The sequence below is a fragment of the Deinococcus psychrotolerans genome (assembly GCF_003860465.1).
Lineage (GTDB): Bacteria > Deinococcota > Deinococci > Deinococcales > Deinococcaceae > Deinococcus > Deinococcus psychrotolerans.
In genome coordinates this window covers 346,029-427,730 of sequence record NZ_CP034185.1, presented here as the reverse complement: position 1 = coordinate 427,730, position 81,702 = coordinate 346,029, and the positions used below count along the sequence as shown (strand labels likewise).

Here is an 81,702-nt window from a genome sequence, read left to right as displayed (position 1 = left end):
GTTCCTCCTGTGGGTCAGCTTGTCAAATGCCCCCTGAACGGGCCATGAACGTCAGGCGCTGACTTTCAAAGTAAGCGATCAAATCATCTTGTCCAGTGCCGAGAAGCAGTTCAATGGCTTCTTCAATCAGCGGCAGACTTTCCTTCAATTCGCCGAGATTGCCCAGCACCATAGCAAGCGTTTGAATTTCTCCGGTCAGGCGGGCGTGGGTTATGGCGGTTTGATAAGCCTGCTCAGCGGCGTCAAGTCTGCCCAGTTGCTGCTCCACTGTTCCCACATTGTTCCAGGCCAGCGCCGCCGTAGCCGCTTGCTGCCTGGTTTGTGCGAGTTGCGCTGCTTGCCGGTAAAAATCTAGGGCCTGCTCTGGCGAGTTTTGCCGTTCTAAGAGCCAACCGATATTGTTGAGGATGAGGGCGTTTGGATGCTTTGCCGAGAGCATTCTGATTTCTGTCATCGTCGCAGTGAGGTCGTCAGCGAGTTCGGTCATGGCGACGGCCTGCTGACAAAGCAATTTGAGATAGCTTAAGTCGTCTCCCAGCAGCCGGAACAAGCCACATGCCCGCGAGAACGCCGCTTTGGCCTGCGGATACTCTTGAGCCGATAGCGCCAATGCCCCCAGCACCATATGGCCCCGTGCGCGGGCCGTCAGGTCGCCAGATAACGCCGTTTGCGCGGCGTGACGGGCTTCTTCTGTGCGTCCAGTCCGCCACAGCGCCAAACTTCTCACCGCCTGAACTTCCGGCGTCAGCGGCAAGGCGTCCAGCCGCTTGAGGGCTTCTGGCCCGCGTCCCAGTGCGTCGAGGGCGCGGGCGTGCAGCAGCCACGTTTCGGGCGTGCGGGCGTGGGCAGCCAGAAGCCGCTCGGCCTCGCTTTCTTGTTCGGTATCTAGCAGGGCCGCCGCGCTGGCCGAAAGCGCCGCTTGAAAGCCCGGCAACTCGCTGGAACCTGTCAGCGTCTGCGCCCGCAAATACAGCGGCAGGGCGTCGGCGGGCGGTAACTGGGGTGCGAGCAGCATCAGCACCTCGGCTTCCAGACTGGGTTGAGACTTCAGCCAGTTCAGCACCGTTGGGCGGGCCGCTACCCCAGTCCCGTACGGCGCACCACCTTGCCACAGCCCGGCCAAACCGAGGGTTTCTTGAATGTGGGCCAGCATCTCGGGATCAAGTTGCAGGGCGCGGCGGGTGACCTGCGGGTCAGGCTGGTCTTGCAGTGCGAGGCAGGCCAGCACCTGCCGCACCTGCGGCGATAGCGGCGACAGCAGGGTGGCAAGTGCGTCGGTTAGGGTCTGCCCATGTTGGGGAGCGGCCAGCAGCGCCGGAATACCGCCAGTGTGCCGAGCGTCCTCGGCGCTGAGACTCTCCAGCGGTAAGGGGCGCAGCAGCAACTCGCTCAGGCCGCTGCCGCTGCCGAGTGCCGAGCGCTCACGGCTGCTCAGAATCAGTGGCCCAGCGGCCCGCGACTGGGCCAGGCGCAGCAGCACCCGCCGCGAATCGGCATCGGCGGCTTCCCAGTCGTCCAGCACCAGCCCCGCCGAGAAGAGGCTGTCCGGGCCCGCGCTCAGCAGGCGCAGCCACCCCTCATCGGTGGTGGGCGCAGCCCTCACCTGCTTGCCCAGCAGCGGCAGCAGGGTTTGGTAGGGCCGCCCAGACTGTCCCACCAACAAGGCCGCGCCTGATCTCGCCGCCGCCTTTTGAAGCAGCGCCGATTTGCCCAGACCGCGAAAACCGCGCACCCACAGCGCTTCTCCGGCAGTCAGCTCCATCAGGCGGGCCAGCTCGCTCGCTCGGCCCAGCAGGGCGGCCCCGTTCCCGCCCTGTGGTTCACGCAGGTGCAGGCCGAGTTCCTGCGCTTCGTGGGCGGCGGCCGCCGCCGCCGGATGCCCCCCCGCACTCAGCAGGCCATGAACTTCGCGCAACTGGGACGCGGTCAGGGGAGCCGCGCCGGTGAGCGAGTAGGCCGCCGCCGCCGTCTGAGCGGCTTCTCCCGCATCATTGGGAGCCTGAGCCCTTGCCCGCCCCAGCAGCGCTTGTCGGTATTCGCCCGCCAGTTGCTCGCGGGTGGTCATCACCCACTCTTCAAGCTCCTCGGCCAAGTCCGCGAAACTGAGGTCAGCCAAAAACGGCCCTTGATACAGCGCTTGGGCGGCGCTGAAGTCTTGGGCCGTCAAAGCCGCCAAAAAGAGCGCAACATCACTCTCCAGCTCGGTTCGGATTTGGGTTTCTGAGGCTTCAATCAAGTCCGGCGCAGCTTTGCGCAGTTGCGCGACCGCCACCGACAAGCTGTTGAGCGGATTGGCAGCGGCGGGCCAGAAAAGCTGTGCGACGCTGCGGCGCGGCTGAACACCCTTCAAACTGAGATACACCAGCAGCAGCAGCGGCTTTTCGCGGCCAAACTTCAAGCCCACCAAGTCCAGATGGCCCAGCGTTTGAAGGTGGTGGCTTGGCATACCTGCAAGTATAGGCTGCTGCACGCCATGTCAAACGGGTCGGAGGGCCTCGTTATCCTGCTCTGAGCTCTTCTGCGTCAACCCTCCAGCTTCGCTCAGTTGGATAGGGCCGAGTCGAGTGAGGGGTGGGCACTTTACCCCAATTTGAACGGGAGGTACTTCGGCACCCAGAACTTGCCGCGCACCCGCTCCAACAGCGCTTCGTCGCTAAGGTCACGCACGCCGAATTCGGCGGCCACGCCGTCTTTAAGGGCCTGTTTAATTACGGCGGCGGCGACTTCTATGCTGGCGGCTGAGAGTTCGGAAACCGGCGGGTAAATCCGTTCCGGGTAGTGGCGCTCGGTGTAAGCAGCCAGTGCGTAGGCGGCTTCCAGCACCATTTCGTCGGTGATTTCGCGCACGCGGGCCAGAATGCAGCCGAAGCCCAGCCCCGGGAAAATGAAAGCGTTGTTGCCCTGCCCAACCGGATACGTCTGTCCATTCAGCTCCACCGGATCAAACGGGCTGCCGGTGGCGACAATCGCCGCGCCGTCCGTCCAGTTGAGCACGTCACTCGGCAGCGCTTCGCAGTTGGCGGTGGGGTTGGAAAGCGGGAAGACCAGCGGGCGTGGGGTGTTGGCGAGTGTTGCTTTAACCACTTCTTCGCTGAAGGTTCCGGCGATGCCCGACAGCCCGATCAGCACGGTTGCGCCCGCACCCTTCACGGTGGCGAGCAGATCGGGCGCTTTGCCCTCGTACTCGAAGCCCAGCGTGGCCGGGTCGTGGGCGTAAGCGCGTTTGTACTCGTCGAGCTTGCGGTCAGACAGCAGCAGGCCGCCGGAATCCAGCACGAACAAGCGGGCGCGGGCCTCGGCGTCGCTCAAGCCGTCGCGGATCAGGCCGCGCCGCAGAGCGTCGGTCACGCCGATGCCGCCCGCTCCCGCACCGCTCAGCACGATTTTTTGGTCGCGCAACCGCTCGCCCTTGATTCGGCAGGCGTTCAGCACGCCGCTGAGCACCACTGCGCCGGTGCCCTGAATATCGTCGTTGAAGCTCGGCACCACTTTGCGGTAGCGCTCCAGTACGGTGAACGCCGCGTCACGCGAGAAATCCTCCCACTGGATGATGGCTTTGGGATACCTTTCCAAAGTGGCTTCCACGAAGCGGTCGACAAAGCGCAGGTACTCCTCGCCGGTCAGCCGCTTGTGTTTGACGCCGAGGTAGGAGGGATCGTCGATCAAATCTTGGCGGCCGGTGCCCACGTCCAGCTCGACGGGTAAGGTCTTGTCGGGGCCGACGCCGCCCGCGACGGTGTAAAGGCTGAGCTTGCCGATTGAAATGGCCATGCCGCCAAAACCCTGATCGCCGATGCCCAAAATGGCACTCGAATCGGTGGCGACAATGATCCGCACGTCGTTGAGCGGCACATTGGCCAGCGCCTGCTCGGCCCGCTCGATGTTGAGGGTGCTGAGGGTCAGGCCACGCGGGACCCGGTAAATCTGGCTGAACTTCTGCACGGCGAGGCCCACAGTCGGCGTGTAGACAATCGGCAGCATTTCTTCCACGTGCCTGGAGAGCAGTGCGTAAAACAGCACTTCGTTGCGGTCTTGCACTCCGCGCAAAAAGACGTGCTTTTCCAGCGGGTCTTGCAACTTGGTGTAATCGGCGTAGAGGCGCGTCACCAGGTCGTCGAGCGAGTCTACCTGCGGCGCGAGGAGGCCGTCCAAGCCCAGCGTCTGGCGCTCCTCACTGGTAAAGGCGGTGCCCTTGTTGAGCAGCGGAATGCGGGTCAGATCAAAGCCGAGCACCAGCGGATGCAGGTAGCGGTGGCCCGCTTCGTCGCGTCGCACGTCGTAGTGGGTGGTCAGGGGAGTGTTGAGATTGTGGGTCATGTGGCTCCTTTGGTGGGTTGCGGGAAGCGGAGGAAGGTGAATGAACAAGGGCCAGCAGGTTTCTCAGAGCCCGTTTCCCACCATCGCCAGCGGATGCCGGTTCATGTCTTTGTAGAGCAGGTACTTGCTCCAGTCGCGCCCCAGCGCTCCGTACCACTGTGGGCAGTGCGCGGCCATCCAGATCACGTCTCCCGTCTTGACCGGATAGTAAGCGTCTTGCAGCTTGTAGAGGCCCTCGCCTTCCAGCATCAGCAGGCCGTGTTCCATGTAATGCACTTCGGTATACGGCAGTGTCGCGCCCGGCGCAAAGCTCATGGTGGAGATCATGAAATCGTGCTTGGCCTCGTCGGGCAGCAGCTTGCGGGCGATCAAATGGTCGTTGCCTTCAAATTCAAAACCGGCATTCTCGCGCTCGTTACCCCAGAAGATTTCGGGCGCGTCCACGCCTGCGGCGGCTTCATACGGTTTTTCAAACACGGCGAGGCGGGCAGCGGTTTTGGCGGTCAGGGTGTGCTCCAGGCCCGCCGGAAGATAGACGTAATCGTATTCCTTGAGGCTGCGGGTTTCACCGTTCGTCTTTACCTCCACCTCACCTTCCAGCACAAAGGCAAAGCGCTGATAACCGAGGCTGGACTGCGTGGCCGCCGCGCCTGCGGGCATCTCGGCGCTGAACTGCACGAAGCGTGAGCCTTGCCCGATGACGGGCGCGATATGCAGCACGATGGCGCTGCCGGGCCACTCGCTCAGGCCGGTGCGAACGTGCGTTTCGGGCGTAATGACGGCGTGCGAGGGTTGCAGGGCGCTGCGGGTTTGACCGAGGTGTTTCATGTGGCTCCTTTAGAGAGGTGGGGAAGGGCAAGTTCGCTCCGCTCACCACCCCCTCTGTCCCTGCGGGACATCTCCCCCCTGAAGAGGGAGAGGAAAGATTAGGGGCCTCTTAGCTCCTCCCCCTTAAGGTGGGAGGCTGGGAGGGGGTGGTGAGCGCTAGCGATTGCCCTTAATTCTTAGGCGTTGGCCGCAGCAACTGCCCGCGCACCGAGTCGTCAAACTGGCCTTGCTCGTAGACTTTGCGGCCCCGCGAGTAGGTGGCCTGCACGACGCCCTTAAACTTCGCGCCGAGGTAGGGGTTTTGTTTCCAGCGGTCATACAGCTCCGTCAGCTCAAACTCACGGCTGAGGTCGACGAGGGCAAAATCAGCGTCCAGGCCGACTTCCAACGCGCCTTTCTGGGCGATGTCAAAACGGCGGGCCGGATGGAGAGCGCTCAGCGATGCCACCGCTTCCAGGGGCAAGCCGCGCCCAAAGTGGCCACCCGTCAGCAGCACATTCAACGTGCTCTGAGCGCCGCTGATGCCGCCCCACAGCGCGAAAAAGTTCTCGCTGGTCTTGCGGTCAGGCGGGGCAGGCGAGTGGTCGGAGCCGACGATGTCGATGTGTCCGGCCAATAGTTCTTCCCACAAGTTGCGCTGCACTTCTTGACTTCTGAGCGGCGGCGCACATTTGAGCAGCGCTCCCATTTTCTCCACGTCCTCGTCAGTGAAGTGCAGGTAATGCGGGCAGGTTTCGATGCTGACGTCCACTCCCCGCTGCTTGGCCTCGTAAGCCATCGCCACCGCCGCGCCGCTCGACAGGTGAACGAGGTGCAGTTTGGCCCCCAGCTCGCCCGCGTACAGGAGCGCCCGCTGCACCGCTTCCAGCTCGGCCACCACTGGGCGGGTGCCGAGGTAATCGCGGGCCGTATGACCGCCGCCCAAACGCGCCTGCTCGGTGAAGTGGCGGGTCAGGTTGTCGCTTTCGGCGTGGGTGGCCAGCACCAAATTCAGCCGCGCCGCCGTCTTCAGACCCTCATACAGCGCCGTGTCGTCCACTGCCGGAAACTCGTCCAGGCCACTGTGTGACATGAAGGCCTTGAAGCCGATCACGCCGCAGTCGGCCAGCTCGTCCATTCGGTCTAGGTTTTGCGGCGTGAGGCCGCCCCACAAACCGAAGTCGATCAGCGAGTTTTGCTCGCCGTGTTCGCGCTTGGCTTCAAAAGTGGCTTTGTCCAGCACGGGGGGGGAGGAGTTGAGCGGCATGTCAAAAAAGCTGGTCGCGCCGCCTGCGGCCAAGGCCCGCGTCCCCGTTTCAAAGCCTTCCCAGTGGGTGCGGCCCGGCTCGTTGAGATGCACGTGGGCGTCCAGCACGCCGGGGAAGATGTGGAGGCCGGAAGCATTCAGCGTTTGGGCTGAGTCGCTGGAAATCTCCTCGGCAATTTCTACGATCTGACCCCCGGACACCGCCAGATCTGCCTTGAGCGGGCCATTCTGCGTAACCAGCGTGCCGCCGCGAACGATCAGATCAAAATTCATACGTTTTGCTCCGCCAGCAGGTGCAGGAAGCGGACGCTGACGCGCAGGGCGTCGGTCACGTCTTCGGGCAAAACCATCTCGTCAGGGTGGTGTGAGAGAGCGTTGGGTGAGCGCACGAACAGCATCGCCGACGGCATGTGCGCGGCCATGATCATGGCGTCGTGGCCCGCGCCGCTGACCAGCTCGGGGTGCGGCAGCTCCTCGGCTTCGGCGGCGCGGTGCAGCAAGGCCTTGAAATCGCCTGACATCGGTGTGGCTTTTTCCTCCATCTTGGGCGTGACAGTGACGGTGACGCCGCGCTCTGCCGAAGCGGCCTCAGCCGTCTCCAGCAACGCTTTGAGGGCTCCCAGGCGTACCTCGTCGCGGGCGTGGCGGATGTCCAGCGTGCAGTTGGCCTCGCCGGGAATCACATTCATGGCTCCGGGCAGCGCCTGCATTACGCCGACGGTGGCGACCAATCCGGGAGTGGCGCGGGCCAGATCCTCGGCAGCCACGGCAAAGCGGGCGGCGGCGGCCAGCGCGTCGCGGCGCAGATTCATGGGGGTGGTTCCGGCGTGTGAGGCTTGCCCCACGAAGTTGAGCATCAAGCGGTTCTGGCCCGCGATGCCGTCCACCACACCCAGTGACGCACCCTGATCTTGCAAGACTGGCCCCTGCTCGGCGTGAATTTCAAAGTAGCCCAGCGCCTTGCCCTTATACTGGGCCTCGGCCATTTCTTCCACGTTGAGGCCGTACTCGGTGATGGCGTCGCGCACGCTCTGGCCCGCTGCGTCGCACAGCTCCAGCATGTCGTCTACGGTGCCGACCAGCGCCCGGCTGCCGATGAAGGGAACGCCGTAGCGCACCCCCTCTTCCTCCGAAAAGCCCACCACTTCCACGGCGTAGGGGAGAGCCTCACCCTTGACCGCTTCCAGCATGGCGTACCCCATCACCACGCCCAAAATCCCGTCGTAAGCGCCCGCGTTCGGCACGGTGTCTAGGTGAGAGCCGAGATACAGCGTCCGTGCGTCCGGTGTTGCCCCAGCCAGCCGTGAACGCAGATTCCCGGCGGCGTCCTCGTAGGTGGTCATGCCCAGTTCGTCGGCCCAGTGGGTCAGGTACTCATGCACTTGATGGGTGGTGGGACACAGAAAGGGGCGGTTGGTTTCGCCTTCGACTTCGGTGTAGCAGGCCAGCGCGGCGCAGGCGTCCATGATTTTGGTGGTCAGCGTTTGCCATCTGGTATCGGTCAGCGGAGCGTCGGCGGTCATACAGGCATCTCCTGAGTGGGAAGTGGCTCCCGAGCAGCGAGCTGCTGAGCAAAGCGCGGAAAATAAGCCGGGCACGTTTCAGCCAGCACCAGAGCGTCGAGCAACTGGGCTTCGGGCGTGTCGTCGGCCTTTAAGGCGCGGCGCTCGGCTCGGTAGCGGTCAGGGGTCAAGAATGCATCACTGCTCAATTGTGCAGTGCAGCTCACCCATTGCCACACCTGAGCGCGGGCGAGTTCGGCGGTGGCGGTGTCTTCGATGCGTCCGTTTCTGACCACCACGCCTTGTCCGGCGTACCACGCTTCAAATACGTCCAGCGCCAGGCCGATGGTGTCTTGCAGCACGCCCAGCGGCAACGGCTGAGGCGCGGGCAGGTCGAGCAGGCGCTTCAAGGTGCGCTCCACAGGCTCGGCGGACAGGGGCGTGGGCGCTTCACCGTCAAACCCGGCCCGCACGTCGCCCAAGAGCATCGGCAGTCCGGCCCACGCCGCCGTGAAACCCTGCTGAGCTTCGCGGCGCTTGTCGGCCCGCACCGCGTCCAGAGCGGGTTGCGGATTGGCCGAATCGGGGGCCACCGCCGCGCTGCCGCCAATCGCCTGTGCGCCGCGCCGCTGGGCCACCCGTACCAGCGCTTCGGCGTAGGCCCGCATGGCGTCCACGTCCATCGTCAGCTCGCTGCGGGGCGGCACGGCTCCCCGACTGCCGCCCACCGATTTGATCAGGCTGAAGACGTAATCCCAGCGCCCGGCATTCAACCCGAACGCCCGACCTCTCAGGGCATACAGCAGCGCGTCGGCGTGTTGAACGGCCAGAAAGGTTTCAATCTGGATGCAAACTTTGATGGTATTCGGCGCTAAGCCCAGCTCGCGTTCAGCCAGATTCAGTGCGTCGTCCCAGAGCTGCGCCTCGCTGACGGTTTCCAACTTGGGAATGTAGATGTGAATGGGCTTTTCAGGCCGCGCCGCCAGAATGACCGCCAGATCGGTGAAGGCGGCGATAGCGGGGCCACCAAAATCGAGGTGCTGTTCCACGGCATAAAAGGCGCGGGGCCGGGCCAGCAGGGGTTTGCTGGAGGCGGCGGCGCGGGGCAGTGCGTCGTAAGCAGCCTGTACATTCGCAAAGGTGGGCGTGAAGGTGTCGTCGAAGTCGATCACCAGTGCGTCGGCATCGGAACTCAGCGCGTTGTTGAGCGCGGCCAGGTCGGAGGCTTCCACGATCAGCTCGGCGCGGCGGCCTATCAGGTCAGCCGGAACGGGCACGGCCTGATACTCCGGCGTCGGCTGAGGAGGAGTGGACGCGCCCGGTAAGGCTTCCCAGCGCCCCCGAAAAGCAGTGTGAAGGGTCTGGGCCAGTCGCCGCGCCGCAGCCGCCAAGATGAGCGTTTGACCGGCCTGAGTGTCGGCGCTTTTAGAGGCGTTTTTTACGGTGGGCTGAGTCAAAATCTCTCCTTCATTGCTTAAAGGGTAACGCCAAAAGCAGCGCACTCGCTTAATTGCTTAGCCGTCTAGATATCTCCATCAAAGCATCTGGGGGCGGGACTGTCAAACTCAACCGGAACGGCGGTCAATTTCCGTAGAATGAAAAATGTCTTTCACCTGTTGACAAAATATACTTAGTCGTCTAAGCTTTTGTCAACAGGAGGCAAACAATCATGGCGAAGATGAGAGCGATTGAAGCGGCGGTGGAAGTGCTCAAGAAAGAAGGGGTGAATCTGGCGTTCGGGGTGCCGGGGGCGGCCATCAACCCGCTGTACGCGGCGATGAAGAAGCTGGGCGGCATCGACCATATTCTGGCCCGCCACGTGGAAGGTGCCTCGCACATGGCCGACGGCTACACCCGCGCCAAGTCGGGCAACATCGGCGTGTGTATCGGCACCTCCGGCCCCGCCGGAACCGACATGATCACTGGCCTCTACGCCGCCATCGCCGACTCGGTGCCGATTTTGTGCATCACCGGTCAAGCTCCCCGTGCCCGCCTCTACAAAGAGGACTTTCAAGCAGTGGACATCGAGAGCATCGCCAAGCCGGTGACCAAGTGGGCCGTGACCGTGCGCGAACCGGCGCTGGTGCCTCGCGTGTTTCAGCAGGCCTTTAACCTGATGCGCTCCGGCAGACCCGGCCCCGTTCACATTGATCTGCCGTTTGACGTACAGATGGCCGAGATCGAGTTCGACATTGACACCTATGAGCCTTTGCCTGCCTACAAGCCCACCGCCAGCCGCGCTCAAATTGAAAAGGCGCTGGAGATGCTGTTCGCCTCCAAGCGTCCCCTCCTAGTTGCGGGCGGCGGAGTCATCAACGCCGACGCCTCCGAAGACCTGGTGGCCTTTGCCGAGCTGACCGGCATCCCGGTGATTCCTACCCTGATGGGCTGGGGAAGTATTCCCGACGATCACCCCCTGATGGCGGGCATGGCCGGACTCCAGACCTCGCAGATGTACGGCAACGCCACGGTGCTGGCTTCCGATTTCGTGTACGGCATCGGCAACCGCTGGGCCAACCGCCACACCGGCAGCATCGAGAAGTACACCGAGGGCCGCAAGTTCGTTCACATCGACATCGAACCGACCCAGATTGGCCGCGTGTTCGGCCCGGATTACGGCGTCGTGTCTGATGCGGGCGCGGCCCTCAAGCTGATGGTCGAAATTGCCCGCGAGATGCGGCAGGACGGCAAGCTCCCTGACTACGGCGAGTGGGCCGAGCAGTGCCGCGAGCGCAAACGTACCATGCTCCGCAAAACGCACTACGACAATGTGCCGATCAAGCCGCAGCGCGTCTACGAGGAAATGCTCAAGTCGTTTGGCCGCGACACGGTGTATGTCAGCACCATTGGACTCTCGCAAATCGCCGCCGCGCAGTTCTTGCACGTGTATCAGCCGCGCCAGTGGATCAACGCCGGACAGGCTGGCCCGCTCGGCTGGACGATGCCCGCTGCGCTGGGTGTGGTCGCCGCCGACCGCAGCAAGAACGTGGTGGCCCTCAGCGGCGATTACGATTTCCAGTTCATGATCGAAGAATTGGCCGTCGGCGCACAGTTCAAGTTGCCTTACATTCACGTGCTGGTCAACAACAGTTACCTCGGCCTGATTCGCCAGTCGCAGCGCGGCTTTGACATGGACTATCAGGTGCAACTGGCCTTTGACAACATTAACGCCCCCGAGCTGAACGGTTACGGCGTGGATCACGTGGCGGTGGCGCAGGGCTTAGGCTGCCGCGCTATCCGCGTGACCGAGCCTGACAAAATCAAAGACGCTCTGGAAGAAGCCAAAGGGCTGGCCCGCGAGTTCCAGGTGCCAGTCTTGGTGGAAGTCATTTTGGAGCGCGTCACCAACATCAGCATGGGCACCGAGCTGGACAATGTGGTGGAGTTTGAAGAGCTGGCCGATCAGCGGGAAGACGCACCAACGGCGATTGCGATGCTGGACTGAGATTTTATTCGCTGGCGCTCACTCACCCTCTTGAGCGGCAAGGCTGGGAGGGGTGAAGTGAGCGAGGCGATTGCCCCTAATCTCTCTTCCCACAGCCCTTCTTCAAAGGAGCCACCATGCCCAAGTACGCCGCCAACATCACCATGCTTTTTCAAGAACACGACTTCCTAGACCGCTTCGATGCGGCGGGCAAGGCTGGATTCCAGTTCATTGAATACATGTTTCCGTACCCCTACGACGCCGTTGAGCTCCGCGCCAAGCTGGATCAGAACAACCAGACTCAGGCGCTGTTCAATCTCCCCGCTGGCGACTGGGCGGGCGGCGACCGGGGCATTGCCGTGCAGCCGAGCCGCCAGGACGAGTTCCGTGAAGGCGTTGGCAAGGCTATTGATTACGCCGCAGTGCTTTACAAAGGCGTTCAGGGGCCAAAACTGGTCAATGTATTGGTTGGCAAAGCGGAGAGTGACGAAGCCACCACCCGCAAAACCATTATTGGCAACTTGCAATATGCTGCCGACAAATTGGCAGACGCGGGCCTGACCCTCATCGTGGAGCCGCTCAACCCTTACGACGTGCCCGGTTTTTACCTGTACGGCACTCAGAACACCCTCGACCTGATTGAGGAAGTCGGGCGCGAGAATGTCAAATTGCAGTACGACTTTTACCACATGCAGCGTGTGGAAGGCCACCTGACCCAAACTGTGCGCGAGAACTTGGACAAGATTGCCCATATTCAGTTGGCCGACGTGCCTGGACGCCACCAACCCGGCACCGGCGAAATCAATTACCCGTTTTTGCTTGCTGAACTCGACCGCCTTGGTTATGGCGGCTACGTGGGCCTTGAATACATCCCCGAAGGCCGTACCGAAGACACTTTAGGCTGGCTCAAAGACTTGCAGAAGTAACTCAAACCTAGATCATCAGAAAGGAGTTTTTATGACGCAAGACAGCAAACCCAGCATTGGCTTCATCGGCTTGGGCATCATGGGCAAACCGATGGCTCTCAACTTGATCAAAGCGGGCTACAGCCTGACCGTCAACAACCGCACTCCCGAAGTGATGGACGAGCTGGTCAAACAAGGGGCCAAGGCTGCCCACAGCGCCAAGGAAGTCGCTCAGAACAGCGACATCATCATTACTATGCTCCCCGATTCGCCGCAGGTGGAAGAAGTCGCGCTGGGTGAAGGCGGCGTTACCGAAGGCATCAAAGCGGGTGCTCTGTTTATAGACATGAGCAGCATTTCGCCCACCACCTCGCGCAAGGTGGAGGAAGCCCTGAAAGCAAAAGGAGCCGACTCGCTGGACGCTCCGGTGTCGGGCGGGCAGGTCGGTGCGGAAGCCGCCACCCTCAGCATCATGGTGGGCGGCAGCGAAGAGGCCTTCACCCGTGCCAGGCCTGTGTTTGAAGCGCTCGGCAAGAACATCGTCTACATCGGCGGCGCGGGCGCGGGGCAGGTCACCAAGATTGCCAACCAGATCGTGGTGGGCCTGACCATCCAGGCCGTCTCTGAAGCCATGACCCTCGCCAAAAAAGCGGGCGTGGATGCGGGCAAAGTCCGTGAAGCCCTGCTCGGCGGATTCGCCCAGAGCCGCATTCTGGACTTGCACGGGCAGCGCATCTTAGATGGCAACTTCAAGCCGGGATTCCGCATCAATTTGCACCGCAAAGATCTGCGCCTGGCACTGGAAACGGGCCGTGAAGCGGGCGTGCCGCTTTTTGCCACCGGGCTGGCCGCCAACATCATGGACGCCATGATCGCGCAGGGCGACGGCGACCTGGATCACTCCAGCATGGCCAAGTTCTACGCCGAGATGAGCGGGATCGAGTGAGGCGCTGAGCTGCAAGCGAATAACAGAGGCGGGGGCTAAGGCTTCCGCTTTTCGGTGTCAATCAAAGAGTATTGAGCGAAGAAAAATCAGGTACTTAGCTCCCTCCCTCTTCAGGGGGGAGGGCTGGGGAGGGGGTGGTGAGCGAAGCGATTGCCCTTCCCCAAAGGAGTTCACTTCCATGCCCGATAGTCCCCGTGCCCTTCTGACCGCCACCTACCACGCTGCCCTTGAAGCCACTGGCGCGGGCAGGCTGGTGCGTGCCCATTTGCCTGCCCAACCCCCCGCCTTCATTATCGCTTTTGGTAAGGCCAGTTTGCCGATGCTGGACGCAGCTTTGAGCGTTCACCCTGACGCGCCTTTTTTGGTGGTGCCGCCTGACGGTTTAGAAGTCAGCCCAGCGGTGCAGGCGGCGGCGGATAGGGGACAGGGCCAGATCATCTTTGCCCGTCATCCGGTGCCCGACGAACGCAGCGTGAAAGGCGCGGAGCGGGCGCTCGAACAGATTGGCAAGCTCAACGAAGGCGACGAACTGCTGGTGCTGGTGTCCGGCGGTGGCAGCGCTCTTTTTTCTGCGCCTTGGGGCCTGACACTGGAAGAAAAACAGCAGCTCACCCGCGATTTGCTGGCCAGTGGAGCCGACATTCACGAACTCAACTCGGTTCGCAAACATGTTTCGCGTATTAAAGGCGGGCGGCTGGCGCAAGCGGCCCAAACTCGCGGCGCACATCTCACGGCGCTGCTGCTCTCCGACGTGATCGGTGACGATCCCAGCGCCATCGCCTCCGGCCCCACCGTGCCCGACCCCAGCAGTTTCGCTGACGCGCTGGCTGTGCTGAATCGCTACGGCGTGCAGCACGAGGCGGCGCGGGCGCATTTGCAGCGTGGCGTAAGTGGTGAGCTGGACGACACCCCCAAAACTCTAGATAACGTTCATACGCAAGTGATCGGCTCCAACCGCTTGCTGCTGGACGCGGCGGCCCAGTATTTGGAAAGTCAGGGCGTGCGGGCCGTCATTCTGGGTGACACCTTCGGCGGTGAAGCCAAAGAACTGGCCGCCGCTCACGCTGCCATTGTTCGTAGTGTGCAGGAGTTCGGCACGCCCGTCAGCGCTCCGGTGGCCCTGATTTCAGGCGGGGAAGCCACCGTGACCCTGCGCGGCAAAGGCATGGGCGGGCGCAACCACGAGTTTGCTCTGGCGCTGCTGCTGGAACTGGGTCAATCTTCAGATCGACAAGGCGTCTGGGCGCTCTCGGCAGGCTCAGACGGCGTGGACGGCTCCTCGCCAGCGGCGGGCGCATTCCTGACCCCCGACAGTTCAGCGCGGGTGCAACAACTGGGCCTCAACGGACACGAATCTCTGACCAACAACGATTCAGGCACCTTCTTCGCTGCGCTGGGCGACACGTTGCAGACCGGGCCGAGCGGGCATAACCTCAACGACTTGCGGATTATTTTGGTGGAGTAGGGCGGGGAAATTCAAAGTTGTGTCTGTCTGGGTAACACCCCAAAAATTTGCGGTAAGCTTAGACGGTAAATTACTGAGTGAAAATTGAACTTCAGCCAGTAAAAAATTCCCCGACCAGACCCTATTCTCACTTCCTTTGGAGGCACCCACCATGACCCAGCCCAATTCAGCTCAGCCTGCCCTGCCTAGCGGCCTCAAGCTCGCGGCGGCGCTCACCGAAGCGCACGCCAAAGTCTTGACACCCGCAGCGTTGGAATTCGTCGTGGAATTGCACCGCCGTTTCAACCCGCGCCGCCTCGAGTTGCTTTTGGCCCGCGAGGAGCGTCAGGCGCGGCTGGACGCGGGCGAGAAGCCGGACTTTTTGGCTGAAACCAAGAGTGTGCGGGAAGGCGACTGGAAAGTGGTGCCCCCCAAAGCCGACCTCACCGACCGCCGAGTAGAAATCACCGGCCCAGTTGACCGCAAAATGGTCATCAACGCGCTCAACTCCGGCGCGAAAGTCTTTATGGCCGATTTCGAGGACGCCTCCAGCCCCAGTTGGGACAATATGGTGATGGGCCAGCAGAACCTGGCCGACGCCGTGCGCCGCACCATCACCTTCGAGCAGGGCGCAAAAAGCTACCAGCTCAATGACCAGACCGCCACCCTGCTGGTTCGCCCACGCGGCTGGCATCTGCCGGAAAAACACGTCTCGGTGGACGGCGAAACCATGAGTGGCGGCCTGTTCGACTTCGGCCTGTACTTCTTCCACAACGCTAAAGAACTGCTCTCACACGGCAGCGGCCCTTACTTTTACCTACCCAAACTGGAATCGCACCTCGAAGCCCGCCTTTGGAACGACATCTTCAACTTTGCCGAAGATACCTTGGACGTGCCGCGCAGCAGTATCCGCGCCACCGTGCTGATCGAGACGATTCTGGCAACCTTTGAGATGGACGAAATCCTGTATGAGCTGCGCGACCACTCGGCGGGCCTTAACTGTGGGCGCTGGGATTACATTTTCAGCATCATCAAAAAGTTCCGCGAAGACCCCAATATGATTCTGCCCAACCGCGCCCAGGTGACGATGGAAGCCCACATGATGAGCAGTTACAGTCGCCTAGCGGTCAAGACTTGCCACAAGCGCGGGGCGCACGCCATTGGCGGCATGAGCGCCTTCATTCCGGTCAAGAATGACGAGGCCGCCAACACGCGGGCCTTCGAGCAAGTCCGCCGCGACAAAGAGCGCGAGGCCAGAAACGGCCACGACGGCACCTGGGTCGCGCATCCCGGCATGGTGGGGCTTGCCACCGAAGTCTTTGACGAATTGATGCCGACGCCCAACCAGATCGACTCTGGCAAGCAGATGGACTTTGAAGTGAGCGCCGCCGATTTGCTGCAAGTCCCAGTGGGCCAGATCAATGAGGACGGCCTGCGGATGAACATCAACGTGGCCTTGCAATATCTGCGGGCGTGGCTGAATGGTTCCGGCGCGGTGCCGATTCACAACCTGATGGAAGACGCCGCCACCGCTGAAATCTCGCGGGCACAAATCTGGCAGTGGCTCCGGCACGGCGCGAAGTTGGAAGGCGGCGAAACCGTCACCGACGAACTCGTCGAGCGCTTACTCAATGAAGAGTTGGACGCTCTGGGCCGCGAAGACCACGCCAAAGCTGCCGCGCTGTTTCACGAAGTGGCCACCCAGCGCCCCTTAGTAGATTTCCTGACCCTCAGCGGCTACCGCGAGCTGTCGTGATGGCCGTATGATCCATGATGAGTAAAGCCGACGAACCCCGCAAACGCCCAGGCCGAACGCGCAGCGCCGAGCCGGAAGCGGTGCGGACGCTGGAGCGCGGCTTGATCGTCCTGCGGGTGCTGGGAGAGCAAAGCGCCGCGACGCTCAGCGAAGTGGCCCGCTTTGCTGGGTTGTCGGCCAGCACCACCTACCGCCTGCTGCAAACCCTGCGTCAGCAAGGCTTTGCCCACGAGGAAGCCGGAATCTGGCAAGTCGGTATTCAGACCTTCGTGACGGGCCGCGCTTACGCCGAACTGGACGGTTTGGTGGCGGCGGCCAAGCGCCAGATGGAAAGCCTGGTCGCTGAAACCGGCGAAACCGTGAATCTGGCGGTGCTGCAAGCCCCCGACGTGATGTACGTGCATCAGGTGGAAGGGCGCGGCCTGATGCGGATGTTTACCCAGATTGGAGCGCGTTCGCCGCTGTACTGCACCGGAGCGGGCAAGGCGCTGCTGGCATGGCGCGACGAAAGCGATCTGGCGGATTTGGTCGGCGCGGGGCCATATCCGGCCTTCACCGAGCGCACCCTGACCAGCTTGGCGGCGTACCAAGCCGAACTCGCCGAAGTCCGTCAACTCGGCTACGCGCTCGACAACGAGGAGCGCGAGGACGGTGTACGCTGCGTGGCGGTGCCGATTTACGGTGCGGGCGGCACGGTTACGGCGGCCATGAGCTTATCGGCTCCGGCCTCGCGGCTTGGTGATGAGCGGGTGGGCGAACTGGCCGCCACCTTGCAGGCCGCAGCGCGGGAGATTGCCGTGCGGCTGGGGGGACAGCGAGCTTAGCCGCCCTGTTCGGCGTGCCAGTCGTAGGTGTAGGGCAGCAATTCACGGATGCTCAGCCGCCGCACCTGCTGACCGTCCGACACCAGTACAGCAATGCTGGGGTGATAGTCAAAAAGAATCTGTCTGCACCGTCCGCACGGAGCCAGCACGCCGCGCCCACGGTTGCCGGCGGCCACGATCAATTCCAGCGCTCCCGCCTGCTGAGCCGCCGCCACGGCCAAAGCGACTGGCTCGGCGCAGGGGCCGCCCGTGAAGTGATAGAGGTTGAGGCCTTCAAACAGCCGTCCGTTCATGTCGCGGGCCACGGCGACCACGGTGTGGTTTTCGTTTTCGGGTAAGGAGGCGATGAGGGCTTTGGCGTAGTCAATCAGGGTTTGGTCGGGGGCGCTTAGTGCTGCTGAATCCATGCAATTGCCTTATCCGTCAACCTATCCAGCGCTTCCACACTCAATTTGATGTGCTCTTCCTTGGTGTCTTCTATCTTGTTGTGGCTGATGCCGTACAAGCTCTGCACGAACAGCATCGCGGTCGGCACCCCAGCGCGGGCGACTTCCGCCGCGTCGTGGAGCGGGCCGCTGGGGAGGCGGTGACTGGTGGGCGTTACTTCCAGAATGGCGGCGTCGCAAGCTTCGATCAGCTCGGCATCAAAGGGAATCGGCTCGATATTCCACAGATGTCCGAACTCCACCGTGCAGCTGCCTTCCTCGGCAAACTTTTGAGCAGCGTCCTGAGCGCCTTGCCACATGGCGGCCAGATTGTCGGCGTCCAAGTTACGCTGATCTAAAGTGATCTCGCACTTTTCCACCACGCTGGTGACGATACCCGGCCAGGTTTTGACGCTGCCGATGGTGCACACCCCGCCGTGCCGCTCGGCAATAGTGTAAATCTCGGCGCTCAGCTTGCCCGCCGCCAGCAAGGCGTCTTTGCGGACATTCATCGGCGTGCTGCCGGAATGCGCCGCCTGTCCGTGAAAAGTAATGGTGTGGCGCTCCACTCCGAAGGTGCCCAGCACTGCACCCAGTGGCAAGTCCATGCCTTCCAAGACTGGCCCCTGCTCGATGTGGAGTTCCAAATAAGCGGCGGCGTTCTTGAGCTGCTCGCTGGCCTTGGGCGCGTCGGCCAGCAGCACGCCGACATTCATCAGGGCGTCGCCTAAACTCACGCCGTCCTTGTCATGCAGCTGCGCCGCTTCATGTACGTTGAGTTGCCCGCTGGCCGCGCTAGACCCGTAGAGGCTGCGGCCAAAGCGTGCGCCTTCCTCGTCGGCCCAGTCCACCAGCCGCACGGTGACAGGGGGTTTACCCCCATCAGCGCCGTACTGAGCACTCAGGCGGCGCAGTACTTCCAGGCCCGCCAGCACGTTGAGCGAGCCGTCCAGCCAACCGCCGTTGGGTACGCTGTCGAGGTGGCCGCCGATCAGCAGCTCTTTCTCAGACTCGCCCTTGAGGGTCGCCCACAAGTTTCCCGCCGGGTCGGTGATGACTTCCACCGGCAGTTCCAGCAACTTTTTCTTGAGAAAAGCGCGGGCCTCCATCCATTTGTTGGTAAAAGCCACCCGCTGAGCGCCGTTGTTATCGCCCGTGAGCGTTCGCAGGGCCTTGAGTTCGTCCACGGTGCGCTGAGGGTCAAGAGCTGAAGAATTGGACATAGAGCCTCCGATTTGGATGTGTAGCTGCTCTGAATTGATTGGAGCGTTATTTGGTTCTTACATCTCTCAAAGACGGGTGGCCGTTTTGGACGGCTTCTGTACGGGCTTAAGAGCGGGCTTCGGTTGGGTAGGAGCGGCCACTGGGCGGGCGGCGCTCAGCACGGTATTGCCGGTGCCCGACACCCGCAACAGTGGTTTCGCGCCGCTGAGGGCGGCTTTCCAAGTCACACGGTTGCTGCTGCCCTGAATGCTGATTTGGCCGACCCGCTCCACGCTGAGGACATTGCGGCTGCCGGTGATATTGACCGCCGCGCAGTTGCCCAAAATGGTGAGGCGTTGCCCACTGCCACGGAGGTTCAAATTGCCCCCGTTGCATCTGAGCGTGCGATTTGTTTGGGTGGGCTGCACCCGCCGAGTCTGCACGGGCGTAGATGAAATACTCAGGCCAGATTCACCGAGCCGGACGCTCACTGAGGGCTGTCCGGGCGCGGCTGGCGCGGACTCGAAGCGAATGCCGCTCGAATTGATATTCAGACTCTGGGCGCTGGCCTGTGCTCCCAGCAACCCGAAAAGGCAAGCCAATTTGAGAAACCTGTTCATGCCCTCAGTTTAAGCTTTACAAATGAGTGGGCTGGATCAGGTCACTTTACTTTTTGCTGACAGTATTGGCTTTGCCGGTCAGCAGCATTCTCGGTTTGGTTCCTTTGAGTGCTTTGTGCCAAGTCACCGTATTGCCATCACCGCTTAGCACGATCTCGCCCACCACTGCCATGCTGACTTTATTTTTGCTGCCCGCAATAATGATCTGCGTGCAATTTCCAGTCAAAGTAATGGTGTTTCCGTCGCCTGCTACCGATACGCTGTCATTCTTACAGGCAAGTGTTTGTTTGGTTTGATCGCCCGCCACGATCTTTCCCATACCGGAAATATTCAGTGTGCTCATATCCACGGTTTGAGCTGAGACAGAAAAACTGAGTGAGGCTAAGACGGCAGCTCGAATGAATTTATTCATGTTGGTTCCCTTAACTCGGAAAGCGGGCGTAAGAACAAAAGTCTACACGCCCGCCCATTTGCTGACTGTTTACTTCTTGCCGGTTGCCATTTGCCAAACGCTGTAATCGACTGCGCCCGCCGATGGATCGGCTTTGAGGATACCGAGATCTTTAAGCAAAGCGACGTTTGATTTATAAAGAGCCGGGTCAAGGTATCCGGCGCGGCCCTGCATGGTCGGGCCCGCGTTGTAGAGCTTGGCGACTTCGTTCATCTGCCAGGTCTGGTGCTCTTTGGCGTCCGAGCGGGTGCCGGAACCTTTACAAGTATTGCCGCAAAGGGGCAAGACGATATTGACGGCCTCAGCTTTGTGCTTGACCGCGTAATCCCAGCCCTTGATAGAAGCGCGAACCAAACGGGCAGCGATTTCCTTGCCGCTCATCCCGCTGCCTTTGAAGTTCTTGTCATCCAACACTTTCTGCGATGTGAACATCAAGTCTTCCAGCAGATTGACACCGTAATCCGGCGCTTTGAAGATTTTGAGTTTGTCCATGCTGTAGCCCAGCCCGACGATCTGATCGATTTCGTTGTAGGTCATGGCCGACACCAGATCGACTTTGTCGGGGAAAACGATGCTGGGATCGAACGGATAGGTAACGGCCTGCACGCTGGGATTGGCCACCGTGCTGTCTAGGCTGCTGGTCAGGCCGTACTTTTTCATCAGTGCCACGGCGGGATATTCGTTGCCGCTGGGCCACAAGCCCACTCGTTTGCCTTTGAAGTCGGCGGGTTTGTTGATGCCGCTGGACTTGAGCGCCACCAGGGTGAAGCCGGATTTCTGGAAAATCTGGGCGATGTGAACCACTTGAATGCCTTGCTGGCGAGCGGTCAGCAGATCGGTGATCCAGGTGGTGCCGAAGTCGGCGGCTCCGGTGGCCACCGTTTGAATCGGTGATTGATCGCCAATTGGAAGGAGCTGAACATCCAAGCCCTCATCCTTGAAATAGCCTTTGGCCTGCGCCACGAAAAAACCCGCGAATTGGGCCTGCGGAAACCACTTGAGCTGGAGCCTGACGGTCACGGGTTTGGTTTGTGCCTGTGCGGCAGTGGGCAAAGCGAGCGTGAGCAGGGCGGACAAGAGCGCGAGTTTCTTCATTTGGAACCTCCGTAGATGGAAGTGGGATGGAGAAAGACTTGGAACTCGGAATCAGGTTCGTCCCGGCAACATGAGCCGCTCAGCCGCCGAGATCAGCAAATAAAATGAGACGCCGATGACCGACGCCACTACAATAGCGGCCCAAACGATGTCAAGTCCAAACCTACCGACTTCGATCTGAATCCGGAAGCCCAGACCGTGCCCCTCAGTGCCGAAAAACTCGGCCACGATGGCGTTGATCAGGGCCAAAGTGGAGCTGACGCGCAGGGCGGTGAACACGAACGGCAGCGCTGAAGGCCAGCGCACTTCGTGGAACACCTGAGTGGGTGAGGCGGCGTAGGAGTGCATCAGATCGAGGTGCATCGGCTGGGCACTTTGCAGGCCGCGCACTGCGTTGATGACCACCGGAAACAGCACCGTGACGGCCACGATGATGGTTTTGGACGACCAGCCCAGACCCACCGCTTTGATGACCACTGGGGCCAGCGCCACGATGGGCACGCTGGAGAGCAGCGCCGCGTAAGGCAGCACGCCGCGCTCCAAAAAGCGGAAACGCACCGCTGCCAATGCCAGCGCGAGGCCCGCCAATGTGCCGATGATAAAGCCCAGCAGCGCTTCCAGCACGAAGGTGTAATAAGCGTCTTGCAGCAGCACCACTCGGGCCGCCCACAGCGCCTGCATGACTTTGCTGGGAGTGGGAATCAGGCCCGTCGGCACCCCGTAAGCGCGGAGCAGAGCCTCGGCGGCCAGCACCAGCAGAATCAGGGTGGCGGCGGCCGGAACAATTCGGGCGGCCAGCGTTTCGCCCTGAGCGCTTTGCCGGATGCCGAAGACGCCCACCAGCAGCAGCGCCAGCACCCCCAGCAGCCACACCAGAGCCGAGTCGGGCGGCGCGGCGCGGCCAGCCAAAACAAAACTCAGCGCCAGCAAGCCCAGCGCCGAGAGCAGCAGCAGCGGCCAGCCAGAAACTGAGCGGGAAGCGGGCGCTCTCAAACTCACACTGGTCGCCGCCATCCTGTCACCAGCCTCTCCAGCAAGCCGATCAGTGCCACCAGCGCGATGCCCAGCGCCGCGCCGTAAATCATGATGACCCACAGCGCCACCGTGTCGGAGGCCCGCGAATTCTCGGCCAGCATCTTGCCCAGCCCGCTGAACGAGATGGTGCTGATCTCGGCCACGATGCTGCCGACCAGCGCCGCCGTCGCCGCGACTTTCAGCGAGGTAAACAGGTATGGCAAGCTGGCCGGAATTTGCAGCAGTCTAAAAGTCTGCGCGGGTGAGGCGCGGTACGTTCGCATCAAATCGAGTTGCAAAGGATCGGGGCTGCGTAACCCCTGAGCCATGCCGATGGCGATGGGAAAGAAGGCGATGTAGGCGGCGATAATGGCTTTGGGAAAAAAACCCTGAACCCCAAATTGCCCCAGCAGCACGGCCAGCATCGGCGCGAGCGCGACAATCGGCACGGTTTGCGAGGCGACCAGCCAAGGCAGGGTGGCCCGCTCAAAGCTGCGGCTGCGAACCAGCAAGGTGGCCAGCACCAGCCCAAGCAGCGAGGCCAGTGCCAGACCCAGCAAGGTTTCGCCGCCCGTGACCAGGGCGTTGCGGGGCGCACTCGTATCGGCCAGCGGCGGCACGCTGAGGCTCCGGAAGCCAGTGGCGAACTGCTGCGGCGCGGGAATCACCGGGTTGCGAAGTTGAGTGGCGCACTGGAGGGCCGTCCCGCATCCCAGATCGGCCCCGCTGGCCAGCGACCTGGCCGCCTGCCCCGCGTTGGCCCACAGCATCAGCGGCCAGTAGATGAGGACAGCAACGAGGGCGACGGCGAGCATAGGCAGGAGATTAGATGTACCTTTAGCTGAAATGGTCATATTCACTTCCCTGGATTACTCAATTTGAAGTTGGCGACCATTTCATCAAGCAATTCACCGATAGAAGCTTGTACCAAAAATTGATCCTGCTGTTGATCTGAATCAAGTAGTAATGTGCGTACACCCAGCCAAACCGGTAAATAGCGATCAGGGTATAAACTGCTGCTAAATTGAATACCATCAAGGTAAATTGTCGCTGCGAATATACTGGATTTAACTTGAGTGTAATCTATTGACAAAAAGAAATTTACATTTCCTGCTGAGAATTTCTGAAACTGGCATGATAAGACATCTCCAGGGGACTTTGTTAGCGAGTATGTCGCAATCCTATTGCTGATATACTGATTTACTCTAATTATATCGATATTCTTGTCATCAGTTAGAAGACTAGGATATTGACAAATGTTCATACCTTTTAGAGCGTTGACGTGATTCTGGAATCCGGCATTAGCACCACTATAGCTCATAAATACTGTGGTTAAAATCAAATACAGAGGCAAATTTGTAAGTCGGTTACCCCAATTCAAGCGTGCCCCTTTCGCAGCAGTTCCCTAATCTGGGTCGCGTACTCAAAAAAGCGCGGGTCTTCGCGGCTGTCGTCGCTTCTGGGCTGCGGCAGATCAATGTCGACCACGCCTTCAATCTTGCCGGGCCGGGCGGTCATGACCACCACGCGGGTGCTGAGAAACACCGCCTCGCTGATCGAGTGGGTGACGAACACCACCGTTTTGCCCGTTTCGCGCCACAGCCGCAGCAGCTCCAGATTCAGATTCTCGCGGGTGATCTCGTCCAGCGCCCCAAACGGCTCGTCCATCAGCAAAATCGCCGGATCGAAAGCCAGGGCGCGGGCAATGCTGACGCGCTGCTGCATTCCGCCGGAGAGTTGCCACGGGTATGAGCGCTCAAACTTTTCCAGCCCGACCAGTTTCAGCATCTCGCGGGCGCGGGTGTCGCGGCCTTCACGCGGCAGATTCATGACTTCCAGCGGCAATTTGACGTTGCTGAGCACGTTGCGCCACTCCATTAAGGCCGGAGCCTGAAACACATAACCGTAAGCGCGGTTCTCGCGTGCGGCGCGAGGTGTGCCGCCGCTGACGGTCAGCTCGCCGCCCGTTGGGGTGATCAAATCGGCCATCAAGCGCAGTAAGGTCGTTTTGCCGCACCCTGAAGGCCCGATCAGGCTGATGAACTCGCCCGGCATGATCTGCAAATTGGCGTCTTGCAGCGCGACGGTTTGACCGCCCGGCACCGGGAAAATCATGCTGAGGTCACGGACAGAGACGATGGGAGTGGATGTAGCGGTTTGGGTCACTTTTTCACCTCAAGGCAGGAAGACGAAATACACAGTGAAGGCTCAGCGCCGAAGCAATTCCCCGCGCCCGACCGTGCCTACAAATTCTCCGTTCTCCACCGCCACCTCGCCGCGCACCGTCACGATTTCGGGCCTGCCGTCAAGTTCAAAGCCCTCGAAGCCGCTGTAATCGTTGTTCATGTGCGAAGTGGCGGCGCTGATGGTGCCCCGGTAGTGCGGATCGTAGATCACCAAGTCGGCGTCGCTGCCCACCGAGACGGTTCCCTTGCGTGGATAGAGACCGAACAGTTGCGCGGCCCGCGTACTCACGGCGTCCACGAAGCGCTCCAAGCTCAGGCGGCTGCGGCTGACCCCGTAGGTGTAGAGCAGGTTGGCGCGGTCTTCGATGGCCGGAATCCCGTTGGGAATCTTGGTAAAATCGGCGTCGCCCATGTGCTTTTGGGCCACGTCGAAGGGGCAGTGGTCGGTGGCCACCGTGTCGATCTGGCCGCGTTCCAGCGCTTCCCATAGGGCGCGGTGGTTGCTCTGGTCGCGCAGCGGCGGCGACATCACGTACTTGGCTCCCTCCACGCCACCCCGCTCGGCGTAGGTTTTATCGAGCAGCAGGTGGGGGATCACCACTTCCACCGCCAGATCGACGCCGCGTTCCTTGGCCTCCAGCGCGGCTTCCAGCGAGCGGGCGTTGGACAGGTGAACCACGTAGCCGCGTGCGCCGGTCATCTCGATGAAGGTGGCGAAGTGGGCGGTTCCCTCGGCTTCCACCCCTTCCGGGCGGCTCGGCTCGTGCCACTCGGGGCCGGTCTTCCCTTCCGCCAGTAACTTCTGCTGAAGCTGAGACACCAGATCGGCATTCTCGCAGTGGGCGGTGACGATCACGCCGAGTTCGGCGGCCAGCTTGCACACCTGATAAAGCGCGTTGTCGTCAATCCCGAACGCGCCCTTGTAGGCCAGAAACACCTTGAAGGACTTCATCCCCTGCGCCACCAGCTTCCGCAAAGTGGCTTCGGTGGTCTTGTCCCAGCGGGTCACGCCGATGTGAAAGCTGTAATCGCAAGCGCTCTTGCCCTCGGCCAAGTCCGTCCAAGTTTTCCAACCTGCCGAGAGCCGTTCGCTTCCAGCGGGAGCCAGCATTTCTATGTAAGTGGTCGTTCCGCCCATCAGCGCGGCGATAGAGCCGGTGGTGTGGGTGTCTTTGGCGAACGTGCCCATGAAGGGCAAATGGATATGCACGTGCGGATCAATAAAGCCAGGGAAAATGTATTTGCTGCTGGCGTCTATCACCCGTGCATCCGCCGGGGCGCTGAGCTGCTCGCCAATCTGGGTAATGGTTTCGCCTTCCACCAGAATGTCGGCCCGGTAGCGCTGGCCGTCGGAAACGATTTCACCATTTTGGATGAGTAGGGTCATGCAACCTCCATTCAGCTTTGATCACTCTTTAGCCATTCGGCAGATAGTAGAATTTGAAGCTGGCCTTCCTAAGTTAGGTAAATTTAGCAACATCATCGGCAAAGTTGGAATCGAGTAAGGCTCTAATATCTGCAAGTTCTGGATTCAACTCATGCTTACCGACATCCCACGCGCCTACCCCGAAACATTCCGCCAGAAAATAACTTGACGAAGAAGTGCCAGCTAGGAAGACATTACTGACAACGGTTGTTCCCTCTTCGACGTTCTCATAAAGGTCAGGGCCGCATTCCAGGCAACTTGCAATTGCGTGACTGAATGGCCCGATAGCAATGATCTGCGCGTTTAATCCCATCTCAGTGAATCTCAATCCCCGCTTCCTTCCGGTACGTTTCCATCGAGTTCCAGTCCTGCGTGACCAGCGGTTGCTCGGCGCTGAGCTGATCCCAGGTCACACTTTCTCGGCCACTTGGCACGCTGACCATTTCGATGCAGCCGTCCACCGGGCAGACATTGGCGCACAGCGCACAGCCCACACAATCGGGTTCGCGCACCACGGGCGTGGAGCGGCTGTCAGCCACCTGCTTGCCGCTGACGCGTGGATCAAAGCCCGGATCGACTCTCAATCCGTCCGGTGAATAGAGATCAATGCACTGGTGCGCCGTATCGTTGCAGGCCACATAACACAAATTGCACTGAATACACTTGTCCGGGTCGATTCGCGCCACTGCCTGATAGCTCAAATCAAGCTGCCCGAAGGTGCTGAACTGCTCCAGCGATTTACCGGAAAAGTCGTAGATCGTTTCAAATCCCTTGTCTTCCATCCAGTTGCTCAGGCCGTCGATCATATCTTCCACGATGCGGTAGCCGTAGTGCATGGCGGCAGTACAGACCTGCACGGCACTCGCGCCCAGCAGCATGAATTCGGCGGCGTCCTTCCAGGTCACGATGCCGCCCATGCCGCAGATCGGCACACCTGAACGCAGCACGCCCGCGTCGGTCATCAGTTCGGTCAGCAGGTTCAGGGCAATCGGCTTTACGGCTGGCCCCGCGTAACCGCCGTGGGTGCCGCGCCCGCCGATGTTCGGCGTGACCATTAGGGTGTCGAGGTTGACGCTCATGACGGAATTGATGGTGTTGATGAGCGATAAGGCGTTGGCCCCGCCCTTGAGCGCTGCGTGAGCCGGTTCGACGATGTGGGTGATGTTGGGCGTCAGTTTGACGATGACTGGCAGACGCGTGATGGACGTGACCCACTGGGTATTGAGTTCGCACATCTCCGGCACCTGGCCCACTGCCGCGCCCATGCCGCGCTCGCTCATTCCCTGAGGGCAGCCGTAATTGAGTTCGATCCCGTCTGCGCCGGTGTCCTCGATTTTCATCACGATGTCGCGCCACGCTTCGGGCAAGGCGTCCACCATCGCGCTGACAATCACGGCGCGGTCAGGCCACAGCCGTTTGACCTCGGCAATTTCGCGCAAGTTGACGTCCAGCGGGCGGTCTGAAATCAGTTCCACGTTGTTGATGGCGAGTAACCGCTGACTGCCGATGCTCAAACCACCGTAGCGGTTGGAGATGTTCAGCACGGGCGGGCCGATGGTCTTCCAGACCGCTCCGCCCCAGCCGTATTCAAAAGCTTTGCTGACCTGATAGCCGGAGTTGGTCGGCGGCGCGGAGGCCAGCCAGAACGGATTGGGAGCGCGAATACCGGCAAAATTGATGGACAGATCTGGCATGGGGCCTCCGGTCAACTTGAGCGGGAACGGGTGCGAACAGCGCGTGGGCCTTGATGTTAGCTTAAGCTAGCCTACCTCAACTTTCAGGGCCGCACCCGCTGAACCTGCTCGATGATGGCGTCCATCGTCCGGTTCAACTCGGGGTTGATGACTTGCCGTGCCGGGTCGGCGTCGTACCAAGCCATGACTTCCTCAATGCCGCGTGCAAAGGGAATGTTGGCCCGGTAGTCCGGCACCAGCCGTTTGAGCTTCGTGTTGTCGAAAATGACGCTGTGAGACTTGTCGCCCAGGAGCCCCGCGCCCCATTCGGGGTCAAAGGTGGCGATCACCTCGGAGGGCACATGCACGATCTCGGCAGTGGTTCCGGCGGCCCGCGCCACTTCCCCGAAAATCTGGTTCCAGGTCAGCCACTCGTCACCAGTAATCTGCACCGCGTCGCCGATGACCTGCGCTCTACCCAGCAAGCCGACAAAGCCCACGGCGAAGTCGCGGTGGTGGGTCAGTGTCCACAGCGAGGTTCCGTCGCCGTGAACGATCACCGGCTGGCCGCGCCGCATCCGGTCGACCACGGTGTAGCCGCCGTCCATCGGCAGTAGGGTCTGGTCGTAGGTGTGCGAGGGCCGCACGATGGTTATGGGGAAGCCGTCCTCATGGTAAGCCTGAGTCACCCGTTCCTCGCAGGCAATTTTGTCGCGGGAATACTTCCAGAACGGGTTGTGCAGCGGGGTGGATTCGGTGATGGGCAGGTGGCCGATGGGTTTTTGATACGCCGAGGCCGAGCTGATAAAAACGTATTGCCGGGTGCGGCCCCTGAACAATTCCAAGTCGGTTTCGATGTGCTGCGGCGTGAAGGCCACCCAGTTGACCACCACGTCGAAAGTGAGGTCGCCCAGCGCGGCCTGCACGCTGGCGGGGTCGCGAACGTCGCCGTGCAGGATTTTTGCGCCTGCCGGACTGGGGCGGCTGGACTGGCCCCGGTTGAGCAGATAAAGCTCATAGCCGCGCTCTAGGGCGAGTTGCGAGCAAGCGGAGCTGATAATGCCGGTGCCGCCGATAAACAGAATTCGCATCAATTTCCCCCTGATGCCACTCATTCTAGAGGTCAATTTTGCCGAACGACATCGCTGAGCCGCCGCGTTCGTTCACGCTTGCGCAAACACCATTTTACATGTAACATGCTTTCACTCTCAACTCATCTTGCTCAGATTTCCGTTCTTGCCTTTCGCCTTCTCTGCGAGGTTCTTGTCTTGAATCTGCTCCGTCCCGTTCCTTCAATTCGCGTGGTGGACGCCGTGCATCAGCGCATCCGGCAAGCCATTCTGACTGGCGAACTGCCACCGGGAACGCGGCTGAGCGTGCCAGATCTGGCGCGTCGGCTCGACGTTTCGCGCAGCCCGATCCGTGAGGCAGTGCTGCATCTGGTGGCCGAGGGCCTGGCCGTCGAGCATTCTCGGCGCGGCGCGGAAGTAGCCCGCGTCAATCTGAGCGACCTTCTCGAAATTTATGCGGTTCGTGCGGCGCTGGAGGGTCTGGCCGCTCAGTTGTGCGCCGAGTCGATGAGCGCCGCTGACCTCACCGCTCTGCGCGGGGTGCTGGACGCTCAGGGCGCACCCGCCGTCAGCGGTGACGTGGCAGGCTACCGCGAACTTGATCTGCGTTTCCACCAGATCATCGTGCAGAGCTGCGGCAATTCGCGGCTGGCCAAGAGCGCTGAGCAGCTTACCGCCGAGCTGAGTTTGGCGACTCGCCTGATGGCCGACAGCGCCGAGCATCTGCGGGCCAGCCACACCGAACACCGCCGCATCGTGGCTGCCCTGATCGAGCGCCGCCCTGACGAAGCCGAGCGAGCCATGCGTGAGCATCTGGCGCGTGTTTCGGGAGCAGTGCAGGCCAAAGTCGCCGCCCAGAGTCAGGTGCTGAGCGGCCCAGAACCGCCTCAAACAGCGCCGCAAACCATCTTTTCCAATTCGACCGCCAACTCCATTCTCGACCACTCACCGCTCGGAGGAACATCATGAACAGGAAGAACACACTTTGCACGCTGGCCCTCGGCCTTTCTCTACTGGGAGCCGCTCAGGCCCAGACCACCATTAAGATCGGGGCCATCACCTCGCTGACGGGCCGCTTTGCCGAGTTCGGCAAGCAGCAGATGGCGGGCTTTAAGGTCGCCGTGGACGAGATCAACCGCAAGGGCGGCATCAACGGCCAGAAAGTCGAGTTGCAGGTCGAGGACAACGCCAGCGACGTCAACAAGGGCCTTTCCGCCGCCGAGAAACTGGTCAACGCGGGCGTGCCGCTGGTGATCTGCGAGTATTCCAGCAGCCTGGTCAAAGCGCAGGCGCAGTATCTGGCCCGTCAGAAAGTCCCGGCCCTGGTGGTCACCAGCAGCGGCGACGACATCACCAACCCCGGCAACGACTACATCTTCCGGCTCAACCAACCGGCCACCGAGTACGCCCGGGTGCTGTTCAATATCTTCCGCGACAACAAATTCAAAACGGTGGCGATGATTACCGGCACCGGAGCCTTCGAGAAATCGGTGGCCGACGCGGCGCGGGGCTTTGCCAAGGAATACGGCATGACGCTGGTGGAAGACCAGAGCTACGACAAGGGCCTGACCGATTTCCGGCCCGTCCTCAACCGCATCAAGGCCAAGAATCCCGACGCGCTGTTCATGGTCAGCTACGCCGAGGATTCGGTGGCGCTGATGCGTCAGGCCCGCGAGGTGGGTGTCAAACCCAAATTGTTCGCGGGCGGAGCGGCGGGCTTTGCGCTGCCCGACTTCATCAAGGATGGTGGCAGCGCCGCCGACAACGTACTGGTCGCCACCGCCTGGATCAAGGAACTGCGCTACCCCGGCACCCAGAAGCTGCACGTCGATCTGGTCAAGGCGCTGGGCGGAGCGGAGCCGAGCTACCACGCCGCCCAGGCCTACGCGGGCGTGCTGGTGGCCGCCGACGCCATCAAGCGGGCGGGCAGCACTGACCGCGAGAAAGTCAAAGCGGCGCTGAATACCACCAACATGCAGACCGCTTTCGGCCCGATTGTCTTCAAGGACTTCGAGGGCTTCAAGAACCAGAACCCGATTGCCATGGTCGCCGAGCAGGTGCAGGGCGGCAAATTCGTGCCGGTCTACCCCAAGTCGGCCTCGCCCCTGAAAATCAAATTCGAGCGCTGAGCCGCGTGGGGGGCGTCCGAACGGTGCGCCCCTCTTTCCTTCTTCACCTTCATTTCCTAAATTACGGGAGGTTTCATGAAACGGACTTTGCTCAGCCTCACGGCCCTGCTGCTCACGGGCGCGGCCTACGCCGAAACCATCAACGTCGGCGCGATCACCTCGCTGACCGGGCGGTTTGCCACCTTCGGCAAGATGCAGAAAGCCGGATTTCAGGTGGCCATCGACGAGATCAACGCGGCGGGTGGCGTCAGCGGCAACAAGCTGGCCCTGCTGCTCGAAGACGACGCCAGCGACACCAACAAAGCGCTGGCCGCCGCCGAGAAGTTGCTTAACCAGAAAGTGCCGCTGATCATCGGCTCGTATTCCAGCGGCATCACCAAGCCGCTCTCACAGTACATGGCCCGCCAGAAAGTGCCGCTCTTGGTGGCCACCGCTGTGGACGAAACCATCACCAAGCCCGGCAACGCCTACACCTTCCGGGTCAACAACCAGTCGAGCGTCTACAGCCGCAGCCTGCTCGATCTGTTCAAACGGATGAACGACAGCAAGGCGGGCACCATCAAAACGGTCGCGGTGCTGACCAGCAACGACGCCTTCGGCAAGAGTGTTTACACCGACATCACCACCCTGTTTACCAAGGCGGGCTATCAGGTCGTTTCCAAGGACACCTATGATCAGGGCCTGACCGACTTCCGGCCCATTCTGAACCGTTACAAGGCCCTCAGCCCCGACGCCGTGCTGATCGCCAGCTACGAACAGGACGCGGTGGCAGTGGCCAAGCAGGTCAAGGAAGTGGGCCTCGCGCCCAAGGTGATCGCGGGCATTGCCACCGGCTTCGCGCTCCCCAACTTTCTGGACGGAGCGGGCAGCGCCGCCGACAACATGCTGGTGGCGATGGTCTGGAACCCCGACGTGACTTATCCAGGAGCGCAGAATCTGTATGTTCGGCTCAAGAAAGCGCTGGGCGGTGAGGAACCCAGCCAGCACGCCGCGCAGAGTTATGCCGCGATGCTGGCCGCTGCCGCCGCCATCAAGCAGGGCGGTACCGACCCCGAGAAAGTCCGCGAGGCGCTGACCAAAATCAATATCAATACCGCTTTCGGCCCGGTGAAGTTCCGCGATTACGGCGGCTACCAGAATCAGAACGCCGTGGTCGGCCTGGTCACGCAGGTGCAGGGCGGCAAGTTCGTGACCGTTGCCCCCGCGACGGCGGCCAAGGGCAAGCTGATGATGTCGAAGAAGTAGAAAAGGACTGACCCGAAAGCACGCGGCTGTCTGGTCAATACGTTGTAGTACTACCCCGAATGGTGCAGTTTTCCAAGAGTGGGGGAGTCCCGGCGGCCTTCTCAACACCCCTTTTAGGCCCACAGCCCTGAACTCCATTTTAGGTGGCGTGCCGGGCCAAACCCTTTGCTGCGCCGTTCCACCAAGGAGAATCCAGTGGACCCAAATACCCAAGCCCTCGTCCAAACCCTCGCCCAGGGGCTCCTGACCGGCGGTATCTACGCCCTGATCGGCACCGGCCTGAGCCTGATCTTCGGCGTGATGCGGGTCATCAACTTCGCGCACGGCGACTTTCTGGCCGTCGGCATGTTCATCGCCCTGTTCCTGTTTCAGCGCCTGCATCTCGACCCCTACCTCAGTTTGCTGATCGCCGCGCCCATCGGGTTCGGACTGGGCTATCTGGTGCAGCGCTTCTTGTTGGCCCGGCTGGGTGACCGGCTGGAGAGCAGTTCGATGCTGGCCACGCTGGGCATCGGCCTGATTCTCAGCAACGGCCTGCTGCTGGGGTTCGGAGCGCAGCCGCAGAGCATCAACGTCGCTTACGCCACCAAAACCTTTGCGCTGGGCGGCATCCAGATCAGCTTGCCCCTGCTGATTGCCGGACTCGGCACCGTGCTGGCCATCGTGCTGCTCAATCTGTTTTTGTACCGCACCGAGCTGGGCCGCGCCGTTCGCGCCACCGCCCAGAACCCGCTGGGAGCCGAGCTTCAGGGCGTCAATACCAATTGGGTACAGGCCGTCGTCTTTGGACTGGGCGTGGCTTTCGCGGTAGTGGCGGGCGTGCTGCTCTTGCCGCTGCTTTACGCCTTCCCCACCGTGGGCGAGAATTACACTCTCAAGGCCTTCGTAGTCACGGTGCTGGGCGGCCTGGGCAACTTGCCGGGGGCCATCGCGGGCGGCCTGATTCTGGGCATCATCGAGTCTCTGGGGGCCTATTACCTCAGCAACAATTACCGCGACGCTTACGGCCTGGTCGTCTTCCTGGTGGTGCTGCTGCTGCGTCCCGAGGGGCTGTTTGGCCGCACGGTGAAACGGGTATGAGCGCTGCCGTGATCTCCCGCCCCCGCGCCCTCACCTACGGCAACGTCTGGCTGAGCGTCATCCTGCTGGCGGTAATGGCGCTGTACCCCTTCGTCTTCGGCAAAGCCATGAACTTCGGCGTCAGCACTCTGCTGCTGGCGGGCTTTGCTATGAGCTGGAACATTCTGGGCGGCTGGGCCGGGCAACTCAGCCTCGGCCACGCGGCGCTGCTGGGCATCGGCGCTTACACGGTGACGCTGTTTGCCATTCCCGAACGCGCTCCAGCTTGGCTGGGACTGGCTGGCCCGGTCGCGCCCTGGTGGGGAACCCTGATCGGGATGGGGCTGGCGGCGCTGCTGGCGCTGGTGTGGGGCTGGCTGACCTTCGGGCTGCGCGGCAGTTACTTCGTGCTCTCCAGCATCGCGGTGGCGCTGATTATCCGCTTGGTGGTCATCAATGAGGACTTCGGCGGCGGTGCGGAAGGGCTGTTCATGCCGGATTTGCCCAAGTTGTTCGGCCTCGATCTGTTTGACCGCAAGGTGGAATATGGTCTGGCCTTTTTCTTCGTGGCGCTCACCCTGCTGGTCACGCATATGCTGCGCCGCTCGCGGCTGGGCTACGCTCTCCAGGCCGTGCGCGAGGACGAGGACGGAGCGCGGGCGCTGGGCATCGACCCCCGGCGCATGAAGCTGGCGGCCTTCGTCATCTCGGCGATGCTGACGGCGCTGGGCGGCTCAATTTACGCCATCTACCTGCAAGCCTTCGAGCCGCATACCCTCCTCGAACTTCCGCTGAGTGTCCAGATCGCGCTGATGGCGATTATCGGCGGGCGCAGCAGCATTCAGGGACCAATTATAGGAGCGCTGCTGCTGGCGATTTTCGGCGAGGTCTTCCGCAACATCTTCGCCAATGCCAACCTGCTGATTTACGGCGTGCTGATTCTGGCGGTGACTCTGTTCGCGCCCGACGGCTTGGTGGGCCTGTTCAAGCGGCGCGGCAGCAAACTGGGGGCCAACAGATGAGTGCTCCTGCCACTCAGTCTCAGGCAGCCAGCAGCGCCACCCCGCTGTTCGAGGCGCAGGGCGTCACCGTCACTTTCGGCGGCCTGACGGCGGTCAAGGACATCAGCCTCAAGGTGCGGCCCGGCGAGATCGTGGGCCTGATCGGGCCGAACGGAGCGGGCAAAACCACCCTCTTCAACGCGCTGACCGGCTTCGTGACACCCAGCAGCGGGCGGGTGCTGCTCTCAGGGCGCGACATCACCAAACTGCCCCCGCAGGCTCGCGCCCGCCTCGGAATGGCCCGCACCTTTCAGGTCGAGCGGCCCTTCGAAGACCTCAGTGTGCTGGAAAACGTGCTGGTGGCGGCCTTTTTGCGCCACAGCGGTAGAAAAGCCGAGGACAGCGCTTACGCCGTGCTGGAACGGGTCGGCCTGGCGGATAGGGCTGCCCAGCCCGCCAGCGAACTCAATCTGGCCCGCCGCCGCCGCCTGGAACTCGCCAAGGTGCTGGCTCTCGAACCCAAGATGCTGTTTCTGGACGAGTCGATTGCCGGACTCAACCCGCCCGCGCAGGCCGAGATGGTGGGACTGATCCGCGAACTGGCCGCGTCGGGCTTAGGCATCGTGATGGTCGAGCACATCATGCACGTCATCATGGGCCTGTCCAACCACGTCATCTGCATGGCCTTTGGCGAGCTGCTGGCCGAGGGCGACCCCGAAACGGTGGCCCACCATCCGGACGTGATTCGGGCCTACCTGGGAGAAGACGATGACTGAGCTAACGGGTGGGCCGCGCACGGCAGTGAAAGCAAATCCCGATCTGAGCCAGGCTGAGCATGTTCTCAAAGTCAACAACCTGGAGGTGGCTTACGGCGAGGTGCAGGTGGTGTTCGGCGTCTCGCTGCACGTCGCCAAGGGTGAACTGGTCGGGCTGGTTGGCGGCAACGGCAGCGGCAAGAGCACCATTCTGCGGGTGCTGTCGGGGATGCTCAAGGCGCGGAGTGGGGAAGCGCTTTACCGCCAGCACAACCTCAACGGGGTAGCGCCTTACCAGATCACTGGGCTGGGCGTGGCGCATGTGCCGATGGGTCGCCAACTGTTCGGGCAGATGACGGTGGAAGAAAACCTGCTGATGGGCGCTTACTTGCCGCGCACCCGTGAGCGCAGGCCGCAGAACTTGCAGCGCGTCTACGACTTTTTCCCCCGCCTGCGCGAGAAACGCACCTTTCCCGCTGCCGCCCTCTCCGGTGGTGAGCAACAGATGGTGGCGATTGGCCGGGCGCTGATGAGCGAGCCGGAAGTGCTCCTCATGGACGAGCCGAGCCTGGGCCTCGCGCCGCTGGTGGTCAAAGAAGTCATGCGGGTGATCGCCTCTTTGCGCCAGCTCGGGCTGACCGTGCTGCTAGTCGAGCAGAACGTGCGCCAGGTGCTGAAGGTGACGGACCGCTCTTACGTCCTAGAACTCGGCGCGGTGGTGCGCGAGGGGCCCAGCGCCGACCTGCTCGATGACCCCGAAATTCGGCGGGTGTATCTGGGAGTCTGACCCCGCTTCTAGATTCCGCTTCAAAAGAACGTCCCCTTTCTTAAATGGAAGGGGACGCTTTGTATCAGTGGAAGACTTCAGCCCGCTAGCCACCCACATGCACAATCGGCCTGCGGTCGCGGTCTTTCTCGGCGCGGCGCAGGATCTCGTGGGTCAGGGGCGGCACGTCGCCTTCGCCTTCAATCAGGAATTTGAGGGCCAGATGCAGTGGGCTGTCCTCGCTCCAGCGCATATAGACCTGCGGCGGCGCTCCCTTACCGCGCAGGTGCAGCATCAGCGCCGCGATGGTGTTGGGCACGCTTGAGCCTCTGGCCTTGAGAATGCCGTATGGCCCGACCATCACCGCGCTGACTTCCACCACGTCGCTGAAATCCGAGGCGTCGTCTACCTCCACTTCCAGAAATACAAACGGCGCGTCGTCGGGCAGGTGGGCCATCTGGCGGGTGCGGAGTTCTTTTTTCTGATACTCGGCCTGAGTAAAGGGGCCGGGGCGGTGGGCCACCAGCCTGAGCGGGCGAATCGGAAAGGACTTGATGAGTTTCATTGCCGATTCGTCGAACACCACGCTGCTGACCCGCAACTCGAACGAGCGCTGCACCCGCGAATAGAGGCTGATGGCCAGCACCGCCGCGATAAACAGCAGCGCAATAAACAGGCCTTCCGGGTTGCCGATCACCGTAACGCTGATGGTGTAGATAAAAATCAGGCTGATGAACCCGAAGGCATAGCCCAGGGGCCGCTGCTGATGCCGGAAGGCCGAGAGCGTGACCGCTACCGCCGCCGAGGTCATCAGCGCCAGCACGCCGGTGGCGTAAGCGCCCGCCTGCGCGTCCACGTTGGCGCGGAAGGCCAGCGTCACCAGAATGGAAATCCCCACGAACACCAGCACCAGGGGGCGGTTGGCCCGAGTCCAGTCGGGAGCCATGCCGTATCGCGGCAAGTAGCGCGGCACGATGTTGAGCAGCCCGGCCATCGCCGACGCGCCCGCGAACCACAAGATCAAGATGGTCGAGAGGTCATAAAAGGTGCCGAAGGTTTCGCCGAGGTGGCGGTGGGCCAGGTACGCCAGCGCCCGCCCGTTGGCTGGCCCGCCCGCTTGAAAGTCGGCGGCGGGAATCAATAGCGTCGTGACCAGACTGCTGGTGAGCAAAAAGACGCTCATGATCAGCGCGGCGGTGGTCAGCAGTTTTTTGCCGTTGCGGATGCGGCCCGCCGGTTTGGTCTCGGTGTCACCCTCGTCGCCTTTGATCAGCGGCATCACCACCACGCCGGTCTCAAAACCCGACAACCCCAGCGCCAGCCTGGGAAACACCAGCAGCGCCCCGCCGATCAGCGAGAGCGGTGAAGCGTAGCCTTGCCGCAAGGTGGCGATCCAGTCGGGAAAAACCTGAGGGCGGTGCGCCACCAGCCACAGGCCGTCCGCGACCACCACGCCGCTGAGCGCCAAGTACACGATCACCAGCACCACGGCGATGCCGATGGCCTCATTGAAGCCTTTGAGGAAAACGGCCCCCAACAGTGCCAGCAAGCAAAGCGTCACCGGAACCTGTGCGCCGCCCAGAACGGACTTGAGCAGCGGGTTTTCGGTGAGGTGGGCGGCGGCGTCAGCAGCGGACAGCGTGATGGTAATGACAAAGCCGGTGGCCACAAAACCGATCAGGGCCAGCACCAGAAATTTGCCGGGCCAGAAGCTGAGCAGCCGCTCAAGCATACTGATCGAGCCGTCGCCGTGCGGGCTTTCCTCGGCAACCCGGCGGTACATCGGGAGTGCCCCGAACAGCGTGACAAGCACCAAAACTAAGGTGGCAAACGGCGACAACGCACCGGCAGCCAGGGCAGCGATGCCGGGTTGATAGCCCAGCGTGGAAAAGTAATCCACTCCGGTCAGGCACATGACCTTCCACCACGGGTGGGTGTGGTGGTTGGCCTGCACCCCGCGCTCGTCTTCGTAAAAACCTTCGCGGTCAGGGTTGGGGCTGGAGCCTTCGAGGAGCCAGCGCTTGAACGCTGAGGGAACGGGGGGCAGTGTAGCGGCAGTAGCATTCGGCGTGACTGGGGGCGGCGTCATTTCGCCCGCTAGTATGCGCCGCAGATTTGAGGTTGAGGGTGAAGAACGGTGGACTCCGTTTGAAACCCCATCAACAGCTTCAGCCGTTCGTAAGCTGGCGCTCAGTCGTGTTCGCGCAGGGGAGGATCGCCCGACAAACCAGAGGCCAGCGGGGCTTCTAGACAGTCGGTGGTATGCAAGTGGTATTATTCGTATCCATGAACACTCCGCCAGATGCCCGCCCGCCGAGAGTGCTTGGTTTGATGAGTGGCACCAGCGTGGACGGCATTGACGCGGTACTGCTGGAGCTCAGCGGCTATCCGAGACTGGGAACGAACATCCACTCTCCTGCGCTCAGTGGCCCCGCGCCGCGTTTCAAGATTCTGGAACACCGCGCCGTGCCGTTTGCGGACGATCTGCGGGCCGCGCTGTTGGCGGCTGGGCGCGACGAAACCACCACCAGTCAGATCACCCAGCTCAATTTTTGGCTGGGTGAAGCGCTGGCCGATGCGGCGGCAGACCTGGCCATGAGCGCCGATCTGATCGCCAGTCATGGCCAGACGGTGCATCACATTCCGCACCTCGACGCCTCAAGGGGCTGGCACACCCCTTCCACGCTGCAAATCGGGGAGGCCGCTGTGATCGTGGAGCGCACCGGCAAGCCGGTCATCTCGGATTTTCGGCCCCCTGATCTGGCGGCAGGCGGGCAGGCCGCGCCGCTGGTGCCGTTCGCTGACCGGATCATGTATGCCGAAGCGGGCGTGCGGCGAGCAGTTCACAATCTCGGCGGTATCAGCAACCTGACGTACCTTCCGGGACTGGATGAAGCGGGCGTGCTGGCTTTTGACACCGGCCCTGCCAACGCGCTGATTGACGAGGCTGCCGAACTGTTCGGTAAACGTTATGACGAGGGCGGGCAGATGGGCGCGGGTGGTCACGTCGCGCAGAGTCTGGTCAGCGCCTGGCTGGACGACCCGTACCTGAACGCCCCGCCGCCCAAATCCACCGGACGCGAACGCTGGAACTTGCAGCAACTCCCCGGCGTATTTGAACTTGATGCCAAGGACATCGCCGCCACTGTCACGGCATTCAGCGCCCAGAGTATCGCTCAGGCGTACCGGCGTTTCGTGCTGCCGCTGGGCTTGGACGAAATCGTGGTGGCGGGCGGCGGGGCCTTTAATCCTACCCTGATGGCGCAGCTCAGGGCCGCCCTCGCGCCGATTCCGGTTTTGACTTTTGAGGAACGCGGCTGGAATTCTGCTGCCCGCGAAGCCGCCGCTTTTGCCGTGCTGGGCTACTACGCTTATCAGGGCTGGCGCAACACCCTGCCGCACACGACGGGGGCGCGGCACGCCGTGATCGCCGGAAAGCTGTCGCGGCCCTTTATGGGGTGAGGAGAGGGCAAAGCGAACTTGCCTTGCGCTCTCCTCACCCCTCCATCCAGTCTGACTCACTCCTGACGCCTTCTTAAGCTGCTCTCATTCAGGATTCAGGGCAAGTCAGCGGCCAGCTCCTAGGCTGGCAGAATATGAAACGTGCATCACTTTGCTTAGCGGCGGCGCTTGCCTCGGTCTGCTTCAGCAGCGCCTCGGCGGGTCAGCTTTCGCCGGAGTTGCTCGCCAAGCTCAGCGCCCACGAAAACAAACCTGTCAGCGTGATCGTGCGCTTCCGCTTTGACAAGAATGATCAGGGCAGGGCACTGTTCAAAACTTTGCGTCAACAACTGAAACAAAGCCGCGCTCAACTGGGTAAAGCGTCGGGCTTCGTCGATTCGTCGATGCAAAACGGCGGCACTGAATTGTGGCTGTATCAATCCATAGCCCTCAAGCTGACGCCCTTGCAGGCGCTGACCCTCTCCAGCTTGCCGATTGTGGATGAGGTCTTCGAGAACTTCAAAGTCAAGATCCCCAAAGTTCAGGCGCTGGATACCGGCAGTCTGGGCGAGGCGGGCGACACAAACCCTGACTTCGACCCGCTACACATGATCGGTGCCGACGCAACGCGGGCGGCGGGCCTGCGCGGGCAAGGCATTCGTATCGGGCACCTCGATACTGGCGTGGACATCTTTCACCCCGAGTTGCAGGGCAAGGTGGTGGCGTTTGCCGAGTTCAACGCGGTGGGCAAGCGGGTAGACAGCAAGCCGCACGACAGCGCCCAGCACGGCACCCACACGGCGGGCCTACTGGTCGGCAATACGCTGGGCGCGGCCCCCGACGCCAAACTCATCAGCGCTCTGGTGCTGCCCGGCGGCGAGGGGACCTTTGCTGAGGTGATCGCCGGAATGCAGTGGGTGCTCGACCCCGACAACAACGCCGACACCGACGACGGCGCGAACGTGGTCAGCCTCAGCCTCGGCGTGCCGAGCAGTCAGGATCAGCAAGCCTTCGTGCTGCCGGTGCAGAACATGCTCAGGGCGGGCGTGGTGCCGGTCTTTGCGATCGGCAACTACGGCCCCGACCCCCAGACCACCGCCAGCCCCGGCAACATCCCCGACGTGATTGGGGTGGGGGCGGTAGACCAAAGCGGCAGCGTCGCTCCCTTCAGCAGCCGTGGCCCGGCGATCTGGACAGGGGCTTACAGCGGCAGCTTTATCAAGCCGGATGTGGTGGCCCCCGGCGTGGGCATTCGCAGCAGCTTTCCCGGCAAAGGCTACGGCGTGCTCTCCGGCACTTCGCAGGCTGCGCCGCTGGTGGCGGGCGCGGTGGCGGTGATGCTGGGGGCCAAACCGGGCAGCAACGTGGACGACATCAAGCAGGCCCTTTATTCCAGCTCGTCCAACAATGGTCAGAAGAACAACGACAGCGGCTACGGCCTGATCAACTTGCCCGCCGCGCTCGTCAAGCTGGGTGTTAGCGTTGCCGCGCCGCCCAAAGCCCAAGCGCCAGTGGCGGGGCCGAACGGGTACACCTTCTGCGTGCCGGAAGGCCAGCGCTGCAGCTTCAGCGGCCAGAAGCAGGTGGCTTTCGGCGCGGCGGGACGCTACCTGTCGGGCCTGACCAGCGACGGCTTTAACTGCACGGTGGCCGAATGGGGCTCAGATCCGGTGCCGGGCACGGCCAAAGCCTGCTTTGTGCAGGAAGCTAAACCCTAAAGTCGCATTACACTCAAAGGGTGAGCCACCTCGCCGCTGACCCGCCGCCCAACGGTTTTCGCACCTTCAGCATTTTGTGGGCCAGTCAATCGGTGTCGGTGCTCGGCTCGGCGCTCTCGGCCTTCGCCTTTAACATTTACCTGGCCCAAACGGTTTTTCCGCTGGAATCGCAAAAGCCCCAACTGGCACTGGCTCTCTCAGTGACGGCCCTCGCCTTTACCTTCACCGCCATGCTCGGCGCTCCCCTGGCCGGCGTGTGGGCAGACCGCCGTGACCGCCGCGCCACCATGCTCGGCTGCGACCTCATCAGTGCGGCTCTGGCGCTCAGCATTGGCTTGCTGCTGCTGCTCTGGCAGCCTTCCTTCTGGTCGCTGTTGCCGCTGGTGGCCCTGACCGGACTGGTTGGCAGCTTTCACATCAGCGCCTTTGACACCAGTTACGCCACGCTGGTCAGCTCAGCCCAGTTGCCGCGTGCCAACGGTATGATGCAGACCATTCAGTCGCTTTCGGGCCTGGCCTCGCCCGCCATCGCCGCCCTGATCGTGGCGCTGCCCGCATTGGCCCGCAAGAGCGGTCAAGACACCTGGCTCTCCGGCTTAGAAAGTGGCGTGCCGCTGGCCTTTTTGCTGGACGCTGTCAGTTTTTCTGTGGCCGCACTGGTGCTGACCCGCCTGCGTATCCCCTCGCCCGCCGCTCACGCACCGACTGAAACTGCCGAGAAGCGCAGCATCCTGAGTGATATCGGCTTCGGCTGGCGCTATATCCTCGACCGCCGCCCACTGCTGTGGCTGCTGCTCACCTTTGCGCTGGTCAATTTCGTGTCTGGGCCGCTGGGCATCTTTGAAACGCTGCTGACCAAGTACCAACTCGCTCCCGACTGGCAAGCGCGGGGCTACAGTTTTGCTCCGGCGCTGGCTCTGCTGACCACCCTCGGCAGCGTGGGCGGCGTGCTGGGCGGCGTGGTCATCAGCGCTTGGGGCGGCCTCAAACGGCAGCGGGTGCTGGGTGTGCTGGTGCCGATGATTTTGCTGGGCGCGGCGCAACTGCTGTTCGGGGCCTCGCGTTCTCTGTACCTCAGCGGCGCGGCGCTGCTGCTGTTCGGGCTGACCGTACCCTTCCTCAACGCCCACTCGCAGAGCATCTGGCAGGGCCAAGTGCCGCCTGCTTTGCAAGGTCGCGTCTTCAGCGTGCGGCGTTTGATCGCGCAGTTCACTGGGCCGCTGTCTATTGCGCTGGCCAGCTTCGCGGCGGCGGCGTTTCCGGTGGGCTGGGTGGTGATGGCCCTCGCCGCCGTGCTGATCGTTTTTTGCGTGGGGCAACTCTTTAACCCGGCTTTGAGGCGCGTGGAAGACCAAGCTGGGCTGGATCAGGAAGCCGCTCGGCGCAGCATTCGGCGGGCCGTTCTCAAACAGCGCCCGCGAACTTGATTGCCTCAACGCGGTTTAATAAGGTCAATATGGAAAAAATCAGCCTGACCACCGCTGCCAACACCGGCCACTTCGCTGCCCTTCCTGCTCAGGTCGGCACGCTCTTTTTTGCGGCGGGCACCGTATTGCCGCCCACCAGCCACGCCCAAGACGAGATTTCGTTTATTCACAGCGGCGTGCTGCGGGCCGTCAGCGGCGGGCAAGCGGCGACCTTGCGCGGCGGCGACGTGAGCTTTATTCCGGCGGGCGAAGTCCATCAGGCCGAAGTGCTGGAAGACGTGACACTGAGCTACGTCTTGCTGGAAAGGACGCTGGACTCAAGCGCTTCATAACACTCACAAAACGTTCTTCAGAGGATTCCTAAACTCCTCAAAATATTCGACACAACTTTTCATTTTGCGCCCCCATAATTTTAGAGGTTGCTATGTTGGCATTCCTACGCTAAAGGGTGATTTGTTACGTTTTTGTCTCCTTATATCCAAGCTGACTCTGCTGTAGAGGTCAGTTCCTGTTTTCAGATCTACACCTTTCAAAAATCGACTCTTTATCACATTCATCTGATTGTTATTGACAAGCACTATCTAGAAGTAAGAGTGAGTGCGTTATCTCCCGAATGTGGCAAATATCGGCGTTTCACCCCTAAATTCTCAACCATTGAGGAGACTTTTCATTATGCCAATTAGTTCATCAAAAACCAGAAAAGCAGTTCTAGCGGTTTCGGCTGCTTTGGCTCTCGGCATTGGCGGCGTAGCGGTGTACAAGCACAACAGCTCACCCAGCCAAACGGCTCAAACTCAAAGCGGTCAAACGACCCTCGTCGAAGCGAGTTTGGCTCAGGCGGTTCCGGCCAAGTCGGCGGTGCCTGTCTTTAACCCCGTGCATGCCAAAACGGAAAACGAGCGCAACACCGTCGACGTGGTGCGGGCCGCCCAAGACGGTTTGGTCTATGTCAGCGTCCAGAGCGGCACCAAGACGGCCACTGCGCCGCAAAAAGGCTCTGGCAACTCTGGCAAGGGCCAGCAAAACGGAGACAGTCAGGGCAGCGGTCAGGCCGATCCATTTGCCGGAACGCCGTTTCAGGGCATGCCGTTCGGTCAAGGCGGCCAAGATGGCGGCTCATCCGGTACGCCGCAAGGCCCGCAGCGCGGCACTGGCAGCGGCTTCTTCGTGGACGCCAAGGGCGACATCCTCACCAATTACCACGTGGTCGACGGAGCCGACACCATCACCATCCGGGTTCACAACCACCCCGAAACGTACACCGCCAAAGTTATCGGCACTGCCCCCGACTACGATCTGGCGCTGATTCGGGCTGACGGTCTGCCCAAGAACCTGATCAAGCCGATTCCACTCGGCAACAGCGACGGCCTGGAGCCGGGCCTGAAGGCTATTGCGCTGGGCGCACCGTTCGACCTCGATTTCAGCGTCACTGAAGGCATCATCAGCTCGAATGCCCGCACCATTCCGGTGGGCACACGCGACGTGAACCAGTCGGTCATTCAAACCGACGCGGCCATCAACCCCGGCAACAGCGGCGGCCCGCTGCTCGACAGCTCTGGGCAGGTCATCGGCATCAACACCCAGATTCTGAGTGGCGGCAGCGATCAGAACGCGGGCGTAGGCTTTGCCATTCCTATCAACACCGCCAAGAGCCTCCTGCCGCGCCTGGAAGCAGGCAGCAAGATCACCACGCCGGTGCTGGGTCTGCGTTACGCCGATCTGTCCGGCCTCGACTCGGCGGCCCTCAAAGCCCTCAACTTGCCGTCTTCGGGGGCACTCGTGCAAGAAGTGCTTCCCGGCAGCCCCGCCGCCAAAGCCGGACTCAAAGCCGGAACCCAGAAAATTACCTTGCAAGACGGCACGCCGCTGACCCTCGGCGGCGACGTGATCCTCTCGGTCAACGGCAAGCTGATCGGCCAAAACAACAGCTTGCAGTCGGCCATCTTTGGCCTGAACCTGGGCGACATTGTCAAGCTGAGCATCAAGCGCGGCGGCAAGGTGACGGAACTCAGCGTCAAGCTCAGCGAGTTTGCGCCGCCCACCAACTCCTGAACTGTCCAGTGTGCAAACGAAAAGCCCCAGTTTTGAGCTGGGGTTTCTTGATGGTGCAGGCCTGCGCCTCATGTTCCGCGCCGCGCCGAGAGCAGGCGCAGCACCAGCAGCAGCCCAAACGCGAACACCACCATGATGGCACTCAGCACCAGTGCGGGGCGCAGATCGCTCTCGATGGCGCTGTAAATCGCCAGCGGAATGGTGCGGGTCGAGCCTTGCAGCGATCCGGCAAACAAGATGGTGGCCCCGAACTCGCCCAGCGACCTCGCCCAGGCCAGCACCAGGCCCTCCAGCAAGAAGGGCAGGGCCAGCGGCAAAGTAACGCGGAAAAAGACCCCACGCTCGCCCGCGCCGTCCACCCGCGCCGCCGCCTCGGTGTCGGGATCGTAAGCCGAGAAGCCCGCTTTGGCGGTTCGGATATAAAAAGGAGCGCTGGTAAACAGCAAGGCCAGCACCACCGCTGCCGGACTGAACGCCAGATCGATGCCTGCCAGTTCGAGCGGGCGGCCCAGCACTCCCCGCGATCCGAAGGCCAGCAGCAGCGCCACTCCCGCCACCACCGGAGGCAAAGTGATCGGCAAATCCAGCAGGCTTTCGAGCAGGGCGTGGCCCCAAAAGCGCCGCCGCGAGAGCAGCCAAGCGGCGGGCGTGCCGAAGATGATGGTCAGCCCCAAGCTGGCCCCCGAGGTCAGGACACTGACCCGCAGGGCGTCCGTCACGGCGGGGCTGAGCAGCGTGGGCAAAAAGTCGGCGCTCAGGCCGCGCAGCAGCAGCGTCAGGGTGGGCAGCAGCAAAAAAGCGGCCAGCACTGCGCTGATCAGAATGGGAAGAGGGTGGGCGGCGGCGCGGGTCAACGAACCTATTGTCCGATTTTGAGCAGGAACAAGCGCGACAGTCCGCTCACGTAGCGCCCCGCTTTGCCGTCACCCGGCACGATGAGGCGCAGCGGCCCGTCCAAAGCCGAGAGCGGCTGCCCATCTTGCTCGTAGGCGATCAGCACGGCGCGGTTGCCAAAGCCCGGATCGAGTTCGCCCCACGAAAATACGGCGGCGTAACCGTCACGCCCGCTGGCCAGCAGGGCGTAGCGCAGCGCGTCGTTTTTGATCTCGGGCCGGAACTTGGGCTGCGCCGACTTCAAAACGTCGCTCAGCAGCGCTCCTTTGTAGACGTGCTGGATTGGCTTGCCCGCCGCCGTGGCCATCAGCGTGACACTCTGGGCGGGCAGGGCACGCACCGCTTCGAGTGTCAGCGTCATCGGCTGGGCCACCGCTCCTGTCACCATCACCGTCTGCGCCGCGCCGACCGTGCTCGGATCGGCCACCGTACTCTGGGCATTGACCGTTCCAGATAGCGCCGTACTCAGCAGCAGCCCCGCCAAAGCCTTGATCTTGGGGCGCTGACTCATCAGTCTTCCACTCCAATCATCACGTCGCTGGCCTTGATGACAGCATTGGCCGTTTGACCGACCTTGAGGCCCAATCGCTCGGCGGAGGAGCGGGTGATCGTGGCGGTGATGGAGGTGCCGGGAGCCACGTCCAGCGTGATCTCGGCGGCCACCTCGCCCAGCTTGATGGCGCTGATGGTGCCGGACAGTTGGTTATGGGCGCTTATTTTCATGGGTCATCTCCTGCGTTTTGTTCTGGCGAAGGGTTGGCGAAGCGGCAACGGTTATTTCGCGCCGACGAAGCCCCACTTTTTCAAGATGGCTTGTCCAGCATTCGAGAGCACGTAGTCCACGAAAGCCTGACCCTCCGCCGTGTTGCCGCCCTTCAGCACGCCAATCGGGTAGCTGGCCAGCGGATTGAAGCGGGTCGGCAAACCGATAGTCCGGACATCCGACTTGAGGCTGGGCGTCACGTCGCTGACGTAGACGATGGCCGCGTCGCCTTGCCCGAGCTGAATTTTGACGGCCACTTGCCGCACGTTGGGTTCCTCGCTGACCACGTTTTTCAGGACGCGGGCGCTGAAGTCTGTTCCGTACGTTCCAGCTTTCGAGATCAGATCGAGCGTTTTGCGGCTGTAGTCGCCCACCGGCACGCTCTTATCGGCCAGCACCAGCTTGACCCCCGGACGCGCCAGATCGGCGAGCTTGCCCACCGCCGCGTTGCCCTTGGGCGCGATGACCACCAAGCGGTTGCGGGCAAAGGTTTGGCCCGCGCCGAGCGAACCGGACTTGACCAGCGGATCAAACTGAGCAGAGTTGGCGCTGGCGAACACGTCGGCCTTTGCGCCCTGTTCGAGCTGGGTACGCAGCGCCTGAGAGCCAGCGAACTGAAAGGTGGTGGTGTTGCCGGTTTTGGCGTCGAACTGCTGGCCGATCTCGCTGAAGGCGTCGGTCAGGCTGGCCGCCGCGAACACCGTGACTTTGGCCGCCGAAGCGCTGGACAGACCGAGGGCGAGGCAGGTGAGCAGCAGGGGTTTGAACGTTTTGAAGATCATTTAAGCGCTCCTTTTGGGCGAGAGAGTAGAAATGAGCCGTCCCGATTCGGCAGGATCGTAGCCGCCGAGCGAGGTGAGTTCGGCACGCAGAGCAGGCGAGCGGGCCGCTTGCAGCAGCGCCTGAACGCCGGGGTGCGTCAGATGCTCCTCTGGCACCACCAGATCGAAGCGCTCGCGCAGCAGCGGCACGAAATCCAGCCCGTGCGCCTGCGCTGCCGAACGCGGCCCCACCCCCACATCGGCCCTGCCGTGCGCGATGGCCTCGGCAGAGTCGAGCGGGGTGGGCGCTTCTAAGTCGTAACCGCTGATGGTGCGTGCGTCTAAGCCTGCTTCCCGCAGCCAGTCGTCAAGCAGTCTGCGCGACCCCGCTCCTGCTGGGCGGTTGACGACCCGCACCCCGCGCCGTCCCAAATCTCTCACCGCCGTGATGTTCTCAGGATTGCCCGCCCGCACCATCAAGCCCTGCTCCCAGCTCCACAGCGCGTAGACCTGCACCACCTGTTCGGGAAAGGCTGCCGCCACGAACGGCAGATTGGACTGGCCGCTGGCCATGTCGTACAAGTGCAGCCCCGCCGCGTGCGCCTCGCCGCGCACCAAGGCCTCAAGCGAGCGCTCACTGACAGCGGGGCGCAGCAGCACCCTGGCAGGCGCGGCGTGGCGGCACAGCAAAGCCAGGGACGGATCGCAGCCGTAGAGCACCGCCGTGTCGTCCCAGACGTGCGACGAACTCAGCGGCTCGACCTGAACGCGGCCTGCGGCTGCGGCTTTCACCATCAGGGCGTCGGCGCTACCTTGCAAAGCGTCTACTCCGCTCAGGGGGTAAGCCAGCAGTTTGCCTGCCACGCGGGCCAGTTGGAGGCGCTGCCCCGGCTCGGCCTCGCCCACCAACTCGGCCTGCGGCGCGTCCGATGCCAGAGAAAACAAATCTTCGACTCGGCATCCCAGAGCGCGGGCCAGCTGAAGCGCCACCGTGACGCTTGGGGTGTAGCCGCCGCCTGCGCCGCTCCTGCTCTCGATGCGGTGCAGCGCCTGACGGGTCATTCCGGCGCGGTGGGCCAGCTCGGAAGCGCCTAACCCCAAGCCCTCACGCCGCGCTTTGACGGTATTGGCAGGCGTTTCGGACATGGGCATCCCAACGAGTGTAAACAATAAGCTACAGGGTGTCAACGCTGAGTTCCATCACTCTGCTGACTGTCTCCCGCGCTTGAGAGAGTCTTTAACCGCCTGAATCGCACAACCGGTAGCCCTTATGCTGCCAAAATGAAACAGCCTCAAATCCTCAGTGGAATGCTCATCGGAGCGGTGTCAGGTGTGGTCGGCGCTTATGTCAAGTCGTTTGTGGAGCCGCCGCTGCAAACCTTGGCCGAGTCGATTTTCCCCCCGACGCCTGCCGAGAAAAAGATGATCGGGGCCGATATCAGCGGGCGGCCCGACCATATGCCGCCCGCCGAGATGGTGCAGGCGGCGGCGGACGCGGCGGGCACCAATCTTAGTAGGCCGCAGAAGATGGCCGCTCAGCAGGCCATTCACTACACGCTGGGCGCGGGCCTCGGCGCGGTTTACGGAGCGCTAGCCGAAATCAGTCCGGCGGTGACGCGCGGCGCGGGCGCTCCGGCAGGCGCGGTGATGTACGGCCTGACCCACGCCACCGCCGTGCCCGCCACTGGTTTTCAGGCCTGGCCCTGGCAACTGCCGCCCTCTGCCGTGCTGTGGGAAGCCGGATCACACCTGGCTTACGGCCTGAGCGTCGAACTGACCCGCCGCAGCTTGATTGCTTTGTTGCAGCGGTAAGATGCCTAGAGGTCAAGCTCTCTGAACCCGTCTACGCCTGACTTCCGCTAACGTAAGAGCGTGAGCAAAACCATTGATCTCAACGCCGATGCGGGCGAGTCCTACGGGGCTTGGACTTTGGGCGACGACGCGGCGCTCTTTCCGCTTCTCAGCAGCGTCAATATCGCCTGTGGCTTCCACGCGGGCGATCCGCTGACCATGCAAAGCGCTGTCGCGCTGGCCAAGCAGCACGGTTTGGGCATTGGCGCACATCCCAGTTACCCCGATTTGGCAGGCTTCGGGCGGCGCGTCATGGAGGCCACTCCAGAGCAAGTTTATGCCGATTGCCTCTACCAGATTTCGGCCCTCTCCGGCATGGCGCAGGCCGCCGGAAGCCGCTTACAACACGTCAAGGCCCACGGCGCACTCTCCAACCGCGCTTGTGTGCACGCGCCGACGGCTCAGGCGATTGCTCAGGCCACCCGCGACTTTGATTCGCGTCTGCCTCTGATGGTGCTGCCCTCTACCGAGCTGGATATACAGGCCCGCGCTTTGGGTGTGCCGGTGGTGCTGGAAACTTTTCCCGAACGCGCTTATCTGAAAGACGGCCGCCTCGCGCCGCGCAGCATGGCCGGTTCCAGCATTCACGACCCCAAGGAAGCCGCCCGCCGCGCCGTGATGATGGTGCTCGAAGGCCTCGTGGAAGCGGTTGACGGTGGGTTCTTCGAATGCAAAGTGGACTCGCTGTGCATTCACGGCGACAATCCCAACGCCGTTCAGATCGCCCACGCCATTCGGAACGCGCTGGAAGATGTGGGCGTGACGGTGCGCTCTTTTGCCAAGACTGATTTGTAATGCGGCGGCCCAGCCAACCCACCGGCTTTTACATTCAGTTCGCCGAGCAACTCGACTTGCGCCAAAATGCCCGCCTTCACGCTCTGCACCGCGCTCTGCTGGCCGATGTGCCGCCGGGCGTCACCGATCTGTGTCCCAGTTATGTCAACTTGTATGTGGAGTTTGACGAAGCGCTGATTGATGCGGGAGCGGTGCGGGCGTGGGTGGTGCGGCACCTGCAAAATCTGAGTGAAGGAAGGGCGTCAGCGGGCCGCCTGATTGAACTTCCCGTTCGCTACGATGGCCCCGACCTCTCCGATGTGGCTGAGCGCACCGGCCTGAGCGAGGCCGAGGTGATTCGCCAGCACAGCGCTCCCGAGTACCACGTCTACGCGGTGGGCTTCACGCCGGGTTTTCCCTTTCTGGGTGAGGTGCCGCCGAGTTTGCGCTTACCGCGTCGCGCCACCCCGCGCCCCACTGTGCCGCCGAACGCCGTGGCAATGGCCAACGCTCAAACCTGCGTTTATCCGTTGCCCTCGCCGGGGGGTTGGAACTTGCTGGGCACCGCCCTGACGACCATCTACGACCCCAACCGCGCCGAGCCGTTTTTGATCGTGGCAGGCGACAAGGTGCGTTTCATCCCCGCCGAGGGCGACACCCCGGCCCTCCCCGCCGTGCGCGAATTGTGGCCCGCCGAACCCCACTTCCCGGCCTTCCGGGTCGAGAAGCCCGGCCTGCTGGATGTGCTTTTGGATGTCGGACGCTTTGGGCAAGCAGCGGTGGGCCTTGCCCGTAGCGGCCCGCTGGACAGCCGCTCGGCCCACTTCGCCAACGGTTTGGTCGGCAACTCGCCGGACGCGCCTCTCCTCGAACTCACCCTCAAAGGCCCGGTTCTGACCGCCCTGCGCAGCGTGGTGGTGGGCGTGGCCGGCTTCGGGATGCGGCCTGAAGGCCAGCCGATGCAGCAGAGTTTCCGGTTGCGGGCGGGTCAAACGTTGCGCTTTACCTCCACCCACCTCGGAGCGCGGGCTTACTTGGCGGTGGCGGGCGGTTTTGAGAGCCTGCCGTTTCTGGGCAGCAGCAGCACCGATTTGATCGGGCGGGTGGGGCGGCCCCTGCGGGCTGGTGACGTGCTGGGGCTGGCGAGCTTGCAACCTGCCCTCCCCGGCTTTTCCAATTTGCCGCTCAACTTGCCGGAGCGTATTACCTTACGCCTGCTGCCTGGCCCTCAGGCGACGCGGGAAGCGCTCGTGAGTTTGGGCAGCGCTCCCTTCCGCGTCACCGGCTCAGACCGGATGGGCCTGCGGCTGGGTGGGCCAAGTGTGCCGGGCGGGCAAGTCATCAGCGAGGCCACGCCGCTGGGAGCGGTGCAGGTGACGCCAGCGGGCGAGCCGATTTTGCTGCTGGCAGACCGGGGCCGCATCGGCGGATACAGCAAACCCGCCGTCCTGCACCCCCACGATTTGCCGCTGGCGGCGCAACTGCGGCCTGGCCAACTCGTATCCTTCAAGCCTGAGCTGTCTGGCTCTGCCGAAAGCTGGGCGCGGCGCTGGTTTCTCAACACACAGGAGAACTTATGACCCCCAATCAAGCACGTTTCACTGGCAAAACCGTCCTCATCACCGGAGCGGGCGGCGGCATCGGGCGGGCGGTGGCGCTGCGGTTTGCCGCCGAGGGCGCAAACGTCGCCGTCAATGACATCAAAGCCGAAATGGTGCAGGCGGTCGTGGACGAGATCAAAGCGGCGGGCGGATCAGCGCTGGCCGTCCCCGCCGACGTGTCCGACGCCGCGCAGGTCGAAACCATGTTCAACCGAGTGGAAGCCGAATTTGGCTATGTGGACGTGCTGTACAACAATGCCGCCCTGATCGACACCGCCCGCCATTTTCTGGAAGGGGACGAAGCGTGGTGGGACAAGATTCAGCAGGTCAATCTCAAGAGCGTGTTCCTGTGCTCGCATAGGGCGGCCAAGATCATGGTCAGGCGGCGCAAAGGTGTCATCCTGACCACCTCGTCCGGCGGCGCGACCCGCGCCCACCGGGGCAACGTGGCCTACGACGCGACCAAGGGCGGCATCGAGGCCATGACCCGCTCGATGGCGCTGGATTTGGCTCCTTACGGCGTCCGGGTCTGCGGCGTGGTGCCGGGCTTTATCAACACTTACGGCCTGACCGAAGCCGAGTTGCGCCAGCGCGAAAAGACCGTGCCGCTGGGCCGCTACGGCGTGGCCGAGGACATGACCGGCGCGGCGCTGTTTCTGGCCTCGGACGACGCGGCCTACATCACCGGCCAGCTTATCAGTGTGGACGGCGGCGTCTTGGTGCAGCAGCGCTCAGCCAACGTGGACACTTTTCCGGTGGAAGGCTTTCCCATTGTTGAGGCAGATCTCGCGTGATCCATCGAACGGCGGACATCCTCGTGATCGGAGCCGGAATCATCGGTGCGGCGAGTGCCTACCGGCTGGCCCAGCGGGGCCTCAAGGTCATGGTGCTCGAAAAAAACCACCCTGCCAGCGGCTCTACCGGCAAAAGCGTGGCGGGCGTGCGGGCGCAGTTCAACTCCGCCACCAATATTTTGCTGTCGCGTGAAAGCATCGCCGAGTACGCCGCCATGCCCGAGTCGGGCTACCGAGCGGAAGGCTACTTGATGCTGATTCCCGAAGCGGGCTGGGCCGCGCACCAGGAGGCGGTGGCCTTGCAGCAGAGTCTGGGCATTGCGTCGCTGGCGCTCACACCTGACGAAGCCCAGCAGTACACCACCTTCAACACGGCTGGCCTCGGCGGGTGCAGCTTTTGCTCCACCGACGGCAAGGTGGACGCCCACAGTCTCAACCATGAATATGTGCGGCTGGCCCGCGAAGCGGGGGCGCGGATACTGCTGGACACGCCCGTGACGGCCATTGAGCGGGTGGGCGAGAGCTGGCGAGTCACCACGCCCAGCGGCACCTTCGAGGCCCCGCAACTCCTCAACGCCGCTGGCGCGTGGTCGGGCGAAATCGGCGCTCTGGCCGGTCTGGACATCCCGGTCAGGCCCGCCCGCCGGATGGTCTTCTCGACAGCCTCCATTGACCTTCCCAAACCCGTACCAATGACTTTCGACCTCGCCAGTGGAGTGTATTTGCGCTCGGAAGGCGAGCGGCTGATCTTTGGGCGGGCCGACCCTTTGGATACCGGCTGGCGCGAGGGCATGAGCTGGGACTGGCTGGAACCCACTTTGGCGCTGGCTTTGGAGCGCTTTCCCTTTTTGGAGAGCGCCTCACTCGACCAAAAAGCCAGTTGGTGGGGCTATTACGAACTCACGCCCGATCAGTTCCCGGTGGTGGGCCGGATGCCGGGCGCAGAAGGCTGGCTCAACGCCTGCGGGTTTTCCGGTCACGGCGTGATGCAGGCGGCGGCCACCGGGCGGGTCATGGCGCAACTGGCGCTGAATGAAACGCCGTTCATTGATGTCTCGCCGCTGAGCATCGAGCGCTTTGCCGCTCAGGAAGTCAGGACGCTGGATCTGCAAGTTTGAGGATGTCGGGGATGAAGGCAGTGGGTCACCTCAAGACAAGTTTCTTCTAGGCCGCCGCTTTCTCTAGATTTCGTGGCCCGCTCCCGGAGTGGCCTGCATCCCAACCGGCATTCCGCTGCGGGCGCTTTCGTAACCGCCCAGCACCAGGCGCACGCTCTCGCGGCCGTCTTCGCCGCTGCACACGACCGGCGTGCCCCCCGTGATGCTGCGGACAAAAGCCACGACGCTGGCGAGGTGAGCGTAATGCGGCTCATTCAGCGCGGCAAAGTCGTACCACGTTTCGTCGGTGTCGTCCCAACTGCCGGTGCCCGCCGTGCGGCTGACAAAGCGCAGTCTGGCCCTGCCGAGGCGGTTGCTGCATTCGAGTGCGCCGTGCGTGCCGTAGACCGCGAAGCTTTCCTCCCAGCCGGTGGCCGTCCAAGCGTTTTCCACGCTGCCCAGCGCTCCGCTTTCAAATTCGAGCGAGGCGACGCTGGTGTCTTCTACCTCAGTGTCAAACTTGAGGGTCGCCAGCCGTGCAAAAATGCTGCGCACGTCGCCGCCGAAGTGCCGCGCCAAATCCATCATGTGACAGCCGTTGTCGAGCAGGCTGCCGCCGCCGCTGGCTTTGAGGCTGCCAAACGCGCCGCGCACTTCCTCCGCGCCGCCCCAGTCATGGGCTTGGCGCAGCCGCATAAAGGTGACGCGCCCAATCCGGCCTTCTTCAATTAGGCGCTTGGCGGTTTGCACATTCGGACTGGAGCGCAGGTGGTGGTTGGTCTGCAAAATGGCTCCGCTGGCCGCTGCCGCCGCGATCATCTCGCTGCAAGCGGCCAAGTCCAGCGACAGCGGCTTTTCGCACAGCACGTGGATGCCCCGCTTCAGGGCGGCCAGCGCGGCGGGCGCGTGAAAAGCGTTGGGCGTGCAGATGCTGAGCGCCTGCACCTGTTCGCGCTCCAGCATTTCCGTGAAGTCAAGGTAGCCGCGTGCGTTCCAATCGGCCTCGCGGCTCAGGCGCATGCCTTCGCTCGGTTCGGCAAAGGTCACCACGTTCGCGCCCGCTGCCCGGTAGCCTTCAAAGTGCCGCACTGAAATGGCCCCCGCGCCGATGATGGCGACATTCAGTGGGGCAGCATTGAGCAGGGGAGAGGTCACTGCCGTTCCGTTTGGGTGTGCAAGGGTTCTAAAGGCTCTGGCCGGTTTCCGAACGAGCGCGGGGCGCTGGCGGTGGGGCGTGCCCACAAAGCAGCGTTGGCGATGACCTGCTGAATCTTGGCCTGATGGTAGGTCGGATACGTCTCGTGACCGGGCCGAAAGTAAAAGATCTTGCCGCTGCCGCGCGTGAAGGTGCAGCCGCTTCTGAAGACCTCACCGCCGGAAAACCAACTGACAAACACCAGCTCGTCTGGCGCGGGTATATCAAAATGTTCGCCGTACATCTCCTCGGCTTCCAGCTCGATGTATTCACCGACGTTCTGGGCAATCGGGTGCGCCGGGTTGACGACCCACAGCCGCTCTTTGTCGTTGGCCTCGCGCCACTTGAGGTCGCAGCCGGTGCCCATCAGTGCTTTGAAGACCTTGCTGAAATGCCCAGAGTGCAGCACGATCAGGCCCATGCCGTCCAGCACGCGGGCCACCACTTTGGCGGCGACCTCGTCCGACACGTCGCCGTGCGCTTTGTGGCCCCACCAGATCAGCACGTCGGTGTTGTCCAGCACCTCATTGGTCAGGCCGTGTTCCGGCTCATCGAGCGTGGCGGTGTGAACGTTCTCGAAGCCGTGAGCGCTCAGGCCCACCGCAATCACTTTGTGAATGCCGTCCGGGTAAACGGCGCTGACCTTGGGGTTTTCTTTTTCGTGGCGGTATTCGTTCCAAACGGTGATGCGCGGCTGAGGGTTGGTCTGGGTTACGGGGGTTTGGGTCATGGTGATTCTGAATCTAGCGCCTCTGAGCATGACACGTCAGGCTTTGGCAAGCATCACTTTGAGCGTTTCAGGATTGGCGGGCGCGGAGGTGTGCTCGTGGATAATTTTCCATCCGCCCAAACGCCGTTCCAGCACCCAAGTCAGCCGATTTTGCATGGCCCTGAGCACCTCGCCCCGCGCCGACTGGCCCTGATACGTCACGACAGCGTGAAGCGTGCTCAGGTTGTCGCCCGCTCTGACCTGCACTTCACTGAAACTGACCTGTACCTGTTCATCGCCCAGCGAGCCGAACCACTCTTCCACCGCTGTGCGCCAAGCGGTGGCCCCGTCGTAAGCCCAGACCCCCCACACATCAAAAACACAGACCTCCTCGGCGTAGAGAGCCAGCAGCGCGTCCACATCTCTGGCAAAGACGGCGGCCTGGTAAGCGCTCAGGACATGCTGCGGGTCAGTAGAAGTCATGGTGCAGTGTAGCTGTTTATTATGTTGAGATGTAAACCAGGTAAGATCTTTTCACTGCTGGCGAATTCTTGATCGTACTAGATACTGACTTTCCCCAGTTGCGCCACTGGTGGAGTCCGCTTCAGTGATAAATCGGTGTTGGTGTGTCGGCAATTTCCAGCACTTCCAGCTTGTCGCCCACGTCGAGGCGTCCGGTTCGCCCAGTCAGCGGCGCGTCTTGCACCATATTTTGTCCGAACGGCACGTCCTGACCGCGTCTGCGGGTGCGGGCCAGCGTGCGGAGCGGTTCGGCGCTCATCTGGGCTTCCTTCGTCACGTTGATGACGCTGCATCTGGCACAGGTTTCCACCACTTCAAAACCCACCGCGCCGATGCGGATGCGCCGCCAGAAGTCTTCTTGATACGCGGCCCCGCCGCTGATCACAAAGTTGGGGCGCAGATCGGCGGCGCTGACCGGGCGAGCGAGTTGGGCGTTGAGGTCAGCCAGTGACGCCGCGCTGATCAGGTTAAATGGACTGCCGTCCACGAAGCTGAGCTGCGAGCTATAAGGCCGGTCATCCGGTTGAAAGCGCTGCGTTTCGTCGGGCATATAAACCAGCTCGAACTGGCCGCCCAAGTACCGACTCAGCCACGCGGCGCACTCCGGCGACACCGAAACACTCGGCAGCATTTGGCCCCACAGGTCGGCGGTGAGGAGCTGGCCCTGCGGCTCAAAAGGCACACTTAAGCTGGGCATCTGCGGTGCGCCGAGTCGCAGGCCGCTCTCTTCCAAGCTGACGTCCACCAACTTGAGGCGCGTCTCCTCGCGCTGCGTCACCAGCCGCCCCGACGCGTCCACCACCATCCAGCGCCGGTCATGAATCAGGCCACGCGGCCCCACCGCCGAAGTCGAGAGCGAAATGCCGCCGGCCGATTTGACCGGGTAAATGTAGAGGGCGCTGAGGGTGAGCGGCTCGGAAGGGGTAGGCATGGTGGGCGTCCTTTGGGAAAGTGGGGTGTGTAAGCAGGTCATTCAAGTCAAAAACAGCGAGTCATCCGGGCAGGTTTCTTCCAGCCGCCCAAACAGGGCCGGACTGATGACGCCTCCGGCCAGCTCCAAAGCCAGCAGCAGCGCTCCGAAGACGGGTTCGTGGTGGCTGGCTTGCCAGCGGACATCAGGAGAGTTTTCCCGTACCCGCGCCATCAGCGCTTCACGCAAAACTGGCGAGGGATGCCGCATCACGCCGCCGGAAGTGGTCAGCAGATAATCGCCAGATAAGCCCACTTTGCCCGCAGCCGCCAGCGCGTAATCGCCCAGCGCCGCGCCGTGCTTTTGCAAGAGCCTGAAGCTGGTCGGGTCGCCCGCTGCGGCGGTATCGAGCAGCACTCGCGCCAGTCGGCCCAAGTGAGCCGGAACCGTTTGGGTGCGTCCAGTAAGAGAGTGCAGCAAGGCTTCCACGCTGGGCATCTCAAAATGGGCCAGCACCCGGTTCGTCAGCTGGGTGGGTGGGTCTATGCCGAGTTCGGCACGGTAAACGGCCCGCAGTGCTAGTCGGGCCAGCTCCTCTGCGCCCTCGGGTTCTTGCCAGTAACTGCTGTGCCACACCCGTCCGTCGGCGCTGCAGGCGGCGATGCCCGCGCTGGTGCCGCAGGCCACCGCCACGCCGAGGCCATCCAGCGATCCGGCCCGCAGCGCTCCCACCGCGTCGTTGACGACTTGCTGGCGCTTGGCCCAGTTCCAGCGGCGCAGCTCACCTTCCAGCAGGGTGAAGTCCTCGGGCCAGTCCGCTCCGGTGGCGCTGAGGGTCACGGCTCGCAGCGGCTCATGGCCGACCCCCGCGTTGGTTTTGGCCGCTGCCACCGCGTCTTCCAAGTGGCGCAGGGCTTGTTGTGGCTGGACATAGATGTTGCTGGGCCCAGCCCGCCCGTAGCCGCGCACCGTGCCAGAGGTGTCGGCGATCAGGGCAATGGTTTTGGTGTTGCCTGCGTCTATCCCTAAGACCAGATCGTTCGCCGCCACCCCGCTCATACCCAAGCGGCCTCGTCCGCGACGACCGTTAGCGGGGTGCGCCGCAGCAGCGAGGCAGGCAAATCGGGAGTTGGCCCATCTTCCAGCGCTGAGCGCAAGACGGCGCGTTTGTGCGCTCCGCTGACCAGCAGCAGGGTTTTCCGGGCTGCCAGAATAATGTCCATTCCGGCGGTGATGGCCTGTCTCGGCACCGGCAGCTCGCCCCAGTAAGCGGCGTTGCTTGCCAAACTTTCGGGCGTCAACTCCAGCACGCGGGTCGGTGCGTCAGCGGGGCTGGGCGGTTCGTTGAAGCCGAGGTGTCCGTTTGGCCCCAGTCCCAAAATCGCCAAGTCGAGCCCGCCGAGCGCGGCAATAGCCGCTTCAAAAGTACGTGGGTCTTCCAGCTTGACGGTGCGGCGAATACCCAGCGGCTCCACGAACGACCTGAGCATCCAGCTCCACAAACTGCGCGGGTCGTCTTCCGCCACGCCCAGGTATTCGTCGAGCTGCACCGCTACCACACGGTTCATCTCCAACTCACCGGCCCGCACCCGCCGCGCCAACTCGGCGTAAGTCGGCATGGGGGTGTTGCCGGTGGCGACCAAAATGCTCAAATCCGGGTTGGCGCGAACCTGCTCGGCGATAAAGTCGGCGGCGGCGGTGGCCAGCGCTTGCGAATCCGGCTGAATGTTGAGCTCCGCGCCGCTGACCATCACCACAGCCGCTCCGGCAAGAACTGGCGGTGGGCGCGGGCGAGTTCGTCATACAGCGTCTGGGCCAGCGGCAAAGTTCGCACCAATGGATTGCTCGTCAGCGCTGCTATAGCTTCTTTGCGGCTGCCACTCCACGCGGCGTCGGCGGCGAGCTGCTGGTATTCGCCCAGAGCGCTGAGCAACCCGCGAACCGGCGGCGGCACCCGGTAGCCGCCAAGAGGCCTTACGCCTTGCCGGTTGACCAAGCACGGCACTTCCACTACCCGCGAATCGGGGAAATCCTGAATCGCCCCCGCGTTCACCACATTGGTCGGCCAGATTTCGTTTTTGTCGTTGAAGAGGGCGTCCATCACGTCTACAGCGACTTCGAGTTCAAAAATGCCGCCGCGTGAGAGCTCGGGTTCGAGCGCCGGGTTCTTGGCGTCCAGTTGCTGGCGGTAGTGCTGCCAGTAGCTCGGCACGTCTCTAAGGATGTCCTCGGCGCGGGTGGTCGGCTTGTCCAAGAGCTCCCGCAGCATCTCGCGCTCAAAGTAGTAATACTTCATGTACGAAGCGGGCAGGCTGTCCATCTGCACCGCCAAGCTGATCCAGCGCCGCGCCCAGTCGTCGGCAATGCCTTCTTCCAACTTCTGCGCCAAAATCGGCAGCATCGGCTGGCTGTCATATTCTGCTTCCGCGCTCCAGCAAGCGTGGTTGAGGCCCAGCATCACCGCCCGCACCTTGGCGGGGTCGAGTCCGGCGAGTTCGGCGATCTCCTGCGGAAAAACAATCGGGCCTTCGCACAGCGACACCACCTTGATGGCCGAGTGATCCGCCACCGCTTGAGCCACGATATTGACCGGATTGGTGTAATTGAACAGGGTGGCGTCGGGGCAGATGGCCTGCATGTCTTCCACCAAGCCCCGGGCGATGTGAATGGCCCGCAGCGCCATAAAAAAGCCGCCCGCTCCCTGTGTTTCCTGCCCAATCGCCCCGTGATGCAGCGGAATGCGCTCGTCTTGGGCACGGGCCTCGAAGCCGCCGGGCCGATAACTCGACAGCACCCCGTCGCAGCCGTCTAGGGCCGCCCGTCTGTCGGTGGTCGCGCTGATTTTGAGGTCTGCGCCCTGCGCCGCCGCCATCTTGCGCGACAACCGGCACACCAAGTCCAGCTGCTCCTCGTTGAGGTCTTGCAGCACTATTTCCGAGCCAGAGAAGTTAGCGGCCTGCCGAATAAATGAAGCGACGGTGCCGGGGGCGCGGGTGCTGCCGCCGCCGATATAAGCGATTTTGACTTGAGCCATAGCAGGGAGTCCTTTTGCCGAGTATAGGCAAGCTAATGAGTTAAATACCGAGTCGAGTAAAGCATGAAAACGTTACATCGAACGCCGGAGTGATTGGCATTGAAAGGAAAAGCCGCCCAACCTGTTTGCAGGGCTGAGCGGCTTCGGTGTCGATTGCTTCTGTGTCGGTTGCGTGTGCCTCAATTCGTCAGGGTTTACTTGGGCTTGACGTTGAGGTACATCAGGCGTGCGCCGATGCTGTCGTCGGGGCTGGCGTCGTTGTAGGGATTGGCGGCGGTGGGGAAGCCGGTAAAGCGCGAGGTGTTGTACAAGTTAAACTGCGTCCGGTCGGTCAGCGGCACCCAGGGTACGTCTTTCAGCACGGCGCTGACCATCACAGCCACGGCTTTTTTCTGAGTTGCCAAGTCGCTGGTCGAGCGGAAGGTTTGCAGCGCTTTGGTAACGTCAGGGTTGGTGTAGCGCGACAAGTTGCTGGGCGCGGTCTTACCGGCAGCGGCGCTGAGTTCGGGAGCAAACGACTGATAAAAGAGGTAATACGGCGTCGGGCCGTTGCCCCAGCCCCAACTGATGCCCATGTCGTAGGTGGCGCTCTGCATGCTGCCGGAATAGCCTGCCCAAGCTTGCTGGTCGATCTGGGTGTTGATGCCGAGTTGCTTGAGGTTGTCGCCGATCACCTGCGCCATGGTAATGAAATCAGTCCAGCCCGCGCCCACCAAAATGCGGTAGTTCGGCAGCGGCTTGCCGTCTTTGCCGAGGCGCACACCCTGGGCGTTTTTCTTGTAGCCAGCGGCGGTGAGGGCGGCGTCAGCGGCGGCGGGGTCGTATTTGCCCCCCATACTCTTGGTGCTGGCCGAAAGCCACTTGTCTTGCTGGGCCGGAATAATGGCCGAGGGTGCGGCGGCGGGAACGGCCCCCGCGTAGGCTTTTTGGGCGACTTCCTTGGTGTTGATGGCGCTCGAAACGGCCCGCCGGAAGCCCGCGTCGCTAAACGGCGCTTTGGTGGTGTTGAAGTACAAGAAATTGCCGTTGTTGGTGGGCCACCAGTAGTCGGTGTTCTTGTTCTGTTTGGCGTAGGCGATGGGGTCGGAGATGCCCACATAACCGTAATCGGCGTCACCTTTAATCAGCTTGAACAGCGCCGCGTCGTTGCTGCTGGTCGAGAGCCACACCACCGCGTCCACATAAGGCTGGCCCTTGAGCCAGTAATTGGGATTTTTGAGAACCCGCAGCGCCTGCTGGCTGTAGGTGTCGAATACAAATGGCCCGGTGCCGATGGGTTTGGCGTTGGTGTACGTTCCGGGGTCTGTGACGCTGGCCCACAGGTGTTGAGGAACAATCAAAGTGTGGGCAATAAATTGAAAGTTGGGGGTGTTGGCTTTGTCAAAGGCAAAGACCACCGTGTTAGGATTGGGGGATTTGACGCTGGTCAGGCCGTTTTTCCAAATTCCAGTCAAGTCCAATACCGGATACTTTTTCATGTAGTTGAAGGTAAAAACCACGTCATTCGAGTCAAAAGCTTGATTGTCCGTCCACTTGACATTGGGACGCGTCGTCACCGTCAGGGTTTTGTTGTCTTTGCTCCAAGCATACTTGGTGCCCAATACCGGCGTCACTTTGCCGTTGATGGTGTTCACGAAAAACAGGCTTTCGTAAATGGCCGAGTTGGTCGGCAAGAGGTGCTGGCTGCCCGGTAAGAAGGGATTGAAATTCTGAGCGCCCCACTGATCGCTTCTGACCACCGTGAAAGTGCTTTTGGGGTTTTGGGCGTAAGCGGCGCTGCTGAGGGCAGCCGTGAGGACGAGGGCAAACTTGGCGAAAGTTTTGGCGCTTTTCATGGGAAGTCCTCCAAAAGAAAGTGGGGGCTTAAAGCTACTAAAGCTGTAAGTTTACAAATGGGTATCTAGAGGTATAGGCGTTTGGGCTGCTCAACACTGTAGTTCTGGTCAATGTCTAATCCGTCAGGAAAAGAACGCTATGAAGCTGCTTATTCGGGCGGCCCAGTAGATTCACGCCGCACCAGTTCCGGCAGAAAGGTCAGTGGCCCACTGCTCTGCCCCTCCAGCAAGCGCAGCGCCAGATTGGCCGCTGCCACGCCCATCGGGTAAGCGGGCTGGCGAATGCTGGTCAGGCGCGGATAGAGCAGTGAGGCGATCACCGCGTCGTCAAAGCCGATGACGGCCACTTGCTGAGGCACCCTCAGGCCGCGCCGGTGCAGTGAGCGCAGCACCCCAGCGGCCATCAGATCGCCCGCTGCAAAAATGCCATCGGGGAACATGTCGCCGGGGACGCCCTCGGCTGAGCTTGTCCATCCTGAGCCTCCCCCTACCGCACCGTCCAGCAGCGCCTCGCCCGCCCGCAAGCCCGAAACTTCGGAATAATCGCCCCCGAAGCGGCGGTAGGTCAGTCCGGCTCCGGCGACCACCCGCGCAAAGCCGCGCTCACGCTCGGCACTCTCGCGGCCCTCCGCGCCCACGTAGGCGAGGCGGCGGCGCTGTGAGGCCAGCAGTTCGTGGGCGGCCAGCGCTCCGCCCGCTTCGTTGTCGAGTTCGACCCGGTGCGGCAAACCGCTGACCTCGGGCGCGACGTGAACCCAGCCCGAGTGACGCTGCAACGGAAGCAGTGGGCCCAAGCGCGAATTGATGACGATCCCGCCGTCGAGCGCGTGCTTGAGCAGGTGCTGGGCCGCGCCGCGTTCGGCAGCTTCGTCGTCGTGGCTGGAGGCCAGCAAAATGCTCATGCCGTGACGCCCCAGCACGTCTCCGATGGCCCGAATCATTTCGCCGTAAAGCGGAAAAGCCACGTTCGGCACGATCAGGCCGATCAAATCACTGCGCCCACGCACGAGGTTGCGGCCCAGCGGACTCGGTTTGTAATCCAAAGCGGCGGCCCACTCCACCACGCGCTGGCGGGTCTGGGGACTGACCACGCCTTCGTCACTGAGGGCGCGGGACACGGTGGCGATAGAGACGCCGGCTTGCTTGGCCACTTCGCGGATCCCCGCGCCGCGCATCTTTTCGCCTTGCACCTTCTGACTTTGTCCCTTTTTACTTTGCGCTTTCTCACTGGGCAAGGCCGCTTTTTGCGGCGCTGGGCGCGGGCTCGGCTCGGTTTTCGGCATGGCCCTCCCTCAGAATGAAAAAGTGAGCTGTTTAGAGCGGACGGAACAGACAAATCGCCGATGTAAACGTTACATGTGTTGGTAGGGCCAGCCTAAGAGCTGGGCGCTCCAAAGTCAAGCGCAGTGGAGCGTGGGCGGCGATCACGTGCCAAAGTGCGGGCCACCAATCCACCGCCTTGCAAAATAGATTGCAATTGGGTAAGATTTGCAAAATCAAATACATCCTTAGCCCCTCCGACCTTTTGGCCGTGTTGTGGTTCAGTTCGCTCCACCGTTCGCCCTCTTGAAGATCCAGTCAGAAGGAGTCGCCGTGTCGTTAGCCCAAGTGAGTGCCGGAGCTTCTCTCAAACGTCCCTGTTTAGGCTGCTGCCGTGCGTCTTGACCGCGCTGAGCTCCGCCTCGTTTCGCTGCCGCTCTTAAAGCCCTTTCGCACTTCGTTTGGAGTGATGAACGGCAAGACGTTTGTGCTGCTGCGCCTCTTCGGTGAAGGTCTGGAAGGCGTATCTGAAGGTGTCATGGACGTGCGGCCCGATTACCGCGAGGAAACCATCAGCGGCGCACTGGCCCTGCTGCAAGAAAGCATTTTGCCGAGCGTGCTGGGCCAGGACTTCGTCAACCCCGAACAGCTGATGCGCCACTTATCGGGAATCCGCGGCAACCGGATGGCGCTGGCCTCCCTCGAAATGGCCTTCTGGGATTTGTGGGCCAAGAATTTGGGTCTGCCGCTCTCTACCGTGCTGGGTGGCGTCAGAAACGAGGTGGCGGTGGGCGTGTCGCTGGGCATCCAGCCGAGCATCGAGGCCACCGTGGACTCTGCCGTGCGGCACGCCGAGCAGGGCTACAAGCGTATCAAACTCAAGATTCAGCCGGGCTGGGATGTGAAAATGGTGCGGGCGGTCAAGGCAGCGCTGGGCGACTTGCCGGTCACGGTGGACGCCAACGCCGCGTACTCGCTGGGGCAGATCAACACCCTGCGCGAACTCGATACACTGGGCCTCGATTACATCGAGCAGCCACTGGCCTGGGACGACATGCGCGACCACGCCAAGTTGCAAGCCCTGATGCAGACGCCGCTGTGCTTAGACGAGTGCATCACCTCGGCACAGGACACCCGCAAGGCGCTGGAAATGGCTGCTTGCCGCCTGATCAACATCAAAGTCGGACGGGTCGGCGGTCACTTGGAAGCGCGGCGGATTCACGATGTGGCCGCTGCGTTCAGCGCTCCGGTGTGGTGCGGCGGGATGTTGGAAAGCGGAATCGGCAGAGCGCACAACATCCACCTCGCCACGCTGGAAAACTTCACCAAGCCCGGCGACACCAGCAGTTCCTCGCGGTACTGGGCCCGCGACATTGTTCATGAACCGCTGGAAACGTCGGGCGGCATGATGCCCGTTCCGGGGGGCGCAGGCATCGGCGTCACGCTGGACTTGCCGTTTTTAGACACGCTGACACAGATGAAGGTGGACGTGAAGCCGCAGCGCACTTCCGCCGCGCCAGCCGCACCTTGAACACGCCCGCCTCCCTAAGTATTCGGGAGCTGAATGGGCTGGGCGAACTCGCCCTCACGCCGTCCCTGGCACGGGCTGTCTGGGGTGAGGGCGACCATCCGGAAGACCCCGGCTTGCTGTTGGCGGTGCAGCATATCGGCGGTCTGGTGGCGGGCGCGGTAGACGGAGACGGGCAACTCTGGGCGTATCTGATCGGTTTGCCCACCAAAGACGCTGGTATCCAGCACTCGCACCGCCTTGGCGTGCATCCGAGCGCCCGCAAGCAGCATCTGGGTGAGAAGCTCAAGCGCTTTCAGCGCGAGTGGTGTTTGGAACGCGGCATCAATCAGGTGCGCTGGACATTTGACCCATTGCTCCTCATCAACGCCCACCTCAATATTCACCGGCTGGGCGCGGTGGTTCGCACCTTCTTGCCCAATTACTACGGTGAGATGGGCGGCATCAACGCGGGAGCGCCCTCTGACCGTTTTGAAGCCGAGTGGGTACTGGGCAGCACGCGGGCAGAGGCGCATCTGGCCGGACAGCCGAGTGAAACTTGGCCGCAGCAGGCCTTTCATCCCCTCGAAGCCGAGTTGCCCGCCACCCTGCCCGAGCAGATCGCCGTCCGCATTCCGAAAGACTTTTACCGCTTGCTGCGCGAAGATCAGGCGCGAGCACTGGACTGGCGACTCAAGACCGGCCCGCTGTTCACCCGACTCTTTGCGGAAGGGTACACCCTGACAGACGTGAGTCTGAGCCGCGAACATTATTTGTTTGAACGCGGAGCCGAATGCTGAACTTCGTCATCCGCCGCGTGCTGGCGCTGCCGCTGATCATGCTGGCGGTGACGTTTCTGATTGTGCTGGTGATGCAGCTCATCCCGCCGGAGCAGCGGGCGGTGGCCTTTACCACCAACTTACAGCAACTGGATCGCGTGCAGGAGATCATCAAGACCAATCACCTCGACGGCAGCGTCTTTGAGCAGTACGGGTTGTGGCTGGGTCAGGCGCTCAGCGGCAATCTGGGCTTCTCGCGCACCAGTGGGCAGCCGGTGACCGCCACGCTGCTCTCACGCTTTCCCGCCACGCTGGAGCTGACCCTCTTTACGCTCGTGCCGCTGGTGTGGGTAGGCATCTGGTTGGGCGGGCAGGCCGCCGTTCACCGCAACCGCCTGCCCGACGCCGTGATCCGGATCATCGCCGTGCTGGGCTACAGCATTCCCAGTTTCGTGCTGGGCGTCTGGTTGCTGGTGATCTTTTACGGCGCACTCGATTGGCTGCCCGGCACCGGCAATCTCAGCAACGACAGCGCCATCTTGGTGATGACCGGCAGCGTCCGGCATATTACCGGCTTGGTCACTCTAGACGCGCTGCTCAGCGGGCGGCTGGACGTGTTCTGGGACGGCCTGAGGCACCTGATTTTGCCGGCCTTTACCTTGCTGGTGGTCGGTATTCCGGCGCTGATCAAAGGCACCCGCGCCAGCATGATCGAGGCGCTGCACAGCGATTACATCCGCACCGCCCGCGCCAAGGGCATTACCGAGCGGGACGTGATTCGCAAGCACGCCCGCCGAAATGCCATGTTGCCGGTCGCCACCCTCATCAGCCTGAGCGTCTCGGGCCTGCTGCAAGGCGCGGTGCTGGCCGAAACGCTCTACGGCTATCCCGGTGTGGGCGCGTGGGCCGCTCAAGCGGCGGCGGCAGGCGACCTGCCCGGTGTGCTGGGCTTCGCCCTGATGGCCGCCACCATCGTGGCCGTCATCAATTTGCTGACCGATCTGGCCTACACCGTCATTGACCCCCGCGTGAGGTATGCGTGAGCGCCGTGAGCCCCCGTCCATCCCAACCGATCAAAAAGCCCGCCTCGCGCTCGGTGCTGGCCCGCACCTTCCGGCGCAATCTGCCCGCCCGCATCGGGGCCGCACTGATCTGTTTGTATCTGCTGGTGGCGCTGCTGGCTCCGGTGCTGGCCCCGCCGCAGGGCAACTGCCGCCGGGCGCTGAACCTCACCGAGACACAGGTGATTCCCGGCCCTGCCGCTTACCTGCGCGAGCTGTTGGCCCCGCCCGACGCGTGCCTCCAGATGCCGCGTCAGGGCTTCGCGGCCCAGCCCAAACCGCCCGCCGAGGGTGTGCCGCTGGGCAGCGTCAACGGCTACGACATCCGCTACGGACTGGTCTGGGGCACCCGCACCGCCTTTTTTCTGGGCCTCTCGGTGGTCGCCATTACCGTAACGGTGGGGGGGCTGATCGGGCTGGCAGCGGGCTTTTTTGGAGGCTGGCTGGACAACGTACTGATGCGACTGACCGACGTCACCTTCGCCTTTCCCGGCTTGATTTTGGTGCTGGTGTTGGTGGCCGCGCTGGGGCCGGGCCTGCAAAACATCATCATCGCGCTGAGCCTGGTGTCGTGGGCAGGCCCGGCCCGCATCCTGCGCTCGGAAGTGCTGCGGCTGCGTGAGCTGGACTACGTGGCGGCGGCGCGTGGCCTCGGCAGCAAGCAGATGCGGATTGCCCTGCGCCACGTGCTGCCCAACGCGCTGGGGCCGGTCTTCAGCATCGTGGTGCTGGACATGGGCAGCTTACCTATCGTGGCGGGGGCGCTGTCCTTTCTGGGCCTCGGGACGCCGCTGGGCTTTGCCGACTGGGGCCAACTGATCGCCCTGGCCCAGAAGTGGATTCAGGGGCCGCCGGGTGAGCCGTTTGCCTACTGGTACGTCACGCTCTTTCCGGGACTGTGCATCGCCATCTACAGCCTCGGCTGGAACCTGCTGGGCGACGCGCTCGGCGAGCAACTCGATCCGCGCAACCGCTGAAATTCTTCTTCCTCTTCCACCTTTGGAGGTCACACCATGAACCGTTCCCTGATCGCTCTTACCATCGCCCTCGCCGCCTCGCTCGCCCTCGCCACCCCCACCGACACGCTGGTCTACCAGATCGCCTCGGCCACCGCCAGCGTGGAACCTGCCCAAGCGGTCGCCACGTGGGACGTGCTGCCGGTCATGCAGATGTACGAGGGGCTGTATCTCAACAACTTCGGCAAGTACGAGCCGCTGCTGGCCACCAAGTTTACCCAGAGTAAAGACGGCAAAACGACCACCTTTACCCTTCGCAAAAATGTCAAGTTCCATGACGGCTCAGCGATGACCTGCTCGGATGCCGAATACTCTCTGCGCCGCACGCTGCTGGTCGGCAACGAAACCTCGCTGGCCGCCCAGATTCGCGCCAACCTGCTGGGCCTCTCCGGCTTCACGCCCGAAGTCAAGAAGACTTACACCTTCGCCAAGCTGTCGGGTATGGTCAAGTGCGACGCGGCCGGTCAACTGGTGCTGACGCTCGACCGCAACGTGCCGAGCTTGCTCGATTCGATTACCCAGATGTACATCGTGCCGATGAAAGCGCTGGTGGCGGGCGGCGACTGGAGCGGCACGGCCAAGGATTTCGAGGCTTTTCTCGGCAAGGACGTTTCGAACTCGGCGCTGGCCCAGAAGCCCGACGGCACCGGCGCGTATCAGTTCGTGGCCCGCGATCCCAGCCGCTTTGTGATGAAAGGCTTTGAAGGGTACTGGGGCGGCGCAGCGCCGCTCAAAAACGTGATCTTGCAGAAAGTGGACAGCGACACCGCCCGCGTGCTGGCGCTGCAAAAAGGCGACGCCGACATCGCCATCGTCCCTGACCGCGATACGCTGGCCAAGCTCAAGGGCGTGGCGGGCGTCAAAGTGTATGAAAACCTGCCCACCCATGATTTGACTGGTGTGGTGCTGTTTAACCAGAACATCAAAGACGACAAGTTGCTGCCCGCCGGACAACTGGCCGAGAACAACATCCCAGTCAACTTCTTCAGTGACGTTCATGTCCGCAGGGCCTTTGCGGCGCTGTTCGACACCAAAACCTATCTCCGCGACGCCCTCAAAGGCTACGCTCTGGCGCGTCACACCACCCTGCCCACCAACAACTGGGCCGAAGTCAATACGCTCAATCCCCCTGCTTACAACCTCAAGGTGGCTGAGGCCGAACTCAAGCAGGCCTTCGGCGGCAAGCTGTGGACGACGGGCTTTACCGTTCCTCTGGAAACCTACGCGGGCCTCGGCGCAGCGGAAGTGATCGCGGGCATCTTCAAGCAAAATATCGAGGCCCTCAACCCCAAGTTCCACGCCAATATCAGCACCCTGGAACTCAGCGCGGCCAACGCCAGACTGCTCGGCGGCAAGTCGCCTTTCGGTGCGCTGACCTGGGGCGGAGCCGATCCCGACACCAACTTGCGCGGCCTGTACAGCTCCGGCGGCATTCTCGCTTCGGCCACCAATATCAATGATCCCAAAATGGAAAAAATGCTGGATCAGGCCCGCGATACGGTGGGTCAGGCTGCCCGCAAACCGCTTTACAAGGCGTTGCTGACGTACCTCAATCAGCAGACCTACGCCTTCCCGCTGCCGCAGCCGTCGGTCTTTGCGGCCACTGTCTCGTCACTCAAGGGTTACGAGAACTTCAACAAAACCAGTCTGCTCAAGGTGTTGAGCAAGTAATCCTTTAATTTTGCCGCCACGTTTTCTAGGCCTGCCGCGCCTCACTGAAGCGCGGCAGCAGGAAAAATCGGTCTCTTCGTCCCAGTTCGCCCGCCTCCGTTCCGATGTTGATTCGCATGTTGAGGAGAATCCATGACCGTGACCCCCAAGAGCAGCACCGAACTCGCCGCCGCCTTCGAGCAGGAAGCCAAGCGCCTGCTGGGAGAGTACAAAATTCCCGGCGTCACGCTGGGGATGCTGACGCCGGACGGCGATTACTTCGTCCATCTGGGCGTCACCAGCCTGGAGAACCCGCTGCCGATTGACGCCGACACCATTTTTCAGATCGGCAGCACCACCAAGACCATCACCTCGCTGACTTGCTCGGTCTTGGTGGCGCAGGGCAAGTTAGATTTGGACGTGCCAGTTCGCACCTACCTGCCGGACTTCAAGCTCAAAGACGAATCGGTGGCCGCCGCCCTGACCGTGCGTGATGTGCTGACCCATCAGGGCGGCTTCCAGGGCGACCTCTTCGAGGAAACCGGCAACGGCGACGACGCGCTCTCCAAGGTGCTGGACATTCTGGCTGAGTCACCGCAGGTCGTGGCGCTACGGAGTCACTGGAGCTATAACAATGCCGGATTTTATGTGGCGGGGCGCGTGATTGAAGTGCTGACCGGCAAGCCTTATGAGGCGGCCGTCACCGAACTGATTTTTGAGCCGCTGGGAATGGATCACACCCTCTTTTTTCCCAGTCAGGTGATGACCTACCGTTTTGCTGCTGGACACAACAAGATCGATGACGAGTTGGTGATTCAGCGCCCCTGGATTCTGCCGCGCTCCTCAGCCCCGGCGGGCGGCACCCTCAATTCCACCATGCGCGACATGACCCGCTACGCCTACTACATCATGTCGGGCACCACCATACCTGCGCGGCCAGATCAGGAGGCCGGGGCGCAGGGCGAGGACACGGCCACACCCGCTGAAGCCTCACCGTTAGAAACGCTAGACCGTCCCCTGCTTTGGAAGCCGCAGCGGCCCATCGGCGACGCCCTCAACGGCTTTCCCGGTGAACGGGGCCAGATCGGGCAGAGCTGGTTTATCGATCAGTACCCGCAGGCCACCATCATCAGTCACGGCGGCACCACCCACGGCCACCAGTCGGACTTCTGGGTCTCACCCGACCGCAAAGTGGGCTTCATTGCCATGACCAATGCCAGCAACGGCCACGCTTACAACCGCAAGCTCAGCAAATGGATCAAGCGCGAACTGCTGGGCCTCAGCGCCGCAGAGCTGCCGGAGCATTTTGTCAGCCCTGACACCCTGAGTGACTTTGAAGGGAAGTATCTGATTATCGGGACAGCTATGAACATTGGCTCGCACCTTGAAGGTGGGCGACTGACCCTCACCATCCCCGACACCACACCTGGCGCAAGCGGCACAAAGCCCGCCCCGCTGCGGTTTATCGCCCCGAACCGTGCGCTGGTCACGAGCGGCGGCGATCTGGACGACACCGGCGTCGAGTTTCTGCGTGGTGCGGACGACAAGGTGGAATTCATGCGTATGGGTGTCAGGCTCTACCCGTTGGAGGGTCGAGAAGTCGCCCAGACCATGCCGCTCACCGAAATTTAACACCCAACCCCATTGTTTCACCGCTTTAGCCTGTAAGGAGGCCCCATCATGACCGCGACCACACCCAAAAGCAGCACCGAACTCGCCGCCGCCTTTAAAAGTGAAGCCAAACGGCTTTTAGAGGAATACAAGGTTCCCGGCATCACGCTGGGTCTCCTCACGCCAGACGGAGATCATTTTGTCAGTCTGGGCGTGACCAGCATAGAAAACCCGCTGCCGATCACCCACGACACCATCTTCCAGATCGGCAGCACCACCAAGACCCTCACTTCGCTCACCTGCTCCGTGCTGGTGGAGCAGGGCAAGTTGGACTTGAATGTGCCGGTGCGGACGTACCTGCCAGAGTTCAAGCTCACCGACGAATCGGTGGCCGCGCGGGTGACCGTGCATGACCTGCTGACCCATCAGGGCGGCTTTCAGGGCGATTTGTTCGAGGAAACGGGCGACGGTGACGACGCCGTTGCTAAAGGGCTAGACGCGCTGGCACAGTCGCCGCAGGTGGTGCCGCTGAGGGGCCATTGGAGTTACAACAACGCGGGCTTTTTTGTGGCCGGGCGGGTCATCGAGGTCGTTACCGGCAAGACTTACGAAGCGGCCGTGACTGAACTGGTTCTCACGCCGCTGGGCATGGATCACACCCTTTTCTTTCCCAGCCAGATCATGACCTACCGCTACGCCACCGGCCACAACAAGGTGAACGACGAAATGGTGGTGCAGCGCCCCTGGATGATGATGCGCTCGGCGGCTCCAGCGGGCAGCAGTTGCTCGTCCACGGTCAGCGATATGGCCAAGTACGCCCACTACATCATGTCGGGAACGATGCCGGAGCCGTCCGCAGCTGCCGAGAACAGCACAGACGAAAAGGCCGAAAAACCTGAAGTCCCCACCTTGAGCGGGATGAACCGCACACACCTGTGGAAACCCGTCCGGCCCATCGGCGTCGGGATCAACGCCTTTCCGGGTGAGGAAGGGCAAATCGGGCAGAGCTGGTTCATCGATGAATATGAAAGCGCCACCATCATCAGCCACGGCGGAACCACCTTCGGCCACCAATCAGATTTCTGGGTTTCGCCGGATCGCAAGGTGGGCTTTATCGCCATGACCAACGCCAGCAACGGCCACGCCATGAACCGCAGGCTCGGCGAATGGGTCAAGCGTGAGGTGTTGGGGCTGGTCAAGCCGGAGCGCGAGGAAGTCAAGCTGGACGAGGGGGCGCTGACAGCTTTTGCCGGTGAGTACGACGTGATCGGTCAGCCGTATACCATTGGCGCGAAGGTGGAAGGCGGCAAGCTGATGCTGGTTCTCCCCAATCCCAACACCGGCGGTACTGAAGAAATGTCGGTGCGCTTCATTGCCCCGGAACGCGCTGCCGTGGCGGGCGGCGACGCGGACGGCATCGGCGTGGAATTTCTGACGAAGGGCGGCGAAGTGGAATTCATGCGCTTCGGTGCACGGCTGTACCCGCGCTTGCAACTCGGGGCGGCCCAGCAACCGCCCGTGACCGCCGCGCTGTAAGGAGGCATGATGAGTCAGATTTTGATCAAGAACGGCACCCTGATCGACGGCACCGGAGCGCCGAGACGCCGAGCCGATCTGCTGATTGACGGTGAGCGCATTGCCGCCGTCCAAGAACCCGGCGGCCCCGTGCCGGAAGGAGCCGAGGTCATAGACGCTTCCGGCATGGTGGTGGCCCCCGGCTTCATCGACGTGATGAGCCACTCGGTCTCCAGCTTGCTGGCCAGTGGCCTGAGTGTCGGCAAGGTGACGCAGGGCGTGACCACCGAGATCATGGGCGAGGGCTGGACTCCGGCCCCAGCCGTGCTGAGTGAAGCGCACGCCTTTCCCGTTCACGGCTTGCCGAATGACGATGAGCGCTGGATCGAGCGGGCGAGGGGCTGGACGCGCTTCGGCGATTGGATGGCCGCGCAGGAAGACGTGGGCGCGTCCGTCAACTTCGGCTCATTTCTGGGCGCGACGACGGTCAGAATGGCCGCCAGGGGCCACACGGCGGGTGAGAGCAGCCCCGAACAAATCGCCGAGATGCGCCGCGTCACCCGCGAGGCAATGGCGGACGGAGCGTATGGCGTGGCCACCGCGCTGATCTACCCGCCCGGCAGCTACGCCAGCACCGATGAGCTCGTGGCCGTCTGCGAGGAAGTCGGGCGTGCTCAGGGCATCTACATCACCCACATGCGCTCCGAGGGCGAGGCGATTTTGGAAGGCTTTACCGAGGCGCTCGAGATCTCAGAGCGCAGCGGGGCGCGGCTGCACCTCTACCACCTCAAAGCGGCGGGCAGACCAGCCTGGCCGAAAATGGCGACCCTCATTGAGCGGATCAACGCCGAGCGGGCAGCGGGTAAAGACATCCACGCTGATATGTACCTCTACACGGCGGGCGGCACCGGTCTGGCGGCGTCTTGCCCACCCTGGGCCAGCGAGGATGACCAGCTTAAAGAGCGTCTGCGCGACCCCGTCACCCGCGCCAAGATTCGGGCCGCCATACAAAACCCCGACGGCACCTGGGAACCGCTCGGCAGCCTGGCCGGGCCGCAGGGCGCTTATCCGGTGGGCCTGAAATTGCCCCAGCACGCCGATTACAAGGGCAAGTCGCTGGCCGAGATCGCCACAATGCGTGGTCAGGACTGGATCGACACGGCACTGGACTTGATCGAGAGCGAACCCGGTAGTATTGGCACGCTTTACCATCTGATGACCGAAGAGAACATTGAGCGTCAGCTGAAAGAACCCTGGGTGATGCTCGGCTCGGATGCGGCGGGCGACGACCCCGGCGACCAGGACGGCGGCCACCCTAGAGCGCTGGGCAATTTCACCCGCTTGCTGGGCCACTACGTGCGCGAAAGAGGTCTGCTGAGTCTCGAAGAAGGCGTGCGCCGTATGACCAGCCTGCCCGCCGAGCACCTGCGCCTCAAAGACCGGGGCGAGTTGCGTGAAGGCGCTTACGCCGACGTGGTGATTTTTGATCCGGCGACCATCCAAGACAAAGCCACCTACGCCGAGTCCAATAAGTTCTCGGTGGGCGTGCAGGGCGTGTGGGTCAACGGCGTGCAGACCCTCAAGGCGGGCAAGCACACCGGGGCTTTGCCGGGCAAGCGGCTCTACGGGCCGGGAGCAGCGACTTCGGGGCGTGCCGGTTGAGCTTTCTCGCTATGCTGATGCCATGACAAGCCTTGCCAGCGCTCCAATGGGTTCGGCGGTCGAGCGCCTCCGTGCCGGAGTAGAGGAGCTGAGTCAGCGGGATCAGCGCGTCGCCCGCTTTTGTATTGACCATGCTGAGGAAGTGCCGTTTTTGAGTGCAGGTGAATTGGCCGGGCGCTTGGGCATCAGCGGCGCGGCCATCACCCGTTTTAGCCAGCGGATCGGCTACGACGGCTATCCGCACTTCCAAAAGACGGTGCGCCATGACCTGCGGGCCACCCTCGGCCTCAAACAGCCGGGGCCTCAAAACGCCGTCGTCGCTGATTTTTGGGCCAGCGAACGCGCCAATCTGGAGAGTCTGGCGGCGCTGCCAGAACAGCAACTGCTCCCCTTCGCGCAGGCCATCGCGCAGGCCCGCCGGGTCTGGATCGTGGGTGCCCGCTCCTCGTACGGCTTGGCGCTGATGGCTGAAGCGCTGCTGTCTTCGTTTCGCCCACGTGTCGAAGCGCACTCCGCCGATCTGCTGCTCAGCCGCCCCGAGCAGTTCCTCGAACTGACGGCTGAAGACGCTGTGCTGGTCTACACCATGCGGCGCTACAGCCGCGCCACCACCCAAGTCGTCACCGCCCTGCATGAGCGCGGCGTCACGGTACTGCTGCTGACCGATCAGGGCGCTTCGCCGCTCGGCAAGTTGGCCCGTCACTGCCTGCGCCTGCCCACTCAAGGCTCAGAAGCCGCCGCTTCGGTCGCGCCGTTTGTCAGCATCACCTCGCTGATGATCGTGCTGGTGGCCAGAGCGTGGAAGGGCGATCACTTCAAGCAAACCGAAGCCCTCAAAGCCGAGTTCGGCGTGTACGAATACTGACGGAGCAGGGGAGAGGATTCAAGGTTCGGCCCTGAATACAGACAACAACGGGGGAGAAATCGGAGCAGTTGCGCTCCGATTTCTCCCCCGTTGTTGGAACATTCCCCCAAGCCGTTTGATCTGGCCGCGCCCCGGACGGCCACCCAGTTAGGGTCGGGCGCTCCAATCCTTACTCAGCTTCAGCTTCAGCTTGATCGGCAACTCGGCGCTGCTCTGGCCCAACAAAATCTCGAAGTCGCCCGCTTCGGCCACCCAAGCATTTTGAGTGTCGTCAAAGTAGGCCAGCGAGCGCATATCCAGCTTCAACGTCACGGTCTGGCTCTCGCCTGCGGGCAAGCTGACTTTGGCGAATCCTTTGAGTTCCTTGTTGGGCCGCTCCAAGCTGGCGGCGACATCACGCAGGTAGAGCTGCACCACCGTTTGCCCAGAGCGCTCTCCGGTGTTGCGAACCGTCACGCTGACGCTGACGGACTCGCCGGGCTCAACCTGCTCGGCGCTCAGGGCTGCGTCCGAGAGTTCAAAGGTCGTGTAGCTCAGCCCGGAGCCAAAGGCAAACAGCGGCGTCGTGCCCGCTTTGTCGGCGTGGCGGTAACCGATAAACAGCCCTTCCCTATATTCCACGTGGCCGTTCTCGCCGGGATACTGCACGTCCGGCGTTTCGGGATGGGTCGGGTCGTCGCTGAGGCGGGCCACAAACGTTTGCGGCAATCGCCCGCCCGGATCGGCTATTCCCAGCAGGACGTCGGCAAAGGCGTGCCCGGCTTCCTGACCGGGAAACCAGCCTTGCAGCAGGGCGGGCACGGCGTCCAGCCAGGGCATCAAAACGGGCCCGCCGGTTTGCAGCAGCACCACTGTGCGCGGGTTGGCGGCCAGCACCGCGCTGACCAGTTCGTTTTGCTGGCCCGGCAAGTCCAGCCCCCAGCGGTCTACGCCCTCGGTTTCCCACTCGCCAGTGGTGCCGACACACACCACCGCGTACTCGGCCTCGCCCGCAATCCGAACCGCCTCAGCAAAAGCTGTTTCCGGCAGCGGGGCGCGGAAACCCAGCCGAACGGCGCTGAAGGACGCGACGCTGTGTTTGACTTCTTTGGGCTTAAACTCGATGACCGCGTGGTGCTCGCCCGCGCTCAAAAAGCGGCTGGCCCGCACTTCATCGCTGCCAAAAGCAAAGTATGTGCTGCCGGCTTGCCAGTTCGTCCAATTGTCGATGACTTCCTCGCCGTTCACACTCAGTCGGCTCAGGCCCGCGCTGTAAAGGCTCAGATCGTAGTCACCCGCATCTGGGGCGCTCAGGGTCAGGTTCAGGCGAACGTGCAACGAGTCGGCGCTGACGCCTTTGGGCAAGGCAAACCACATCACTTCGCTGCCCCGCCTTTGCTCGGTGGCAATGACCTGACCATCCGCACCGAGGTATTCAAGCTCAATCGCCGCGTCCAGCGTGGGCAAAAAGCGGGCATTGTCGCAGCCTTGTGCGTAAGTCACCCGGTTTTTGCCTAGCGCCGCTCTCAAGCCTTCCAGCGGTGAGACTTTGCGGTGGGCACTCATCTGAGCGCTGCCGCCGCCCATGACCTGCCCCGTATCCGCGTTCGGGCCGATCACGGCGACGCTTGCGCACGCTGGCAGCGGCAAGAGACCATCCTTATTTTTGAGCAAAACGGTGCCCTCCGCTCCGGCGCGGCGAATCAGGGCGCGGGTGTCTGGGCGCTCCTCGCCTTTCTCAGCGGCTTCGCTCACGTCGCGGGGGTGGGCGAAAGTTTCAGTGCGCTCAATGAGGCGCAAGACTTCGCCCGCTGCCCTGTGCACCGCTTGACGGGTGATGGGGTCATTTTGGGCTTCTTCCAGCAAATTGGTGCGGGCACGGCTCGGCCCCGGCATTTCCAGATCGAGGCCCGCCCGCAGCGACTCGCCGGAGCTGTAAGTGCCGCCCCAGTCCGACATGATCAGGCCGTCAAATCCCCACTCGTCACGCAAAATTTCGCTCAGCAGGCGCGGAGACTCGCTGACATACGTGCCGTTCACCTTGTTGTAACTGCTCATGATCGCCCACGGCTGGGCGTCTTTAACCACCATTTCAAAGGGCCGCAGGTACAACTCCCGCAGAGCGCGTTCGGGGATGTCGGAGCTGATGGAGTTGCGCTGGTATTCCGATTCGTTGCCGATAAAGTGCTTGACGGTGGCCGACACGCCGCCGGATTGCAGCCCCTGTACGTAAGCGGTGGCGAGTTTGCCGGTCAGGAAGGGGTCTTCGGCGTAGCTCTCGAAGTTGCGGCCATTGAGTGTACTGCGGAACAAATTGATGGTCGGAGCCAGCAGTACGCCCGCGCCCTTGTCGTGGGCTTCGCGGGCCAGCGAGACGCCCACTTCGCGCAGCAACTCCACGTTCCAGGTGCTGCCGAGCGAAATGCCTACCGGAAACGCCGCCGTCGGCGTGCCGCCCACCAAAGCTCCACCGCCGCGCACCCCAGCCGGGCCGTCGCTGACTTTGAGGGCGGGAATGCTCAAGCGGGGAATGGCTACCGTGCGCCAAGCGTCGGCTCCGGCCAGCAAGCTGATCTGCTCGTCTAAGGTGAGTTGGTCTAGGAGGGTGCTGAGATCGGGGGTGGGTGTGGTCATGAAGTACCTCTGGAGAATAAAGAAAAAGCTCAGCCACTCGGAAGAAAGGCCAAGCGCGAATGGTCAGTCTGCATGAGTAATCAAGCTCAAGCGCCGGGCGTGTCTAGGTTTTCAGGATACAGCGGTGTCAGGACGCAGGAGCGGCTGGGCGGCCAGCGCTGGGTCGTGCAAAATGCAGCGGGCCTGATGATCCGGCCCCACGTCGTACATCTTGGGTAGTCCGTCACGGCAAGCGGCGCGGGCGTGCGGGCAGCGCGGCTCGAAGGGGCAGCCTGGCGGCAAGTTGGAGAGGTCGGGCACCTCGCCGCGTGCCTCGACCCGTTGGGGGTGCATGGTCTCGTCAGGTTTGGGCGCGGCGCTCCTGAGCAGTTGGGTATACGGATGCTGCGGCGCGTCGATCACCTGCGGAGACGGCCCGATTTCCACGATGTAACCGGTGTACATCACTGAGACTCTATCGGCCATATAGCGTGCGCCCGCCAAGTCATGCGTAATAAAGAGCATGCTCAAGCCTTCCTGGTCTTTGAGATCAAGCAGCAGATTCATGATGTCGAGCCGGATCGACACGTCGAGCGCAGAGGTCGGCTCGTCGGCCAAAATCAGCTCGGGGCGGGCCGCCAGAGCGCGGGCGATCACGACCCGCTGGCGCTGCCCACCGGAGAGCTCGTGCGGTTTCTTGGCGGCCCAAGCCGCTCCCGGCGCGAGGCCCACCCGTTCCAGCAAGCTGTTGACCTGCGCTGAAACGTCTTTGCCTTTGGCGATCCCGTGAATGATCAGCGGGCGCGACAAAATATAGCCGATGGTGTTCAGCCCGTTGAGGCTGCCGTACGGGTCTTGAAAGATCATCTGCACGTGCTTGCGGAACTTGGTCAGCGCCGCGCCTTTAAGATTGTTGGGCACCGACTGACCGCTAAGTTTCATGCTGCCGCCGCTGGGTTCGTACAGGTGGGCAATCAAGCGGGCGATGGTGCTTTTGCCCGATCCCGATTCGCCCACCAAAGCCAGCACCTCGCCGCGCCCGATGCTGAGGCTGACATTGTTGACGGCGGTGACTTTCTTGCCGCCGCGCCCCACCGAAAAGACTTTGGTCAGGCCGCTCAGCTCAAGAGCGGGCACGCCGCCGACGTGAGGAGCGGGGAGATCCATCTCAGTCGCTGGCAAGGGCATGTTCCTCCTCGTACATCGCGGGTTTGACGGCGGGCGAGTGCAGGAAGCAGGCGACGCGGTGGACGGGTTCGCCTTCCTTGGAAAGATTGACGTTGGCGGGCTTTTTCACGTCACAAGTGCCGGGAATATGCACGGTGCAGCGCTCATAAAAGGGGCAGCCGGGGGTGTCCTGCGCCAGCGAAGGCGGGCGGCCCGGAATGCCCTCGCGCCGCTCGCGCTGGCCTGACAGCGGCGGAAAGGCGGTCATCAAGCGCTGGGTGTAGGGGTGCTTGGCGGCGGTGTAGATCTCCTGCGCCGGGGCTTCTTCCACCACCTCGCCCGCGTACATGATGGCGATACGGTCACTCATCTCGACCAACAAGCTCAGATCATGGGTGATGAAAATGATGCTGATGCCCAGTCGGCGGCGCACCTCGTTGATCTCCTGCAAAATCTGGCGCTGCACCACCACGTCCAGGGCGGTGGTCGGCTCGTCCATGACCACCAGCTTGGGCTCCAAGGCCAGTGCGATAGCGATCACGACCCGCTGTTTCATGCCGCCGGAAAGTTGGTGCGGAAAGGCGTCGAGGTAATCCGGGCGGATGCCGACCAGCTCAAACAGTTCTCTGGCGCGGGCTTCCAGCTTGGCTTTGTCGTGGACGCCGTGCGCCTGCATGGCGTCATAGACCTGCTCGCGAATTTTAATGACCGGATTGAGGATGTTCATGGACGCCTGAAACACCAAGCTGTACTGCTTCCAGCGGACGCGGCGCAGTTCTTCGGGCGTCAGCGAGAGCAGGTCTTGCCCCGAGAGCCGCGCCTCGCCGCCAAAAACTGCGCCGGGAGCGTCGAGCAACCTCGTGGCGGCAAAGGCCAGCGTACTTTTTCCGCAGCCGGACTCGCCTGCCAGCCCCAGAAACTCGCCGGGAGCCACGTCCAGCGACACGTCGCGCACCGCCCGCACTGGGCCGCTGGGCGTCAGGTATCCGGCGTCGAGGTGCTGAATACACAGCAGCGGGAGGGCGCTGGCGTCCACCACTTTGGCCACCGACTTGCGGCGCAGCACCTTGGTGGCCTTGCCCAGCTGGTTAGATTTGGGGTTGCTGATCTCATCGACGCCGAAATTCAGAAAGGCGAAGGCCATGCCCAGAATCGAAATGCCCAGACCCGGAGCCGCCACCCACCACCACGCGCCCTGCAGCAGCGCGTTTTTGGCCTGCGCCCAGTAGAGCATGGTGCCCCAGGTGACTTTACTGACGTCCCCAATGCCGATAAACGACAGCGCCGCTTCACTGAGTACGGCGTAGAGAGCGGTGCCGAAGAAATTGGCGGCGATGATGCCTGCCAGATTCGGCAGCATTTCTTTGAAGATGATGCGGGCCGGACTTTCGCCAGTCGATACGGCGGCGTGAATAAAGTCGCGGTTGCGCAGCGTCAGCGCCTGCGATCTCAGCACCCGCGCTCCCCAAGGCCAGCCGGTCAGCGAGATGACCAAAATAATGGCCCAGATGCCGCCGCCGCGCAAAAAAGCGCTGACGATAATCAGCAGCGGCAGCCCCGGCAACACCAAAAAGACGTTGGTGATGGTGTTGATGACCTCACCCGTGCGGCCCCCGTAATACGCGGCGCTCAGCCCCAGCGCCGTGCCAATGGCTGTGGAGATGACCCCCGACGCGACGCCGATCAGCAGCGTCAGCCGAGCGCCGTAGAGCAGTTGGGTGAAGATGTCTTGGCCCAGCGCGGTGGTGCCGAGCAGGTGGCCCACGCCGGGCTTGATCCACGGATCGAAGGTGCCCCGACTCGGGTCGTAGCTGCTGATGAGCGGGGCCAGCAGCCCCAGCACCAGCATCACCAGTATGATGGCCGCGCCGGTGGTGGCACGCGGTGAGCGCCAAATTACACCGAGTGGGCCAGCCCGCAGCCACGCCAGCGGCGTCAGCCGAACAATCGGAATCGCGGTCATGTGGTTTTCCTGTTCACCGGGTTCTCCCTCATTCCTGGCCGTCCCGGACGCGGGGATCGAGCACGGCATACAGCATGTCCACGATAAAATTGGCGATCAGCACGGCGGCCGCGATCAGCAGGAAAATGGCCTGCATCAGCGGGTAATCCACGGCGGCCACCGCGCTGTAAAGGTAAAAGCCCAGGCCCGGATAACTGAAGACCGTTTCGACCAGAATCGAGCCGCCCACCACGAAGCCCAGCGCCATCCCGAAGCCGGTCAGGCTGGGCAGCAGGGCATTTTTGAGAACGTAGCGGTTGACGATGCGGCCTTCGCTGAGGCCCTTGGCGCGGGCAAACGCCAGATAATCCTCGCCCATCACGCCCATCACGTTGTTGCGCATGGTCATCAGCCAGCCGCCCGCCGCCGTCACGATGATGGTGACGGCGGGAAGGGCGGCGTGGCGCAGCATCGAACTCCACCATTTGGCCGTCCAAGCGTCCCCGATAAACGGATCTAAGTTGCCGCTCAGCGGAAAGACGCTCGATTTGAGCGCGAAGAGATACAGCAGCACCAGTCCCAACCAGAAGTACGGCACCGAGTTGAGAAACAGCGCCACCGGTGGCATCCAGTCGGCCAGTGGATGGCCGCGCTTCCAAGCGCTGTAAAGGCCCAGCCCGCTGCCCAGCAAAAAGGAAATGACGGTGGTCACGCCGATGAGTCCAATCGTCCACGGCGCGGCCTGCGTCACCACGTCGATGACCGGCGTGGGAAACTGGCTCATCGAGCGGCCAAAATCGCCGCGCAGCAGATTGCCGAGGTAGTGAACATACTGCATGAAAATGTTGCCCTGATCGTTGAGGCCGTAGGCCAGCCGCAGCGCGTCGGCGGCGGCTGGGCTGAGTTGGCCCTGATACCTGGCCATCATCGCGCCCACCGGATCGCCGGGAACGAGGCGCGGCAAAATGAAATTGAGCGTGGCCGCGATCCACAGCGTCAGTACCAGTATCCCAAGTTTGCGAAGCAGATAATTCATGGTTCGGCCTCCAACCGCAGCCCGTCCAGAGGGCCACAGCACAACAAACCTCCGCAAAAAATGGAAAGGAAACGCTGCCGCGTGACGGCTCTCCGTTGCCGAGTGACGACGCGCTTTCTTGGGGGGAGTTGATGTTCAGCAGCATAATACGTCCGCCGACGTTGCCGTTAGCCTTGCTGCTGGTACAAGTATTTTGATCGTTGAAAAGGCCGCTGAAGGATGCGGTGGTTTACAGGTACGGGTAGCCGAGTACCCCTAGAGAATCAGAGTGGATGGCAGGTGCAGTCAGCCGCAACAGCACTGGGGAGACCAGCGCAGCGTAAAGGGCAAACGGAAGGGGTGAACCTTAACTCAGCTCTCGCCCGCGCCCCAGCTCCAGCAGCTTGTCGGCCAGCCCGCCCCGGTAAGGTCGCGCCGACGCGGTGTTGTCTGCGGCGGCGTCCCGAATCAAGCGGGTAAGTTCTTCGTTGAGATCCACCAAGTAGGGGTGCAAATCAAACAGCAGCTCGCGGTTACTGCCTTTCTCTAGAGCGCTGAGCAAGCGGTGGTAAGCGGCCCGCCCAGCTTGCAATTGGGCCAAAGCGTCGGCTTGGCCTGAATCGAGTGCCAGTTGCTCGGCGGCTCTGAGCAGTGCTTCCGCACGCGGCCCCAAGCGGTGCGGCAAAAAGAGGGTGTCGGCCAAGAGGTGCAGGTCGCTCAGCTCGGCACCAGGGCCAAATTCCGGCAGCCAAGCCTTCAGTGCCCGCTCGCCCGATTCTTCAGCGTTCCACTCCACGTCGCCCGCCGCGTAATCGGCCAAACTGTGCAGGCCCGCAAAATTCGGCTCGAAGGGGGTATTCGGATTTGACAAAATGCCCGAGACTTCGCCGCGCAGTTCCAGCGGTCTGCCGCCGTAGGGCCCCAAGTGCAGGCGGTGAATGGTGTAATCGCTGACGTGCAAATTATCCCAAATCAGCGGCTTGCGCCCCAACACTTGCGCCACTTCACGCACCGACTCGGCGCTGATCTGCGGTGAGACGATCAGCGGCCCCGTCCACAGCACTTCGGTGCCGCTGTCTAAGCGGGCCACCCCGCGCAGATACGGCGACTCGGCCACCGAGGGCTGGGCCATCTCGCCGCAGTATTCGGTGGGGCAAAACAAGAGCAGGCCGTCTATTCCCTGCGCCCGCAAGTGCCGGCGCAGCGTGTGCGTGATGTCCACCTGCTCGGCGGCCTGCGCGGCCCTATCGGCTTGGTTGGGAATGTCGTCAAACAGCAGAGCAAAGTCGCGCACACCCAGAGCAACCACAGAGTCCACTTTTTCCAGTAGGGCGGCCCGATCCGCTTCATCTTGCCAGTTGAGGTCAAGGCC

Annotated in this window: 70 protein-coding genes and 1 pseudogene (1 of these 71 cut by a window edge); 32 read left to right on the top strand and 39 right to left on the bottom strand. The window is 62.3% G+C overall.

The window, feature by feature from the left end:
* Positions 1-22: 22 nt before the first annotated feature.
* The 6 genes from EHF33_RS17950 to EHF33_RS17925 form a co-directional block, all read right to left on the bottom strand.
* The gene (locus EHF33_RS17950) at positions 23-2,446 is read right to left on the bottom strand and encodes a tetratricopeptide repeat protein (RefSeq protein WP_124874742.1); all 2,424 of its coding nucleotides are present in this window, start codon (positions 2,444-2,446) and stop codon (positions 23-25) included.
* Positions 2,447-2,580: 134 nt separating this feature from the next.
* Positions 2,581-4,317, bottom strand: coding sequence for an NAD-dependent malic enzyme (locus EHF33_RS17945; RefSeq protein WP_124874740.1), 1,737 nt, complete (start codon positions 4,315-4,317; stop codon positions 2,581-2,583).
* 63 nt (positions 4,318-4,380) lie between these two features.
* Complete coding sequence (gene allE / locus EHF33_RS17940; protein WP_124874738.1) at positions 4,381-5,145, bottom strand: (S)-ureidoglycine aminohydrolase; 765 nt, start codon at positions 5,143-5,145, stop codon at positions 4,381-4,383.
* A 169-nt stretch (positions 5,146-5,314) separates the two neighbouring features.
* Positions 5,315-6,664, bottom strand: coding sequence for an allantoinase (locus tag EHF33_RS17935; RefSeq protein ID WP_124874736.1), 1,350 nt, complete (start codon positions 6,662-6,664; stop codon positions 5,315-5,317).
* Entirely contained in the window at positions 6,661-7,914 is a 1,254-nt protein-coding gene (locus EHF33_RS17930; RefSeq protein ID WP_124874734.1) for an allantoate amidohydrolase, read from the bottom strand. Before EHF33_RS17930 ends, EHF33_RS17935 begins: the two co-directional genes overlap by 4 nt.
* On the bottom strand, positions 7,911-9,350 hold the full coding sequence (locus EHF33_RS17925) for an aldolase/citrate lyase/malate synthase family protein (RefSeq protein ID WP_124874732.1): 1,440 nt from the start codon (positions 9,348-9,350) through the stop codon (positions 7,911-7,913). The genes EHF33_RS17930 and EHF33_RS17925 overlap by 4 nt, the downstream gene beginning before the upstream one ends.
* Before the next feature lie 212 nt (positions 9,351-9,562).
* On the opposite strand from EHF33_RS17925, the gene gcl reads away from it, so the two are divergent.
* The 6 genes and pseudogenes from gcl (at position 9,563) to EHF33_RS17895 (ending at position 17,192) form a co-directional block, all read left to right on the top strand.
* Positions 9,563-11,338: a glyoxylate carboligase gene (gcl, locus tag EHF33_RS17920; protein ID WP_124874730.1), complete on the top strand. Its 1,776-nt coding sequence runs from the start codon at positions 9,563-9,565 to the stop codon at positions 11,336-11,338.
* A gap of 116 nt (positions 11,339-11,454) precedes the next feature.
* Positions 11,455-12,243 carry a 2-oxo-tetronate isomerase gene (gene otnI, locus EHF33_RS17915; protein ID WP_124874728.1) on the top strand — a complete coding sequence of 263 codons (789 nt, stop codon included), beginning with the start codon at positions 11,455-11,457 and terminating at the stop codon, positions 12,241-12,243.
* A 28-nt stretch (positions 12,244-12,271) separates the two neighbouring features.
* A pseudogene (locus EHF33_RS17910) lies at positions 12,272-13,168 on the top strand (2-hydroxy-3-oxopropionate reductase); the annotation flags it as partial.
* Positions 13,169-13,346: 178 nt separating this feature from the next.
* Positions 13,347-14,633 (top strand): glycerate kinase type-2 family protein, encoded by a 1,287-nt coding sequence (locus tag EHF33_RS17905; protein WP_124874724.1) that lies wholly within the window; start codon positions 13,347-13,349, stop codon positions 14,631-14,633.
* Positions 14,634-14,784: 151 nt separating this feature from the next.
* Entirely contained in the window at positions 14,785-16,368 is a 1,584-nt protein-coding gene (gene aceB / locus EHF33_RS17900; RefSeq protein ID WP_124874722.1) for a malate synthase A, read from the top strand.
* A 14-nt stretch (positions 16,369-16,382) separates the two neighbouring features.
* Positions 16,383-17,192 carry an IclR family transcriptional regulator gene (locus tag EHF33_RS17895; protein ID WP_241191402.1) on the top strand — a complete coding sequence of 270 codons (810 nt, stop codon included), beginning with the start codon at positions 16,383-16,385 and terminating at the stop codon, positions 17,190-17,192.
* On the opposite strand, the gene EHF33_RS17890 is transcribed toward EHF33_RS17895, so the two are convergent.
* From EHF33_RS17890 to EHF33_RS17830, 13 genes are all read right to left on the bottom strand, one after another.
* On the bottom strand, positions 17,189-17,599 hold the full coding sequence (locus tag EHF33_RS17890) for a cytidine/deoxycytidylate deaminase family protein (protein WP_124874718.1): 411 nt from the start codon (positions 17,597-17,599) through the stop codon (positions 17,189-17,191). The genes EHF33_RS17895 and EHF33_RS17890 overlap by 4 nt on opposite strands.
* Positions 17,581-18,840, bottom strand: coding sequence for a Zn-dependent hydrolase (locus tag EHF33_RS17885; protein WP_124874716.1), 1,260 nt, complete (start codon positions 18,838-18,840; stop codon positions 17,581-17,583). The genes EHF33_RS17890 and EHF33_RS17885 overlap by 19 nt, the downstream gene beginning before the upstream one ends.
* A gap of 66 nt (positions 18,841-18,906) precedes the next feature.
* Positions 18,907-19,440 carry a DUF3060 domain-containing protein gene (locus EHF33_RS17880; RefSeq protein WP_124874714.1) on the bottom strand — a complete coding sequence of 178 codons (534 nt, stop codon included), beginning with the start codon at positions 19,438-19,440 and terminating at the stop codon, positions 18,907-18,909.
* 46 nt (positions 19,441-19,486) lie between these two features.
* Complete coding sequence (locus tag EHF33_RS17875; RefSeq protein WP_124874712.1) at positions 19,487-19,852, bottom strand: DUF3060 domain-containing protein; 366 nt, start codon at positions 19,850-19,852, stop codon at positions 19,487-19,489.
* Positions 19,853-19,921: 69 nt separating this feature from the next.
* On the bottom strand, positions 19,922-20,986 hold the full coding sequence (locus tag EHF33_RS17870) for an ABC transporter substrate-binding protein (protein ID WP_124874710.1): 1,065 nt from the start codon (positions 20,984-20,986) through the stop codon (positions 19,922-19,924).
* 51 nt (positions 20,987-21,037) lie between these two features.
* Complete coding sequence (locus EHF33_RS17865) at positions 21,038-22,000, bottom strand: ABC transporter permease (RefSeq protein ID WP_124874708.1); 963 nt, start codon at positions 21,998-22,000, stop codon at positions 21,038-21,040.
* Positions 21,982-22,815 (bottom strand): ABC transporter permease, encoded by an 834-nt coding sequence (locus tag EHF33_RS17860; protein WP_124874706.1) that lies wholly within the window; start codon positions 22,813-22,815, stop codon positions 21,982-21,984. The genes EHF33_RS17865 and EHF33_RS17860 overlap by 19 nt, the downstream gene beginning before the upstream one ends.
* Positions 22,816-22,856: 41 nt before the next feature.
* Positions 22,857-23,342: a hypothetical protein gene (locus EHF33_RS17855; RefSeq protein ID WP_124874704.1), complete on the bottom strand. Its 486-nt coding sequence runs from the start codon at positions 23,340-23,342 to the stop codon at positions 22,857-22,859.
* 35 nt (positions 23,343-23,377) lie between these two features.
* Positions 23,378-24,115: an ABC transporter ATP-binding protein gene (locus EHF33_RS17850; RefSeq protein ID WP_241191420.1), complete on the bottom strand. Its 738-nt coding sequence runs from the start codon at positions 24,113-24,115 to the stop codon at positions 23,378-23,380.
* 93 nt (positions 24,116-24,208) lie between these two features.
* Positions 24,209-25,573, bottom strand: a complete 1,365-nt coding sequence (gene hydA / locus EHF33_RS17845) for a dihydropyrimidinase (RefSeq protein WP_124874700.1) — start codon at positions 25,571-25,573, stop codon at positions 24,209-24,211.
* 73 nt (positions 25,574-25,646) lie between these two features.
* On the bottom strand, positions 25,647-25,925 hold the full coding sequence (locus EHF33_RS17840; protein WP_124874698.1) for a hypothetical protein: 279 nt from the start codon (positions 25,923-25,925) through the stop codon (positions 25,647-25,649).
* 1 nt (position 25,926) lies between these two features.
* Complete coding sequence (gene preA, locus EHF33_RS17835) at positions 25,927-27,306, bottom strand: NAD-dependent dihydropyrimidine dehydrogenase subunit PreA (protein ID WP_124874696.1); 1,380 nt, start codon at positions 27,304-27,306, stop codon at positions 25,927-25,929.
* 83 nt (positions 27,307-27,389) lie between these two features.
* Entirely contained in the window at positions 27,390-28,376 is a 987-nt protein-coding gene (locus tag EHF33_RS17830; RefSeq protein WP_124874694.1) for an SDR family oxidoreductase, read from the bottom strand.
* A 177-nt stretch (positions 28,377-28,553) separates the two neighbouring features.
* On the opposite strand from EHF33_RS17830, the gene EHF33_RS17825 reads away from it, so the two are divergent.
* The 7 genes from EHF33_RS17825 (at position 28,554) to EHF33_RS17795 (ending at position 35,331) form a co-directional block, all read left to right on the top strand.
* On the top strand, positions 28,554-29,324 hold the full coding sequence (locus tag EHF33_RS17825) for a GntR family transcriptional regulator (protein WP_241191401.1): 771 nt from the start codon (positions 28,554-28,556) through the stop codon (positions 29,322-29,324).
* Positions 29,321-30,484, top strand: a complete 1,164-nt coding sequence (locus EHF33_RS17820) for an ABC transporter substrate-binding protein (protein ID WP_124874690.1) — start codon at positions 29,321-29,323, stop codon at positions 30,482-30,484. Before EHF33_RS17825 ends, EHF33_RS17820 begins: the two co-directional genes overlap by 4 nt.
* Before the next feature lie 75 nt (positions 30,485-30,559).
* Positions 30,560-31,729, top strand: coding sequence for an ABC transporter substrate-binding protein (locus tag EHF33_RS17815; RefSeq protein ID WP_124874688.1), 1,170 nt, complete (start codon positions 30,560-30,562; stop codon positions 31,727-31,729).
* Between the two features lie 195 nt (positions 31,730-31,924).
* Complete coding sequence (locus EHF33_RS17810; RefSeq protein ID WP_124874686.1) at positions 31,925-32,809, top strand: branched-chain amino acid ABC transporter permease; 885 nt, start codon at positions 31,925-31,927, stop codon at positions 32,807-32,809.
* Positions 32,810-32,817: 8 nt separating this feature from the next.
* Positions 32,818-33,810, top strand: coding sequence for a branched-chain amino acid ABC transporter permease (locus tag EHF33_RS17805; protein ID WP_241191400.1), 993 nt, complete (start codon positions 32,818-32,820; stop codon positions 33,808-33,810).
* Complete coding sequence (locus EHF33_RS17800; protein WP_124874682.1) at positions 33,807-34,565, top strand: ABC transporter ATP-binding protein; 759 nt, start codon at positions 33,807-33,809, stop codon at positions 34,563-34,565. The genes EHF33_RS17805 and EHF33_RS17800 overlap by 4 nt, the downstream gene beginning before the upstream one ends.
* Complete coding sequence (locus tag EHF33_RS17795; RefSeq protein WP_124874680.1) at positions 34,558-35,331, top strand: ABC transporter ATP-binding protein; 774 nt, start codon at positions 34,558-34,560, stop codon at positions 35,329-35,331. Before EHF33_RS17800 ends, EHF33_RS17795 begins: the two co-directional genes overlap by 8 nt.
* 85 nt (positions 35,332-35,416) lie before the next feature.
* Here the strand turns inward: EHF33_RS17795 and EHF33_RS17790 are convergent, their stop codons facing one another.
* A complete protein-coding gene (locus EHF33_RS17790; RefSeq protein WP_420889976.1) occupies positions 35,417-37,399 on the bottom strand; it encodes an APC family permease in 1,983 nt (660 codons plus the stop codon).
* Positions 37,400-37,596: 197 nt separating this feature from the next.
* On the opposite strand from EHF33_RS17790, the gene EHF33_RS17785 reads away from it, so the two are divergent.
* The 5 genes from EHF33_RS17785 to EHF33_RS17765 all read left to right on the top strand — a co-directional run bounded on the left by EHF33_RS17785 (position 37,597) and on the right by EHF33_RS17765 (position 43,948).
* A complete protein-coding gene (locus EHF33_RS17785) occupies positions 37,597-38,772 on the top strand; it encodes an anhydro-N-acetylmuramic acid kinase (RefSeq protein ID WP_241191399.1) in 1,176 nt (391 codons plus the stop codon).
* A gap of 134 nt (positions 38,773-38,906) precedes the next feature.
* A complete protein-coding gene (locus EHF33_RS17780) occupies positions 38,907-40,469 on the top strand; it encodes a S8 family peptidase (protein ID WP_124874678.1) in 1,563 nt (520 codons plus the stop codon).
* A 20-nt stretch (positions 40,470-40,489) separates the two neighbouring features.
* Positions 40,490-41,896, top strand: coding sequence for an MFS transporter (locus EHF33_RS17775; protein ID WP_124874676.1), 1,407 nt, complete (start codon positions 40,490-40,492; stop codon positions 41,894-41,896).
* A 29-nt stretch (positions 41,897-41,925) separates the two neighbouring features.
* The gene (locus EHF33_RS17770; protein ID WP_124874674.1) at positions 41,926-42,228 is read left to right on the top strand and encodes a cupin domain-containing protein; all 303 of its coding nucleotides are present in this window, start codon (positions 41,926-41,928) and stop codon (positions 42,226-42,228) included.
* Between the two features lie 394 nt (positions 42,229-42,622).
* Complete coding sequence (locus tag EHF33_RS17765) at positions 42,623-43,948, top strand: S1C family serine protease (RefSeq protein WP_241191398.1); 1,326 nt, start codon at positions 42,623-42,625, stop codon at positions 43,946-43,948.
* 68 nt (positions 43,949-44,016) lie between these two features.
* Here the strand turns inward: EHF33_RS17765 and EHF33_RS17760 are convergent, their stop codons facing one another.
* The 5 genes from EHF33_RS17760 to EHF33_RS17740 are packed head-to-tail and all read right to left on the bottom strand — an operon-like array spanning position 44,017 to position 47,518.
* Positions 44,017-44,802 carry an ABC transporter permease gene (locus tag EHF33_RS17760; protein ID WP_241191397.1) on the bottom strand — a complete coding sequence of 262 codons (786 nt, stop codon included), beginning with the start codon at positions 44,800-44,802 and terminating at the stop codon, positions 44,017-44,019.
* A 5-nt stretch (positions 44,803-44,807) separates the two neighbouring features.
* Entirely contained in the window at positions 44,808-45,353 is a 546-nt protein-coding gene (locus EHF33_RS17755) for a molybdopterin-dependent oxidoreductase (protein ID WP_124874670.1), read from the bottom strand.
* Positions 45,353-45,565 carry a TOBE domain-containing protein gene (locus EHF33_RS17750; RefSeq protein ID WP_124874668.1) on the bottom strand — a complete coding sequence of 71 codons (213 nt, stop codon included), beginning with the start codon at positions 45,563-45,565 and terminating at the stop codon, positions 45,353-45,355. Before EHF33_RS17750 ends, EHF33_RS17755 begins: the two co-directional genes overlap by 1 nt.
* A gap of 51 nt (positions 45,566-45,616) precedes the next feature.
* On the bottom strand, positions 45,617-46,387 hold the full coding sequence (gene modA / locus EHF33_RS17745) for a molybdate ABC transporter substrate-binding protein (protein WP_124874666.1): 771 nt from the start codon (positions 46,385-46,387) through the stop codon (positions 45,617-45,619).
* Positions 46,388-47,518: a substrate-binding domain-containing protein gene (locus EHF33_RS17740; RefSeq protein ID WP_124874664.1), complete on the bottom strand. Its 1,131-nt coding sequence runs from the start codon at positions 47,516-47,518 to the stop codon at positions 46,388-46,390. It lies immediately after the preceding gene.
* 129 nt (positions 47,519-47,647) lie between these two features.
* Between EHF33_RS17740 and EHF33_RS17735 the strand changes: the two genes are divergently transcribed.
* The 5 genes from EHF33_RS17735 to EHF33_RS17715 are packed head-to-tail and all read left to right on the top strand — an operon-like array spanning position 47,648 to position 52,504.
* On the top strand, positions 47,648-48,178 hold the full coding sequence (locus tag EHF33_RS17735) for a DUF1440 domain-containing protein (protein ID WP_124874662.1): 531 nt from the start codon (positions 47,648-47,650) through the stop codon (positions 48,176-48,178).
* Positions 48,179-48,238: 60 nt separating this feature from the next.
* The gene (locus EHF33_RS17730) at positions 48,239-49,012 is read left to right on the top strand and encodes a LamB/YcsF family protein (RefSeq protein ID WP_124874660.1); all 774 of its coding nucleotides are present in this window, start codon (positions 48,239-48,241) and stop codon (positions 49,010-49,012) included.
* Complete coding sequence (pxpB, locus tag EHF33_RS17725) at positions 49,012-50,571, top strand: 5-oxoprolinase subunit PxpB (RefSeq protein WP_124874658.1); 1,560 nt, start codon at positions 49,012-49,014, stop codon at positions 50,569-50,571. The genes EHF33_RS17730 and pxpB overlap by 1 nt, the downstream gene beginning before the upstream one ends.
* On the top strand, positions 50,568-51,386 hold the full coding sequence (locus tag EHF33_RS17720) for an SDR family NAD(P)-dependent oxidoreductase (protein WP_124874656.1): 819 nt from the start codon (positions 50,568-50,570) through the stop codon (positions 51,384-51,386). Before pxpB ends, EHF33_RS17720 begins: the two co-directional genes overlap by 4 nt.
* Entirely contained in the window at positions 51,383-52,504 is a 1,122-nt protein-coding gene (locus tag EHF33_RS17715) for an NAD(P)/FAD-dependent oxidoreductase (protein ID WP_124874654.1), read from the top strand. The genes EHF33_RS17720 and EHF33_RS17715 overlap by 4 nt, the downstream gene beginning before the upstream one ends.
* Positions 52,505-52,567: 63 nt before the next feature.
* Here the strand turns inward: EHF33_RS17715 and EHF33_RS17710 are convergent, their stop codons facing one another.
* The 9 genes from EHF33_RS17710 to EHF33_RS17670 form a co-directional block, all read right to left on the bottom strand.
* Positions 52,568-53,638: a Gfo/Idh/MocA family protein gene (locus EHF33_RS17710; RefSeq protein ID WP_241191396.1), complete on the bottom strand. Its 1,071-nt coding sequence runs from the start codon at positions 53,636-53,638 to the stop codon at positions 52,568-52,570.
* Complete coding sequence (locus EHF33_RS17705) at positions 53,635-54,408, bottom strand: ThuA domain-containing protein (protein ID WP_124874652.1); 774 nt, start codon at positions 54,406-54,408, stop codon at positions 53,635-53,637. Before EHF33_RS17705 ends, EHF33_RS17710 begins: the two co-directional genes overlap by 4 nt.
* 36 nt (positions 54,409-54,444) lie before the next feature.
* Positions 54,445-54,870, bottom strand: a complete 426-nt coding sequence (locus tag EHF33_RS17700) for a YybH family protein (protein WP_124874650.1) — start codon at positions 54,868-54,870, stop codon at positions 54,445-54,447.
* A gap of 121 nt (positions 54,871-54,991) precedes the next feature.
* A complete protein-coding gene (locus EHF33_RS17695; protein ID WP_164473595.1) occupies positions 54,992-55,840 on the bottom strand; it encodes an MOSC domain-containing protein in 849 nt (282 codons plus the stop codon).
* Between the two features lie 42 nt (positions 55,841-55,882).
* Positions 55,883-56,878 (bottom strand): N-acetylglucosamine kinase, encoded by a 996-nt coding sequence (locus EHF33_RS17690; RefSeq protein WP_124874646.1) that lies wholly within the window; start codon positions 56,876-56,878, stop codon positions 55,883-55,885.
* A complete protein-coding gene (locus EHF33_RS17685) occupies positions 56,875-57,570 on the bottom strand; it encodes a glucosamine-6-phosphate deaminase (RefSeq protein WP_124874800.1) in 696 nt (231 codons plus the stop codon). The genes EHF33_RS17690 and EHF33_RS17685 overlap by 4 nt, the downstream gene beginning before the upstream one ends.
* Positions 57,570-58,853 carry a family 4 glycosyl hydrolase gene (locus tag EHF33_RS17680; RefSeq protein ID WP_124874644.1) on the bottom strand — a complete coding sequence of 428 codons (1,284 nt, stop codon included), beginning with the start codon at positions 58,851-58,853 and terminating at the stop codon, positions 57,570-57,572. The genes EHF33_RS17685 and EHF33_RS17680 overlap by 1 nt, the downstream gene beginning before the upstream one ends.
* Before the next feature lie 194 nt (positions 58,854-59,047).
* Complete coding sequence (locus EHF33_RS17675; RefSeq protein ID WP_124874642.1) at positions 59,048-60,688, bottom strand: ABC transporter substrate-binding protein; 1,641 nt, start codon at positions 60,686-60,688, stop codon at positions 59,048-59,050.
* Positions 60,689-60,837: 149 nt separating this feature from the next.
* On the bottom strand, positions 60,838-61,971 hold the full coding sequence (locus tag EHF33_RS17670) for a LacI family DNA-binding transcriptional regulator (protein WP_124874640.1): 1,134 nt from the start codon (positions 61,969-61,971) through the stop codon (positions 60,838-60,840).
* 371 nt (positions 61,972-62,342) lie between these two features.
* Between EHF33_RS17670 and menC the strand changes: the two genes are divergently transcribed.
* The 9 genes from menC to EHF33_RS17625 all read left to right on the top strand — a co-directional run bounded on the left by menC (position 62,343) and on the right by EHF33_RS17625 (position 73,614).
* Positions 62,343-63,479, top strand: a complete 1,137-nt coding sequence (menC, locus tag EHF33_RS17665; RefSeq protein ID WP_124874638.1) for an o-succinylbenzoate synthase — start codon at positions 62,343-62,345, stop codon at positions 63,477-63,479.
* Positions 63,476-64,255, top strand: coding sequence for a GNAT family N-acetyltransferase (locus EHF33_RS17660; RefSeq protein WP_124874636.1), 780 nt, complete (start codon positions 63,476-63,478; stop codon positions 64,253-64,255). Before menC ends, EHF33_RS17660 begins: the two co-directional genes overlap by 4 nt.
* Positions 64,249-65,277: an ABC transporter permease gene (locus EHF33_RS17655; protein ID WP_124874634.1), complete on the top strand. Its 1,029-nt coding sequence runs from the start codon at positions 64,249-64,251 to the stop codon at positions 65,275-65,277. The genes EHF33_RS17660 and EHF33_RS17655 overlap by 7 nt, the downstream gene beginning before the upstream one ends.
* A 5-nt stretch (positions 65,278-65,282) precedes the next feature.
* Positions 65,283-66,272, top strand: a complete 990-nt coding sequence (locus EHF33_RS17650; RefSeq protein WP_124874632.1) for an ABC transporter permease — start codon at positions 65,283-65,285, stop codon at positions 66,270-66,272.
* A gap of 36 nt (positions 66,273-66,308) precedes the next feature.
* The gene (locus tag EHF33_RS17645; RefSeq protein ID WP_124874630.1) at positions 66,309-67,982 is read left to right on the top strand and encodes an ABC transporter substrate-binding protein; all 1,674 of its coding nucleotides are present in this window, start codon (positions 66,309-66,311) and stop codon (positions 67,980-67,982) included.
* A gap of 132 nt (positions 67,983-68,114) precedes the next feature.
* The gene (locus tag EHF33_RS17640) at positions 68,115-69,593 is read left to right on the top strand and encodes a serine hydrolase domain-containing protein (protein WP_124874628.1); all 1,479 of its coding nucleotides are present in this window, start codon (positions 68,115-68,117) and stop codon (positions 69,591-69,593) included.
* A gap of 48 nt (positions 69,594-69,641) precedes the next feature.
* A complete protein-coding gene (locus EHF33_RS17635; protein ID WP_124874626.1) occupies positions 69,642-71,108 on the top strand; it encodes a serine hydrolase domain-containing protein in 1,467 nt (488 codons plus the stop codon).
* Between the two features lie 6 nt (positions 71,109-71,114).
* The gene (locus tag EHF33_RS17630) at positions 71,115-72,749 is read left to right on the top strand and encodes an N-acyl-D-amino-acid deacylase family protein (RefSeq protein WP_124874624.1); all 1,635 of its coding nucleotides are present in this window, start codon (positions 71,115-71,117) and stop codon (positions 72,747-72,749) included.
* Positions 72,750-72,771: 22 nt separating this feature from the next.
* A complete protein-coding gene (locus tag EHF33_RS17625) occupies positions 72,772-73,614 on the top strand; it encodes a MurR/RpiR family transcriptional regulator (protein WP_124874622.1) in 843 nt (280 codons plus the stop codon).
* Positions 73,615-73,761: 147 nt separating this feature from the next.
* Here the strand turns inward: EHF33_RS17625 and EHF33_RS17620 are convergent, their stop codons facing one another.
* The 5 genes from EHF33_RS17620 to EHF33_RS17600 form a co-directional block, all read right to left on the bottom strand.
* On the bottom strand, positions 73,762-76,227 hold the full coding sequence (locus EHF33_RS17620; protein WP_124874620.1) for a glycoside hydrolase family 3 C-terminal domain-containing protein: 2,466 nt from the start codon (positions 76,225-76,227) through the stop codon (positions 73,762-73,764).
* 111 nt (positions 76,228-76,338) lie between these two features.
* The gene (locus EHF33_RS17615) at positions 76,339-77,394 is read right to left on the bottom strand and encodes an ABC transporter ATP-binding protein (protein ID WP_124874618.1); all 1,056 of its coding nucleotides are present in this window, start codon (positions 77,392-77,394) and stop codon (positions 76,339-76,341) included.
* The gene (locus EHF33_RS17610) at positions 77,375-79,336 is read right to left on the bottom strand and encodes a dipeptide/oligopeptide/nickel ABC transporter permease/ATP-binding protein (protein WP_124874616.1); all 1,962 of its coding nucleotides are present in this window, start codon (positions 79,334-79,336) and stop codon (positions 77,375-77,377) included. Before EHF33_RS17610 ends, EHF33_RS17615 begins: the two co-directional genes overlap by 20 nt.
* A gap of 28 nt (positions 79,337-79,364) precedes the next feature.
* Positions 79,365-80,351 carry an ABC transporter permease gene (locus EHF33_RS17605; protein WP_124874614.1) on the bottom strand — a complete coding sequence of 329 codons (987 nt, stop codon included), beginning with the start codon at positions 80,349-80,351 and terminating at the stop codon, positions 79,365-79,367.
* A 346-nt stretch (positions 80,352-80,697) separates the two neighbouring features.
* On the bottom strand, positions 80,698-81,702 hold the 3' portion of the coding sequence (locus EHF33_RS17600; protein ID WP_124874612.1) for a beta-N-acetylglucosaminidase domain-containing protein. It continues 243 nt past the right edge of the window; only the last 1,005 of its 1,248 coding nucleotides appear in the window; its start codon lies off the right edge, out of view — the gene reads right to left on this strand; the stop codon is at positions 80,698-80,700.

Bases quoted from the DNA above. Each gene is read 5' to 3' on its own strand.
- EHF33_RS17605 (WP_124874614.1), bottom strand. From the start codon at position 80,351: ATGAATTATCTGCTTCGCAAACTTGGGATACTGGTACTGACGCTGTGG.
- EHF33_RS17890 (WP_124874718.1), bottom strand. From the start codon at position 17,599: ATGGATTCAGCAGCACTAAGCGCCCCCGACCAAACCCTGATTGACTAC.
- EHF33_RS17750 (WP_124874668.1), bottom strand. From the start codon at position 45,565: ATGAAAATAAGCGCCCATAACCAACTGTCCGGCACCATCAGCGCCATC.
- EHF33_RS17705 (WP_124874652.1), bottom strand. From the start codon at position 54,408: ATGACCCAAACCCCCGTAACCCAGACCAACCCTCAGCCGCGCATCACC.
- EHF33_RS17690 (WP_124874646.1), bottom strand. From the start codon at position 56,878: ATGAGCGGGGTGGCGGCGAACGATCTGGTCTTAGGGATAGACGCAGGC.
- EHF33_RS17635 (WP_124874626.1), top strand. From the start codon at position 69,642: ATGACCGCGACCACACCCAAAAGCAGCACCGAACTCGCCGCCGCCTTT.
- EHF33_RS17785 (WP_241191399.1), top strand. From the start codon at position 37,597: ATGAACACTCCGCCAGATGCCCGCCCGCCGAGAGTGCTTGGTTTGATG.
- EHF33_RS17880 (WP_124874714.1), bottom strand. From the start codon at position 19,440: ATGAACAGGTTTCTCAAATTGGCTTGCCTTTTCGGGTTGCTGGGAGCA.
- EHF33_RS17870 (WP_124874710.1), bottom strand. From the start codon at position 20,986: ATGAAGAAACTCGCGCTCTTGTCCGCCCTGCTCACGCTCGCTTTGCCC.
- preA (WP_124874696.1), bottom strand. From the start codon at position 27,306: ATGCCAGATCTGTCCATCAATTTTGCCGGTATTCGCGCTCCCAATCCG.
- EHF33_RS17865 (WP_124874708.1), bottom strand. From the start codon at position 22,000: ATGGCGGCGACCAGTGTGAGTTTGAGAGCGCCCGCTTCCCGCTCAGTT.
- EHF33_RS17830 (WP_124874694.1), bottom strand. From the start codon at position 28,376: ATGCGAATTCTGTTTATCGGCGGCACCGGCATTATCAGCTCCGCTTGC.
- allE (WP_124874738.1), bottom strand. From the start codon at position 5,145: ATGAAACACCTCGGTCAAACCCGCAGCGCCCTGCAACCCTCGCACGCC.
- EHF33_RS17885 (WP_124874716.1), bottom strand. From the start codon at position 18,840: ATGTCCAATTCTTCAGCTCTTGACCCTCAGCGCACCGTGGACGAACTC.
- EHF33_RS17610 (WP_124874616.1), bottom strand. From the start codon at position 79,336: ATGACCGCGATTCCGATTGTTCGGCTGACGCCGCTGGCGTGGCTGCGG.
- hydA (WP_124874700.1), bottom strand. From the start codon at position 25,573: ATGACCCTACTCATCCAAAATGGTGAAATCGTTTCCGACGGCCAGCGC.
- EHF33_RS17695 (WP_164473595.1), bottom strand. From the start codon at position 55,840: ATGCCTACCCCTTCCGAGCCGCTCACCCTCAGCGCCCTCTACATTTAC.
- EHF33_RS17675 (WP_124874642.1), bottom strand. From the start codon at position 60,688: ATGAAAAGCGCCAAAACTTTCGCCAAGTTTGCCCTCGTCCTCACGGCT.
- EHF33_RS17615 (WP_124874618.1), bottom strand. From the start codon at position 77,394: ATGCCCTTGCCAGCGACTGAGATGGATCTCCCCGCTCCTCACGTCGGC.
- EHF33_RS17875 (WP_124874712.1), bottom strand. From the start codon at position 19,852: ATGAATAAATTCATTCGAGCTGCCGTCTTAGCCTCACTCAGTTTTTCT.
- EHF33_RS17945 (WP_124874740.1), bottom strand. From the start codon at position 4,317: ATGACCCACAATCTCAACACTCCCCTGACCACCCACTACGACGTGCGA.
- gcl (WP_124874730.1), top strand. From the start codon at position 9,563: ATGGCGAAGATGAGAGCGATTGAAGCGGCGGTGGAAGTGCTCAAGAAA.
- EHF33_RS17800 (WP_124874682.1), top strand. From the start codon at position 33,807: ATGAGTGCTCCTGCCACTCAGTCTCAGGCAGCCAGCAGCGCCACCCCG.
- EHF33_RS17620 (WP_124874620.1), bottom strand. From the start codon at position 76,227: ATGACCACACCCACCCCCGATCTCAGCACCCTCCTAGACCAACTCACC.
- EHF33_RS17670 (WP_124874640.1), bottom strand. From the start codon at position 61,971: ATGCCGAAAACCGAGCCGAGCCCGCGCCCAGCGCCGCAAAAAGCGGCC.
- EHF33_RS17770 (WP_124874674.1), top strand. From the start codon at position 41,926: ATGGAAAAAATCAGCCTGACCACCGCTGCCAACACCGGCCACTTCGCT.
- EHF33_RS17625 (WP_124874622.1), top strand. From the start codon at position 72,772: ATGACAAGCCTTGCCAGCGCTCCAATGGGTTCGGCGGTCGAGCGCCTC.
- EHF33_RS17795 (WP_124874680.1), top strand. From the start codon at position 34,558: ATGACTGAGCTAACGGGTGGGCCGCGCACGGCAGTGAAAGCAAATCCC.
- EHF33_RS17815 (WP_124874688.1), top strand. From the start codon at position 30,560: ATGAAACGGACTTTGCTCAGCCTCACGGCCCTGCTGCTCACGGGCGCG.
- EHF33_RS17950 (WP_124874742.1), bottom strand. From the start codon at position 2,446: ATGCCAAGCCACCACCTTCAAACGCTGGGCCATCTGGACTTGGTGGGC.
- EHF33_RS17735 (WP_124874662.1), top strand. From the start codon at position 47,648: ATGAAACAGCCTCAAATCCTCAGTGGAATGCTCATCGGAGCGGTGTCA.
- EHF33_RS17935 (WP_124874736.1), bottom strand. From the start codon at position 6,664: ATGAATTTTGATCTGATCGTTCGCGGCGGCACGCTGGTTACGCAGAAT.
- EHF33_RS17930 (WP_124874734.1), bottom strand. From the start codon at position 7,914: ATGACCGCCGACGCTCCGCTGACCGATACCAGATGGCAAACGCTGACC.
- EHF33_RS17680 (WP_124874644.1), bottom strand. From the start codon at position 58,853: ATGGCTCAAGTCAAAATCGCTTATATCGGCGGCGGCAGCACCCGCGCC.
- otnI (WP_124874728.1), top strand. From the start codon at position 11,455: ATGCCCAAGTACGCCGCCAACATCACCATGCTTTTTCAAGAACACGAC.
- EHF33_RS17655 (WP_124874634.1), top strand. From the start codon at position 64,249: ATGCTGAACTTCGTCATCCGCCGCGTGCTGGCGCTGCCGCTGATCATG.
- pxpB (WP_124874658.1), top strand. From the start codon at position 49,012: ATGCGGCGGCCCAGCCAACCCACCGGCTTTTACATTCAGTTCGCCGAG.
- aceB (WP_124874722.1), top strand. From the start codon at position 14,785: ATGACCCAGCCCAATTCAGCTCAGCCTGCCCTGCCTAGCGGCCTCAAG.
- EHF33_RS17720 (WP_124874656.1), top strand. From the start codon at position 50,568: ATGACCCCCAATCAAGCACGTTTCACTGGCAAAACCGTCCTCATCACC.
- EHF33_RS17630 (WP_124874624.1), top strand. From the start codon at position 71,115: ATGATGAGTCAGATTTTGATCAAGAACGGCACCCTGATCGACGGCACC.
- EHF33_RS17860 (WP_124874706.1), bottom strand. From the start codon at position 22,815: ATGCTCGCCGTCGCCCTCGTTGCTGTCCTCATCTACTGGCCGCTGATG.
- modA (WP_124874666.1), bottom strand. From the start codon at position 46,387: ATGATCTTCAAAACGTTCAAACCCCTGCTGCTCACCTGCCTCGCCCTC.
- EHF33_RS17700 (WP_124874650.1), bottom strand. From the start codon at position 54,870: ATGACTTCTACTGACCCGCAGCATGTCCTGAGCGCTTACCAGGCCGCC.
- EHF33_RS17790 (WP_420889976.1), bottom strand. From the start codon at position 37,399: ATGACGCCGCCCCCAGTCACGCCGAATGCTACTGCCGCTACACTGCCC.
- EHF33_RS17850 (WP_241191420.1), bottom strand. From the start codon at position 24,115: ATGATTTTCCCGGTGCCGGGCGGTCAAACCGTCGCGCTGCAAGACGCC.
- EHF33_RS17895 (WP_241191402.1), top strand. From the start codon at position 16,383: ATGATGAGTAAAGCCGACGAACCCCGCAAACGCCCAGGCCGAACGCGC.
- EHF33_RS17820 (WP_124874690.1), top strand. From the start codon at position 29,321: ATGAACAGGAAGAACACACTTTGCACGCTGGCCCTCGGCCTTTCTCTA.
- EHF33_RS17640 (WP_124874628.1), top strand. From the start codon at position 68,115: ATGACCGTGACCCCCAAGAGCAGCACCGAACTCGCCGCCGCCTTCGAG.
- EHF33_RS17685 (WP_124874800.1), bottom strand. From the start codon at position 57,570: ATGGTCAGCGGCGCGGAGCTCAACATTCAGCCGGATTCGCAAGCGCTG.
- EHF33_RS17905 (WP_124874724.1), top strand. From the start codon at position 13,347: ATGCCCGATAGTCCCCGTGCCCTTCTGACCGCCACCTACCACGCTGCC.
- EHF33_RS17740 (WP_124874664.1), bottom strand. From the start codon at position 47,518: ATGCCCATGTCCGAAACGCCTGCCAATACCGTCAAAGCGCGGCGTGAG.
- EHF33_RS17780 (WP_124874678.1), top strand. From the start codon at position 38,907: ATGAAACGTGCATCACTTTGCTTAGCGGCGGCGCTTGCCTCGGTCTGC.
- EHF33_RS17755 (WP_124874670.1), bottom strand. From the start codon at position 45,353: ATGAGTCAGCGCCCCAAGATCAAGGCTTTGGCGGGGCTGCTGCTGAGT.
- EHF33_RS17645 (WP_124874630.1), top strand. From the start codon at position 66,309: ATGAACCGTTCCCTGATCGCTCTTACCATCGCCCTCGCCGCCTCGCTC.
- EHF33_RS17840 (WP_124874698.1), bottom strand. From the start codon at position 25,925: ATGGGATTAAACGCGCAGATCATTGCTATCGGGCCATTCAGTCACGCA.